The 115,343-nt window shown below is 72.9% G+C and carries 93 protein-coding genes, 1 pseudogene and 1 riboswitch (2 of these 95 running past the window's edge); of the genes and pseudogenes, 61 read left to right on the forward strand and 33 right to left on the reverse strand.

What is annotated here, in order from left to right:
* Positions 1-2,883, forward strand: the end of a protein-coding gene (locus IE275_RS02345) for a non-ribosomal peptide synthetase (protein ID WP_189706885.1). Its footprint begins 16,071 nt before the window's first position; 2,883 of the gene's 18,954 nt are visible here — the last part of the coding sequence; its start codon lies off the left edge, out of view; the stop codon is at positions 2,881-2,883.
* 125 nt (positions 2,884-3,008) lie between these two features.
* The gene (locus tag IE275_RS02350; RefSeq protein ID WP_189706887.1) at positions 3,009-3,218 is read left to right on the forward strand and encodes an MbtH family protein; all 210 of its coding nucleotides are present in this window, start codon (positions 3,009-3,011) and stop codon (positions 3,216-3,218) included.
* 75 nt (positions 3,219-3,293) lie between these two features.
* Here the strand turns inward: IE275_RS02350 and IE275_RS02355 are convergent, their stop codons facing one another.
* From IE275_RS02355 to IE275_RS02380, 6 genes are all read right to left on the reverse strand, one after another.
* Positions 3,294-4,364 carry an iron-siderophore ABC transporter substrate-binding protein gene (locus tag IE275_RS02355; RefSeq protein WP_189706889.1) on the reverse strand — a complete coding sequence of 357 codons (1,071 nt, stop codon included), beginning with the start codon at positions 4,362-4,364 and terminating at the stop codon, positions 3,294-3,296.
* 104 nt (positions 4,365-4,468) lie between these two features.
* Positions 4,469-6,349, reverse strand: a complete 1,881-nt coding sequence (locus IE275_RS02360; RefSeq protein ID WP_189706891.1) for an ABC transporter ATP-binding protein — start codon at positions 6,347-6,349, stop codon at positions 4,469-4,471.
* Complete coding sequence (locus IE275_RS02365) at positions 6,346-8,097, reverse strand: ABC transporter ATP-binding protein (RefSeq protein ID WP_189706893.1); 1,752 nt, start codon at positions 8,095-8,097, stop codon at positions 6,346-6,348. Before IE275_RS02365 ends, IE275_RS02360 begins: the two co-directional genes overlap by 4 nt.
* A gap of 264 nt (positions 8,098-8,361) precedes the next feature.
* On the reverse strand, positions 8,362-9,108 hold the full coding sequence (locus IE275_RS02370; RefSeq protein WP_189706895.1) for a sulfite exporter TauE/SafE family protein: 747 nt from the start codon (positions 9,106-9,108) through the stop codon (positions 8,362-8,364).
* Between the two features lie 28 nt (positions 9,109-9,136).
* The gene (locus tag IE275_RS02375) at positions 9,137-10,483 is read right to left on the reverse strand and encodes an MBL fold metallo-hydrolase (RefSeq protein ID WP_189706898.1); all 1,347 of its coding nucleotides are present in this window, start codon (positions 10,481-10,483) and stop codon (positions 9,137-9,139) included.
* Between the two features lie 59 nt (positions 10,484-10,542).
* Positions 10,543-11,769 (reverse strand): NAD(P)/FAD-dependent oxidoreductase, encoded by a 1,227-nt coding sequence (locus IE275_RS02380; protein WP_189706900.1) that lies wholly within the window; start codon positions 11,767-11,769, stop codon positions 10,543-10,545.
* Positions 11,770-11,995: 226 nt separating this feature from the next.
* Between IE275_RS02380 and IE275_RS02385 the strand changes: the two genes are divergently transcribed.
* Positions 11,996-12,643, forward strand: a complete 648-nt coding sequence (locus tag IE275_RS02385) for a GntR family transcriptional regulator (RefSeq protein ID WP_189706902.1) — start codon at positions 11,996-11,998, stop codon at positions 12,641-12,643.
* A gap of 66 nt (positions 12,644-12,709) precedes the next feature.
* Here IE275_RS02385 and IE275_RS02390 read toward each other — a convergent pair whose 3' ends face one another.
* A complete protein-coding gene (locus tag IE275_RS02390) occupies positions 12,710-13,567 on the reverse strand; it encodes an aldo/keto reductase (protein WP_189706904.1) in 858 nt (285 codons plus the stop codon).
* Positions 13,568-13,641: 74 nt separating this feature from the next.
* On the opposite strand from IE275_RS02390, the gene IE275_RS02395 reads away from it, so the two are divergent.
* On the forward strand, positions 13,642-14,295 hold the full coding sequence (locus tag IE275_RS02395) for a helix-turn-helix domain-containing protein (protein ID WP_308435629.1): 654 nt from the start codon (positions 13,642-13,644) through the stop codon (positions 14,293-14,295).
* 154 nt (positions 14,296-14,449) lie between these two features.
* Positions 14,450-15,967, forward strand: coding sequence for a sigma factor (locus IE275_RS02400; protein ID WP_189706906.1), 1,518 nt, complete (start codon positions 14,450-14,452; stop codon positions 15,965-15,967).
* Between the two features lie 23 nt (positions 15,968-15,990).
* Here the strand turns inward: IE275_RS02400 and IE275_RS02405 are convergent, their stop codons facing one another.
* On the reverse strand, positions 15,991-18,414 hold the full coding sequence (locus tag IE275_RS02405) for an FdhF/YdeP family oxidoreductase (RefSeq protein WP_229870053.1): 2,424 nt from the start codon (positions 18,412-18,414) through the stop codon (positions 15,991-15,993).
* A 234-nt stretch (positions 18,415-18,648) separates the two neighbouring features.
* Here IE275_RS02405 and IE275_RS02410 point away from each other — a divergent pair, with 234 nt between their 5' ends.
* The 5 genes from IE275_RS02410 to IE275_RS02430 all read left to right on the forward strand — a co-directional run bounded on the left by IE275_RS02410 (position 18,649) and on the right by IE275_RS02430 (position 24,544).
* Positions 18,649-19,563 (forward strand): LysR family transcriptional regulator, encoded by a 915-nt coding sequence (locus IE275_RS02410; protein ID WP_189706908.1) that lies wholly within the window; start codon positions 18,649-18,651, stop codon positions 19,561-19,563.
* A 101-nt stretch (positions 19,564-19,664) separates the two neighbouring features.
* Complete coding sequence (locus IE275_RS02415) at positions 19,665-21,329, forward strand: serine/threonine-protein kinase (RefSeq protein WP_189706909.1); 1,665 nt, start codon at positions 19,665-19,667, stop codon at positions 21,327-21,329.
* Positions 21,330-21,604: 275 nt separating this feature from the next.
* Entirely contained in the window at positions 21,605-22,528 is a 924-nt protein-coding gene (locus IE275_RS02420; protein ID WP_189706912.1) for a LacI family DNA-binding transcriptional regulator, read from the forward strand.
* A 132-nt stretch (positions 22,529-22,660) separates the two neighbouring features.
* Positions 22,661-23,350 carry a hypothetical protein gene (locus IE275_RS02425; protein ID WP_189706914.1) on the forward strand — a complete coding sequence of 230 codons (690 nt, stop codon included), beginning with the start codon at positions 22,661-22,663 and terminating at the stop codon, positions 23,348-23,350.
* 102 nt (positions 23,351-23,452) lie between these two features.
* A complete protein-coding gene (locus IE275_RS02430; RefSeq protein WP_189706916.1) occupies positions 23,453-24,544 on the forward strand; it encodes a polyprenyl synthetase family protein in 1,092 nt (363 codons plus the stop codon).
* 23 nt (positions 24,545-24,567) lie between these two features.
* On the opposite strand, the gene IE275_RS02435 is transcribed toward IE275_RS02430, so the two are convergent.
* Together IE275_RS02435 and IE275_RS02440 are read right to left on the reverse strand one after the other, a co-directional pair.
* Positions 24,568-25,782 carry an MFS transporter gene (locus IE275_RS02435; RefSeq protein WP_189706917.1) on the reverse strand — a complete coding sequence of 405 codons (1,215 nt, stop codon included), beginning with the start codon at positions 25,780-25,782 and terminating at the stop codon, positions 24,568-24,570.
* Positions 25,779-26,372 (reverse strand): helix-turn-helix domain-containing protein, encoded by a 594-nt coding sequence (locus IE275_RS02440; RefSeq protein ID WP_189706919.1) that lies wholly within the window; start codon positions 26,370-26,372, stop codon positions 25,779-25,781. The genes IE275_RS02435 and IE275_RS02440 overlap by 4 nt, the downstream gene beginning before the upstream one ends.
* Here IE275_RS02440 and IE275_RS02445 point away from each other — a divergent pair.
* The 3 genes from IE275_RS02445 (at position 26,371) to IE275_RS02455 (ending at position 28,198) form a co-directional block, all read left to right on the forward strand.
* Entirely contained in the window at positions 26,371-26,886 is a 516-nt protein-coding gene (locus tag IE275_RS02445; protein WP_189706921.1) for a GNAT family N-acetyltransferase, read from the forward strand. The two genes, IE275_RS02440 and IE275_RS02445, sit on opposite strands and share 2 nt — an antisense overlap.
* Positions 26,887-27,006: 120 nt before the next feature.
* Positions 27,007-27,708, forward strand: a complete 702-nt coding sequence (locus IE275_RS02450; RefSeq protein WP_189706923.1) for a bleomycin resistance protein — start codon at positions 27,007-27,009, stop codon at positions 27,706-27,708.
* Positions 27,709-27,880: 172 nt separating this feature from the next.
* On the forward strand, positions 27,881-28,198 hold the full coding sequence (locus IE275_RS02455; protein WP_189706925.1) for a hypothetical protein: 318 nt from the start codon (positions 27,881-27,883) through the stop codon (positions 28,196-28,198).
* 428 nt (positions 28,199-28,626) lie between these two features.
* Here IE275_RS02455 and IE275_RS02460 read toward each other — a convergent pair whose 3' ends face one another.
* Both IE275_RS02460 and IE275_RS02465 read right to left on the reverse strand, forming a co-directional pair.
* On the reverse strand, positions 28,627-29,283 hold the full coding sequence (locus tag IE275_RS02460; RefSeq protein ID WP_189706927.1) for a maleylpyruvate isomerase N-terminal domain-containing protein: 657 nt from the start codon (positions 29,281-29,283) through the stop codon (positions 28,627-28,629).
* 90 nt (positions 29,284-29,373) lie between these two features.
* Positions 29,374-29,949, reverse strand: a complete 576-nt coding sequence (locus tag IE275_RS02465; protein ID WP_189706929.1) for a MarR family winged helix-turn-helix transcriptional regulator — start codon at positions 29,947-29,949, stop codon at positions 29,374-29,376.
* 130 nt (positions 29,950-30,079) lie between these two features.
* Here IE275_RS02465 and IE275_RS02470 point away from each other — a divergent pair, with 130 nt between their 5' ends.
* Positions 30,080-31,471 carry a pyridoxal phosphate-dependent decarboxylase family protein gene (locus IE275_RS02470; RefSeq protein ID WP_189706931.1) on the forward strand — a complete coding sequence of 464 codons (1,392 nt, stop codon included), beginning with the start codon at positions 30,080-30,082 and terminating at the stop codon, positions 31,469-31,471.
* A 50-nt stretch (positions 31,472-31,521) separates the two neighbouring features.
* The gene (locus tag IE275_RS02475; RefSeq protein ID WP_229870054.1) at positions 31,522-32,055 is read left to right on the forward strand and encodes a hypothetical protein; all 534 of its coding nucleotides are present in this window, start codon (positions 31,522-31,524) and stop codon (positions 32,053-32,055) included.
* A gap of 47 nt (positions 32,056-32,102) precedes the next feature.
* On the opposite strand, the gene IE275_RS02480 is transcribed toward IE275_RS02475, so the two are convergent.
* Entirely contained in the window at positions 32,103-32,426 is a 324-nt protein-coding gene (locus IE275_RS02480; protein WP_189706933.1) for an antibiotic biosynthesis monooxygenase family protein, read from the reverse strand.
* A gap of 213 nt (positions 32,427-32,639) precedes the next feature.
* Here IE275_RS02480 and IE275_RS02485 point away from each other — a divergent pair, with 213 nt between their 5' ends.
* A complete protein-coding gene (locus tag IE275_RS02485; RefSeq protein ID WP_189706935.1) occupies positions 32,640-33,332 on the forward strand; it encodes a hypothetical protein in 693 nt (230 codons plus the stop codon).
* A 63-nt stretch (positions 33,333-33,395) separates the two neighbouring features.
* On the opposite strand, the gene metE is transcribed toward IE275_RS02485, so the two are convergent.
* On the reverse strand, positions 33,396-35,714 hold the full coding sequence (gene metE / locus IE275_RS02490; RefSeq protein ID WP_189706936.1) for a 5-methyltetrahydropteroyltriglutamate--homocysteine S-methyltransferase: 2,319 nt from the start codon (positions 35,712-35,714) through the stop codon (positions 33,396-33,398).
* 153 nt (positions 35,715-35,867) lie between these two features.
* Positions 35,868-36,083: riboswitch (cobalamin riboswitch) on the reverse strand.
* 182 nt (positions 36,084-36,265) lie between these two features.
* Between metE and bla the strand changes: the two genes are divergently transcribed.
* Positions 36,266-37,213 carry a class A beta-lactamase gene (gene bla / locus IE275_RS02495; RefSeq protein ID WP_189706938.1) on the forward strand — a complete coding sequence of 316 codons (948 nt, stop codon included), beginning with the start codon at positions 36,266-36,268 and terminating at the stop codon, positions 37,211-37,213.
* Between the two features lie 80 nt (positions 37,214-37,293).
* Here the strand turns inward: bla and lysA are convergent, their stop codons facing one another.
* Both lysA and IE275_RS02505 read right to left on the reverse strand, forming a co-directional pair.
* Positions 37,294-38,631, reverse strand: coding sequence for a diaminopimelate decarboxylase (lysA, locus tag IE275_RS02500; protein WP_189706940.1), 1,338 nt, complete (start codon positions 38,629-38,631; stop codon positions 37,294-37,296).
* A 16-nt stretch (positions 38,632-38,647) separates the two neighbouring features.
* Positions 38,648-38,995: an SAV_915 family protein gene (locus IE275_RS02505; protein ID WP_189706942.1), complete on the reverse strand. Its 348-nt coding sequence runs from the start codon at positions 38,993-38,995 to the stop codon at positions 38,648-38,650.
* A gap of 342 nt (positions 38,996-39,337) precedes the next feature.
* Here IE275_RS02505 and IE275_RS02510 point away from each other — a divergent pair, with 342 nt between their 5' ends.
* From IE275_RS02510 to IE275_RS02525, 4 genes are read left to right on the forward strand one after another with little or no spacing between them, the layout of a single operon-like run.
* Positions 39,338-39,754, forward strand: a complete 417-nt coding sequence (locus tag IE275_RS02510) for a hypothetical protein (RefSeq protein WP_189706944.1) — start codon at positions 39,338-39,340, stop codon at positions 39,752-39,754.
* Positions 39,755-39,799: 45 nt separating this feature from the next.
* Positions 39,800-42,304 (forward strand): NACHT domain-containing protein, encoded by a 2,505-nt coding sequence (locus tag IE275_RS02515; RefSeq protein WP_189706946.1) that lies wholly within the window; start codon positions 39,800-39,802, stop codon positions 42,302-42,304.
* A gap of 14 nt (positions 42,305-42,318) precedes the next feature.
* A complete protein-coding gene (locus IE275_RS02520) occupies positions 42,319-43,056 on the forward strand; it encodes a glycosyltransferase (RefSeq protein ID WP_189706948.1) in 738 nt (245 codons plus the stop codon).
* Positions 43,022-44,080: a glycosyltransferase family 4 protein gene (locus tag IE275_RS02525; protein ID WP_189706950.1), complete on the forward strand. Its 1,059-nt coding sequence runs from the start codon at positions 43,022-43,024 to the stop codon at positions 44,078-44,080. The genes IE275_RS02520 and IE275_RS02525 overlap by 35 nt, the downstream gene beginning before the upstream one ends.
* A 27-nt stretch (positions 44,081-44,107) precedes the next feature.
* Here the strand turns inward: IE275_RS02525 and IE275_RS02530 are convergent, their stop codons facing one another.
* Positions 44,108-46,423 (reverse strand): FdhF/YdeP family oxidoreductase, encoded by a 2,316-nt coding sequence (locus IE275_RS02530; RefSeq protein ID WP_373299152.1) that lies wholly within the window; start codon positions 46,421-46,423, stop codon positions 44,108-44,110.
* A 270-nt stretch (positions 46,424-46,693) separates the two neighbouring features.
* On the opposite strand from IE275_RS02530, the gene IE275_RS02535 reads away from it, so the two are divergent.
* Entirely contained in the window at positions 46,694-47,257 is a 564-nt protein-coding gene (locus IE275_RS02535; RefSeq protein WP_373299153.1) for an MSMEG_1061 family FMN-dependent PPOX-type flavoprotein, read from the forward strand.
* Positions 47,258-47,365: 108 nt separating this feature from the next.
* Here IE275_RS02535 and IE275_RS02540 read toward each other — a convergent pair whose 3' ends face one another.
* On the reverse strand, positions 47,366-48,184 hold the full coding sequence (locus IE275_RS02540) for a siderophore-interacting protein (protein WP_189706954.1): 819 nt from the start codon (positions 48,182-48,184) through the stop codon (positions 47,366-47,368).
* Between the two features lie 73 nt (positions 48,185-48,257).
* Between IE275_RS02540 and IE275_RS02545 the strand changes: the two genes are divergently transcribed.
* The 4 genes from IE275_RS02545 (at position 48,258) to IE275_RS02560 (ending at position 53,237) form a co-directional block, all read left to right on the forward strand.
* The gene (locus IE275_RS02545; protein ID WP_189706956.1) at positions 48,258-49,130 is read left to right on the forward strand and encodes an ABC transporter ATP-binding protein; all 873 of its coding nucleotides are present in this window, start codon (positions 48,258-48,260) and stop codon (positions 49,128-49,130) included.
* Positions 49,127-50,104, forward strand: coding sequence for an ABC transporter substrate-binding protein (locus IE275_RS02550; RefSeq protein WP_189706958.1), 978 nt, complete (start codon positions 49,127-49,129; stop codon positions 50,102-50,104). Before IE275_RS02545 ends, IE275_RS02550 begins: the two co-directional genes overlap by 4 nt.
* Positions 50,105-50,108: 4 nt before the next feature.
* The gene (locus IE275_RS02555; protein WP_189706960.1) at positions 50,109-52,193 is read left to right on the forward strand and encodes an iron ABC transporter permease; all 2,085 of its coding nucleotides are present in this window, start codon (positions 50,109-50,111) and stop codon (positions 52,191-52,193) included.
* A 186-nt stretch (positions 52,194-52,379) separates the two neighbouring features.
* Positions 52,380-53,237, forward strand: coding sequence for a DMT family transporter (locus IE275_RS02560; protein WP_189706963.1), 858 nt, complete (start codon positions 52,380-52,382; stop codon positions 53,235-53,237).
* Between the two features lie 131 nt (positions 53,238-53,368).
* Here IE275_RS02560 and IE275_RS02565 read toward each other — a convergent pair whose 3' ends face one another.
* Positions 53,369-53,917, reverse strand: coding sequence for a GlcG/HbpS family heme-binding protein (locus IE275_RS02565; RefSeq protein ID WP_189706965.1), 549 nt, complete (start codon positions 53,915-53,917; stop codon positions 53,369-53,371).
* Positions 53,918-54,206: 289 nt separating this feature from the next.
* Here IE275_RS02565 and IE275_RS02570 point away from each other — a divergent pair, with 289 nt between their 5' ends.
* Together IE275_RS02570 and IE275_RS02575 are read left to right on the forward strand one after the other, a co-directional pair.
* Complete coding sequence (locus IE275_RS02570) at positions 54,207-55,406, forward strand: sensor histidine kinase (protein ID WP_229870076.1); 1,200 nt, start codon at positions 54,207-54,209, stop codon at positions 55,404-55,406.
* Complete coding sequence (locus IE275_RS02575; protein WP_189706968.1) at positions 55,403-56,050, forward strand: response regulator; 648 nt, start codon at positions 55,403-55,405, stop codon at positions 56,048-56,050. Before IE275_RS02570 ends, IE275_RS02575 begins: the two co-directional genes overlap by 4 nt.
* A 14-nt stretch (positions 56,051-56,064) precedes the next feature.
* Here the strand turns inward: IE275_RS02575 and IE275_RS02580 are convergent, their stop codons facing one another.
* Positions 56,065-61,251: a hypothetical protein gene (locus tag IE275_RS02580; RefSeq protein WP_189706971.1), complete on the reverse strand. Its 5,187-nt coding sequence runs from the start codon at positions 61,249-61,251 to the stop codon at positions 56,065-56,067.
* A 323-nt stretch (positions 61,252-61,574) separates the two neighbouring features.
* On the opposite strand from IE275_RS02580, the gene IE275_RS02585 reads away from it, so the two are divergent.
* Positions 61,575-62,006 (forward strand): universal stress protein, encoded by a 432-nt coding sequence (locus IE275_RS02585; protein WP_189706973.1) that lies wholly within the window; start codon positions 61,575-61,577, stop codon positions 62,004-62,006.
* Positions 62,007-62,161: 155 nt separating this feature from the next.
* On the opposite strand, the gene IE275_RS02590 is transcribed toward IE275_RS02585, so the two are convergent.
* Together IE275_RS02590 and IE275_RS02595 are read right to left on the reverse strand one after the other, a co-directional pair.
* Positions 62,162-63,031 (reverse strand): alpha/beta hydrolase, encoded by an 870-nt coding sequence (locus IE275_RS02590; RefSeq protein ID WP_189706975.1) that lies wholly within the window; start codon positions 63,029-63,031, stop codon positions 62,162-62,164.
* The gene (locus tag IE275_RS02595; RefSeq protein WP_189706977.1) at positions 63,028-63,585 is read right to left on the reverse strand and encodes a quercetin 2,3-dioxygenase; all 558 of its coding nucleotides are present in this window, start codon (positions 63,583-63,585) and stop codon (positions 63,028-63,030) included. The genes IE275_RS02590 and IE275_RS02595 overlap by 4 nt, the downstream gene beginning before the upstream one ends.
* 164 nt (positions 63,586-63,749) lie before the next feature.
* Here IE275_RS02595 and IE275_RS02600 point away from each other — a divergent pair, with 164 nt between their 5' ends.
* Positions 63,750-64,211, forward strand: a complete 462-nt coding sequence (locus IE275_RS02600; RefSeq protein ID WP_189706979.1) for a MarR family winged helix-turn-helix transcriptional regulator — start codon at positions 63,750-63,752, stop codon at positions 64,209-64,211.
* An 86-nt stretch (positions 64,212-64,297) separates the two neighbouring features.
* On the opposite strand, the gene IE275_RS02605 is transcribed toward IE275_RS02600, so the two are convergent.
* Entirely contained in the window at positions 64,298-64,930 is a 633-nt protein-coding gene (locus IE275_RS02605; protein WP_189706981.1) for a TetR/AcrR family transcriptional regulator, read from the reverse strand.
* Positions 64,931-65,097: 167 nt separating this feature from the next.
* Here IE275_RS02605 and IE275_RS02610 point away from each other — a divergent pair, with 167 nt between their 5' ends.
* From IE275_RS02610 to IE275_RS02650, 9 genes and pseudogenes are all read left to right on the forward strand, one after another.
* Positions 65,098-66,726, forward strand: coding sequence for an MFS transporter (locus IE275_RS02610; protein ID WP_189706983.1), 1,629 nt, complete (start codon positions 65,098-65,100; stop codon positions 66,724-66,726).
* Positions 66,727-66,754: 28 nt separating this feature from the next.
* Positions 66,755-69,433: a family 78 glycoside hydrolase catalytic domain gene (locus IE275_RS02615; protein ID WP_189706985.1), complete on the forward strand. Its 2,679-nt coding sequence runs from the start codon at positions 66,755-66,757 to the stop codon at positions 69,431-69,433.
* Positions 69,434-69,613: 180 nt separating this feature from the next.
* On the forward strand, positions 69,614-71,671 hold the full coding sequence (locus IE275_RS02620; RefSeq protein WP_373299155.1) for a SpoIIE family protein phosphatase: 2,058 nt from the start codon (positions 69,614-69,616) through the stop codon (positions 71,669-71,671).
* A gap of 109 nt (positions 71,672-71,780) precedes the next feature.
* Positions 71,781-72,746: a GlxA family transcriptional regulator gene (locus IE275_RS02625; RefSeq protein ID WP_189706987.1), complete on the forward strand. Its 966-nt coding sequence runs from the start codon at positions 71,781-71,783 to the stop codon at positions 72,744-72,746.
* A gap of 98 nt (positions 72,747-72,844) precedes the next feature.
* The gene (gene gap / locus IE275_RS02630; protein ID WP_189706989.1) at positions 72,845-73,843 is read left to right on the forward strand and encodes a type I glyceraldehyde-3-phosphate dehydrogenase; all 999 of its coding nucleotides are present in this window, start codon (positions 72,845-72,847) and stop codon (positions 73,841-73,843) included.
* A gap of 432 nt (positions 73,844-74,275) precedes the next feature.
* Positions 74,276-75,133, forward strand: a complete 858-nt coding sequence (locus IE275_RS02635) for an endo alpha-1,4 polygalactosaminidase (RefSeq protein WP_373299156.1) — start codon at positions 74,276-74,278, stop codon at positions 75,131-75,133.
* Positions 75,134-75,255: 122 nt separating this feature from the next.
* A complete protein-coding gene (locus IE275_RS02640) occupies positions 75,256-75,606 on the forward strand; it encodes a hypothetical protein (protein ID WP_189706991.1) in 351 nt (116 codons plus the stop codon).
* Between the two features lie 37 nt (positions 75,607-75,643).
* A pseudogene (locus tag IE275_RS02645) lies at positions 75,644-76,573 on the forward strand (IS5 family transposase).
* A gap of 654 nt (positions 76,574-77,227) precedes the next feature.
* The gene (locus tag IE275_RS02650; RefSeq protein WP_189706993.1) at positions 77,228-78,793 is read left to right on the forward strand and encodes a pectate lyase family protein; all 1,566 of its coding nucleotides are present in this window, start codon (positions 77,228-77,230) and stop codon (positions 78,791-78,793) included.
* 84 nt (positions 78,794-78,877) lie between these two features.
* On the opposite strand, the gene IE275_RS02655 is transcribed toward IE275_RS02650, so the two are convergent.
* Entirely contained in the window at positions 78,878-79,252 is a 375-nt protein-coding gene (locus IE275_RS02655; RefSeq protein ID WP_189706995.1) for a hypothetical protein, read from the reverse strand.
* A gap of 237 nt (positions 79,253-79,489) precedes the next feature.
* Here IE275_RS02655 and IE275_RS02660 point away from each other — a divergent pair, with 237 nt between their 5' ends.
* The 3 genes from IE275_RS02660 to IE275_RS02670 all read left to right on the forward strand — a co-directional run bounded on the left by IE275_RS02660 (position 79,490) and on the right by IE275_RS02670 (position 81,388).
* Positions 79,490-79,924, forward strand: coding sequence for an ATP-binding protein (locus IE275_RS02660; protein ID WP_189706997.1), 435 nt, complete (start codon positions 79,490-79,492; stop codon positions 79,922-79,924).
* Between the two features lie 151 nt (positions 79,925-80,075).
* Entirely contained in the window at positions 80,076-80,642 is a 567-nt protein-coding gene (sigK, locus tag IE275_RS02665) for an ECF RNA polymerase sigma factor SigK (protein WP_189706999.1), read from the forward strand.
* Complete coding sequence (locus IE275_RS02670) at positions 80,639-81,388, forward strand: anti-sigma factor (protein WP_189707002.1); 750 nt, start codon at positions 80,639-80,641, stop codon at positions 81,386-81,388. The genes sigK and IE275_RS02670 overlap by 4 nt, the downstream gene beginning before the upstream one ends.
* 52 nt (positions 81,389-81,440) lie before the next feature.
* Here the strand turns inward: IE275_RS02670 and IE275_RS02675 are convergent, their stop codons facing one another.
* Positions 81,441-82,202, reverse strand: coding sequence for a DeoR/GlpR family DNA-binding transcription regulator (locus tag IE275_RS02675; RefSeq protein WP_189707004.1), 762 nt, complete (start codon positions 82,200-82,202; stop codon positions 81,441-81,443).
* 89 nt (positions 82,203-82,291) lie between these two features.
* Between IE275_RS02675 and IE275_RS02680 the strand changes: the two genes are divergently transcribed.
* Positions 82,292-83,485 carry an MFS transporter gene (locus IE275_RS02680; protein WP_189707006.1) on the forward strand — a complete coding sequence of 398 codons (1,194 nt, stop codon included), beginning with the start codon at positions 82,292-82,294 and terminating at the stop codon, positions 83,483-83,485.
* On the opposite strand, the gene IE275_RS02685 is transcribed toward IE275_RS02680, so the two are convergent.
* Positions 83,486-83,857, reverse strand: a complete 372-nt coding sequence (locus IE275_RS02685; RefSeq protein ID WP_189707008.1) for a VOC family protein — start codon at positions 83,855-83,857, stop codon at positions 83,486-83,488.
* Positions 83,858-83,920: 63 nt separating this feature from the next.
* Entirely contained in the window at positions 83,921-86,149 is a 2,229-nt protein-coding gene (locus tag IE275_RS02690; RefSeq protein ID WP_229870055.1) for an FUSC family protein, read from the reverse strand.
* 285 nt (positions 86,150-86,434) lie between these two features.
* Here IE275_RS02690 and IE275_RS02695 point away from each other — a divergent pair, with 285 nt between their 5' ends.
* The 4 genes from IE275_RS02695 (at position 86,435) to IE275_RS02710 (ending at position 89,334) form a co-directional block, all read left to right on the forward strand.
* Entirely contained in the window at positions 86,435-87,157 is a 723-nt protein-coding gene (locus IE275_RS02695) for a TetR/AcrR family transcriptional regulator (protein ID WP_189707012.1), read from the forward strand.
* Between the two features lie 38 nt (positions 87,158-87,195).
* Positions 87,196-87,984 (forward strand): SDR family NAD(P)-dependent oxidoreductase, encoded by a 789-nt coding sequence (locus IE275_RS02700; protein WP_189707014.1) that lies wholly within the window; start codon positions 87,196-87,198, stop codon positions 87,982-87,984.
* 36 nt (positions 87,985-88,020) lie between these two features.
* Positions 88,021-89,061 carry an NAD(P)-dependent alcohol dehydrogenase gene (locus IE275_RS02705; RefSeq protein WP_189707016.1) on the forward strand — a complete coding sequence of 347 codons (1,041 nt, stop codon included), beginning with the start codon at positions 88,021-88,023 and terminating at the stop codon, positions 89,059-89,061.
* 126 nt (positions 89,062-89,187) lie between these two features.
* Entirely contained in the window at positions 89,188-89,334 is a 147-nt protein-coding gene (locus tag IE275_RS02710; protein WP_189707018.1) for a hypothetical protein, read from the forward strand.
* A 359-nt stretch (positions 89,335-89,693) separates the two neighbouring features.
* On the opposite strand, the gene amcB is transcribed toward IE275_RS02710, so the two are convergent.
* Positions 89,694-90,824 (reverse strand): cyclophane-forming radical SAM peptide maturase AmcB, encoded by a 1,131-nt coding sequence (gene amcB / locus IE275_RS02715; protein ID WP_189707020.1) that lies wholly within the window; start codon positions 90,822-90,824, stop codon positions 89,694-89,696.
* Positions 90,824-93,094, reverse strand: a complete 2,271-nt coding sequence (locus IE275_RS02720) for a tetratricopeptide repeat protein (protein WP_189707022.1) — start codon at positions 93,092-93,094, stop codon at positions 90,824-90,826. Before IE275_RS02720 ends, amcB begins: the two co-directional genes overlap by 1 nt.
* A 123-nt stretch (positions 93,095-93,217) precedes the next feature.
* Here IE275_RS02720 and IE275_RS02725 point away from each other — a divergent pair, with 123 nt between their 5' ends.
* From IE275_RS02725 to IE275_RS02745, 5 genes are all read left to right on the forward strand, one after another.
* Positions 93,218-93,562 (forward strand): effector-associated constant component EACC1, encoded by a 345-nt coding sequence (locus IE275_RS02725; protein ID WP_189707024.1) that lies wholly within the window; start codon positions 93,218-93,220, stop codon positions 93,560-93,562.
* Positions 93,563-93,566: 4 nt separating this feature from the next.
* Positions 93,567-96,191, forward strand: a complete 2,625-nt coding sequence (locus IE275_RS02730; RefSeq protein ID WP_189707026.1) for a substrate-binding domain-containing protein — start codon at positions 93,567-93,569, stop codon at positions 96,189-96,191.
* Entirely contained in the window at positions 96,191-97,564 is a 1,374-nt protein-coding gene (locus tag IE275_RS02735; protein WP_189707027.1) for an extracellular solute-binding protein, read from the forward strand. Before IE275_RS02730 ends, IE275_RS02735 begins: the two co-directional genes overlap by 1 nt.
* A gap of 388 nt (positions 97,565-97,952) precedes the next feature.
* Complete coding sequence (gene sigJ / locus IE275_RS02740; protein WP_189707029.1) at positions 97,953-98,933, forward strand: RNA polymerase sigma factor SigJ; 981 nt, start codon at positions 97,953-97,955, stop codon at positions 98,931-98,933.
* A gap of 16 nt (positions 98,934-98,949) precedes the next feature.
* A complete protein-coding gene (locus IE275_RS02745; protein WP_189707031.1) occupies positions 98,950-101,070 on the forward strand; it encodes an MMPL family transporter in 2,121 nt (706 codons plus the stop codon).
* On the opposite strand, the gene IE275_RS02750 is transcribed toward IE275_RS02745, so the two are convergent.
* Positions 101,013-101,489, reverse strand: coding sequence for an RrF2 family transcriptional regulator (locus IE275_RS02750; protein ID WP_189707381.1), 477 nt, complete (start codon positions 101,487-101,489; stop codon positions 101,013-101,015). The two genes, IE275_RS02745 and IE275_RS02750, sit on opposite strands and share 58 nt — an antisense overlap.
* Before the next feature lie 172 nt (positions 101,490-101,661).
* On the opposite strand from IE275_RS02750, the gene IE275_RS02755 reads away from it, so the two are divergent.
* From IE275_RS02755 to IE275_RS02770, 4 genes are all read left to right on the forward strand, one after another.
* A complete protein-coding gene (locus IE275_RS02755) occupies positions 101,662-102,396 on the forward strand; it encodes an SDR family oxidoreductase (protein ID WP_189707033.1) in 735 nt (244 codons plus the stop codon).
* A gap of 348 nt (positions 102,397-102,744) precedes the next feature.
* On the forward strand, positions 102,745-104,025 hold the full coding sequence (locus IE275_RS02760) for a glycoside hydrolase family 16 protein (protein WP_189707035.1): 1,281 nt from the start codon (positions 102,745-102,747) through the stop codon (positions 104,023-104,025).
* A gap of 26 nt (positions 104,026-104,051) precedes the next feature.
* Positions 104,052-106,307: an RICIN domain-containing protein gene (locus tag IE275_RS02765; protein WP_373299158.1), complete on the forward strand. Its 2,256-nt coding sequence runs from the start codon at positions 104,052-104,054 to the stop codon at positions 106,305-106,307.
* Positions 106,304-107,587, forward strand: coding sequence for a ThuA domain-containing protein (locus tag IE275_RS02770; RefSeq protein WP_189707037.1), 1,284 nt, complete (start codon positions 106,304-106,306; stop codon positions 107,585-107,587). The genes IE275_RS02765 and IE275_RS02770 overlap by 4 nt, the downstream gene beginning before the upstream one ends.
* Before the next feature lie 100 nt (positions 107,588-107,687).
* Here the strand turns inward: IE275_RS02770 and IE275_RS02775 are convergent, their stop codons facing one another.
* The 3 genes from IE275_RS02775 to paaK all read right to left on the reverse strand — a co-directional run bounded on the left by IE275_RS02775 (position 107,688) and on the right by paaK (position 111,065).
* A complete protein-coding gene (locus IE275_RS02775) occupies positions 107,688-108,929 on the reverse strand; it encodes a glycosyltransferase (RefSeq protein ID WP_189707039.1) in 1,242 nt (413 codons plus the stop codon).
* A 140-nt stretch (positions 108,930-109,069) separates the two neighbouring features.
* Positions 109,070-109,693: a TetR/AcrR family transcriptional regulator gene (locus tag IE275_RS02780; RefSeq protein ID WP_189707041.1), complete on the reverse strand. Its 624-nt coding sequence runs from the start codon at positions 109,691-109,693 to the stop codon at positions 109,070-109,072.
* Between the two features lie 25 nt (positions 109,694-109,718).
* Positions 109,719-111,065 carry a phenylacetate--CoA ligase PaaK gene (gene paaK / locus IE275_RS02785; protein WP_189707043.1) on the reverse strand — a complete coding sequence of 449 codons (1,347 nt, stop codon included), beginning with the start codon at positions 111,063-111,065 and terminating at the stop codon, positions 109,719-109,721.
* Between the two features lie 211 nt (positions 111,066-111,276).
* Between paaK and IE275_RS02790 the strand changes: the two genes are divergently transcribed.
* The 5 genes from IE275_RS02790 to paaC all read left to right on the forward strand — a co-directional run.
* A complete protein-coding gene (locus IE275_RS02790) occupies positions 111,277-112,500 on the forward strand; it encodes a thiolase family protein (protein ID WP_189707045.1) in 1,224 nt (407 codons plus the stop codon).
* 121 nt (positions 112,501-112,621) lie between these two features.
* Positions 112,622-113,476, forward strand: a complete 855-nt coding sequence (locus tag IE275_RS02795; protein ID WP_189707046.1) for a 3-hydroxyacyl-CoA dehydrogenase family protein — start codon at positions 112,622-112,624, stop codon at positions 113,474-113,476.
* A gap of 101 nt (positions 113,477-113,577) precedes the next feature.
* On the forward strand, positions 113,578-114,567 hold the full coding sequence (gene paaA, locus IE275_RS02800) for a 1,2-phenylacetyl-CoA epoxidase subunit PaaA (RefSeq protein ID WP_189707048.1): 990 nt from the start codon (positions 113,578-113,580) through the stop codon (positions 114,565-114,567).
* Entirely contained in the window at positions 114,564-114,866 is a 303-nt protein-coding gene (paaB, locus tag IE275_RS02805) for a 1,2-phenylacetyl-CoA epoxidase subunit PaaB (protein WP_189707050.1), read from the forward strand. Before paaA ends, paaB begins: the two co-directional genes overlap by 4 nt.
* 9 nt (positions 114,867-114,875) lie before the next feature.
* Positions 114,876-115,343 carry the 5' portion of a 1,2-phenylacetyl-CoA epoxidase subunit PaaC gene (gene paaC / locus IE275_RS02810; RefSeq protein ID WP_189707052.1) on the forward strand. It continues 363 nt past the right edge of the window, so only the first 468 of its 831 coding nucleotides appear in the window; the start codon lies at positions 114,876-114,878; the stop codon falls past the right edge of the window.

Consider the following 115,343-nt stretch of genomic DNA (forward strand, 5'->3'; position numbering starts at 1 on the left):
ACCCTGCCGCCCGGCACCGCGCCGCTCCGGCTGGACGACCCCGCGACCCGCGAGCGGATCGCGGCCCAGGACCCGGCCGGCCTCACCGACGCCGACCGCATCGCACCCTTGACGCCCCACCACCCGGCCTACGTCATCTACACCTCCGGCTCCACCGGCCGCCCCAAGGGCGTCGTGATCACCCACGAGAGTCTCGGCAACCTCTTCCACAGCCACCGCGAGACCCTCCACGCCCCGGCCGTCGAAGCCGCCGGACGCCGCCATCTGCGGGTCGGGCACGCCTGGTCGTTCTTCTTCGACGCCTCCTGGCAGCCCCAGTTGTGGCTGCTGGACGGGCACTGCGTGCACATCCTGTCCGAGGAGGTGCGGCGCGACCCCGACCTGGTCACCGAGGCCGTGCGGCGCCACGGCCTCGACTTCCTGGAGGTCACCCCGTCGTTCTTCGCGCAGATGGCCGACAGCGGCCTGCTGCGGGGCGACGACTGCCCCCTCGCGGTCGTCGGCGTGGGCGGCGAGGCCGTCCCGGTCGCCCTGTGGCAGCGCCTCGCCGCGCTGCGCGGCACTGAGGCGTTCAACCTGTACGGGCCGACCGAGTCGACCGTCGACGCCCTCGTGGCCCGTGTCCGCGACAGCGCGCGCCCGCTGGTGGGACGCCCGGTGACCGGCACCCGCGCGTACGTACTGGACGACCTGCTCCAGCCGCTGCCGCCGGGCGTCCCCGGCGAGCTGTACCTGGCGGGCGGCGGTCTCGCCCGCGGCTACCTCGGCAGCCCCGCGCTGACGGCCGAGCGGTTCGTCGCCGACCCGTTCGGCCCGCCCGGCGCACGCCTGTACCGCACCGGCGACCTGGCCCGCTGGACCGCAGACGGGCGCCTCGACTACCTCGGCCGCGCCGACGACCAGGTCAAGATCCGTGGCTTCCGCATCGAACCCGCCGAGATCGAGGCCGCCCTCACCACCCATCCCGACGTCACCCAGGCACTGGTGACCGTCCGTCAGGACGGCCCGCGCAAGCAGCTCGTGGCCTACGTCGTCCCCGCCCCGGAGGCCGCGGCGGACCCCGCCCGCCTGCGCGGCCATGTCGCCGCACGGCTGCCCGACCACATGGTCCCGGCGGCCGTGGTGACGCTGGAACGGTTCCCGCAGCTGGCGAACGGCAAGCTGGACCGGGCCGCGCTGCCCGCACCCGACTTCACCGCCCTGTCCTCCGGGCGCGCCCCCGCCACCCCCGTGGAACACCTCCTCTGCGCGGTCTTCGCGGAGGTGCTGGGCCTCGAACGCGTGGGCGTGGACGACGACTTCTTCGCCCTCGGCGGCGACAGCATCGTCGCCATGCAGCTCGTCGGCCGGGCCCGCGCGGCGGGTCTGCGCATCAGCCCCCGGCTCGTGTTCCGCCACCGTACGGTCGCCGCGCTGGGCACGGTCGCCGAGACGGCCGACGCCTCCGTGCCGCGCCGCGAGGACGACGGCACCGGCACCGTGCCGCTCACCCCGGTGATGCACTGGCTGCGCGAACTCGGCGGCCCGTTCGCCGGCTACCACCAGGCGGCGCTCGTGCGCACCCCCGCCGACCTGGACCTGCCCGGCCTGACCGCCGTGCTCCAGGCCCTCGCCGACCGCCACGACCTGCTCCGCGCCACCCTCGTACGGCCCTCCCGCGAGGACACCGAGGACTGGTCGCTGCACGTACCGCCCACCGGCACGGCCGACGCCGCGGACCTGCTCGACCGGGTCGACGTCAGCGGCCTGGACGCACGGGAACTCGGCGAGACCGTACGGCGGCACGCGCACGCGGCGCGGGCCCTGCTCGACCCGGACACGGGCGCCATGGTCAGGGCCGTCTGGTTCGACGCGGGCGACGCGCCGGGCCGGCTGCTGCTGATGGCCCACCACCTCGTCGTCGACGGCGTGTCCTGGCGGGTGCTGCTGCCGGACCTCGCGGCGGCCTGGCAGCAGGTGCGCGCCGGGCGTCCGGCGGAGCTCGCCCCCGTGGAGACCTCCTTCGCCCGCTGGTCCCGCCTGCTCACCACCCTCGCCCGGACTCCGGAGCGGGAGGCGGAACTCCCCGTGTGGACGGACATCCTGGACGGCGGCACCGAACCGCTCCCGCTGCTGCGCGCGCCCGACCCGGACCGCGACACCACCGCGACCCGGCGCGAGGTCGTCCTGCGGCTGCCCGCCGACCGCACGGGACCGCTGCTGTCCACCGTGCCCGCCGCGTTCGGCGCGGCCGTCAACGACGTCCTCCTCGCCGGTCTCGCCCTGGCCTTCGCGGACTGGCGCCGCCGCTCCGGCGGCTCGGACCGCTCGATCCTGGTCGATCTCGAAGGCCACGGCCGCGAGGAGGAACTCGCCGGGGACGACGTCGACCTGTCCCGCACGGTCGGCTGGTTCACCAGCGTGTTCCCCGTCCGGCTCGACGCCGGTCCGGTCGACCCGGCCGAGGCGTTCGCCGGCGGCGCGGCCGCCGAGGACGCCGTGCGCAGGGTCCGCGAGCACCTGGCGTCACTCCCCGCGAACGGCGTCGGCTACGGCCTGCTGCGCCACCTCAACCCCCGCACCCGCGAGGCCCTCGCGGGCCGGGAGCAGGCCCGCGTGGAGTTCAACTACCTGGGCCGGTTCGGGATCCCGGAGGAGACCGACTGGTCGTACGCGCCCGAGGAGGACGCGGCCGACATCGGCCCGGAGGCGGCGATGCGCGAGGGCCACGCCCTGAGCGTCAACGTCGTGACCGAGGACCGGGCGGACGGCCCGGTACTGGCCGCCCACTGGTCCTATCCGGAGGGACTGCTGGCACGCGAGACCGTCGAGGACCTCGCGGGCACGTGGTTCCGGGCACTGGAGGGCCTGGTCGCCCGTGCGCGGGACGAGCGGGAGGGGTGAGGCGGCACAGGCGGCGCGGAGGCCGCCAGGTCGGAAGCCGCTCGGTGAGCAGACCGTTCGGTGAGGACACCGTCCGGTGAGGAAGCAGGAGCGGTGAGGACCGCGAGGGCAACGAGAGGAATGGCATGAGCAACCCGTTCGAGGACCCCGAGGGCGTCTACCTGGTGCTCGTCAACGACGAGAACCAGCACAGCCTGTGGCCGGACTTCGTGGACGTGCCGGCCGGCTGGCGGACCGTCCACGGGCCCGCTCCCCGCCAGGAGTGCCTGGACCACGTCGAGGCGAACTGGACCGACATGCGGCCGCGCAGCCTGGCCGAGGCGATGGAGGGCTGACCGGCGGCGGACGCGGGACACGACGAAGGGGGCCGACACCGTCGGCCCCCTTCGTCCTCGCTCACCGCTCCCGCGTCAGGACGCGGGCTGTTCCACCTTCGTGGCCGGCTTGCCGTCGACCGCCGCCGCCAGCTGCGGCACCAGCCGCTCGATCTCGTACCGCAGGCTGAGGACCGTACCGAACGACACGGCGCTGCCGTAGTCGCTCGTCTCGTGGACATAGACCTCACGGCCCTCGGAGACCACCTTCAGATCCTTGTAGGTGGCGTCCTTGTGCAGCTTCGCGGCGTCCTTGGTGACATCACCGACCATCCACACGATCGCGTCCTGGTCCAGCAGATCGGTGCGCTCCTTGCTGATGTTCGCGCCGAACTGATCGCCGATCACCTTGTCCAGATCCGCGGGCAGCGAGAAGCCGAGGTCGGTGAGCAGCCGCGAGCGCGGGTCCTGGCTGCCGAACACGAAGATGCCCTCGTACGGCGTGGCCATCAGGGCGCTCTTCCCCTTGAACTCCGGGTGCTCCGCCACCGCCGCGTCGAGCTTCGCCTCGGTCTCCTCGACGGCCGCGGCCGCCTCCGCCGACTTCCCGAGGGCCTTGCCGATCGTCTCGGTCTGCTCCTGCCACGGCACGCCGTAGTCGTTGTACTCCTTCGGCTGCGCGACCACGGGCGCGAACTTCGACAGCGACTCGTACTGCTCCTTGGTCAGGCCGCCGTACACGCTGAGGATCAGGTCCGGCCGGAGCGCGGCGATCTTCTCCACCTGCGGGCCGGTGCCGGTGTCCTTCAGGACGGTCGGGGCGTCCGCGCCGCCCAGCTTGTCGGACGCCCACGGGCCCACGGCCCCCTTGTAGCCGCCCAGCCACTCGGTGGTGCCGACCGGCACCGTGCCGAGGGCGAGCACCGAGTCCTGGTCGGTGAGACCGACCGTGACGATCCGCTTCGGCTCGGACTTGATCGTCGTACTGCCGAACTTGTGCGTGAGGGTGACCGGGAACGCGGACTTCCCGGAGGAGGAGGCCTCCGAACCGGCGCCGGAGGAGCCGGAGTCCGAGTCGTCCCCGCCGCAGGCGGCGGCCGTGGCGAGGATGACGAGTGCGGAGGCCAGGGCGGCGGCCGTCCGTGACGCTCTGCGGAAGCGGGGCATCGGTGGTCCTTCGGTAGGTTCCTGTGGTGCGGGGCGGTGGGTGTGGGGGAGTCGGTGGGGAGTTGTCGGGGCGTCGGCGGGGCGTCGGCGGGGCGTCGTCGGGGCTAGGAGACGTCCGGGGAACGGGTGTCGGACCACGCGTCCCACAGAGCCGCGTACGGCCCCCGGGCGGCCCGCAGTTCGTCGTGCGTGCCGGTCTCCACGACCCGGCCCGCGTCCATCACGACGATGCGGTCGGCGGTCGCGGCCTGGCTGAGCCGGTGGGCGACGATCAGCGCGGTACGGCCGTCCACGGCCCGGGCGACGGCCTTCTCCAGGGCGCGGGCACCGGCACTGCCCGCCTCGGCGGTGGCCTCGTCCAGGATCACCAGGGGCGGATCGGCGAGGACCAGCCGGGCGAGGGCGAGCGCCTGGGTCTGCGCGCCGTCCAGCCGGTGGCCGCCGTCGCCGACCACGGTCCGCAGCCCGTCGGGCAGCGCCTCGGCCCAGTCGAGGGCGTCGACCTGCTGGAGCGCGGAGCGCAGTTCGTCGTCGGTGGCGTCGGCGCGCGCGAGCCGGAGATCGTCCGCGAGCGGGCCCGCGAACACATGGGTCTCCTGGGTGAGCAGCGCGATCGTGCGGCCCGCGCCGGCCCGGCCCGGCTCGGCCGGCGGAACACCGCCCACCAGGACCGTGCCCTCGGTCGGCCGCTGGATGCCCGCCACGAGCCGGGCCAGCGTGGTCTTGCCCGCCCCGCTCGCCCCGACCAGCGCCACGCGCTCACCCGGACGGATCGTCAGATCCACTCCCTCCAGCACGGGATGGCCCGTCCGGTAGGAGTGGCCGACCCCGCGCACGGTGACCTCGACGTCGCCGGCGGCCGCCGGGCGGGCGGACACCGGGGGCGACGGCAGATCGGTGACACCGACGAGCCGGGCCAGGCCCGCCGTGGCCGACTGGGCGTCGTCCAGGAGGACGAGGGCGGCGTTGACGGGCGTGAACAGACTGTGGAAGTACAGGGCAGCCGCGGTCGCCGTGCCCAGGGACGCCGTGCCGTCGCCGACCAGCCAGCAGCCGGTCCCCAGGACGGCCGCCAGTCCGATGTACTCGGCGATGTGCAGCCGGCTGTAGAAGCCCAGCACGAGCCGCACCCCGCTCATCATCAGCGCCACCAGCGAGGCGGACCGCTCGGCGACCCGCTCGGTGTGCTCCCGCTCCAGCCGGAACGCCCGCACGGTGGCGCTGCCGCCGACCGTGTCCAGCAACTGCTGCTGCTGGGCGCTGCCCGCCACGCGCTGGCGCGCGTACAGCGGCACGGCGTGGGCCACGTACCAGCGGGCGGTGACCGCCTGCACCGGCACCGCCAGCAGCGCCGCCAGCAGGAACCGCCAGTCGAGGACGGCCAGCGCCCCGAGGGTGAGCACGATGGTCAGCAGGGACCGGGCGAGTTCGGGCAGGGCGCTGCGCACCGCGTCCGCGATGAGCGACACGTCGGCGGTGACCCGGGCGGTGAGATCGCCGGCACCGGCCTTCTCCACGCGCTCCAGCGGCAGCCCCAGCGCCCGCTCGACGAATCGCTCGCGCAGCCGGGCCAGCGTCGTCTCGCCGAGCCGGGAGATCAGCGACAGCCCGAGGCCGGTCGTGACGCCCTGGACGACGGCGACGGCCACCAGCAGCACGGCGGTGGTGGTGATGGCGTCGGCGGCCGCGGAGCCGCGGCCGGCGGCCAGGTCCACGATCCGGCCCAGCAGCGGCTGCACGAGCAGTCCGACGGCGGTGGCGGCGACCGTGACCGCCAGTGCGGCCAGCGCCAGGCGCCGCTGCGGGCGCACCAGTTCGGCCACGGCGGCGCGGGTGCGGGCGGGGGTGGCGACGGGGAGGAGCGTGTCGGTCCCGTTCGTGTCGGTCCCGTTCGTGTCGGTCCCGTTCGTGTCGGTCCGGTCGGTGTCGGTCCGGTTCGTGTCCGCCCCGGTGGTGTCGGTCCGGGTGGTGTTCGTGTCGCTCATGAGAGGACCGCCGTCCGGTAGGAGGCGCACTCATGGACGAGCTGCGCGTGAGCGCCGCTCGCGGCGAGCCGGCCGCCGTCGACGAGGACCACCCGGTCCGTGACGCCGAGGAGCGCGGGGCTGTTGGTGACCAGCACGGTGGTGCGGCCGGTGCGGATCTCCCTGATCCCGGCGGCGATCCGGACCTCCGTGACGGCGTCGACGGCGGTCGTGGGCTCGTGCAGGACGAGGACCGGCGCGTCGGCGGCGAGCGCTCGGGCCAGCGCCACCCGCTGCCGCTGGCCGCCCGAGAGCGAGTGCCCCCGCGCGGTGACGGCCGTGTCGGTGCCCTCCGGCAGCGTGCGCACGACCTCGTCCGTCGCGGACGCGGCGAGGACGGCGCAGACACGGGCGCCCGGGTCCGCCGCCGCTCGCGCGCCGGAGACGGGAGCCGGCGCGGCCGCGGTGACGTTCTCCAGGAGGGTCCCCTCGAACAGGTCCGCGTCGTGCTCGGCGACCAGGAGCGCGGCCCGCAGCTCGGTCAGCTCCAGCGCGGTGAGCGCCGTCGCGTCCAGCTCGACGGCCCCGGCGTCCGGGTCCGCGCGACGGCCGAGGCAGCGCAGCAGCGCCGCCGCGTCGGCGGGGTCGGTGGTGACGACGCCGACCGTCTCACCGGCGGCGACGGCGAACTCCAGCTCGCGCAGGGGGCCGTACGACAGTCCGCGCACCCGCAGCGGCAGCCCCGGGCGGTCGTCCGTGCGCGCCGGGAGGGCCACCCGCGCGGACGCGGGTACGGGGGACACCGCGCGTTCCGCGTCGAGCACACCGGCGATCCGGCCGGCGGAGGCGCGGCCCTGGGCCAGTTCGGCGTTGACCCAGGAGAACTCGGAGAGCGGGCCGATGAGGAAGAGGGCGAGCGCGACGGACGACACCAGCTCGCCGATGCCGATGTCGCCGGCGGCCGCGAGCCGTCCGCCCACCAGGGCGACCACGGCCAGGAACGCGCCGGTCAGGATGGTCACCACCGCGTTCTGCCAGGCCTCGGCGCGAGCCGCGCGCAGGGTCGCGGTGAGGGACTCCTGGCTGATGCGCCGGTAGCGGGAGACGGCCGTCGGCCCGATGCCGATGCCCTTGAGCACCCGCAGCCCCGCGACGAGGTCCGCCGCCACACCCGAGGCCCGCGCCGCCTGCTCCTGCTCGGTCTCGCTGCGCGCCTCCAGCGGCTTGCTCAGCAGATGAACGAGCCACAGCAGCAGCGGGGTACCGACCAGGACGAGGAGCCCGAGCGGCAGCGACACACGCAGGAGGACGACCGCGCACACCGCCAGACCGGTCGCCGACGCGATGCCGACGATCAGCGCCATCATGACGGCGCCGACCCGCTTGGCGTCCTCCGTCGCGACGGTGGCCAGCTCACCGGGCAACCGGCCTTCCTCCGCGCCGCCTTCGGGGGCGAGGACGCGTCCGATCACCTCGGTCCTGAGCCGGTGCGCGGTGGTCAGGGCGGCGCGTTCCCCGGCGCGCGCACTGCCGCGGAAGCTGAAGGAGAGGCCGACGTAGACCGCGGCCAGGATCCCCAGCCACAGCAGGAGTCCGGGCACGTCGCCGTCCACGACACCCTCGTCGATGGCCAGACCGATCAGCACCGGCACGAGTGCCTCGCCCGTCTGATGTCCCATGCCCAGTACGGCGCCGAGCGCCACATCGCGGCGCTGCTCGCGCACGGCGCGCCGCAGGACCTTCCGGCCGGGCGGGTCCGCCTTGCTCACGTATCCCTCCGGACCGATGACTCACGGCACTTGAGAAGCCTACCCACAGACTTAGGTAAGCCTAACTTCATTTTCTCGCCGGTGTCACGCGCTTGGCCGAGATCGCCCGATCGCGGGACGCGGGGTGGGGCGAGGCAGGTACCTCGGCGGAGGTCGTCCCGTCGTTCCCGGCACCGCCGGCGTTCGACGTGCCTTCCCCGGCCGGCCAGTCGGCGTCGGCCTCTCGCAGGCCGGCAGGGTCGCCTCGAGCCGTGAGCACGGCCCTCACGCCAGTGTTCGGACGGTCATGAAGGCGGCCACCGCCAGGAGCACGACGGCGAACACGCGTCGCAGCATCCGCCCGGAGACCCTGGCCGCGAGCCGGTTGCCGTCCCACGCGCCGAGCACCGCCGCCCCCGCGAACGGCGCCAGGACGCCCCAGTCGAGCCCCTCCGTCGTCCCGGCGCGCGTCGACAGCGCGGCCAGGGAGTTGGTCGTGATCACGAGGAGGCTGGTGCCCGCCGCCTCGCGCATCCGCAGCCCGAGCACCCCGGTCAGCGCCGGCACGGCCAGGAAGCCGCCGCCGACACCGAGAACCCCGGTCGTCGCCCCGAGCCCGGCACCGGCTGCGAACGCACGGCCGGGCCGTGGCGGCCGTACGCCGTCGTCCGGCGCGCCCGGGAACAGCATGCGGAGCGCGGCAGCCGTCGCGATCAGCGCGAACGCGCCGGTCAGGGCGGCGTCCGGCAGCCGTGCGGCGACGGCGCCACCCGCCAGGGCGGTCGGGACGCCGGCCGCCGCGAACAGCAGACCCGTGCGCCACCGGACCAGACCGTCGCGGGCGTGCAGGGTGAGCGCGGTGACCGAGGTGACCGTCACGACGAGCAGACCGGCGGTACCGGCCGCGACCGGCGGAACGCCCAGCAGACCGACGAGGGCGGGGACCGTCAGAATGCCGCCCCCGCCGCCGAGGGCTCCCAGCGACAGCCCGACGACGGCACCCGCGACCAGCGCGAGGATCAACACGCCCATGAGAACGGGCGGTTGTCCGCGAACGGGGTCACCATGGCCGGTCCGCACGGAAGACGTCGTCCACGGCCACCACGTCGCGGCCCGTGGCGTCCAGCAGCGAGGCGGCGACGGCCGCCCGCATACCGCTCGCGCAGTGCACCCACACCTGGCCCGCCGGGATCTCGCCGAGCCGTCGGTGCAGGGTGTGGACGGGGAGATGCACCGAGCCGGGGACGAAGCCGCCCGCCCGCTCGGTGGTCCGCCGGACGTCGAGGACGACGACCCCCTCGCGTGGGTGGATCCGGGCGAGGTCGTCGAAGACGGCCCGGGGGAAGGAGGCCGGCGCCTCGCCCTCGCGCAGCCATGCCGCCGGGCCGCCGGTCGCCGCGGCCGCGGGCCGGTCGATGCCGACCCGGACCAGTTCACGCTGCGCGGCGGCCAGTTGGCCGGCCGACTCGCCGAGGAGCGTCACCGGCCGGCCCCAGGGGATCAGCCAGGCCAGATAGGTGGCGAGCTGCCCGTCCGCCTCGAAGTTGTACGAGCCCGCGACATGGCCCGCCGCGAACGCGACGCGGTTGCGCAGGTCGACCACCCATTCCCCCGCGGCCAGCCGGGCGGCGATCTCGTCGGCGTCCGCCGACGCGGGCGGGGCCAGGTCGACCGGAGCGGGGCCGGCGGCGTTGGCGGGGCCCATGTGCGTGTAGTACGCGGGCACGTCGTCCAGGCCGGCCAGGAGGTCGGCGACGAAGCGGTCCACGTCGTGGATCAGCGCCTCGTTGGACGACTTCTGCGCGCCGATCGTGCCGCCGCCGTCCGTCGCCGTGGCGGAGGAGCAGAAGCTGCCGAACCCGTGGGTGGGCAGCACGGCCGTGCCGTCGGGGAGCGTGTCGGCCAGCCGGTGCGCGGAGGCGTGCTGCGCACGGGCGAGCCGCGCGGTGAGGCGCGGCTCGACGAGGTCCGGGCGCCCCACCGTGCCGATCAGCAGCGAGCCGCCGGTGAACACCGCGACCGGAGCCCCGTGCTCCTCCAGCACGTACGCGGTGTGATGCGGGGTGTGGCCGGGTGTGGCGAGCGCCCGCAGGAGGAGACCGGCCGCCGGGTCGACGACGGTGGTGTCCCCGTCGCGCACGGGGGTCCGCTCGAAGGACACCCGCGCGTCGGCCGGGACCAGGTACGCCGCGCCGGTCACACGGGCCAGGTCCAGGCCCCCGGAGACGTAGTCGTTGTGGAGGTGCGTCTCCACGACGTGGGAGATCCGTACGCCGGACCGGGCCGCCGCCGCGATCACGCGGTCGATGTCCCGCGGGGGGTCCACGGCGACCGCGGTCCGCGCACCTCCGGCCAGATAGCTTCGGTTGCCGAGACCCGGCACCTCGACGGTGTCGACGAAGAACACGCTGCCTACTCCTTCTCGCGGGGAAGAGCCGTGCCGAGAGCGGTGGTGGGCGCCGGGTGTCACAGCCGGCCGGTGAGCATGCCGTGCCAGTACACGGGCGGCAGCAGGTAGCGCTTGAACACCCACATGTCGCGGCGTTCCTTGAACGTGTCGATCAGCGGGAACGAGGGCCTGGGCCGCAGGTCGTAGTCGAACTCGGCGAGCAGCATGCGGTCGCGGGCGGTCACCAGCGGGCAGGACGTGTAGCCGTCGTAACGGTGCGTGGGCGTACGGCCGTTCATCACCTCGACCAGGTTCGCGGCGACCACGGGCGCCTGCTTGCGCACGGCCGCGCCGGTCTTGGAGGTGGGCAGGTGCGCGACGTCGCCGAGCGCGAACACGGTCTCGTACCGCGGGTGTTGCAGGGTGTGACGGTCGGCGGCCACGAAGCCGTGCGGGCTCGCGGGATCGGCGAGCGGACCGGTCTTGATCCAGTCGGGGGCGCTCTGCGGCGGAACGGCGTGCAGGAGGTCGTAGCCCAGCCGCTCCGTGGTGCCGCGCGCGTGGTCGGTGACGGTGATCTCGCGCCGGCCGCCGTCCACGGCGGTCATCTCCGACCGGAACCGCACCTCGACGCCGTAGCGGGACACCACCTGTTCCAGGATCCGGCGGTACTCGCTCACCCGGAACAGCGCGGCGTCCGGGAGGACGAAGACGACCCGGATGTCGGCCAGGACCTTCCGCCGGCGCCAGTGGTCCGCCGCCAGGTACATGATCTTCTGCGGTGCCCCGCCGCACTTCACCGGTGTGGCCGGCTGGGTGAAGACGGCGGTGCCCGAGCGCAGGTTTCTGATCAGCTCCCAGGTGCGCGGGGCGTACTCGGCCGAGTAGTTGCTGCTCACCCGGTCCCGGCCGATCGCCTCGTCGAGGCCGGGCACCCCGTCCCAGTCGAGCTGGAGGCCCGGGGCGAGCACCAGGTGCTCGTAGGCGAGTTCCTCGCCGTTCCACAGGGTGACGGTGCGGGTGTCGGGGTCGATCGCCGTCGCGGGCCGGCGGATCCAGTGGACCCCGTCGGGGACGACCGATGTCTGCCGGCGGCGCGAGCCGTTCAGCGGGGCCTGGCCGCCGCCCACCAGGGTCCACAACGGCTGGTACCAGTGGGTGTCGGAGGGTTCGACGAGGACGATGTCACCGACGCCGGCGCGGCGTAATCGGGCGGCGACGCTGACGCCGGCGCTTCCCCCGCCGACGATGACGACACGGTGGCGGCCGGTGGGGGAGGAGGGGGAGGAGGGGGAGGTGGGCATGGCCTGACTCCTTGTCGGGTGGGTCGCAGGACGACCGCTCCGGATACCCCAGGGGTGTCGTGCCCGGCGGGTACCGCACTGGTACTCCACTGGGGCGCAACATGTGTCCTAGATGTATGCCGGTCGGTGACGTCTTGTCACCCCCACCACGGCGGCTTCCGGACGCGGACGCACGGGCGGTCCGGAGATGGGGCGCGGGCCCGTCGAGGCGTAGAAGATGGGACCCATGTCGACAAGCGAGAGCGCTTCCGAGCGGGCGTACGCGGCCATCCGCGAGGACATCCTCAACGGCACCCACGAGCCGGACACCATGCTCGGCGAGGCCCAGCTCGCGGCCCGGCTCGGCGTCAGCCGCACCCCGGTACGGGCCGCCCTGGCCCGGCTCCAGGACGAGGGCTGGATCACGGTGTACCCCAAGCGGGGCGCGCTCGTTCGCGGCATGAGCGAGAAGGCCGTCGCCGATCTCGCCGACGCCCGGCTGATCCTGGAGGGCACCGGTGCGCAGCGCGCGACACCGCGCCGCAGGCACGCCGTCGCCGAGCGGCTGGCCGAGGACATCGACCGCCAGAAGCGGGCCCTGGCCGACGGCGACCTGCGTCACTTCGTCGAACTCACCATCGCCTTCCACCGCTCCTTCGTCGAAGCCGGCGAGAACCTGGTGATGCTCGAACTCCACGACCGGCTCGCCGACCGGCAGCGCTTTCTCCTCTTCAGCTACGGCGACACGCTTCTCGGCCGCAGCGACGCGATCATCGCCGAGCACGAGGACCTGGTGGCCCGCCTGCGAAGCGACGACGGGCCGGGCTTCGTGGAGGTGCTCCGCTCCCACCTGGGCGAGACGTACGGCCACGACCTGCGGCGACTCTGCCCCTGACGGGTCCTTCCGGCACGGTGGACGGACCGGGCAGGGGCATCGCCCTTCGGTCACGACGCGGTCGGCTCAGGCGAGGTCGGCGAGGTCCTCCTCGGTGAGGACGATCGATCCGGCGGCGATGTTCTCCTCCAGGTGGGCGAGGGAGCCGGTGCCGGGGATGGCGAGCGTGACCGGGGAGGAGGCGAGCAGCCGGGCGAGCGCGATCTGCGGCGCCGTCGCACCATGGCGGGCGGCGACCTCGGCCACCCGGCCGTCGGCCGGATCGCCGATGCCGCCGCCCAACGGAAAGAACGGCACATGGGCGATCCCGGCGTCCTCGCAGACGGCCGCCCCCTCCAAGTCGTCGCGCCCGGTGGCGTGGAAGCGGTTCTGGACGGCCGCGACCGGCGCGATCGCACGGGCCTCGGCGAGGTGACCGCCGTCGACGTTGCTGAGGCCGAGGTGACGGATCAGGCCCTCCTCGCGCAGGGCGGCCAGCACCTCGAAGCGGGCGGCGAGGGATTCGCCGCGCGGCGGTCCCCCCACGCCCCCGATCCGCAGATAGACCAGATCCAGGCGGTCCACGCCGAGGGTGCGCAGGTTCTCCTCGACCAGCGGGCGCAGGATCGCGGGGTCGTCGGCCGCGGCGAGGCCACCGTCGGGCGTACGGGCCGGGCCGACCTTGGTGGCGATCACCAGGCCGTCCGGGTAGGGGTGAAGGGCTTCCCGGATCAGGGCGTTGGCCCGTACCGTCCCGTCGCCGCTGGTGTAGAAGGCGGCGGTGTCGATGTGGTCGACACCGAGTTCCACCGCACGGCGCAGGACGGCGCGTCCGGTCTCGGGGTCACGGGCGGGGCCGTGGAAGGTGCCGGTGGGCAGGCGCATGGCCCCGAACCCGATCCGGCCGACCGGCAGTTCGCCACCCAGGAGGAATCGATTGCTCATGAACTCATCCTGGGCGGGCGGCCGTTCGGGCCGCGAACCCGTGGCAGCTTGCTGCCATCGGGGAGAATGGCCGGGTGACGGACATCGTGACGATCCGTGGTGACCTGGAACTCCTCACCCGTACCGAGCAGTTGTTCTCCTCGGTCCGCGAGGAGTTCGTCTGCGCCGCCCGCGATCTCGAGACCTGGTCCCGACCGGCGGCCCGGCAGGTCGCCGGTGGCCGGCTGCGCCGAGGCGGCACCCACCGGACCCGGAAGCTCTACAGCCCGTCCGCGCTGGCCGACGAGCGCGGCCGCGAGCACCTGGGCGCGCTCGCCGACCGGGGCGCCCAGGTGCGGATCGCCGCCACCGCCCTCCCGCACGAGACGATCGTCGTCGACCGCCGCTGCGCGATCCTCGCCGGTCTGCCCGCCCCCGGCGGCCGTGAGTACACCCTGACCACCGCGCCCACCCTGGTCGGCGGGGTGTACGCGCTGTTCGAGGCGGCCTGGGAGTCGGCCACCGATCTCGATGTGTTCCTGCGGGGCGAGCAGCCGCACCTCGACGCCGGAAGCCGTACGGTCCTGCGCGCCCTGGGGTCCGGCGCGACCGACGAGACGGCGGCACGCGAACTGGGCATGTCCCTGCGCACCTACCGCCGCCGCGTCGCCGAACTCCTCGCCGCCCTCGACGCGGACTCCCGCTTCCAGGCCGGGATGCGCGCGGGCGAACTGGGCCTGCGCGGCTGAGCGGACGACCGGGGCCGAGGCCGGGCGGCCCCTCACCGCACCCTGCCTTGTGATGCGGGACACATCCCATGGCGGTGGGAACTTTATTTGAAAGTTCTGTCATCTAGGGTGACAAAATCTTTCCGCCCTCAGCAGGCAACGGGAGCGTTCCTCCATGACCGACAGGTCCACTGCCGTGTCCGCGCCGGCCTCCGCCACCGCCGCCTACGCCCGGATCTACGAGGAGCAGCAGCCGCGTCTCGTCGCGTACGCCCGTTCGCTCACCCGGAACGCCTGGACCGCCGAAGACCTCGTCGCCGAGGCGCACTTCCGGGTGTGGCGGCGACTGGCCGAGGGGCACGAGATCGAGAACGTGCCGGCGTACCTGAGGACGACCGTCCGCCACCTCGCCTTCGCCTCCGGGACCGCCGTACGCGAGACACCGCGCGATCCTCAGAGCGACGAGCGGGTCGCCGCGGGGTCGCACGGCGGCGACCCCGCCGAACAGGTGGCCTCCGTCGATCTGGTGGTGCGCGTGCTGGGCGAGTTGCCCGAACGCTGGGTCAAGGCGCTGTGGTTGGCGGAGGCGGAGGGCCAGCCGCTGGCCGCGATCGGGCCCCAGCTGGGCACCAAGGAGGGTGCCACGGCCGTCCTGCTGCACCGCGCCAGGGAAGGCATGCGACAGGCCTTCCTGCGCACACAGTCCGGCGCGCCGGACGACCCCACGTGCCAGGTGCACTGGGCCCGGATGCCCGCGTACGTCCGGGGCGCCGCGACCGCGCGCCGTCGCGAGCTCCTGCTCGGCCACGTGGACGCGTGCGACGGCTGCCGCGAGCGGCTCGCGGCACTGATGCTCGCCAACGACCGGTTGCCCGCACTGGTCGGCCCGGCCCTGCTGGTCTTCGCGCTGGGCGCCACGGGCAAGTTCGTGTTCGGCTTCGTCGCGGGGGCGGCCGGCGCGGCTGCCACCGTGGGGACGGCGACCTCCGCGGTGGGCGGGCCGGGGGCCGGTCTGCTGCACGGGGTGCGCCATGCCGTGATCGGTGGCGCGAAAGCGCCCGTGGCGGTGGCGGCCGGCGCACTCGTGGCGGGCGCGGCCGCGGTGTGCCTCGTCCTCGTCACGCCCGACGGCGCTCCCGTACCGGCCGAGCGCACGCCGGTGGCGGACGTGCCCGCGGTCCAGGTGCCGGTCGACGAGGCGCCGGCCGACGAAGTGCCGGTTGCGGCGCCGTCGAAGGCCCCCGCCCCCGTCGCGGCCCAGGCCCCGGAGAGCCTCGTCCTCCCCGTACCGACGTCCGACGTCCGGGAAGGCGACCGGGCCCGCCCGGATCCCTCGGACACCACGAACCCCACGGAGGGCGGTGGCACGACGGACACGCCACCGCCCACCGACGGCACACCGGAGGAGGAACAGCCCGTTCCCCCGACCGACGAGGGCACCCCCGCACCGCCGGAGGAGCCCGTCCCGCCCTCCCAGACCCCGCAACCCGGGACACCCCCCGCACCGGACCCGGACCCGGCCCCCGTGGAGTCCGGCGGCGACACCGGCCAGGGCCCGGAGGGCGACGGGACCGACTGCCCGCCGGGCCACCAGAGCAACGGGCACGGGCACGGGCACGGGCACGGTCACGGGCACGGAGAGGGGCAGGGAAAGGGGCACGGACACGGAAAGGGGAGGGGGAAGGGCCACTAGCGTGGCCCGGGGACCGTCTCCCGTTACACGGGTTCCCGCTCGGCGGCCCGCTCCAGTCGTACGATCACACTCTTCGACGTCGGGGTGTTGCTGATGTCCGCGACGCTGTCGAGCGGTACCAGGACGTTGGTCTCCGGGTAGTACGCGGCGGCCGATCCCGGGGGAGTGGGGTAGCCGACGACACGGAAGCCGTCCGCGCGGCGCTCCGAACCGTCCGACCAGACACTGACCAGGTCGACGAGAGTGCCGTCCGCGAACCCCAGGGCGGCGAGGTCGGCCGGGTTCACCATCACGATGTGCCGGCTGCCCTTGATGCCCCGGTAGCGGTCGTCCATCGCGTACGGGATCGTGTTCCACTGGTCGTGCGAGCGCAGGGTCTGGAGGACGAGGTGGCCCTCGGGCGCCTCCAGCAGCGTGAAGTCGTTGGCGGTGAAGACGGCCTTGCCGCTGGGCGTGCGGAACACCTTGCTGTTGACCGGGTTGGGCAGCCGGAACCCGCCGGGCCGGCGCACGCGCGCGTTGAAGTCCTCGAACCCGTCCACCACCCGCGCGATACGGTCGCGGACGGTGTCGTAGTCGGCCTCGAACTCCTCCCAGGGGATGTCCGGCTTCTCGCCCAGGACCCTGCGGGCCAGGCGGCTGATGATGGACACCTCGCTCAGCAGGTGCGGGGAGGCGGGGGCGAGCCGGCCGCGCGTGGTGTGGACCTCGCTCATGGAGTCCTCGACCGTCATGAACTGCTCCCCGCCCGTCTGGACGTCGCGGTCGCTGCGCCCGAGCGTGGGCAGGATCAGCGCGGTGCGCCCGCACACGGCGTGCGACCGGTTCAGCTTGGTCGAGATGTGCGCCGTCAGACGGCAGTTGCGCAGGGCCCGCTCGGTGGCGGCGCTGTCGGGCGTGGCCCGGACGAAGTTGCCCGCGACCCCGACGAAGAGCCTGGCCCGTCCGTCGCGCATGGCCCGGATGGAGTCGACGGAGTCCAGACCGTGCGCCGTCGGCGCGGTGAAGCGGAACTCGCGGCCCAGCCGGTCCAGGAACGGCTGCGGCACGCGCTCCCATATCCCCATCGTCCGGTCGCCCTGCACATTGCTGTGCCCCCGGACCGGGCACACGCCCGCGCCCGGCCGGCCGATGTTGCCGCGCAGGAGAAGGAAGTTGACGACCTCCCGGATGGTGGGCACGCCGTGCTTGTGCTGGGTCAGGCCCATCGCCCAGCAGACGATGACGCTGCGGCTCTCGAGGACGCGCGCGTGCACCTGCTCCATCTCGTCCCGGCTCAGCCCGGTGGCCCGCAGGACGTCGTCCCAGGAGGTCGTGCGGATGTGGTCGGCGAAGGCGTCGTAACCGGTGGTGTGGGCGTCGATGAACTCCCGGTCCAGGACGGTGCCCGGCTCCTTGTCCTCCGCCTCGACCAGCAGCAGGTTCAGCGCCTGGAACAGGGCGAGGTCACCGCCGGGGCGGATCTGGAGGAACTGGTCGGCGATGTCGGTGCCGCGGCCGATCACCCCCCGCGCCTTCTGCGGATGCTTGAAGCGCAGAAGTCCCGCCTCGGGCAGCGGATTGACGGCGACGACCCGGCCGCCGCGGCGCTTGGTCTCCTCCAGCGCGGACAGCATGCGCGGGTGGTTGGTGCCCGGGTTCTGCCCGACGACGAACACCAGGTCGGCGTCGTAGAGGTCGTCGAGGCTCACGCTGCCCTTGCCGATGCCCAGGGTCTCGTTCAGGGCCGAACCGCTGGACTCGTGGCACATGTTGGAGCAGTCGGGGAGGTTGTTGGTGCCGAAGGCCCGCGCGAACAGCTGGAGCAGGAAGGCGGGTTCGTTGGCCAGCCGTCCCGAGGTGTAGAACAGCGCCTCGTCCGGGTGGTCCAGGGCGCGCAGTTCGCGGGCCAGGAGGTCCAGCGCCTCGTCCCAGCCGATCGGCTCGTAGTGCTCCGCGCCCTCGCGCAGCACCATCGGCTCGGTCAGCCGGCCCTGCTGGTTGAGCCAGCGGTCGGACTTGCGGCTCAGCTCGTCCACCGAGTACCGCCGGAAGAACTCGGCGGTCACGCGCCGGGAGGTGGCCTCGTCACTGATGTGCTTGGCGCCGTTCTCGCAGTACTCGTTACGGTGCCGCTGCCCGGCCGGGGGCTCGGGCCAGGCGCAGCCCGGACAGTCGAAGCCCTTCGCCTGGTTGATGTTGAGGAGGGTGAGCGCGGTGCGCTTCGGCGAGGTCTGGCCCAGCGCGTAGCGGAGCGCGTGCACGACGGCGGGGGCGCCGGTGGCCCAGGTCTTGGGAGCGGACACGGACAGCTTGTCGCGGTCCCGCTCCTCACCCGGGGAATCGGCCCGGAGTCCGGCCTCGGCCTCGTCGGCCTCGATCTCGTAGGCCTCGGCCTCGATCCCGGCCTCGGGTTCGCCCCCCGGCTCGGCTTCCGCTTCGGCCTCGATCGCGTCGAAGTCCCGCATCGCGTGTCACGCCCTCTCGCTCCTGGGCGGCGAGCCGCCCGGCGCCGTCCGCGGCACCCGGGAGCGGGGCGGCCGGCGCGATCGGAGCCGCACGGGCAGGACCTGTCTCGCCGACCGTTCCTCCCCACTCTTCGCCGCCGTGTCGGGCCCGGTCAAAGCGGAGTTTCCGATCGCACGATAGGCCGCGCCGATCAGTGCCCGGATCAGGACCGCGGCAGGGGGGATCATGGGGGTGTGCTGCTGCGCCAACTCGAATACCTCGTCGCCCTCGCCCGCGCCCGCCACTTCGCCAAGGCGGCGCAGGCCTGCTACGTCTCCCAGCCGGCCCTCTCCGAAGGCATCCGCAAGCTGGAGGAGGAGCTGGGCATCCCGCTGGTCCTGCGGGGCCGCAGGTTCGACGGCCTCACCCCGGAGGGCGAGCGGGTCGTGCTGTGGGCGCAGCGCATCCTCGCCGACCGGGACGCGATGGAGGACGAGATCCAGGCGCTGCGCTCCGGCCTGACCGGCCGGCTGCGCATCGGAACCGTCCCGACGGCGGCCACGGCCGTCGCCCTGCTGACCCAGCCGTTCTGCGCCGCCAACCCGCTGGCGACCGTCCACGTGTTCGCCGACCTCCAGGCGGAGGACATCGTGAACAGACTCAAGGCGTACGAACTCGACGCCGCCGTGACCTACCACAGCTCCGCCCTGGCCCACGGCTTCCGGTTCGTCCCGCTGTACCGGGAGCGCTACGTCCTCCTGATCCGGCGCTCCGCCACCGACACCGGCCTCTCCGACATCTCCTGGGAGGAGGCGTCCCGGTACCCGCTCTGTCTGCTGCACCCGATGATGCAGGGCCGCCAGGTCCTCGACGCGGTCTTCGAGGCGGTCGGCGTCTCGGTGACGCCCCGGGTGGAGACGGACTCCATCGCCTCCCTCTTCGCCCATGTCAGGGCCGGCCAGTGGGCGAGCATCGTGCCGCACGCCTGGCTGCACGTCTTCGGCGTCCCCGCCGGCATGCACGCCGTCCCCCTGGTCCGCCCCGTCCGCACGGAACGCATCGGTCTGATGCTCCCGGCCCGCGACCCCGTCCCCGTCATCGCCCAGGCCCTCATCGACGCGGCTGACCAGGCGGGGATCTCGACGGCACTGGAACGGCTGCCCGATTAGACTCTGGATCTTGGGCCTGAGCTTCAACCAAAAGTCACGGAAGAGCCTTTGGGCTGCCGTCGGTCGACTCGGGGGATCAGGAAATCGGGGGGACCGGACCGGTGAACGACGCGACCGAGGTGTTCCAGCCACTTCAGGCGGACGATCCGCACGTGGTGGCCGGCTACCGGCTCGCCGCCCGGCTCGGCGCGGGCGGCATGGGACGGGTCTACTTGTCGCACACGCCCGGTGGCCGGCCCGTGGCGATCAAGGTGGTACGGCCGGAACTGGCCGACGACCCGGACTTCCGGCGCAGGTTCGGCCGCGAGATCAAGGCGGCCCGGCGGGTCCGCGGCGCGTACACCGCCGAGCTGATCGACGCCGACGCGGACGGCGTACCGCCCTGGCTCGCCACGCTGTACGTGCCCGGACCGTCCCTGTCGGAGGCCGTCGCCCGGCGCGGGCCGCTGCCGGAGTCGGCGGTGCTGTGGCTGATGGCGGGGGTGGCCGAGGCGCTCCAGGCCATCCACGCCGCCGGAATCGTGCACCGGGACCTGAAGCCGTCGAACGTGCTGCTGGCCGCCGACGGCCCGCGCGTCATCGACTTCGGCATCTCGCTGGCCGCCGACGTCACCGCGCACACCGCCACCGGCTCGGCGATCGGCACACCCCAGTTCATGGCTCCCGAGCAGGCGATCGCGGGCGAGGTCACCTCGGCGACCGACATCTTCGCGCTCGGTCAGACGGCGGCGTTCGCGGCACTGGGCGAGCCGCTGTACGGTGACGGCCCCTCGGTGAGCGTGCTGTACCGGATCGTGCACGAGCGCCCCGACCTGTCCGTGCTGCCCGCGCGGCTCCAGCCGCTGATCGCCCGGTGCCTGGCCGCCGATCCGGCGGAGCGGGCCACCTTGGCGGAGGTCCTTCAGTGGTGCCGGGAGGGGCTGGGCGGGGACGCCGACGCGGGCGCGGGGCCCGCCGTCTGGCGGGAGGTCACCGGGCCGGAGGTGACGATCCCGGCCCCGGCCGCCCCGGCCGCGGCCGCCCCGGTCCCCGACCCCACCTCGGTGCACACGGTCGCGTTGCTCGCCCGGCCGCGGCCGGCGGCGTCCGACGGGGCCGGCCGGCCCCGTCGGCGGCGCGCCGCGCTGATCACGGCCGGTGTGACGGCGGGCGCGCTGGTGCTGGCCGGCCTGACCTGGACGGTCATGGACGCGACGGACCTGCTGCGCGACCGGGACGCGGGCGCGTCGTCGACGCGCGGTTCGTCACCGTCGGCACCCTCGGCATCGGCACCCTCGGCATCGGCATCGGCATCGTCCGCGTCGGCGTCGTCATCGGGATCCGCGTCGGCCTCCGGGACCGGTGGCGGGACACCGAAGGCGTCGAACCCCTCAGCGTCGGCGTCGCCGCAGGCCGAGGCGAACGCCGTGCAGTTGCTGGACGAGAAGAGCTCACTGTCCTTCGAGAACCCGGCCCGGCGCGAGGACCGCAAGGGGGACGTCCGTTTCGTCTGCGGGGACTACGACTGTTCGCTGGAGAGCGACACCAGCGTGATCACCCAGCTGGGCGGCGACCCCGGCGCCACCCTCGACACCTGCCGCGTGCAGCTCACCGGCGTCACGAGCCACGACCTCACGCTGGCCACGGCGGCGGCCGGCAGCGAGGTCTGCGTCAAGAACCCCGCCGGGGACATCGCACTGCTCGTGATCCGCATCAAGTCGACCGCGGTGCCGGACGGCGGGGCCAGCTTCGTCATGGCGGACGTGACGATCTGGCGGGCGGCCTAGAGCCTCTCTTTCGGATCCTGCCGGGGGGCGCGCCGGCAAGTCCCGCGGACCGGAGCCGGCCTGATCCGAAAGACAGGCCCCAGGGGGCGTCTCTTCGGTCGTAGAGGAGCGGGGAGCGGTGTCCGGCGCGTGCTCCCGGTGTGCCGGCGGAGCGAAGAACCGCGGCGGTCCGGTTGCCTAGACTGAACGCCGGGCACGCGATCGTTCCGGACGCCACCACGATCCCCCGCGACGGGAGGGGGACGTCCGGGTCCGGCGGAGGGGAGTGGGGCGCCATGGGCCGTGCGGGCCGGGTCACGTTGAGCGACGTGGCCGAGGCGGCCGGTGTCTCGCGGGCGACGGTGAGCTTCGTCCTGAACGACGACCCACGGCAGACGATCTCCGCGGCCACCCGCGAGCGGGTCGAGGACGCGGCCCGCTCGCTGGGATACGTCCCGCACGGGATCGCCCGCGCCCTGCGCGAAGGCTCCTCGCGGATCGTCGTGCTCACCGCCGACCGGGACTTGGAGAGTGGCTTCTCCCGGAGCTACGTCCGGGGCCTGGACGAGGAACTCGCCGAGCACGGCCACCTCCTCCTGGTCCGGCACGGTCACGCGCCGGAAGCCACCCAGCAGGTCCTCGACACCATCGTGCCGCGGGCGGTGCTGCGGCTCGGTGAGGCCTCCGTGCCGGGACACGAGCCGGTGGGGCAGGACGGGGAGAACGGTTTCGCGGCCGGCGCCGCGCTCCAGATCGGTCACCTCGCCGACCGCGGGCACACCCGGATCGCGATGGCCCTGCCGGACCACGACGTCCCGCCGGCGGAGGCCCGGTTCGGCTTCGCCCGGGAGGCCGCCCGGCGTCTGGGACTTCCACCCCTGGAACGCCTCGTCGTGCCGGGCCCCCGCGAGGCGGGCGCGGCCGCCGTCGCGGAGTTCCTCGCGTCGCACGCCGACGTCACCGCCTTCGCCGCGTTCGACGACGTCATCGCGTTGCGCAGCCTCGCGGCCCTGCGCGACCTGGGCCGGCGGGTCCCCGAGGACATCGCCGTGATCGGCTTCGACGAGACCGAGCACGGCTCCCTCTCCAGCCCCGCGCTCACCACCGTCCACCTCGACGCGGAGGCCCTCGGCCGGGTCGCCGCCCGCAAGGTCCTCGGCATCGACACGGCGGGCCCGGCTCCCGCGCCCGCCCGGATCGTCGTCCGCGCCTCGGTGTGACCGCCTCCGCCGAGGAGGCGCGGCCCGACCGCTCCGGGACGAAGGTGAGGGCTGTTCATCTGTGACAGCCCTGTGACGGGAGCTGTGGCCTCCGTCACGGCTTGTTGATCATGACTCGGTCAAGATCGACACATGCGGAGAAACTCTTTACCGGCCCGTGCGACGAGTCGGCCCGTCGTCGCGGCCCTGGCCGCCGTCGGCGCCGTCGCGGGCGTCCTCGTCGGCTGGTCCGGCCTCGACACCGTCAACGGATGCGGACTCGCGACCGAGCGCCACCCGTCCGCGACCGCGGCGGACTGGGTGCGGTACGCCGATGTCGTGGTCGTCGGCAAGGCCGACCGCGAACGGGAGAGCGGACGCGAGGAACTGGCGACCGGGCCGTACAGCCACCTGCTGGAGCGGACCGTCGAACTGACCACGCAGGACACGCCGTTCATCTCCCGCACCCGCTCCCACCCCACCGTCGGCGCCACCCTCGACTATGTCGCCCCGGGCTGGAAGCTGCTCCGCTCCGACGGCGAGACGCGCGTCGCGCTGCTGACCGGCGACGCCCCGCGCGTCGTACCCGGCCACACCTACATCCTCGCCCTGCGCTGGGAGGGGGAGCGGTGGGTGGCGCTCGGTGAAGGCGCGGTCGTACCGTTCGACGATCAGCGGATCGGACGTGGGGAGTGGTGCGGGCAGATCCTGGACACCGACGGTTTCGCCCAGGGCGAGCGGATCGGCCGAGCCGGCGACCGCAGCCTGGAGAAGACGCTGATCGGCCAGGGCGTGCCGGCCCTGAAGCGGGAGCTGGACCGGGCGGCGCAGAAGGCCTCCTAGCCGAGGGGTTCCGTGGCGGGGAGAAGCCCCCACCAGCCCTCCACCCCGCCACGAACCCGCCGACCGCCACCCCATGAACCCCCACTGTCAGGAGCCCCCGCCGTGCCCGACACCCCCGACTCCGGCGAACGGCTGCGCGCACGCCTCGCCGGTCACGAACGCCGCTTCAACGCGGTCTTCGAGGAGTACTTCGACACGCTGGAGTCCACCCTCGACGCGCCGTCGTTCAGCGGCTTCGTTCCCGAATGCCTGCGGCTGGTACGGGAGTTGTCCCTGCGCGGCGGCAAGCGGATCCGGGTCGTGCTCGTCCATGAGGCAGCCCGCCTGGTCACGGGAGAGCCGGTGGAGGGGCTGGACGACGCGGCGCTGAGCATCGAACTGCTCCAGACCCATGGCCTGATCCACGACGACCTCATCGACGACAGCCCCGGCCGGCGCGGCGGCCCCTCCACCTACTACGCCTACCGGGAGCGTTTCCCCGACCGCCCCCGGACGGCGCTCGGCCTCACCGTCCTCGCGGGCGACCTCGCACTGGCCCTGTCCCTGCGCGTGCTGCTCGACTCGAAGGCGCCCCTCCCGGTACGCCAGGCCATGACCGAGGTGCAGACCCGGGCCGCGGCGGACACGTTCGTCGGCCAGATCGTCGACCTGGAACGCGACGTCGGCCCGGCGGTGCCGACCGAGGACGTCCTGCACAGCGTCTCCGACTACAAATCCGCCCGCTACTCCCTGCTCGCGCCCCTTCAACTGGGCCTCCTGGCCGCGGGCGAGCAGCCGGCCCGCCATGAACAGGAACTGCGCCGGTACGCCCGACTGGTCGGCATCTGCGGCCAGTTGCGGGACGACTACCTCGACCTGTTCGGCGACGCGACCGTGACGGGCAAGCCGACCGGCACCGACATCCGCGACGGGAAGCGGAGTTACACCGTGGCCGCGCTGCTGTCCGCCGTCAGCGGCCCGGAGCGCGCCCTGGTGGAATCCGCGCTCGGCGACCCCTCCTGCACGGCGGACACGATTGCCGCCGTCCGGGAGATCGGCGTCCGCCACGGCGTGCCGGACCGGCTGCGGTCCGCCATGCGCCACCACGCGGAGCGGGCGGCCGCCGAGGCCGCCGCCTGGCGTCCCCGCTGGAGAGGCGAGGCGGTCGCCTTCTTCGAACGGCTGCCGTGGTGGAGCGTCGAACGCTCCCACTGAACGCCGGACCGCCGGCCGGCCCCTCAGCCCTGTTCGCAGCGGGCGCGACGCCCGACGCCCACCGCCGCCCCGTCGCGGACCGGCCGGGTGCCGGTACGTCCCACGAACCCGGCGGCGAGCAGCGCGGCCGACGCGACCAGTGCCGTGCCGCGCCAGCCCACGGTGTCGAGCAGCGGCGCGGCGAGTGCGGTGCCCACGGCGCCGAGGACGAAGTACAGCACCAGGTAGACGCTGCTCAGGCTGCCGCTGCGTGCCGGGTCCAGGGCGATGACGCGGCTCTGGTTGGCCGCCTGGGCGGCGAAGCAGCCGGCGTCGAAGAGGGCGAGCCCGAGGGCGGTGACGAGCGGAGCGCCCAGGCCGACGGCGAGCAGCACGGCTCCCGCCGCGGCGACCAGCATGCTCGCCACGATCACGGTGCCGGGCGCGTAGCGGTCGGTGAGCCGCCCGGTGAACGGGAGCGCGGCGAACCCCAGGAGCCCGGCGAGGCTGTACATCCCGATCGCGGTGGGGCTGAGCGAGTGGGGAGGCTGACCGAGGGCGAGGGAGAGGGCGACCCAGACGAGGTTGAAGGCGAAGTACCACAGTCCGCCGCACACGACCGAGCGCCGCAGCTGCCGATGCTCCCGCAGCAGCAGCGGAAGCGAACCGAGGGTGGCCAGGTAGCCGCGTGAGGACGACGGCCGCCGCGCGGGCAGGAGGCGCGCGGCGCCGATCCCGCCCAGCAGCACGAGCCCGGCGAAGACGAGCAGCATCCGGCGCCAGCCGAGGGCGTCGGCGAGGATCCCGCCGGCCAGTCGGCTGAGCAGGATGCCGGCCGACATGCCGGCGGCCACGGTGGCCACGGCGGTGGCGCGGCGTTCGGGCGGGGCGTGACGGCCCGCGATACTGCCCGCCTGCGCCGCGACACCGGCCGTGGCACCGATGACCAGGTAGGCGACCAGCAGCACGGCCGCCCCGGGGGCCGTCGCCGCCAGCACGAGCGCGGCGGCCAGGACGCCGAGCTGCCCGGAGATCAGACGATGGGGTGCCACCTGGTCGACGAGCGGGAGCAGCAGGGCGAAGCCCGCGGTGCAGCCGATCAGCGCGGCGCTCGGCACGAGCCCGATCACGGACGGCGAGACGCCGAGTTGTCCGGCGACATCGGTGAGTGCGGGCTGGATGGCGTAGTTGTTCGCGATGGCCGTACCGGCGACGGCGGCGAGCAGGAACGTACGGCCTCGGCCGGCTGCCCGTCTCACGGCCGCTCGCCCCGGACGAGGACGACGGCGTACCGGCACTCGGCGTCGCTGTCGTTGGCGAACGTGCAGGGCACCGGCTCGCCCAGTTCGATCGTGTCGCCCGCGCCGAGTTCGTGCACCGTGTCCCCCTCGTGGAAGGTCAGCCGCCCGTCGAGCACCCAGACGATCTGCCGTACGAAGGCGAAGGCCGCGGCCGGATACGGCACCCGGGCGCCGACCGGCAGCCGGACCTCGGCGATCTCCGCGGGGAAGCGCGGGCCGGTGATCTGCCGCCGCCTGTACCCGGTGGCCGGGTCACGCCACTCGGGGGTGTCGGCGTGCCGGCGTACCCCCGCCGGGTCGTCCGCGTCGCCGCTCGGTGCTCCCTCGGCGAGGGCCATCAGCGAGGACACGCTCAGCTGGAAGGCGGCGGAGAGCTTGCCGAGCACGACGGCGGTGGGGCTGCTCTCCCCACGCTCGATCCGGCTGATCATGGCCTGCGAGACACCGGAGGCGTCCGCGAGCTGCGCCAGGGTCCACCGGCGCCGCTCCCGCTCGGTGCGGACACGTGCGGCGATCCGGCCGATCAGGGGATCTACTATGTTGGACATGAATCCAATATACGAGAAGCGCGCGGTGGCGGTCCGCCCGGCCGGCGCCGAGGACGCGGCGGACGTCCTCGCCATTCGCAACCACGCGATCGAGCACTCGACGGCACTGTGGACGCAGACCCCGCAGACACCCGCCGAGGGCGCCGTCTGGCTCGCCGCCCATCTGAGGCGCGGCTCGGCGTTCGTCGCCGAGGCGGAGGGCGAGGTCGTCGGCTTCGCGGTCTACGGCCCGTGGCGGGACTACGACGGCTACCGCCACACCGTGGAGAACTCGGTCTACGTCCGCGAGGGCCGCCATGGACTCGGTGTCGGTACGGCATTGATGGCCGCCCTCGTCGCCGGGGCGCGCGAGGCCGGTCTGCACGTCATGATCGCGGGCATCGAGGCCGGCAACGCCGCGTCCGTCCGGCTGCACGAACGGTTCGGCTTCCAGCACGTCGGCACCATTCCGGAGGCCGGGACCAAGTTCGGCCGCTGGCTCGACCTGACGCTCATGAGCCTGCGGCTGTCCTGAACGCCCGACCGGCCTCGCGTCCCGGCCCCGCGTTCCGGGGCCGGAACCGTGTCCGGGGCCGAGCCGGAAGCCGAGTTTTTCACTGTCGCACTCTAGTCAACTTTGACTAGAGTGGGTCGCATGAGTGAGCAGACGATTCCGATCCTGCCGTGCGGCACCCTCCAGCCGGTGCTCGACTTCTACACCGCCCTCGGGTTCGAGGTGACGTTCCGGCAGCGGAGCCCCAACCCGTACGCGGTCGTCGAACTCGGCGGCATCCAGCTCCACTTCTTCGGCGTGAAGGCCTACGAACCGGCGGCGTCGATCAGCACGTGCTACGTCCGGACCGACGACGTGGACGGCCTGTACGAGGCCTTCCGGGCCGGGCTCAGGGCGGCGTACGGGCGGATCCCCACCAGGGGACTGCCACGCATCGGCCCGCTGAAGGACATGTCCTACGGCATGCGGCAGTTCCTCATGACCGACCCCGGCGGCAACTGCATCCGCGTGGGCCGGCCGACGAGCGAGAACCAGCACCACCGGGCCGCCCCCGAGGAGACCTTCGCGCGGGCACTGCACCACGCGTCCGTGCTCGCCGACTCGAAGGAGGACCCGGCCGCCGCCGCGAAAATCATCGATCGCGTGCTGGCCCTCGACGACGAGCGGCCCACGCGCGTGCAGCTGCTGCAACTCCTCGTCCTGCGCGCGGACATCGCCGGACGCCTCGCGGACGACGCGACGATGCGGTCCGCGCTCGACCGGGCCACGGCGATCCGGCTGGGCGCCGAGGAGAGCGAGTCGGCCCGGGACGCGGTCAGGCGCCTGGAGGATCTCCGGGCGTAGCCGAGCCGAAGACCGATCCGCTTCCTGCGTCGCCCGGTTCCGCTCTGCCGGTCCGACCGGACGATGAGCTGCCGATGACGCCGATGGCGTGACATCGCGCCGCATCCGCAACCGCGGACGGTGCTCCAGGGCTCCTGTCGGGCAGATCCCCAACACTGGTGAGGAGACATCCGTGACCCCGACCACCGTCGAGCACCACGCGCCCCACGCCTTCGTCGACCCCTACGCCGTCGACGACATCGGAATCGGCTGGCCGGCCCCGGCAGGACAGCCGCACGACGGGGACTACCTGCTGCCGCCGCCCAACCCCGCCGAGCGCCTGAGCCACCCCCTCGACCCGCGCGATCTCCGACGTCTCGACCTGTACGCCGTTCTGACCGCGGCCGGCATTCCGCCCCTCCCCGAGGACCGCGACGCCATCGACCAGCTCAGCGCCCTTCCTCGCAGCGTCAACGTCGCCTTGCAGCGGTGGCTCCACCACTTCGTATGAGACATGAGCGCCCTGACGCGGCGGGGCCGCCGGCTTTCCCGCCGCGGGTGCGGCGGGGGGAGTGGGCGGACGGTCCGGCCGGCGGTGCGGTTCAGCGGCTGTTCAGCGGCTGCGGATCGCGCTGGTGGCGAGGAACCCGGTCGCGGCGGCGGTGATGAGGGCGCAGATGGCGAGCATGGTCGTACGTCCCATGGAGGATCCATTCTGAGGAGGGTGGATGGATCCTGCACAACGTCCATGGGCCCCGCGCCGCTTCACCGACGGCTCGTTGCCACTCGAACGGATGCCACGGCCGGGCCGTCCGTCCGCCGACTGGCCTATCCCGGCCGCGCGGCGCACGCGACGGCGCCGGTGACGGCGTCGGAGATGGCGCCGGCGGACCGGAAAGAAGTCCCGGTGCCGCGCCCGCCTCGGCGCACACGGGCGGATCAGCCGATGACGAACGGCAACCGCGCGGCCAGCTCGCCGAGTTCGGTCCTCTCCGCGTCCGTCGCCGCCCGGCGGCCGGTGCCGACCAGCAGGGCGTCCCGGTCCGTGAACGACGCCGGGAACGCGCCGCCGGCGATCCCCTCCAGCATCGCGCGCGACCGGGCCAGCCCCTTCGCGGGAGGCTCCGCCGCGTCCGGGAGGTGCGCGATCAGGTCGAGGTGGTGCAGCGTCCACTCCAGGACGTAGGCGGCGAGGTAGTCGTCCACCGTGAGGACCATGTCCTGGGTGCTCACCCGGGTGCCGGGGTCGGCGAGTTCGGCGGCGCGTCCGGCGGCGGAGCCGATGTCGTCGAGGTGGAACGTGAGCAGGTGCGGTTCCCCGTACGCGGCGGCCAGCCGAACGGTCAGCGCGTCGAGCGGGTCCTCACCGGTCGGCGGCCGGTCCTGGACGTTCCAGTAGGTCACCGCGTCGGCGGTCGGTTCGGCGTCGGTGGGCGTCACGAGAGTGATCAGGACGTCCTGCGCGTCGATGACCAGGTGGCACACGAGGTCCCGTACCAGCCAGCCGGCACAGCCGGACGGCAGCTCGAAGTCCTTGTCCGAAAGGCCGGCGACGGCCGCGCGCAACGCCGCCCAGGAGTGTGAGAAGAGAAGCACATCGGCAAGGTAGTGCGGCGCGGGAGCCCCGGACAAACGGACGGGGTGACGCGGCTCCTCCGCGTCACCGCACACGACCGGGGGTCTTCTTCAGCTCGTGCCGGGACCGCCCGGACCGCCGGCCCGTCGCTCCGCCCTGCCGCCCACCGCCGTGTTGATCGCGGTGAGGGCGCGGACGAGGGCGGTGTAGTCGGCGTCGTCCACCGGGACCACGAAGCACTCCTCGACCACCTCCGCGTGCACGGCGGCCGCTTCGAGGAAGACGGCACGGCCCTGGCCGGTCGCCTCGACGACGGTGACGCGCCGGTCGGTCGGGGAGGGGCGGCGGCGGCGGACCAGGCCCGCCTCCTCCATACGGTCGATCAGCCGGGTGGTGCCGCTGCTGGTGAGAACGAGTTCGCCGGCGAGCATCGCCTGGGACACCTCCTCGCCCGGCTCCCGGCAGAGCCGGATCAGCAGCTCGAACATGGTGTGGTGGATGCCGCAGCGCGCCCGCAGGGCCGCGTCGATCCGCTGTTCGAGGCGTCCCGCGGCCTTGAACAGCAGGCCGAAGTCGTGCACCAGCTCACTGCCCGCCGCTTCCGCCGCTTGTTCCGCTCGTGCCGCTCGTTCCGCTCGTTCCGCGAGGCTCCTCGCGTCGCCGTTCCCGTCGTCCCCGTCGCCCACGGAAGAAAACCTTTCGAATCCAAACGAATATATTGACTGCTCACTCGCTGACTGCTCAACTAAATCTATCCGGCGGGGCACGCCCTGTCACGGGACGACCCGCCATGCGGCGAGCAGGAGGAGAGCAGGTATGGATCTCGATCGATGGCTGGGAGAGGCGACCCGGGCGGTCCAGGAGTGGTCCGCCGGCTTCGGCCCCTACCAGCCGCACGCCGCCCTCGACGTCAGCGACGAGACGTTCGCCCCCGTGTTCGCCGAGTTCACCGACCGGCTGCGGGACAACTACCCCTTCTTCCATCCCCGTTACGCGGGCCAGATGCTCAAGCCGCCGCACCCGGCCGCCGTCGTCGGCTACCTCACCGCCATGCTGATCAACCCGAACAACCACGCCCTGGACGGCGGCCCGGCCACCGCCCGCATGGAGCGCGAGGCCGTGGCGCGACTGGCGGAGATGTTCGGGTTCGACACCCACCTGGGCCACCTCACCACCAGTGGCACCATCGCCAACCTGGAAGCACTCTTCGTCGCCCGCGAGAGCCACCCCGGCCAGGGCGTCGCCTACAGCGCCGAGGCCCACTACACCCACGGGCGCATGTGCGGCGTGCTCGACATGGACGGCCACCCCGTCGCCACCGACGACACGGGCCGTATGGACCTCCTGGCGCTGGAGGAGGTGCTGCGCACCGGCCGGGTCGGAACGGTCGTCCTCACCACCGGGACCACCGGTCTGGGGGCGATCGACCCCGTGCACCAGGCCCTGCCGCTGTGCCGGCGTTACGGCGCCCGGGTCCATGTCGACGCCGCGTACGGCGGCTTCTTCACCCTGCTGGCCGGCGCCGACGGGCCGGAGGGCCTCGCGCCGGAGCCCTGGCGGGCCGTCGCGGAGTGCGACTCGGTGGTGATCGACCCGCACAAGCACGGCCTCCAGCCCTACGGCTGCGGCGCGGTCCTCTTCCGCGACCCCGAGGTGGGGCGCTTCTATCTGCACGACTCCCCGTACACGTACTTCACCTCCACCGAGCTGCACCTCGGCGAGATCAGCCTGGAATGCTCCCGGGCCGGTGCCTCGGCCGCCGCGCTCTGGCTCACCTTCCAGTTGCTGCCGCCCACCCCGCAGGGCCTCGGACGCGTCCTCGCCGCAGGCCGTCGCGCGGCCCTGCGCTGGTCCGAACTCATCGACTCCTGCGATCTTCTGACGCTGTATCAGCAGCCGGAACTCGACATCGTCAGCTACTTCCCGGCCGTCGAACCGGCCACCCTCTCCGCGATCGACCACGCCAGTGCCGGCATCCTCGACGACGGCATGACGGCCCGTGACCCCCTCTTCCTCAGCACCCTCCGCGCCTCCGCCGACGCCTTCGCCCGCCGCCATCCCAAGGTCGACGGCGACGCCGACGGCGCCCGCGTCCTGCGCAGCGTGCTGATGAAGCCCGAGAGCGAACACCACGTCGAGCGGGTGCACGACACCGTGGAGGCACTCGTCCGGCACCGGGCGGGCCGCGCCGGCCGGAACCGCGGCTGACACCCTCGCGGCACTCCCGCGGCCCGCACCCCGGGCGGGACACTGTCACGATGCGGGCGGAAGAACGTGCGAGCGGTACGGAGCGGCTGACCGCGATCGAGAAGCGCGTGGCCCGCGCCGACGCCGCCCTGCGGCCCCTGGCCGCGCGGCGCGTGGACATCGGCGATCCCGACCGGGTGGAGAAGGCGTCGCAGCGGCCGGATCCGCTGGACGAGGCCGAGATCCGGGCGGAGGCCGAGTCGGCGCTGTGGGCGCTGCTGGCCCTCTACGCCGACGGCGACGACCCGGTGCGCGCCTCCGTACGGGACCTGTTCGCCCGTCACACCGCGTTCCGCTGGGCCGCGCATCCGCCCCGCAACCGTACGGCCGACGGTTTCCGGTGGCGTCTGCTGCACCTGTCGGCAGTGGACCAGGGATCCGACCCGCGCGACGAACTGCTGACGCTGCGGGCCCTGTGCGAGGAGGCGCGCGACGCGGGCGTCGACATCCGGCCGGCCCTGCGGGAGGTGGCCGAACTGTCCGGCCGCGAGGACAGGTTCGGCATGGGCTCCCTGCGGGACATCCTGCTCGGCACGGCCGGCTGACGTCGCACGGCGGCGCCCGGTGCGCCGGGCGCCGCCGGCGGGACGGGCTACTCGCCCTTCGGCGCCGCCTGCTGGACGACCTCGAAGGACCACAGGGTGGAGGCCGAGGCCGCGGGCTGGGGCCGCTCGCCCTCCGTGCCGCCCCGGTGCGCCGCCTTCATCGGGCCTTCGAGCCAGGCCTGGAACGACGCCTCGTCACGCCAGCGCGTGTAGACGAGGTAGGTGTCGGTGCCCTCGACCGGGCGCAGGAGCTCGAACCACTCGAAGCCGTCCGAGTTCTCGACGGCGTGGGCTCGCGCGGCGAACCGCTTCTCGAGGGTCTCCCGCTGCTCCGTCGGGACGGTCAGTACGTTGATCTTGACTACGCTCATGCCCCCATCCTGCCCGCACCGAGGGCCGCGGCGGTGCACCACCCCCACCGAGCGCGCGAGGGAGGGGGCTGGGCGAAGGCGGGCGGTGGGGCGGGCGTCGGCCGTACACCACTCCGACCTCCCCAGTTCATGCGATCATCGCAACTTGCACAACACCCCCACATCTCGCCTACGCTCACCCCGCACACCACCGCACCACACAGGGGGGCAGGCATGGCCAACTGGAAGGTCATCGGCGGAATCGCCGCAGGCGTCTTCATTCTCGGCGGCATCGGTTCGGCCATGGAGGACAAGGACTCCACCACGAGCAACGACGCCGGTACGGCAGCCACGAGCGCCGCCACACCCACTGCCACGGTCGGCGCGACCGCGTCCGCGAGCCCCGACGACAAGGCCGCGGGCCCGAGCACCAAGGCCGACGTCGAGAAGAAGGCCGTCCCGGAGTTCGTCGGCATGGGCCTCCAGTCCGCTCAGGACGCCGCCCAGGAAGCCGGCTTCTACGGCCTTGCCTCCCACGACTCGCTCGGCCGCGGCCGTATGCAGGCCTTCGACCGTAACTGGAAGGTCTGCTCGCAGAGCGTCGCCGCCGGCAGGACCGTGTCGACGGACACCGAACTCGACTTCGGCGCGGTCAAGCTCGACGAGACGTGCCCCGCGAAGGACCGGACCGCCCCCACGGCCGCCGGCGGGAAGATGCCCGACTTCAAGGGCCAGTCCGTGAAGGCCGCCCGCGCGGCTCTCGACTCCGGCACCTCGATCACCGTGGCCGACGCCTCCGCCGACGACCGGTTCGTCCTCATCGAGTCGAACTGGAAGGTCTGCACCCAGACCCCGAAGGCCGGCACCGGGCTGAACGGGCAGCCGGTGGAGTTCGGTGCGGTGAAGTTCGGCGAGCCCTGCCCCTGACCGTGCGCGGGCCGGCGGCCACCGGGCCGGAGCGCGGGAACTCCCCGGCCCGGTGGCGTACCGTCAGGACCCGGTCAGCTCGGCGCGCACGGTGCGGGCCGCCGTGACCAGGTTCTCCAGGGCGGCGCGGGTCTCCGGCCAGCCGCGGGTCTTCAGACCGCAGTCGGGGTTGACCCACAGGCGTTCGGCGGGGATGGCCCGCAGACCGGTGCGCAGCAGCTCGGCCGCCTCCTCGGCGCTCGGTACCCGAGGGGAGTGGATGTCGTACACGCCGGGCCCCGCCTCGCGCGGATAGCCGTGGGCGGCGAGTTCACGGGCGACCTGCATATGGGAGCGGGCGGCCTCCAGACTGATGACGTCGGCGTCGAGGTCGTCGATGGCCCGGACGATGTCGCCGAACTCGGCGTAGCACATATGGGTGTGGATCTGGGTGTCGGGCCGCACGCCGCTGGTGGTGAGCCGGAACGCCTCCGTGGCCCACGCCAGGTACGCGGCGTGGTCGGCGGCCCGCAGGGGGAGCGTCTCGCGTAGCGCGGGTTCGTCCACCTGGATCACCGACGTCCCGGCCGCCTCCAGGTCGTCGACCTCGTCGCGCAGCGCCAGGGCGACCTGGCGGGCCGTGTCGCCGAGCGGCTGGTCGTCCCGGACGAACGACCAGGCGAGCATGGTGACCGGACCGGTGAGCATGCCCTTGACCGGGCGTGAGGTGAGCGACTGGGCGTACGTGGTCCAGCGCACGGTCATCGGCTCGGGGCGGGAGATGTCGCCGGCCAGGATCGGCGGACGGACGTACCGGGTGCCGTAGGACTGCACCCAGCCGTGCTGGGTGGCCAGAAAGCCGGTGAGCTGTTCGGCGAAGTACTGGACCATGTCGTTGCGCTCGGCCTCACCGTGCACCAGGACGTCCAGGCCGGCCTTCTCCTGGAAGGCGAGCACCTCCCGGATCTCCGCCCTGACACGCTCCTCGTAGCCCGCCGTGCCGATGCGGCCCGCCCGCAGGTCGGCCCGTACGGTGCGCAGTTCGGCGGTCTGCGGGAACGAGCCGATGGTCGTCGTGGGCAGCAGCGGCAGCCCGAGGTGGGCCCGCTGGGCCGTGGCCCGTTCGGCGTACGGCTGGGCGCGGCGCGCGTGGGCTCCGGTCACCGTGCCGGTGCGGGCGCGGACGGCCGGGTCGTGGGTGATCGGGGAGTTCGCGCGGGAGGCCAGGTCGGCCCGGTTCGCGGCCAGTTCCGCGGTGATGGCGCCGGTGCCACGGGTCAGGCCCTTGGCGAGGGTCACGATCTCGGCGGTCTTCTGCCGGGCGAACGCGAGCCAGCGCAGGATCTGCGGGTCGACGTCCCGCTCCGCGCCCGAGTCGAGCGGCACATGGAGCAGGGAGCAGGAGGCGGCCACGTCCACCCGGCCCGCCAGGCCCAGGAGCGTGCCGAGCGTGGTGAGCGACGCCGACAGGTCGTTGACCCAGATGTTGCGGCCGTCGACGACGCCGGCGACCAGGCGCCGGCCGGGCAGTCCGCCGACGGCGGCGAGCGCGTCCAGGTTCGCGGCGGCACGCCCGGTGAAGTCCAGCGCGAGGCCGTCGACCGGGGCCTTCGCCAGGACGGGCAGAGCGTCGCCCAGCCGGTCGAAGTAGGAGGCGACGAGCAGCTTCGGCCGGTCGGTGAGCGCGCCGAGGTCGCGGTAGGCGCGGGCGGCGGCGCCGAGTTCGGCCGGGGTGCGGTCCTGGACGAGGGCGGGCTCGTCGAGCTGCACCCACACGGCGCCGGCCGCGCGCAGGTCGGCGAGGACCTCGGCGTACACCGGCAGCAGCCGGTCGAGGAGGGTGAGCGGGTCGAAGTCGGCGGGCACGCCGGGCGCGGGCTTGGCCAGCAGCAGATAGGTGACGGGGCCGACCAGGACGGGACGGCCCGTCAGACCGAGGGCGAGCGTCTCCTCGAACTCGGCGATCTGCTTGGCGGAGTCGGCCGTGAACACCGTGTCCGGACCCAGCTCCGGCACCAGATAGTGGTAGTTGGTGTCGAACCACTTGGTCATCTCCAGCGGCGCGACGTCCCTTGTGCCGCGCGCCATGGCGAAGTAGCCGTCGAGCGCGTCGGCGGCCACCGCGTCCCGGTGACGGGCGGGGATCGCGCCCACCATGACGGTGGTGTCCAGGACGTGGTCGTAGTACGAGAAGTCGCCCGTCGGGACCTCGTCGACGCCGGCCCCGGCCAGCTGCCGCCAGTGGGTGCGGCGCAGTTCGGCGGCGGTGGTGTGCAGGGCGTCGGCGGTGACGCGGCCCGACCAGTAGCCCTCGATCGCCTTCTTCAGTTCCCGGTGCTGTCCCTGGCGGGGGTAGCCGTACACGGTGGCCCGTGCTGCCGCGGCTGCGGGCTTGGTGGTCACGGAGATCTCCTTCGCGAGATGAATCCCTGAGATCCCGGTGACGGGACGGGGGCGCGAAGGGGGGACGCACCGTACGGCAGCGGCCCGCGGCCGTCCGTTCGGTGTGTGCGCCGACCCGCCCTCGAGGTCACCGGAATGTCCGCGCGCGAGTGGTTCACGCACGGGCAGATGGCAGGTCTTCGGACTCGCGGGCACGTCCTCACCGAGGAGGACACCTACTGGCCGTCGCTTCCCGGACCTCGCGGTCCAGTGCGTATGACGGCGGTCGTTCCCGCTCACCGCTGCGGGGCAGTCCCGGATTCCCACCGGGTTCCCTCTTGCGACGCTCCCGCCTGGCGGACGGGGCGAACCAGCTGCACGGGCCAGCCTAAGGGGTGGTGTCGCACCGGTGGAACCCCGCCGGTCCGGTGCGGACCGATCACGCCACCCGGCCGGCGCCCGTGGCCGGAACCGTCGGGCACGTGACACGGAGGGGGGTGAAGGGAAACTGATCGTCTCCCGGTGACGTCTTGGCCCTCGTAAGAACGATCACGACCGTAGGGACGAATGGAATGGACCGGAACAACACGGCCCCGACGACCACGAGCCCGACGACCACGGCACCTCGCCCCGGCCGCCGCGCGGTACTGGCCCTCGGCGCCGGAGCGGCCCTCGCCGCCGCCGTGCCCACCTCTGCACACGCCTCGACCACCGGCGGAACGGGGCTCTCCCGGCAGCTCGGCGACCTGGAGCGGCAGTACGGCGCCCGACTGGGGGTCTTCGCCCACGACACGGCCACCGGACGGAGCGTGGCCCATCGCGCCGACGAGGTCTTCCCGATGTGCTCGGTGTTCAAGGCCCTGGCGGCGGCGGCCGTCTTAAGGGACCTCGACCGCGACGGCGAGTTCCTCGCCCGGCGGGTTTACTACACCAAGGAGTACGTCACGGCCGCCGGGTACGCGCCGGTCACCGGCACGGACGAGAACGTGGCGGGCGGCCTGACGGTCGAGGAACTGTGCGCCGCCGCCGTCTCCCAGAGCGACAACGGGGCGGGCAACCTCCTGCTGCGCGAGCTGGGCGGGCCGACCGCGATCACCCGCTTCTCCCGTTCGCTCGGGGACCGGACGACGCGGCTCGACCGCTGGGAACCCGAGCTGAACACGGCGGAACCGTGGCGGGAGACCGACATCACCAGCCCCCGCGCGATCGGGAAGACCTACGCGCGACTCGTCATCGGCGGGGCGCTGGCCCCCGAGGACCGCGCGCGGCTCACCGGCTGGCTGATCGCCAACACCACCAACACCGCCCGCTTCCGAGCCGGCCTGCCCGGCTGGACGCTCGCCGACAAGACCGGGGGAGGGGCGGCGTACGGGGTCGCCAACGACGTGGGCGTCGTCTGGCCTCCCGGGCGGCCGCCCGTCGTCCTGGCCGTCCTGTCCACCAAGTACGCGCCCGAAGGGCCCACGGACAACCCGCTGGTCGCCCGGGCCGCCGAGCTGGTGGCGGCCGAACTCACCTGACGGGATCCCGGTCGGGCCGGTCGGTGTGCGTGAGGGCGACCGGCCCGCCCGCAGGTCTGGCCGCCTGGGTCGGACACGGCCTAGAGGCCGACGTCCCGGCCGCGGATGTCCTCCAGGGACTCCCGGCGGACCAGGAGGCGGGCGAGGCCGTCGCGCACGGCGGCCACGGGCGGACGCCCGACGAGGTTGTACCCGGAGGCCATGGACAGGTGGTACGCGCCGGCCACGGGTACGGCGAGCAGGTCGCCGGGGCGTACGTCCTCGGGGAGTTCGACGTCCGCCGCCAGGATGTCGCCCGCCTCGCAGTGCCGGCCCACCACCGTCACCCGGGCCGGGGCCGCCGTGCTGTGGCGGCCGATCAGCCGAGGCGCGTACCGGACGCCGTACAGGGCCGGGCGCGGGTTGTCGCTCATGCCGCCGTCGACCGCCAGGAACACCCGGCCGCCCGTGCGTTTCACGGCCAGGACGCGGTACAGGACGACACCCGCCGGGCCCACGATCGCCCGCCCCGGCTCCAGGAGGAGACGGGGCACCGGGATGCCGGCCGCGGCGCACGCGTCGGAGAGTTCCGCACGGACCCTGCGGGCCAGCGCCGTCAGGTCGAGGGCCCGGTCGCCGGGCCGGTACGCGACGCCGTGGCCGCCGCCGAGATCCAGCTCGGGCAGGACCAGACCGTGCTGCTCGTACAGGCGCGCCATGAGGCCGACCATGCGGCGGACGGCGGCGAGATACGGCCTGACGCCGGTGATCTGCGAGCCCAGATGGCAGTGCAGTCCGGTGAGCTCGAGCTGTGGCTGGTCGAGAAGGCGGGCGATGGCGTGCTGGGCGTACCCGTCGGCGATGGAGAGGCCGAAGTGCTGGTCTTCCGTTCCGGTGCGGATCTTCTCGTGGCCGCCGGCGCTGATGCCGGGGACCACACGGACCATCACCCGCTGGTGGCCGTCCGGTCCGACGGCCGCGGCCAGGCGCGCGATCTCCGACGGGCTGTCGATGACGATCCGTCCGACGCCCAGCCGCAGCGCGGTGTCCAGATCGCGCGGCGACTTGGCGTTGCCGTGCAGGACGATCCGCTCGGGCGGGAAGCCGGTGGTGACGGCGAGTTCCAGTTCACCGGCCGAGCAGACATCGAGGCCGAGGCCCTCCTCGGCCGTCCAGCGGGCCATGGCACGGCACAGGAAGGCCTTGGCCGCGTACAGGACTTCCGCGTCGGGGAAGGCGTCGCGGTAGGTACGGCAGCGGTCGCGGACCTCGGACTCGTCGAGGACGTACACGGGCGTGCCGAAGCGTCCGGCCAGCTCGGCGAGCGGGACACCGCCCACGGAGAGGTCTCCCGCGCGGGGCTCGGCCGCCGAGGCGGGCCACACCGAGAGGTCGGCGGACGCGGGGCGGGCGGTGGGCTGTTCGTGAACCGCGGTCATCGTGTGTCCACCCCTCTCAGACGGTCCGCAGCGCGGGGACGGGTGCCGGCGCGGGGACCGCGGACCCGACCGGCGCGGGAGCCGGCGCGGTGAGCTGCGGGTCCACCGTGACGGTGGTGACGCCCAGCGGAGCGGCCAGCGCCCGCAGGGCGGGTTCGGCGAGCCGGATCCACGCCTGGCCGGGGCCGAGCGTGGCCGCCAGCCGCCGCGCGGACGTGAAGCCGACGGCCGTACGGCCGCCGAGCGGTGTGCGGAAGAGCCGGGCCGTGCACCCGGAAGGACCCGGCCGGACCGGGACGTACAGGGGTCCGGCCGGGAACCGATCGGCGGGTTCGGGATCGTCGTCGTGGCGGAGTTCTGCCATGGGGTACCTCCCTGGAGGAACCGTGGTGGTGCGGTGGATCGAGCCGAAGGCGCCCCGGACGCGGGGAGGCGCACCGGGGCTCGTCCCCGACGGTATGCCCGCCGTCCGCGGGCCGTGAATCGGTCCTGACGGGAACCTGACGACAAGTCGGGGGACTTTGACGGGATGCTGACACCGTCGGCGGGATGTTCGGAGAGGGCCGCCGGGAGGTCGTCGCACGGCCTGGTCGGTGTTGAGGTCCTCGCTCGGTGGGAAGGACTTGAACGCCGGGCATGCTTGGCTCACACGAACGACGTGTGTCGGCCGAGTCGATTCCACAACGTGTTCTCACCGGGGGTGGCCATGTTGGATCAGTTGGTCGCGGCAGCAGGCGCCGCTCTGGTGGCGGCAATGGCCACGGATACGTGGGAGCGGTCGCGAGGCGCAGTGGTCTCACTGTGGCAGCGCGCGCATCCCGAGCGGGCCGAGACGATCGAGGCCGAGTTGGCGGAGGTCCGTGACGAGGTGCTGTCCGCCCGCGGCACGGCCGACGAGGAGACGGAACAGGCACTCGTGGCGGACTGGCAGCGCCGGCTGCGACGGCTGGTGCGTGACGATCCGCGCCTGGCGGACGAACTGCGTCGCGTACTGGATGAAGCCCTGATCCCCGCACTGCCCCCGGCAGCCCAGGACCGTGTCGCGCAGATCTCCATCAAGGCCACGACGTCGGGGCATGGCCGAACCACCATCCTCGGGCAGGGTACGCAGCACAACCACTGATCGTGCAGACGCGCTCATCCTGACAAAGGAATCGACGACCTCGTCATGACGCATGAGGAAGAAGAGCCGGCTGATCCACCGATCAATATCGCATCACACGCCCACGATCACGCGACGGCCAATATTCTCGGACGTGGTGTGCAGATCAATGTCGAGCGTTTTGATGTCCGCTGGGATTCTCGCGTCGAACCGGCCACCGAACAGCATGTCACTGCTTTCTTCCAAGGCGTCCTGAGGAATTCCAAAATATCGAAATGGCGGGGTGACCGGACCGCGGATCACCATGATTTCATCATTCCCATCCTGGCTCAAGGCGTCAACCTGGTGTCGCGGAGCGCTCTTCGTGACCGAGTCTATTCCCTCTCTGAAATCATGGACCGGCAGATCGCCACCGGAACCCGCGATCCTCTTCTCGTCACAGGTGACTCGGGTTCGGGCAAGACGACTGCACTGCAGCATCAGTGTTTGAGGCAGGCGCTGAGATTCACTCAGGAAAAATCATGTGTGCCGGTGGTCCTGGTTCCTCTCAATCACTACTCGGGCAACCTGTCTGAGACCATCCAAGCTTCCGTCAACGCCACCGGCGGCCTCGACCTCACTGTCGGCGAGGCTGACGCATTCGTTCGCAACACCGGTGCCGTACTGTGCTTCGACGGATTGAACGAACTCGGCCGGTTCCGCGATCAGGGTGTCCGGCAGATCTCAGAATTCATCAGCGCCGTGCCTCAGGTGCTCTGTGTCGTCACCTGTAGGTGGAACGAATACAGTGACGACTTCGAGTGGGACGTGGGATGGCGGATCCTGCCCCTGCGCAGGGCGAACATCGAAGAGTACTTGACGTGGCACTTCGGAGCCCAAGGTGCGCGAGAATTCCAAGAAATAGCGCATGATGGATTGCTCGACATGGCCTCGAATCCACTGCTTCTTCGCATGCTGCGCGACATGAAGCCGAACATCCCGCCGAAAAAGCGCGGGCTTTTGTACTCGATGTTCACCGAAAAAATGATCCGGATGCAAGGGGTGAAGGGTGCGAGAGGGGCACAGATTCCCTACGAGGTACGCCGGCAGGTGTTTGACTTCCTGGCTCTCGACGTGCAACGGGCGAACAGAATCCGCTATTCCGCGCGTGAAATGGCCGAGGTTCTCGGCGAATATCTGACGTCATCGCACGAAGAATATCCCTGGCGAATGCTGTTGGACTCCTGTACCGCGAGCGGACTTCTTGTGGGTGAGGGTGGGTCCTATGCGTTCCTTCATCAATCCATTCAGGAGTATTTTGCCGCCAGTGCACTTGAAGAGCGCGGTCTGGACGACATCGACGGCGAATACCTGCTTGGCCGAAGCCAGTGGAACGAGGTGCTCCTCCTGCTCGCGGGAATCACCGCGAGCCCTTCGCTGCTCATAGCGAAACTGACCGCGACGGACCCCATCATGGCAGTCAAGTGCATCTCCCACGGAGCCGTACCCGACAGGGAGACGATGGACGGGCTGGTGCACGAGTTGCGGCGGATGGCGGAATCATCCAGTTGGGTCACGCGACGCACCGCGGCCGATCTCATGGGAGAGCTGGGGTCGCCCTCCGCGCATCCCGTGCTCCTGCCCCTGCTCCGGGACGAGAACGACGAAGTCCGCTGGGGGGCGGTGTACGCGCTGAAGAACATCGGGGTCCGCGGGGTGGCCGCCCCGGCACTCATCGAACGTCTCGACGATGAATTTTGGGTGACGCAGGGGGAGGCGGCGGAAACCGTTGCAGCGCTGAATATTCTGGACGCGATACCGGCGGTGGTGGAGAGGCTTGCCTCGGAAAATTCCTATGTACGCAGCTGCGCCACTCATGCCATGACGGTCTACTGTCGCACGTCACCGGAGGGCAGGGAGGTTGTCTCGGCACTTTTAGAGACCGCCGACAGTGATCAGCGAGAACTGATCAGATTTGCGATGTCCATTGCCGAGGCGGGATCCGAAGTACTTCTCCGGCTTGAATGCGCACTGGATTCGAAGGCGACCCAGGTCGTGGAGGCGGCGATCAGGATGCTCATCCTCCACCCCGGAGCGGACTCGGCGGCCAAAATAGCCGACCTGGTGTCGAGTCCCCATCCGTCGGTTCGCGAGACGGCGATCTCCGCCATCGGGAAACTGCAGGCAGTCGCGTTTACCGAAACTGTCGGGCAAGCGCTCCTCACCGATGAGAACGCACAGGTGAGAGGCACCGCGGCCACGGCCTTGGCGAGCATGTACGCGGATGAATCCCCCGATTTCCTGGTGCGTGCCGTAGAGGACAGCAGTCCCGAGGTGCGTTTCGCGATTGCTCGTGGCATGGCTCGGCTGCGTATGCGTACAGCGCGACCTCAACTCCGAGCCTGGGCGGCCGGCGATCCGAACGCAAGAGTGAGAGTGCACGCCATTCGGGCGCTGGGTTTCCTGGGCACGGGCGACGACCTTGAATTCCTTGCCGAACTCGGCAGCCGGGAACAGGACCAGGAAATCCATGACAGCGTACTGGAAGCAATGGAGAACATCAGTCGTGGCCAGCGGAGGATTGATTTTTGACCCTGGAACCAGGAGTGTCCGTCGTGCTGCCGTGCTACAACGAGATGGCGGTGATCGAGGAATCCCTTTCCCGCTTGTCCGTGTACCTCGAAGGAGTGGCACCTCACTATGAGATCGTGGTGGTCGACGATGGCAGCGATGACGGGACGCCTGATCTCCCTTGGCTCGACTTCATGGAGAACTATCGGGCTGTCTACCTGAGATCGGCACGGAACGAGGGGAAAGGGGGAGCGGTGCGGCGAGGACTTCGCGCCGCGGCCGGTCCGCTCGTCTTCTTCACGGACATCGATCTTCCCGTCGAACTGGAGTCGCTCGGCAGGTGCCTCGACCGACTTGCGCAAGGAGACGTCAGCATTGTCCTGGGCAACCGACGTCTGAAGGATTCACGCAAAGTCGGTGCATCATTTCGCTGCCGGAGGATCGTCAGCAGGTTGTTCAACTGGGGAGTGCGGGTGCTCGCCGTACGCGGTTGTGCCGACACGCAGTGCTGCCTGAAGGGATTCACCTCCGACGCGTTGGCGCAGATACTTCCGCTGACCGAACTGAATTCATTCGCCTTCGACGTGGAACTCATCTACGTCGCGCGCCGGATCGGACTGGCGGAGGTTCAGTGCCCCGTGCAGTGGCGAGATGCACGAGGGCACCCGCCCCACCTCACCCTGATCAAGATCCTCGTGACCAATCTGCTGGACGTGGCAAGACTCCGGAAGAGGTCCTATGCGTATCGCTCTCATCTCGAACAAGACTCCTGACTATCAGTCCGGAGGAATCGAGCGGTTCCTGCACGAAATGATCGAGGCTCTGACGGAATCGGAGATCGAGGTGGAGAGTCATCTCTGCGCGCCCGGGTCCCACGGCACAGCTCCGTACCCGCTTCAGGGGTACGACGGAGCGATTTTTGCGGGAAGCGCGCCCATGTACCTCTCGTGCGGGGACACCCTCCATGACCTTGCTCGATCCCTGTCGTGTCCAAAAATTCTCGCCATGGTCTTCCCGTTCGGCGAAGTCGAGTTCTATCTCGGCCGAAGGACCGCCGCCCGATGCGCTCGCGAGGTGGCCAGGCTGGGTTCTCTGGTGCAGTCCGTCGTGGTGCCCAGCGGATATGCCCGGGGAGATTTTGCGTCTTGGTGTCCGAACCTGGTTCCGCCGGTCGTGATTCCGCACGGCGGCGGACGTTCCGGTCGGCAGGACGCCCGGAGCGCAAGACATGCGTTCCGACTGGTCTCGGTGGCTCGGGCAGGCCCGCTCGCAGTTCACAAGAACATGGACGCGGTGGCGGGCGCCATGGCTGCGGTGCGAAGAATCAGGCCACGCGCAGAACTGTTGCTGATGGGGCGCGGAACGCATGGAGCGGAGTTTTCCAGCGCTGGTGTGCGACATCTCGGTGCCGTGTCGGAGGAATCGCGCATCGACCTGGTGCGCAGCGCGCGTGCCATGGTTCTCCCCTCCGCCATCGAGTCGTTCGGACTGAGTGTCGTCGAATCGCTGGGACTGGGCACGCCGGTGGTCGCTCTGAACGCGACAGCCGTACCTGAACTCGTCCGGCACGAGCGGAACGGTCTGTTGATCGACCCTGTGCGACATGCGCGTTTCGTCGACGGCGAGAGGATTCCCTGGCTGAGACCGGACGAGGCGTCACTGGTGGACTCTCTCCTGCGGGTCCTGTCCCCGGACCTGCCTTGGGAAGACATGTCCGGAGCGGCGGTTCTCACCGCGCGGGAATTCTCCTGGAACAGGACCGCCGAGAGATATCTGCGCCTCCTGCGCGGCGCCTGACGACCACGGTCGTCCGTGTACCGCTCCTCAGGCGGCCCGGGTGATCGTGACCTTGACGTGTTTCATCAGGGGCTGGTCGCTCTGGGTGCTGTAGTCGCCGATGGCGCAGAGCACGTTCATCTCCGGCATGTATCCGGCCGCGCAGCCGCGGGGGATGTCGTAGGGGATGGCCAGGAAGCCGTGCAGGTGGCGTTGGCTGCCGTCCTTGGCGGTGCTGGTGATGTCGACGGGGTCGAACTCGGTGAGGGAGCGGTCCCGCATGTCGTCCTCGTTCATGAAGACGAGGGTGCGCAGGTTCTTGACGCCCCGGTAGCGGTCGTTGTCGGAGTAGATGGTGGTGTTCCACTGGTCGTGGGAGCGCATGGTCCCCAGGGCCAGGGTGCCCGGGGCCGGGACGACGTCGGGGAGCGGGGCGGAGGAGAACTCCGCGCGGCCCGACGGGGTGAGGAAGACCAGTTCGCGGGCCGGCTGCTTGATACGGAAGCCGAGCGGCAGGCGTACGCGGCGGTTGCAGTCCTCGAAGCCGTCGAGGACCTGGGACATGGTGTCGCGGACGCGGTCGTAGTCCTCGACGTACCACTCCCAGGGGGTGTCGCTGTCCGGGAGGGCGGCGCGGGCCAGGCCGGCGATGACGGCCGGCTCGGAGAGCAGGTGCTTCGAGGCGGGGCGCTTCATCCCGACCGAGAGGTGGACCATGCTCATGGAGTCCTCGACCGACGTGGCCTGGACACCGCCCCGCTGCTGGTCCTTCTCGGTCCGGCCCAGGCAGGGCAGGATGAGGGCCTGCCGGCCGTGGACGAGATGGCTGCGGTTCAGCTTGGTGCTCACCTGGACCGTCAGTTCGCAGGAGCGCAACGCCTCGTGGGTGTAGGGGGTGTCCGGTGCCGCGAGCGCGAAGTTGCCGCCCATGCCGATGAACACCCGTACGTCCCCGCGGTGCATCGCGTGGATGGTGCCGACCGTGTCGAGGCCGTGTTCGCGGGGCGGGTCGATCCCGCAGACCTCGGCCAGGCGGTCCAGGAACTCCTCGGTGGGCCGGTGGTCGATCCCGCAGGTGCGGTTGCCCTGGACGTTGCTGTGCCCGCGCACCGGTGACGGTCCGGCGCCCTCGCGTCCCAGATTGCCGCGCAGCAGAAGGAGGTTGACGATCTCCCGGACCGTGTCGACGCCGTGTTCGTGCTGGCTGACGCCCAGACACCAGCTGATGATGCTGCGGTCGGCGTCCTGGTACACGCGCGCGGCCTGAAGGATGTCCGCCCGGCCGATCCCGGACTGCCGCTCGATCTCGTCCCAGGAGGTGGCCCAGCACACGTCCCGGTAGTCGTCGAAGTAGGCGGTGTGGCGTTCGATGAACTCCTGGTCCAGGGCCTTCGGATCGGTCTGCGCCTGTTCCAGGACCGCCTTGGCCATGCCCCGCAGCAGCGCCATGTCCCCGCCGACCCGCGGCTGGAGGTTGAGGGTGCTGGTCCGGGTCGTCCTGAGCCGGGCCATGTCCAGGAAGTCGTGCGGCACGATGGTGCGGGTGGCGGCCGCCTCGACCAGCGGATTGATGTGCACGATCTGGGCGCCGCGGTGGTAGGCCTCGGCGAGGGCGGTGAGCATCCTGGGCGCGTTCGAGGCCGCGTTGACGCCCATGATGAACAGGGCGTCGGTGGTCTCCCAGTCCTTGAGGTCGACGGTGCCCTTCCCGGTGCCCAGGGATGCCTGGAGGCCCCGGCCGCTGGCCTCGTGGCACATGTTGGAGCAGTCCGGCAGGTTGTTCGTGCCGAGTTCGCGGGCCATCAACTGGTAGAGGAAGGTGGCCTCGTTGCCGAGCCGGCCGGAGGTGTAGAAGGATGCCTGGTTCGGGTCGTCCAGGGCGCGCAGGGCGCGGCCGGCCAGCGTGAAGGCGTCGTGCCAGCCGATCGGGACGTAGTGGTCCGACTCCGGGTCGTAGACCATCGGTTCGGTCAGTCTGCCCTGGTCCTCCAGGTCGAAGTCGCTCCAGCCGGACAGCTCCGTGACCGAGTGCGCCGCGAAGAACGCCCGGTCGACCCGCTTGCCGGTCATCTCCCAGGTGACGTGCTTGATGCCGTTCTCGCAGATGTCCAGGTGCAGCCCTTTGGTGTCGTCCGGCCACGCGCATCCGGGGCAGTCGAAGCCGTCGCCCTCGTGGTTCATCCGCATGATCGCCCGTGGCCCGTCCAGCAGGGCGTGCTCGCGCACCAGGACCTGGGTCACGCTCTTCGCGGCACCCCAGCCCGCGGCCGGGTGATGGTACGGATGGAAGGCCGGCTCGTCGGCGGGGGCCGGACCCACCCGGGCTGCTGCCGACCGCGGCCGGCCGTCGTCGGAGGCGTTCACCGCACTCACCCCTTCGCGGCCCGGGCCTGGGCGGGGGCCGATGGTCGTCGCCGTCTTTCAGGCTATGCCGGTCGATCAGGCGTCGCCATGCGGCGGGCGGGCAGGGCCGGAACGGGGCGGCGGGCACGCCGAGTCGGCGGCGGGAGGGGGAGGGGACGCCACAGAGACCCCCCAGGTAACTTAGGTGAGGCAAACCTAAGATCAGATCGTGTACGGGGTGCCTCGTGCGGCGTCCCTGGTGCACCTTCCCTCGCCTTCAGGGAGTCGGCCTTGTCCCAGACGATCGATGCGGCGGCGCACCACCCCGCCGGCCCGGCCACGGACGGTTGTGTCCCCCTGGGTTCGCCGGCGGAACTCCGCGCCCTCCTGGGGGAGCCGCAGCCCCTCGTGATCGACAAGGTGCACCGTCGACTCACCGACGGCGACCGGGACATCCTCGCCCGCTCACCCTTCTGCCTCCTCGCGACCTCCGACAGCCGCGGCAACTGCGACGTCTCGCCCCGCGGCGACGGGCCGGGCTTCACCCATGTCGTCGGTCCCTCGGCCCTCGCACTGCCGGACCGGCCGGGCAACCGCCGGGCCGACAGCCTGCACAACATCCTCGACAACCCGCATGCCGGACTGCTCTATCTGATCCCCGGCGGTCAGGAGGTGCTCCGCGTCAACGGGCGGGCCCGGGTCCTCACCGACGCGCCGTTCTTCGACGCCATGGCCGACCGCGGCCGACGGCCCCGGCTGGCGGTGCTGTTGGAGATCGACGAGATCTTCCTGCACTGCCCGCAGTCGCTGCGCCGCTCCGGGCTGTGGGACCCCGGGTCCTGGCCCGAGGGGTGACGCGGGCGCATCCGCCGATGTGCCCGCCCCTGCACCGTGCGGGGCCCGGCCCGGTTCCGCCCCGGCGGGCACGATGCCCTCGGTGCCGAGCCGGTCCACCACGGCGGATCACGCCGCTTCGCGCGCCTCGTGCCGCCAGAAGCCGGAGAACGTGATGCGGTCCTTCGGCAGTCCCGCGCGGTGCAGATGTCTGCGCCCCTCGGTCGCCAGCGCCGACTCGCCGATGACGAAGGCGTATCCGGCCGGGTCGGCGTGGGTGAGGCGCCGCAGTTCGTCCAGGGCCGCGCTGCCGGGTACGGACGCGCTGTCCTCGCGGACGACCCAGGTGACGGTCATTCCGGCCGGTGCGTGGAGGACGCGCCGGTCCTGCGAGGTGGGTACCTCCTGGATGAGCCGGCCCACCGTCCCCGCCGGCAGGGAGCGCAGGATGCCGGTGGTGGCGGGCAGGCCCGTCTCGTCGGCCGCGATGACGACCTCGGAGACGTCCGGCGGGCAGTCGAACAGCAGGCCCTGGTCGAGGACGGCGAGCGCGTCGCCGGGGTGGGCCCGGCAGGCCCAGATCGCGGCACGGCCCTCCAGTTCGCCGCTCGGGCCGCGGTGCACGACGAAGTCGATGTCCATCTCCGCCGCCTCGGGGCGGAAGTCGGCCACGGTGTAGTTCGCGCAGTGCGGCCGTTCGTCCTCGGGGATGGCGAGATAGGGCTGCCACCACCGGGATCCGGTGAACTCGGGCAGGCGCAGCCGCTGTTGGTGGGGGAGTCGGAGGAACAGGCGGAACCAGTGGTCGTAGCCCTGCCACGGGAACGTCGCGAGGTCCGTGCCCGCGACGGTCACACGGTGGATGGAGGGGGAGAGGCGTTCGGTGCGGACGACCTCGGCACGGAACATCCTGGGGTGCTGCGGCATGAGCCGGTGGATCTTCGCCATAAAGGAAGGTTAGCCTAAGCTAAGTTCCACCCCGAGTGACCTTGATCAACTTAGGTTAGGCTAACCTTCGCTCGTGAGTTCTGGTGAAGAGACAACCGAGGCATCCCGCGGACGCGGGCACGAGCTGACCGCCCGGGACGTGACCGTGTCGTACGACGGGACGGACGTCGTCCACGGCGCCGCGCTCACCCTGCGGCCCGGCGAGGTGACGGCCCTGGTCGGGCCCAACGGAAGCGGCAAGTCCACGCTGCTGCGGACCCTGGCCCGGCTCCAGCGCGCCCGCACCGCCACGCTCACGCTCGGCGGCGAGGACGGCGCCACCGCCGACGGTCTGGCGCTGACCTCCCGTGAGTTCGCACGCCACGTGGCCCTGCTGACCCAGGGCCGGCCCACACCGAGCGGCCTGACCGTCCGGGACGTCGTCGAGTTCGGCCGCTACCCGTACCGGGGGCGCTGGGGCAGGGACGATCCGGACGCCCCGGCCGCCGTCGCCCGCGCGCTGGCCATGACCGACCTGGAGACCCTCGCCGAACGGGGCGCCGAACACCTCTCCGGCGGCCAGCTCCAGCGCGTCTGGCTCGCCGGCTGCCTCGCCCAGGAGACCGGAGTGCTCCTCCTCGACGAACCCACCACCTACCTCGACCTCCGCTACCAGGTCGAACTGCTCGACCTGATCCGCGACCTGGCCGACGGCCACGGCATCGCCGTCGGCGTCGTCCTGCACGACCTGGACCAGGCCGCCGCCGTCGCCGACCGGATCGCCCTGCTGCACGCGGGACGGATCGTCGCCGACGGCCCGCCCGAGGACGTCCTCACCGCGGACCGCCTGACGACGACGTACGGCATCCGCATCGACGTCGACACCGACCCCTCCACCGGCCGGCTGCGCACCCGCGCCATCGGCCGCCACCACGCACGCACCGAAAGGCTCAGCAGCACGCCATGAGAAGCCCCCTCGTCACCCTCGCCGCCGCCTTTGCCGCGGCCGTCGTCCTGGCCGGCTGCGGCACCACCGAGCCCGCCGCCTCCAGCTCCGCCTCCGCCGGCGCGCAGCGCATCACCCTGACCGACGCGACCGGCGCGAAGGTCGAACTCGACGCGCCGGCCAAGAAGGTCGTCGGCACCGAGTGGGACGTCGTGGAGCACCTCGTCTCGCTCGGCGTCGAGCCCGTCGGCGTCGCCGACGTCAAGGGCTACACGGCCTGGGACGCCTCCGCCCCGCTGAAGAACGCGCCCAAGGACATCGGCACCCGCGGCGAGCCCAGCATGGACACCGTCGCCGCGCTCGCCCCGGACCTGATCGTCGCCAACACCGACCTGCCGGCGGCCGCCGTCGAGCAGCTGCGCGAGATCGCCCCCGTCCTCGCGGTCGACTCCGCCGACTCCGCCGACCAGATCGGCCGGATGCAGGAGAACCTGGACCTCATCGCCGAGGCCACCGGCACCACGGCCGAGGCCGGCCGGCTGAAGAAGGCCTTCGACGCCAAGGTCGCCGAGGGCAAGAAGACCCTCGCCGACGCCGGCCTGGCCGGCCGGGAGATCGCGTTCGCCGACGGCTACGTCGTCTCCCACCAGGTCTCGGTCCGCCCGTACACCAGCGGCTCGCTGCTCGGGAACGTCAACACGGCGATAGGCCTGAAGAACGCCTGGAGCATCAAGGGCGACAAGGACTACGGCCTCGGCACCACCGACGTCGAGGGCCTCAGCGACCTGGGCGACGTCGAGTTCGCCTACATCGGCAACGACGGCGAGACCAGCGACCCCTTCGCCGACGACCTCGCCGAGAACTCCGTCTGGAAGGGCCTGCCGTTCGTCGAGAAGGGCAACGTCCACCACCTGCCCGACGGCATCTGGATGTTCGGCGGCACACGGTCGATGGAGGCGTACATCGACGCCGTCGTCGGCGCCCTGACGAAGTAGCGGCATGACCGTCACCGCCACGGCTCCCGTCACCGGCCCCGCGGCGACGACCTCCCGGACGGGCGCGGCCGCGGCGTCGGCCGCGCTCGTCCTCCTGGTCGCCGCCCTCGCCGTCGTCGACATCACCCAGGGCACGGCCTCCGTCGGACCGGCCGAGGTCGCCAAGGCCCTCACCGGCCGCGCCGACCCCGCCGACGCCTCCGTCGTGATCGCCTCGCGCCTGCCCCGGGCGGCCGCGGGACTGCTGGTCGGCGCCGCGCTGGGCATCGCCGGCGCGGCCCTCCAGGCCGTCAGCCGCAACGTCCTCGCCGCACCCGACACCCTGGCCGTCAACGCCGGTTCCTACCTGGCCCTGGGCGTGCTGACCGTCACCGGCGCCTCCCTGCCGCTCCTGGCCTCCTCCGGCGTGGCCTTCGTCGGCGCGCTCGCCGCGGCGGCCGTCGTCCTGGCCCTGTCCGGACTCGGCGCGGGCACCGTCCGTCTCGTCCTGGCCGGCAGCGCCCTCACCCTCGGGCTGTCCTCGCTCACCGAGGGACTGCTCCTGCTGTTTCCCGAGCGGACCAACGGCCTCTACCAGTGGAGCCAGGGCAGCATCAGCCAGAACGGCTTCGACGGGATCGCGCAGATGGCGCCCGTGGCCCTGGTCGGGCTGGCCGGGCTGTTGCTGGTCGCCCGCCGGGTGGACGCCCTCGCCCTCGGCGACGAGGCCGCCCGCGGGCTCGGCGTCCCCGTCCGCGGCACGCGGATCACCGTCGTCGTGCTCGCCGCGCTGCTCTCGGCGGCGGCCGTCACCCTCGCGGGACCCATCGGCTTCGTCGGTCTGTGCGCGCCTGCCCTGGTGCGTCCGCTCGCCCGCCGCGTACGCCCCTTCGTCCGCGTCCGGGCCTTCCTGCCCCTGGCCGGACTGACCGGCGCGGGCCTGGTCCTCGGCTCGGACGTCCTGCTGCGCGCCCTGGTGCCGGCCGGCACCGCCGTCGCCGTGCCCACCGGTGTCGTCACCGGCATCCTCGGCGCGGTGTTCCTCGTCGGCATGGCGCTGCGGGTGCGGGACACCGCCGCCGCGAGCCCGCCGGAGCGGCTGCGCATCCCGAGCCGTACCGGATTCCTCGTGACGGTGGCGGTGCTCGTCGCCGCCCTCGTCGGGGTGACCCTCGCCGGTGTGCTGCTCGGCGACACCACACTGCTGCTGGGCGACGTGGCGAACTGGGCGCAGGGCAGGGCCGCCCGGCCCCTCTCCTTCGTCCTCGACACCCGCGTGCCCCGGGTGCTCGCGGCGCTGCTCGCCGGCGCGGCCCTCGCCCTGTCCGGAACCCTGGTGCAGGCCGTCACCCGCAACCCGCTCGCGGAGCCCGGGATCCTCGGCGTCTCCGGCGGGGCGGCGCTCGGCGCGGTCCTGCTCGTCACGACCGTTTCGGGCGCCGGCTCCTGGGGCGTCGCGGGCGCCGCGTTCGCGGGCGCGGCGGTCACCGCCGTCCTCGTCTTCGGGCTCGCGGCGCGCGGCGGCTTCGGCCACCACCGGCTGGTGCTGGTCGGCGTCGGCGTGTCCGCCGCCACGACCGCGCTCATCAGCCTGCTCATCGTCCTCACGGACCCGTTCAACGCGACGAAGGCGCTCACCTGGCTGTCCGGCTCCACCTACGGACGGACCTTGCCCGACGCGCTGCCCGTCGCCGGCGCCCTGCTGCTGGGTGTCGCGGTGTCCGTGCTGCGGCGCACCGAACTCGACCTCGTGTCCCTCGACGACGACACCCCCGGGCTGCTCGGTCTGCGGCTGCCGCCCGCACGGCTGGGCTTCCTGGCCGTGAGCGTGCTGTTGAGCGCGACCGCGGTCGCCGCGGCGGGCACGATCGGCTTCGTGGGCCTCGTCGCCCCGCACGCGGCCCGCGCCCTCGTCGGCCGGCGGCATGTGCGGGTCGTGCCGGTCGCGGTGCTGCTGGGCGCCGTCCTCGTCTGTACGGCGGACATCGTCGGCCGGACCGTGATCGCACCGGCACAGCTGGGTGCCGGACTGATGACGGCCGTCATCGGGACGCCCTACTTCCTGTATCTGCTCGTGCGGACCCGACGGTTGCGGGGCGTGGCGGGCTGACGGGGGAAGGGAACGCGCGGGCTTACGGGGCGGGGGACCGTGCGGGCCGACGGGGAGAGGGGAACGTGCGGGCCGACGAGGGGAGGGGAACGTACGGGCCGACGAGGAGAGGGCGCCTCGCGTCGGCAGGGCGGCGCCCGTCGCGTCGACGGGGCGTCCCCGACCCCACCCGGGCATGGTGGATCCATGATCGTCCTCGCCCTGCTCTTCGCCGTCCTGGGAGCCTTCAGCAACGCGCTGGGCACGGCCTTCCAGCGCAAGGCCGCTTCCACCGTGGCCCGGGGCGGCGGGGCGGGACTGCTGCTCGCCCTCGCGCGGCGGCCCGCCTGGGCCATCGGGATCGCCGGCGTGACGGGCGCCGCGGTGTTCCAGGCGCTGGCCCTGGTCAACGGGCCCATGGCGTTCGTCCAGCCCGTCTTCATCCTCGAACTTCCGTTCGCGCTGCTGATCGCCGTGCCCCTGCTACGGCGACGGCTGCCGGCCGCCGGCTGGTGGGCGATCGGGGTAGTGGTGGCCGGCCTCGCCGTGCTGCTCGCCGCGGCGGCCCCCGTCGGGACCCGGGACCAGGCCGCGATGGACCGGTGGATCCCGGTGCTGGCGCTCGCCCTGGGGGCGATGGGCGCGGCGGTCGTCCTCACGCGTTCCACGTCCTCGCCGCTGTTCCGCGCCGCCGTCCTGGCGACCGGCGCCGCGGTCGGCAACGCGCTCACCGCCGCCCTCATGAAGTCCGCCACCGGACGTCTCGCCGACGCGGGACTGCCCGCCTTCCTCACCGCCTGGCAGACCTACGGCTTCGCGCTCACCGGCATCGCCGCCCTGCTCCTGCTGGAGAGCGCGCTCCAGGCCGGCCCGCTCGTCGCGTCCCAGCCCGCGCTGACCATCGGCGACGCGGCGGTGAGCCTCCTGCTGGGCGTCGTGCTGTTCGAGGAGCGGGTCCGCACGGGCTGGTGGCTGCTGCCCGAGGCGGCCGGAGCCCTGCTGATCCTGTGGGGCGTGCTGCGGCTGACCCGGGTGGTGCCCCGGCTCGCCGATGTCGTGGGCTGACCCGCGTGCGCCCCGGCTCGCCGACCTCGTGGGCCGACCCGCCGTGGTGAGAAGGCCGGCCGTGGTGAGAGGGCCGGCCGTGGTGAGAGGGCCGGCCGGGAGCCGGTGAGTGCTCCCGGCCGGACAGGCACTCAGCGGGCCAGCGCCGCCGCGCCCGCCTGGGCGTACTTCTCGTCCAGGGTGCCGGACGGGGCACCGGCGACGCCGATGCCGGCGATCGGCGCGTTGCGGGCCGTCACGGGGACACCGCCGCCCAGGAAGAGCGTGCCGGGGATGTCCTTCAGGTTCGGCGTCTGCTCCAGGCGCCCGGCCAGTTCGGAGGTGGGGGCGTTCCAGGACACCGCGGTGAACGCCTTGCGCTCGGCGGACTCGTACGACTGCGGGCCCGCGCCGTCGCCGCGCAGGGTGACGACGGTGTTGCCGTTGCGGTCGACGACGGCGACCGTGACCCGCTGGTTCTCCCGCTCGGCGGCGTCGAGCGCGGCCTGCGCGGCCCGGGTGGCGGCGTCGATCGTCAGATGCGTGGAGGTCGTGGTGGTCCCGGACGCGGCGGCGGTGGTGGCGGGGACGACGGCCGGCGCGGAGGCGTTCGCGGACACCGTGCCGAAGGTCGCGGCGCCGACGGCGGCGAGGGCGGCGGCGCCGATGGTGACACGGCCACGCCTGGAGAGGGACTTCATGCTGGTGTGCTCCTCGGGATCGGGGGCCGCCGCGGTGGTCCGGGCTGCCCGTCTGCTCTCCACCCTCGCCCCGGAACCCGGGCCGCGAGGTCGGCGTTCCGGCCCCTCCCGGCCCGCGCGACGGACGATGCGGGGGTCATCCGATCGGTTGACCCCACGGCGATGGCGACCCGTCACAATGGGAGTGTTTGCGCAGTTCAGCGCGGACGGTCGGGACGAAACGGACGGAGCGAGGACGGTGCGCGTGGCGAAGCCGGACGACCCGGACGGCCGGTGGCTGGCGGTCGTGATGCACACCGCGTTCTTCCTGCTGCTCGGCGGCGCCCTGGCCCGCTTCCTGCTGCGCCACCCCGGCGAGTCCCGCACCCCGTGGATCATCGCCCTGTCCGTCACCCTGGCGATCCTGCACCTGGGCGGCGCCGCCGCCGTGTTCCAGGACCCGCGGCGGACGGACCGGCCCGCGCGGCGCCTGCGCCGATCCGTACGGCGGCCCGGCCCGCCGTTCGTCGCGCCCGTCCGGCTGGGACTGGTCGTGGCCGTCTGGGCGGTGCTCGTGCTGCTCGCCCCGAGCTTCTCCTGGTGCGCGGTGCCGCTCCTCTACACCGGCCTGCGCACCCTGCCGACGCGCGCGGCGCTCGCCCTGGTCGGCGTCCTGACCGCCTTCGTCGTCGCCGCGCAGCTCCGTCTCGCCGGCGGCTTCGACCCCAATTTGCTGCTCGCGCCCCCGGCCGTCGCCGCGCTCGCCACGGCCGTCTTCCTGCGGACCGAGCGGCAGGCGGCGCGCCAGCGCGCCCTCATCGACGACCTGATCCGTACCCGGCGCGAGCTGGCCGCGTCCGAACGCCGTGCGGGCATCCTCGCCGAACGCCAGCGGCTGTCGATGGAGATCCACGACACCCTCGCGCAGGGCCTGTCCAGCCAGCGCATGCTGCTCCAGGCGGCGGAACGGGTGTGGGAGTCCGAGCCCGGCAAGGCCCGCGGCCACGTCCGGTCGGCCGCGTCCGTCGCCGAGCACAACCTCGCCGAGGCCCGGCGCTTCGTGCACGACCTGGCCCCCGCGGACCTCGCCCGTGGCGGCGGCCTCGATGCCGCGCTGCGCGCCCTGGCCGCACGGGAGTCCGGCGACCGTCTCGCTGTACGCGTGCACATCGATGACGGCGGCCGGGCCGCGCTGCTGCCCGAGCGCGTCCAGTCCGCCCTGCTGCACATCGCCCAGGGCGCCCTGGCCAATGTCCGCGAACACGCGGACGCGACCACCGCCGCGCTCACCCTCACCCTGCTCGACGACCAGGTCGTCCTGGACGTCACCGACGACGGCCGCGGCTTCGACCCCGCGCCCTCCGCCACGCCCCCGGCCGCGGGGCGCGGGCACGGTCTGCCCGCCATGCGCGCCCGGCTGGGCCAGCTCGGCGGCACCCTGACCGTCGAGTCGGCGCGGGGCGAGGGCACGGTCCTGTCCGCCGCCGTCCCCCTGGAGGCAACCCGATGACCGACCCGGCCGCCCCGGCTCCCGTCCGCATCCTCGTCTGCGACGACCACGTGGTCGTCCGGGCCGGACTGCTCGCCCTCCTCGACAGCGCCCCCGGCATCGAGGTGGCCGGCGAGGCGGGAACCGGTGAGGAGGCGCTCGCCCTGGCCGCCCGGCTGGCCCCGGACGTGGTGCTGATGGACCTTCAGCTGGGCGAGGGCATCGACGGCGTCGAGACCACCCGCCGCCTCACGACCGGCGCCGGCCCCCGCCCGCACGTCCTGGTGCTCACCACCTACGACACCGACGCCGACATCACCCGCGCCATCGAGGCGGGCGCGACCGGCTACCTCCTCAAGGCCGAACGTCCCGAGGAACTGTTCGCCGCGATCCACGCCGCCGCCCAGGGCCGTACGGCCCTCTCCCCGCCGGTCGCCACCCGCGTCATGGCCCGGATGCGAGCGCCCCGGTCCTCGCTCACCGACCGCGAGCGCGACATCCTCGCCCAGCTCGCCCGCGGCCTCGGCAACCGGGAGATCGCCCGCGCCCTGTTCATCAGCGAGGCCACGGTGAAGACCCATCTGCGCCGGATCTACGACAAGCTCGGCGTCGACACCCGCGCGGGCGCCGTGGCGGTGGCGAAGGAGCAGCGGCTGCTGCCCTGAGCGGGCCCGGACCGTCAGACCCCCCGGCCCTCCGGATCCCGCAGCCGCCCGGCGTTCGCCGGGTCGGCCAGCATGCGGCGCACCGCGGGCGCGGGCAGCCGGATCACCACCGGAGCCGGCAGCGTCACCTCGCGCACGGCCGTCGTGGCGCGGCCGCCGCGGACCCGGTCGCTCACCCGCGCCACGACGCGCACGTCCAGCGTGAACTGCACCAGAACCGATTCGGCCTTCGGCTTGTGCAGCGGCATCGAACCGCCGGAGCCGGCGGCCGTGGCGGTGCCGCTCCCGGAGCCGTCCGCGGTGCCGAGGAGCTGGTTCATCCGGAACTCGTCCGCGTTCAGCACTCCCGCGCCGAACAGGCCGCGCGCCTGCTTGCCGTGCTCGTTCGCCTGCTGTCCGTCCGTGCCCGTCGGACGAGGCGCGTCGAGCGTGCTCTGCGCGACGGTCTCGAAGGTCATCTTGTCGCCCACGCCGAGCACCCGGCCGTCGCGCAGCCGGGCGTGCAGCGAGGTGCGCAGATCCTGGCCGGACGCGCCCGTGGCGTGCACCGGCGGCAGATCGACGCCCGCGGCGGTCAGCAGCGGCAGCGCCGCGGTCAGCCACTCGGTGGAGACGGCCTCCCGCAGCAGGTGGAAGGCGGCCTCGCCGCCGGTACGGAACCGTGCGCCGCCGCCCGCCCGGCGTACGGCGTCGTCGACCGCCTGCCGTACCCGGGGTGCGCCCTGGAAGCCGTTCACCTGGGCCTCCATGGGCAGCCTGACCCCCGAGGCCCGCCACGGGCCGAGCCGGTCGGCACCGGCGTCCCCGGCGTCCACGGCGTGCACGCCGACCCGCTGGGGCGGCACCGGGGCCAGCCGCGACAGCGCCCGCAGATCCGCCTCCAGGACCCGGTGGGTCAGGCTCAGCCCCGTCAGCGGAGCGAGCGCCACCCGGCGGTCGCCGTCGAAGACCTCCAGGGTCGCCTCGATCGGTACGTGCATCCGGGCCGACGGGGCGGAGGACGCCTCGGCGACGGTCTTCACGCCCAGCTGGGCGCGGCCGACGGCCGCGGAGCGGCGCGCGTCGACGGACCCCAGGCCGAGGCCGCCGGCCGCGCCGACGCTCTTCAGCTGCCCGGCGCCTTCGTCGGGCTTGCCGGCGCCGGCGAGGACCGCCTCGACACCCCGGGAGTCGCTCTCGTCGTGCGCGGAGGCCCGCTGGGCCGCGGCCGAGGTGATGTACTCCATGTCCCGCTGGTCGGAGGCCGTCTCCAGGTAGGTGCCCCGCCCGGTCCTGCGGACGCGGAACACCGCCCGGTAGGGCCGTCTGCGCCCGTCGAACAGCTCGACGCCCACCCCGCCGTCCATCGCGCTCGCCAGCAGGCCGGCCGAGCCGTCCCGGTCGAGCACCCGCAGCAGCCGCTGCACATTGTCGTTGCGGTCCGTCAGCCGGGTGCGGGGGAGCAGCTCGTCGGCGAGCGGGCGGCCGAGGCGCTCGCGCACCGCCGCCAGCAGCGGCACGAAGTCGGGCAGATCCTCGATCATGCCGAAGCCGAGCGGAAGGTGCTGCGCCAGGGCCGGGACGGGCGCCGGGGGGATCAGGGGCGCGTTGCGCGGGGCGCCGACCGCCGACTCCGTGTCCTCGGTGGCCCGCGACGTCCCCGCGCCCGTGGACGTGCCGGCCGCGGCGCCGGCCTGCGCCGCGCCCGCGCCCGCGCCCGTGTCCGTGTCCGTGTCGGTGTCCGTGTCCTTGTTCTTGCCCTTGCCCTTGTTCTTGTCGGCAGCCTCGCCCGGTACCTTCAGCCCCGCCGCGCGCAGCTGGCTCTCCGTCAGCCACACGGCGACCGCCCCCGGCACCGTACGGCTGCCGCGGGTGACGTACGGCCCGCCACCCGTCACCGCGACCTCGGCGACCATCCGCACCACCAGGTCGCACCGGACCAGGTGGAGCGGGGTCTTGCGGGAGGTGTGCGCGTTGCGTTCCACCGTGCCGACCAGGGTGGACGCCGTGGTGTCGCCGCTGCCCAGGCTGCGGCCCGCCGAGAGGCCCCCGGCGAGACGCCATTCGGGGCCGTTGCCCGCCCCCATGAGGCCGCCCTGCGCGGACAGGGAGTGCGTGGTCCCTTCCTGCCCGGTGACCTGGTGTCCGCCCATGACGAACGTCTCGGTGCCCGCTCCCGTGGCCTGGTGCACGATCTGTGGCGCGGTCAGCGCGAACCGGGTGCCGACCGCGCCGTTCAGTCCGGCCAGCCGTCGTGCGTGGCGCAGGTTGTTCACCACCCAGCCCGCCGACACGGCCTGCCGCAGCGCCGCGGTCATGGCCTGCGGGCTGAACCGATCCTCGATCGCGAGCCGCGGCGCGAGCCCCTCCGCCTGGAGCGCCCGGTCCTCGCGCGCCTCCCGGTTGCGCGCGGCGGCCTTCGCCAGCAGCTCGAAGGCCAGGTCCCGGACCGGCTGTCCGTCCCCGACGGTCTCCACCAGCGTCCAGTCCCGCACGCCCCGCCGGGCGCCCGTCTGCCGCTGCGTCAGGCCTGCCAGGTCCCCGATGCCCGCCGCCGGGAACTCGGCGGGCACGTCACGGTGGCCCGCGGTGCGTGCGGCGGCCGTCGCGTCCAGCCGCGCCTTGGCGTCGTCGTCCAGGGTGAAGGCGGTGGGGGTGAGCAGCCGGACGTCCTGCGCGTCGAGCGGAAGCGACGCGAGCGAACGGGCCTCCGGCACGTCCCGGCCCGGCGCGCCGGGCGTGAGGGAGCGGGCGGCCTTGCGCTGCCGGGACGTCATCGTGACGTCCACGTTCAGGCTCAGCGCCCCGCCGAACACGCTCGCGTCCTCCGCGCCGTTGGTGAGGACGTCCGTGCGCACGGTGGGCCCGGCCTGGCCGCGCCGGGTCGTCGTACGGCCCTTCTCGGCGCGCGCCGACATCGTCAGGGCGCCGGGGATCAACCGGAACTGGCCCAGTGCCATTCCGCCGACCGAGCGTGAACTGGCGCGCCCGCTCTGGAGGTTGCTCGTCACGCCCGAGTGGCTGCGCACCAGCCAGTCCTGGATGTCGCCCAGATAGCCGGTCTCGCGGAGCGAGCCGGTGACCCTCAGCTGGACGTCGTGCGTGTGGAAGCGGGACTTGCGGCGCAGCCGCACCCGGACCCCGGTCGACAGCAACTGGTCCTTGTTCACCCGCAGGTTGGTCTCCGACAGGACGGTGGCCAGCTCACGGTAGTTGCGCCGCTGGACCTCGGCGTCCTCGGGGTCGAGGTCGCGCGGCTGCCGCTCCTCCCCGAAGGCGGGCAGATAGCCGGCGAGCCGCGCGTCGGTGGCGAACAGCCGCTGCACGGCCCGCATCATCGGCGCGGTGTCCAGCCGGCTGATCGCCACACTGGAGCCCATCGCGCCGAACGGCAGGTGCCGTACGACGTGTTCGGGGGCCTCACCCTCGGCCCGCTCACCGGTCCCGGCCTCGGCCTCGGTCCCGGCCTCGGTCCCGGCCTCCTCGTCGGTCGCCCGGGCCTTTCCCTTGCCCTTGCCCTTTCCTTTGACGTCCGCGACCGGCCGTGCGACGAACGCCCCGGCCGTCACCCCCTCCGGCAGCGGCAGCCCCAGCTCCTGGGCCTCGTCGGCACGCAGGGAGATCCACACCCGCATCGAGTGGTGCGCCGTACGGCCGCCGCCGCGCGCCCTGGTCAGCGGGGACTCGGGGCCGGTGCCCTCGACGGTGAACAGCACGGTCCCGAGGTAGAGCACCTTGTCACCGCGCACCTCGGCACCCTGACGGCTGGAGACGGTCTGCTCGGCCACCGTGAACCGTGCCTTGCGAGCGCCGACGACCGGCATCACGGTGCCACGCACGGCGGCCGCGTTGCCCAGGACACCGAACCCCGCCGCCGGACCGACCCCGAACGCGCCGCCGCGCCCCTTGCCCGCGGTGTCCGTCACCGAATGCTGCGTCTGCTGATGCGTGCGCAGCTGGGTCCTGCCGGTGCTCCAGCCCGGAGCCAGCGCGGTGATCGCGGCACGCATCCGATAGGTGCCGGTGGTGGTGCCGTCGCGGCTGGTCAGATCCTCGCCGACGATCCCGTCCCGCAGCAGCCGGGGCAGGTCCTCCAGCACGGCCGCGGTGGACGTGGCCTCGTACAGACGGGCCCGGCCCGGAGCGCCGGGCCAGGTCAGGGACGGGTGCAGCGCGGAGGCGACCGCGTCGAACAGCCCGCCGCCGCCCTGGTGCGGGGCGGCCGCGTCCGAGACGGCGAGCGGGGCCATGGAGTCGGCCAGCGACACCCGCCGGGCGGTGCCGGGGGCCACCGGGCGCGGGCGGGGTGCGGGCCCGGCGGCGGCCGGCACCAGGTGTTCGGTCGGCACCCGCATGGTGAGGGTGCCGGAGCCGCCGAAACTCTGGGGGGACCGTTCACCGTCCTTGACGATCCGTACGCCGTAGCGCACCCGGCGTGGCACCTCGACGGATCCCTTGTCGCTGCGCAGCACGCGCGGCTCCGCCGTGCTGCGCTGGGTGCGGGAGTCCCGGGACGACTGGAAGGGCTGGGCGTTGACGGTGGCCGCCCCGCCGACCCAGACGCCGGGCGCGACCGGGGCCAGCCCGAACGCGGTGAACGCCGCGCCCTTCGACGCGGACGAACCCGTGCCCTGCGCGACGGCGGAGGCCGTGTTGTGCTGCACGTCCACCTTGGTGGCCGCGCCCTCGCCGTCCAGGGCCGCCGGGGAGAACGTGCCGGGGCGATCGTCGTCGGCGGGGGAGACGGTGACCGTCACGTCGTAGTGGTCGGCGCCCCGGGGCCCGGTGACGGCGAAGGCCCGGCCGCGCCCGTAGAAGGACTCGGGGCGCCCGGCGAGTTCCGCCGCGATCTCGGCGACCGTGCCGTCCCGGCGCCCGACGACGGTGACCAGGGTGGTGGTGACGAACTCCTGGCCGGTCAGCCCGTACGCCGTGGACAGCCCCGCCGCCTCCATGTCCCGGAGATACGGGGGGAGTTCGAGGGCGTCGTCGCCGACCTCGGCGATGGCGGGCGGCACCTGGGCGGGCCGGGCGCGGCGGCCGGACGGGCCGGCGGTGCCCAGCGCGGCGACGGTCGCCGCGTTCCCCGCGGTCTGTTGCAGCCCCAGCAGGGGATGCGCCCCGGCGCCTCGCCCGCCCGTCCGGGCCTGCCGCCCCGGTCGGGGTGCCCGCTCGCGGGGAGTGCCGTGACGGTCGTCGCCCGCCTGTCGATGATCTAGCACGCGCGCCAGCGTAGGGACGATCCGGCGGTCGGTCAGGCGGCGCGTCAAGTGTTCAACTCCCGTACGCCCGCGCGTCGTCGGGACTCTGTGCACGGAGAAGTGACACGGCGTCCGGAGATTCATGGCGTATGCACGTATCGTGGAGTCCGATCGCCGGGAGGCGATCACCGGATGTCATGACCACCGGGGGTCTTCGGCCCTCCGTGGGGCGAAGAATCGGCCCTCCGTGGGGCGAAGAATCGGCCCTCCGTGGGGCGAAGAATCGGCCCTCCGTGGGGCGAAGAATCGGCCCTCCGTGGGGCGAAGAAGGGGAAGAGAAGTCCATGTTCCAGCGCATTCTGGTCGCCGTCGACGCGACTCCCGCCCGCCATGCCGTCGTCCGCCTGGCCGGCGGCCTGGCCTCGCTGACCGGTGCCGAGGTCCGTGTGGTCCACGTCGTCGCGTCGGCCGCCACGCTCGCCGCCGTCGTCCCCCTGGAGGGCGACGACGAGGCCAAGGCCGTCCTCGACGACGCCGTGACGGCCCTGCGGGAGCGGGGTGTCGCGGCCGAGGCCACCCTCGCGACCGGGCTGACCACGCAGATAGCCACCACCATCGCCGAGGCCGCCGACCTCTTCGACGCCGACCTTCTCGTCCTGGGCCCTCACCACCGGAGCCTGGTCGAGACGTTCTTCACTCCGCGGGTCAGCGACACCGTCGCGCACGGCAGCACCCGGGCCGTCCTCCTCGCCCCGGAGAAGCCGGCCGAGGACTGACCACGCCCGGACGGCTCCTGCCCCGCGGGGCGCCCGCACGGCTCCCGCCCTGCGGCGCGCTCGGACTGCTCCCGCCCTGCGGCGCGCTCGGACTGCTCCCGCCACGCGGCGCGTCCGGACGCCTCCCGCCCCGCGCGGGCGACCTGCGCCGCCGCTCACTCCACGCGCCGCAGCGCCCACTCCAGGGAAGCGCTGAAGACGCTCTCCAGTTCGTCGTCCGGCAGGCCGACCCACACATGGTCGGCTCCCGGCACGATCCGCGTCTCCACCGGGACTCCCGCCTCCGTGAGCCGGGCGGCCAGGCGCCGGGTGTGGTCGCAGTCGACCATGGTGTCGTTCGCGCCGTGGGCCAGGAAGAACGGGGGAGCGCCGGGGCGTACGCCGTGGAGCGGGCTGGCCCGGGCGGCGAGTTCGGGGCGCGTGGCGGGCGCGCCGCCGAGCAGCAGGGCCTGAGGGGTGTGCGGGTCGTCGCCGTCCAGGGTGAGGTCGCTGGGCGCGTACCAGACGACGGCTCCGCGCACGCGCGGTGCCTCCTCGGTCTGCGCGAGCAGGGCGGCGAGGTGTCCGCCCGCCGACTCGCCCCACACCACGGTGCGGGTGGTGTCGACGCCCAGTTCGCCGGCGCGCCGTGCGATCCAGGCCAGGGCGGCGCGGAGATCGTCCAGCGGGGCCGGGAACACCGCTTCGCCGCTGAGCCGGTAGTCGGCGGACGCGACGGCGAAGCCGGCGGCCGCGATGCGGGCGAGCGGCCCGGGGTGCCACCCGCGCATGCGGTGACCCATGTCCTCGCGGCGGCCCCGCCGCCAGGCCCCGCCGTGCACGAAGAGCAGGAGGGGCAGGGCATCGGCGTCGGCGTTCTCCGGGAGCCACAGGTCGAGTTCCGGCGGGCGGATCCCCGGCAACTCCGCGTAGGGCACCCCGCGCAGGAGACGTACTCCGCCGCCGGCGGGGGCCGCCGGAGGCAGGGGCGCCACGTCCGGGTGGGGTGCGGCGATGAGCGGGCGCAGGTCGGCCGGGGCGGTCACGAGGTCCGCCACTGGTGGCCGGGAAGGAAGCGCACGTCGTACTGGGTGGGCACGGTGGCGAACTTCTCCCGCTCGGGGACGTAGGGCCGTTCGGGCAGGCCGTACGAGTCGACGGGGGTCCCCAGCTTCTCGAAGAACCGCTCGAAGGTGCCCCCGGGGCCCGCGGCGACGCCGACGATGCGGCTGCCGTGCCGCTCGATGCGGTAGGCGTGCGGACAGTTCTTGGGCACGAAGCCGAAGTCGCCGCTGGTGAGCAGCTTCTCGTACTGCTCCCCCGCGGTGTCCTCCACGAAGAGGCGCACCGCGCCGTCCGTCACGAAGAACACCTCGTAGGTGTCGGCGTGCAGATGGGCCGGGATGGTGTCGCCCTTCGGGCCCTCGCAGGTGAAGAAGTTGAAGGTGTTCTCGGTCTGCTCGCCGCCCGCGTACACCGTGAAGAGGTCGGTGAACAGATGGGCCCGGTCTCCCATGTCCTTCTCGATGAAGTAGGGCGTGCCCGGCACGGGGGGAATCCGGGAGGCGCGGCGGTGGCTGGTGGCGTACTCGAAAGTCACGGGATCTCCATCGATCGGCTCCGAAGAATGTCAGGTAGCCTGACATAGGAGGTCGGGTACCGGCAAGACCTATGCTCGTCCTGCGGTCCGGGACGGCCCGGAAGGAACCGGGAAGACCCGGGAGAGCCCGGGGAACCGGGTGGTTCCGGGAGGTGGGGGAGCGTGTGAACGCTGGACGACGCGATCTGCCGCAGCTGCTGGGGGAAGCCCGCCGGTGGTTCGACGAAGGGCTGCTCGCCGCCCTGGAGCTGCGGCGTGCCGAGCAGGTCTCGACCACGCAGTTGCAGCTCTTCGCGGTGCTCGACGAGGAGGGCACGACCGTCTCGGAGCTGGCCCGGCGCATGGGCGTCACCCGGCAGACGGCCCACCAGACCGCGCACGGACTGATCGCGGCCGGACTGCTCGAACAGGCGCCGCATCCCGAGTCCGCCCGTCAGAAACTCATCCGGCGCACGGCGGCCGGCCGGCGCGCGCACGGCGAGGCGACGGCGATCCTCGACGAGCTGGAGCGCGTCCTCGCCGCGCGCATCGGCCCGGACGGGGTGCGGGCCCTGCGCGAGGCGCTGGAGCGGCCCTGGGGGCTGCCGGTGGTGGGGCGGCCCGAGGACGGGCGGCCAAAGGCCTGAACCCGGCCGGCCCCGGCGGGGCGGGGGAGCGGGCGGACCGCCGGGTCAGGACGTCTTTGCGGGCCCGCGCCCGTGGTGCGGCGGGTTCACAGTCCGCGCCCGTCGGGTGTGACGGTGCGCGCGATGCGGTCGGCGTGCAGGCGTACGGCGCCGGCGAGGTCGAGCGTGCCCCGGGAGATGACCCACTGGAGTTGCAGCCCGTCGCTGACGGCGATGCACTCGCGGGCCACGGCGGTGCAGTCGGTGTCCGCCCGTAGGGTCCCGCCGTCCACGCCCAGCTGGAGGAGGCGGGCGAGTTCGTCCACGGCGCGCCGGTAGCGGTCGGCGAACAGGGTGTGCGCCGCGCTGGTGGGGTCGGCGGCCTCGGCGGACGTGAGCACGAACAGCTCGATGAGGCCGGGCTCGCTGAGGTGCCGTTCCGTGGCCGCCACCATGGCGCGCAGGACGTCCGGGCCGTTCGCGTCCTGCGCCAGGCGTGCCCACCACTGCGCCTCGGTGGTGAAGCGGTGTTCCATCACGGCCAGCAGCAGGTGCTTCTTGCTGCGGAAGTGATGCAGCAGGCCGCCCTCGGTGATGCCCACGTCCTCGGCGATGCGGCTCAGGGCGGTGCGGTGGTAGCCCTCCTGCGCGAAGCGCTCGGCGGCGGCCTCGACGATCTTCCGGCGCCGGGCGATGCCGACCGAGTAGCTGCCGCGCGGGCCTCGGGTGCTGCTGGTCATGGCCTTCACCGTAGTCATGGGCCCTGCTCCGGGGCCCGTGAGGGCGGCCTCCGCAATGGAATGTGGCCTGTGTCACACGCCAAAAACCTAGTGCACTCGGTTTTGGGTCCGCATCATCGTCCGGAAACCTCGGCGTAACGATGCGCCGGCCTTCCCTCGGAGCGACCATGAACCTCTCGCCCGACCCTGCCCCGGCGCCCACCGCGCCCGACCGGGCGGACGGCACCTCCGCCGCCGACGGCCTCCGGCCCGCCCCCGACGCTCCCCGCCGGCGCGCACGCGAGCTGCGGCTCCTGCTCGCCCTGATCTGGCCCGGCCAGCTCCTGGTGGTGGCCGGCATCGTCGCCGCCAACGCCCAGCCCCAGATCGCCCAGCACTTCCACACCACCCAGATCGCCTGGTTCGGCCTGGCGTTCACCCTCGCGACCATCGTGGCCACACCCTTCGCCGTCCGCCTCGGCGAGGTGCACGGCAAGCGGCGCGTCATGCTCGTCCTCGCGGCCGCGGGCCTGGTCGGGGACCTGATCACCGTCCTGGCCCCGAACTATCCGGTGATGGTCCTCGGCCGGGTCGTCGCAGGCCTCTACGGCCCGGTCGCGGTGCTCGTGCTGGCCGCGGTCCGCGACCTCTTCCCGCCGCGCCGGGTGGCCGTCGCCCTCGGGACCGTGGCCGGCTCGGTCGGGGTCCTGGCCCTGGTCACCCCGCTGCTGTCCGGATGGCTGCTGGACGCGTTCGGCTGGCGCGGCGCCCTGTGGTTCCTGGTCGGCTCGACCGTGGTGGCCCTGCTGACGCTGCTGTGCGTGCCCGAGACCCCGCGCCGCGCCGCCGCGGGCCGCCTCGACCGGCCCGGAGCCGTCCTGCTCGGCGGAGGCCTGGCCCTCGTGGTCTTCGCCGTCGGCCGGGGCCGGGACCTCGGCTGGACCTCCGCGGGCGTCACCGTCCCGCTCGCCGCGGGAGCCGCCGTACTCGTCGCCTTCACCGTCCTGGAACTGCGGGTGGCCCACCCGATCCTGGACCTGCGCATGCTCCGGCGCCGTCCGGTGGCCACCGTGCTCGTCGGATCGTCGATCCCCCAGGCCGCCTACTTCGCCTCGCAGTCGATCCTGATCTTCCTCGCGCTGTTCCCCGCGATCCCGCACGTCTCCGACGGACTGGGCTGGTCCACCACGTACGTCGCCGTCCTCGGCATACCCGGCGGGCTGGTCACCTTCGGCGCCGGGATCGGCGTGGGGCACCTGGTCCGCGCGGTCAGCCCGCGCACGGTCTGGTACGCCGGACTCGCCCTGCTCACCGCAGGCCTGGTCCTCGCGGCGTTCCACCACCGTGACGCCTCGCAGATCGTGGGCACCGGCGTACTGACGGGACTGGGCGGCGGCATCCTGATGGCCGGTCAGCAGACCATGATCGTGTCCGTGGTCTCCCCCGAGGAACAGGCCGCCGCGAACGGCATGTCGTCCCTGCTCACCCAGGTCTGCCTCACCCTGACCACCCAGTTCCTCTACACCCTCCTGTCCGGCGGCTCCACCGTGCTGGACGGCACCGCCTTCTACCGGGACGAGGCCTTCACCGACGCCTACCTCGGGATGGCCGCGATCGTCGCGCTCGGGCTGCTGGTCTCCCTCGCCATCCCGAGCCTGCGACGCGCGCAGGGCACGGCGGCGCAGGGCACGGCGGCGCAGGGCACGGCGGCGCAGGGCACGGCGGCGCAGGGTACGGCGGCGCAGGACACGGGCTCCGGCCCGTCCGGCGAGCCGGGCCGGCCCCTGAAGGACACCCGGACCACCACCGACGCCTGAGCGTCCCGCACCAGGAAGGACCCCGTCCATGCACTCCGCCCGCCCCACCCGTCTGCGCGTGGAACACCTCCACCGGCCGCTCGGCACCGACGTGCGCGCGCCGCGCCTGTCGTGGCGCCTGCCCCTCGGGGCCACGCACCAGCTCGCCCACCGCATCGAGGCGGGCGCCTGGGACTCGGGGCGGCGGAACTCCTCCGCCAACACCTTCGTCCGCTACGAGGGACCCGCCCCGGCCTCGTCGACGCGTACCCACTGGCGGGTGAAGGTGTGGACCGATCTGGGCGAGAGCGACTGGTCGGAGACCTCCTGGTGGGAGACCGGGCTCCTGCACCCCGCCGACTGGCTGGCACGGTGGATCGAACCGGCGGAGACGGCCCCGGCGGAGCCCGGCCACCGGCCCGCCCGGCTGCTGCGCCACGCCTTCTCCCTCGGCAAACCGGTCGGCCGGGCCCGCCTGCACATCACCGCCCACGGCGTGTACGAGGCGTACTGCAACGGCATACGCGTCGGCGACCAGGAACTCACCCCCGGTTTCACCGCCTACCGCTCCCGCCTCCAGACCCAGACCTACGACCTGACCGGCCTGCTCACCACCGGCGAGAACGCGCTGGGCGCGGTCCTGTCCGACGGCTGGTTCCGCGGCCGGCACGGCTTCGTCCGCGCGGCCGATGGCTTCGGCACCCGGACCGCGCTCCTCGCCCAGCTCACCGTCGAGCATCCCGACGGCACCACGACCACCCTGGGCACCGGCCCGGAATGGCGGACCGCACCGGGCGCGATCACCGCGGCCGACCTGATGGACGGCCAGACGAGCGACCTGCGGGCCCACGACGAACAGTGGTCCACCCCCGCCTTCGACGACCGCCTCTGGGACAAGGCCCGCGCGGTCGACGGAGGGCTCTACGACGACTTCGCCCGGCTCACCGCGACGCCCGCGCCACCCGTGCGCCGCGTCGAGGAGCTCCGGCCGGTGGCGGTGACCGAACCCGTGCCCGGTCACCAGGTGGTGGACCTGGGGCAGAACATCAACGGCTGGATCCGGCTGGGCGATCTGGGCCCGGCGGGCACCCGGCTCACCCTCGTGCACGGGGAGGCCCTGGACGCCCGGGGGGACGTCACCACCGACAACATCCGCGCCTTCGACTGGGTCACCCGCCGCCCGCTCCCCGCGGGGCAGATCGACACGGTCGTCTCCGCGGGCCGCCCCGGCGAGGTCTTCGAGCCCCGCCACACCACCCACGGCTTCCGCTACGTCCGGGTCGAGGGACATCCCGGGTCCCTGACCCCCGAGGACGTCACCGGCGTCGTCGTCCACACCGACCTGCCCCGCACCGGCTGGTTCACCAGCAGCGACGAGCGCGTCAACCGGCTGCACGAGGCCGCCGTGTGGAGCCTGCGCGGCAACGTCTGCGACGTACCCACCGACTGTCCGCAGCGCGAACGCGCGGCCTGGACCGGCGACTGGCAGGTGTTCCTCCCCACGGCCGCCTACCTCTTCGACGTCGCCGGCTTCACCGTCAAGTGGCTGCGGGACCTCGCCGCCGACCAGTGGGCCGACGGCACCGTGCCCAACTTCGTCCCCGACCCCGCCGACGAAGACACCCGCCGCCGTTCGGCGGAAGGCGGCATGAACGGCTCCGCCGGCTGGGGCGACGCCGCCGTGATCGTCCCGTGGGAGATCTGGCGCGCCTACGGCGACCTGGACCTGCTGCGCACCCAGTACCCCTCGATGCGCGCCTGGGTCGACCACGCCGCCGAACAGGCCCGCACCCGCCGCCACCCCGACCGGGCCGCCGCCCGCCCGCAACCCGCGCCCCACGAGACGTACCTGTGGGACACCGGCTTCCACTTCGGCGAATGGCTCGAGCCCGGCGTCACCCCCGACCTCGACCCGGCCCGGGACCGCGGCGACGTCGCCACCGCCTACCTGCACCGCTCCGCCGACCTCCTCGCGCACACCGCGGCCCTCCTCGGGCTCCCGGAGGACGAGGCCCGCTACCGGGCCGTCGCCGACGGCGCCCGCACCGCCTGGCGGGCCGAGTACCTCACGGAGCGGGGCACGACCGTTCCGGACACCCAGGCCACCCTGGTCCGCGCCCTGGCGTTCGGACTGGTCCCGCGGGAGGCACGGTCCCGTGCCGTCGACCGGCTGGCCCGGCTCGTGCGCCTGGCCGGCACGCATCTGACGACGGGATTCCTGAGCACCGGCCTGCTGCTCCCCGTCCTCGCCGACCACGGCCGTCTCGGCCTCGCCTACGAACTGCTCATGCGGGACTCCTCGCCCTCCTGGCTCGCCATGATCGACCGTGGCGCCACCACCGTCTGGGAGGACTGGGACGGCGTCGACGTGCGGGGGCTCCCCAAGATGTCCTACAACCACTACAGCAAGGGTGCCGTCGTCTCCTTCCTCCACCAGTACGCCGCGGGCATCCGCCTGCCGCGGACGCCCGGCCCCGAGGCCGCCGGCTACCGGCGGTTCACCGTCGCCCCGCGGCCCGGCGGCGGTCTGACCTCCGCCTCGGCCCGGCACGAATCCCCGCACGGCACCATCCGGTCCGAGTGGGAGCGCGACGGCGACCACCTCACCCTGACGGTCGAGATCCCCCCGGGTACCGAGGCCGCGATCAGCCTGCCCGGCTCCGCACCCGGCACCGCCGGCCCCGGCGTCCACACCTTCCGTACGACGCTGCCGCCGGACGGCGACTGAACGCGCGCGCCGACCGTGCGGTCCGGGTGACGGGACAGGCACCGCTCCGTGAGGTCCACGCGGACCTCGCGGACCTCGCGGAGCCGGTGAGTCGACTTGCGGCCGGGGCGGAAGCCGGTGGACCCTGCTCTTCCGTATATGGTGTTTTCATATGAAATGTCCCGGTGGTTAGGTCGTACGTTGGACGCTCACCAGACGGAGGACAAGGAACCGCAGCAGCCCATGGCAGCCGTCGGCTACGCGGGCGTGCTGCGGGAGCTGCTGCCGATCGCACTGTGGCGGGAGGACACGGACGGACGCATCGTCGAGTGGTCGCTGGCCGCCCAGGACCTCCTCGGGTACCGCCCGGACGACGTCCTCGGCCGGCCGGCCTCGGCGCTGCTGGTCCCCGAGGGCAGAGGCGAACTCGCCGACCAGCTGACGCGCCGCGTCCATGCCGGGGAAACCGTCGTCGGCACCCTGTCCGTGCGCCACCGTGACGGCCACCAGGTGACCATGGAGATGTGGATCGTCCCGGCCGCCGACCCGCGCGGCCGGGCCGGAGCCCTGCTCATCGCCGTGGAGACCTCCCAGGTCCTGCGCATGCGGGACTCGCTGGCGGCCCTGGAGAGCCTCTTCAGCCAGTCGCCCATCGGGCTGGCCACCCTCGGCACCGATCTGCGCTTCCTGCGGGCCAACGACGCCCTCGCCCGGATGAACGGTGTCTCCGCCGCCGAACACGTCGGCAAACGGCTGACCGAGGTCGTACCCGGCGTCAACGCCGTGGCACTGGAGGCCACGATGCGGGAGGTGCTGGACCGGGGGATCGCCGTCGTCGACGTACGCCGCACCGGCCGGACGGCGGCGGACCCCGCCCGCGACCGGACCTGGTCCTGCTCCTACGCCCCCCTGGTCGACAACGCCGGCCGCACGCTGGGCCTGATCGCCTCCCTCATCGACATCACGGAGAGCCAGCAGGCCGAGGCCGACGCCGAGCGGGCCCGACGCCGCTTCGCCCTGCTGGCGGAGGCCGGCACCCGGATCGGCACCACCCTGGACCTGCGGCAGACCTCCGAGGAGATCGTGAAGATGCTGGTGCCCCAGCTCGCCGACTCCGCCGACGTCCAGCTCCTCGAAGAGGTCATGGACCCCGACGAACCCGCGGCCGCCACCCGGGGCGTGGTCCGGCGCATGGCCGCCCTCTTCCCCGACCCCTCCGCCCCGACGGCGAAGCTCCAGCCGGGCATGACCTCCCAGATCCCGCACGGCTCCCTCTACGAGCGGGTCATCGCCGACGGGCGCCCCACCAAGCTGTACCGCTCCGACGTCCCGGCGCTGATCACCGACCCCCGCGCCGACCAGCTGCGGTCCTACCTCATGAGCCTCGGCTCCGCGCGCCTCATCCCGCTGGTCGCCCGGGGCAAGGTGCTTGGCGCGGTCGTGGTGACCCGGCTGCGCACCCGTGAGCCCTTCGACGAGCAGGACTGCGTCCTCATCGACGAACTGGCGGCCCGCGCCGCCCTGAACATCGACAACGCCCTCATGTACACCCGGCAGCGCGCCGCCGCCCTCACCCTCCAGCGCAGCCTGATCAACAGCGCGCTGCCCGTCGTCCCCGGCCTCGAACTCACGGGCCGCTACCTGCCGGCCAGCGCCCACGACGTGGGCGGCGACTGGTACGACGTCATCGCGCTCCCCGAGGGCCGGACCGGGCTCGTCATCGGGGACGTCATGGGCCACGGCATCCACGCCGCCGCGGTCATGGGCCAGCTCCGCGCGGCCGTGCGCACGCTCGCCCGGCACGACGTCCACCCGGCCCGCCTGCTCAGCTCGCTGGACGCCGTCGTCGCCGACATGGGGGAGGACGAGATGGCGACCTGTGTCTACGCCGTCCACGACCCCGCGTCCGGCGGCTGTCTGGTCGCCCGGGCCGGCCATCCGCCGCCGGCCGTGGTGACACCCGGCGGTGCGATCACCTTCCTCGACGGACCGCCCGGAACCCCGCTGGGCACCGGAGCGCACGAGTTCCTCACCGAGGAGGTCCCGCTGCCCGCGGGCAGCCTGCTGGTCCTGTACACCGACGGCCTCATCGAGTCCCGCGACCGGGACCTCGACCAGGGGCTCGACCAGCTCGCGCAGGCCCTGCGGACCCCCGAGGCGTCGCTCGCGGCACTCTGCGACGGCGTCCTCGGCCGGATGCTGCCCCACCCGGCGCAGGACGACGTCGCGATCCTCATGGCCCGGCCGCAGCGCCTCTAGGGGGCCGGATTCCCCGTAGGCCGTCCACGGACCCCGGCCGGCGCCGCCGGCACCCGAGACGGCGTGCTCGGCGTCCGGCCGCGCCGCGCCGCCCCCGTACCCTGTTCCGGTGCCGCCGCCCTCGCCCTCCCGTCTGCAACGCGTCGCCGTCCTGGTGCTCGAAGGAGCGAAGCCGCTCGACGTCGGCATCCCCGCGCAGGTGTTCTCGACCCGCGCGAGCATGCCGTACGAGGTACGCGTGTGCGGCGCGGCACCCGGTCTGGTGACCGGCGGGGACGGACTGTCGTACCACGTGGCCGACGGGCTGGACGCGCTGGAGTGGGCCGACGTCGTCTTCATCCCCGGCTACCGCTTCCCCGACCGCGAGGACCCGCCCCGGGCCGTCGTCGACGCGCTGCTCGCCGCCCATGCCCGCGGTGCCCGCCTCGCGGCCATCTCGACGGGCGCCTTCGCCCTCGCCGCCACCGGCCTGCTCGACGGCCGGCGCGCCACGACGCACTGGCACTACACCCGGGCCCTGGCCGCCAAGCACCCCCGCGTACAGGTCGACGAGAACGTCCTGTTCGTCGACGAGGGCAGCGTGCTCACGTCCGCCGGTGCCGCCTCCGGCATCGACCTCTGTCTGCACATCCTGCGCCGCGACCTCGGCGTGGGCGCCTCCAACCATGCCGCCCGACGCCTGGTCGCGGCCCCCTACCGCAGCGGCGGTCAGGCCCAGTACGTGCCGCGCAGTGTGCCGGAGCCGCTGGGCGAGCGGTTCGCCGCCACCCGCGAGTGGGCACTTCACCGGCTCGACGAACCCCTCACCCTGGAGGCGCTCGCCCGGCACGCGGCGGTCTCACCGCGCACGTTCTCCCGCCGCTTCGTCGAGGACACCGGCTACACACCCATGCAGTGGGTCATGCGCGCCCGGATCGACCGGGCCCGTGAGCTGCTCGAACGCTCCGAACGCGGCGTCGAGCAGATCGCGGGCGACGTCGGACTCGGCACCGGCGCGAACCTGCGCCTGCACTTCCAGCAGATCCTCGGCACCACGCCCAGCGAGTACCGGCGGACCTTCGCCCAGGGCGAGTGACCGCGGCTGGCGAGATCCTTGCGAACCATGGCGCTCACGCCCCGGCCACGAGCGGGCGCCGCACGCGAAGCTGATGGCGAACCGAAGGGACACCACTCATGACTCGCATCGCCATCAACGGATTCGGCCGCATCGGACGCAACGTGCTGCGCGCACTCCTCGAGCGCGACAGCGACCTCGAGATCGTCGCCGTCAACGACCTCACCGAGCCCACCGCCCTCGCCCGGCTGCTCGCCTTCGACTCGACGTCCGGCCGGCTGGGCCGCCCGGTCACCGTCGAGGACGGCGCCCTCGTCGTCGACGGCCGCCGCATCCAGGTGCTCGCCGAGCGCGACCCCGCGCAGCTGCCGTGGGCGGCGCTCGAGGTCGACATCGTGCTGGAGGCCACCGGCCGCTTCACCTCGGCCAAGGACGCCCGCGCCCACCTCGACGCGGGCGCGCGCAAGGTGCTCGTCAGCGCCCCGTCCGACGGTGCCGACGTCACGCTCGCGTACGGGGTGAACACCGACGCCTACGACGCCGAGCTGCACACGATCGTCTCGAACGCCTCCTGCACGACCAACGCGCTCGCCCCGCTGGCCGCGGTCCTCGACGAGCTCGCCGGCATCGAGCACGGCTTCATGACGACCGTGCACGCCTACACGCAGGAGCAGAACCTCCAGGACGGCCCGCACCGCGACCCCCGGCGTGCCCGCGCCGCCGGCGTCAACATCGTGCCGACCACGACGGGCGCCGCCAAGGCGATCGGTCTGGTGCTGCCGAACCTCGACGGCAAGCTGTCCGGCGACTCGATCCGGGTGCCGGTTCCGGTGGGCTCGATCGTCGAGCTGAACACGACCGTCGCCCGCGACGTGACGCGCGACGACGTGCTGGCGGCGTACCGCACCGCGGCCGAGGGCCCCCTCGCCGGCGTCCTGGAGTACTCCGAGGACCCGCTCGTGTCGTCCGACATCACGGGCAACCCGGCCTCGTCGATCTTCGACTCGGCCCTGACCCGCGTCGAGGGCCGCCACGTCAAGGTGGTCGCCTGGTACGACAACGAGTGGGGTTTCTCCAACCGCGTGATCGACACCCTGGAGCTCCTCGCCGGCCGCTGACCGGAATCCGGGCCCGGCCCCGCGGTCCACTCCCGGGGCGGTCCCGCCCGGCCTCCGCTCCCCCGGGGGCCCTGCCCGGCCGACGTCCACGCCGACGCCGTACCGCTCGACGGCGGGGCGGTGGGGGGCGTGGACGCCGGCCGGGCGTCGTCGATCCGTTCCCGCCCCGGCGTTCCCGCCCCGGCGTTCCCGCCGCCGTGCGGCCGCGGCCGTGGCCGCCGCGCGCCGTATACCGTGCCGGGTCGCCGCGCCGCCACCGGGTTTGACGTGCCGATTCGTGATCGATTACGTTCCGGCACGGCCGGGTGTGGCGCCCGGCCCAGTGGCACGCCCAGCCGGTGGTTCGACCTGCGGGTCGCGAGTCCGGACCGAGTCGCCAGGACCGCCGTGGGCGTCCGAGGCGGGGACGTGTCCCCCGCGTCTGGAGCCCGCTTGTCCCTGAACCTGCCGCACCACCGTCCGCGCAGGTCCGCGACGGTGCCGACGGCATTGGCCGCCCTCGCCCTCCTCCTCACCTCCTGCTCCGGGAACGCGGACCCGGACCCGGCCCCGGATTCCGCGCCGACCCCCGCCGAGGTGACACTCCCTCCCGTCGGCGAGGGCTTCGACTACCAGCTCGGCGGCGCCTACACCCCGCCGCCCGGCACCTCGATCGTCGCCCGTGACCACACGGCGTCCCCCGCGCCCGGGATGTACAACATCTGTTACGTCAACGCCTTCCAGGCCCAGCCGGACGCCGAGGGGGAGTGGGACGACGACCTGCTGCTGCGCGACGCGGACGGCGAGGTGGTGATCGACCGGGACTGGGACGAGGCCCTCCTGGACATCCGCACCGACGCCAAGCGCGAGCGGGTGGCCCGGAAGGTGGACGCCTGGATCGACGCGTGCGCGGCCAAGGGCTTCGACGCCGTCGAGCCGGACAACTACGACACCTACACGCGGGCGCCCGACGGCCTGCTCACCGCCGACGACGCCAAGGCGTTCCTCGCCCTGCTGGCCGACCACGCGCACAGCGTGGGCCTGGCCGTCGCGCAGAAGAACACCGCCGAACTGGCCGCCGACCGCGCGAAGGTGGGCCTGGACTTCGCGGTCGTCGAGGAGTGCGGGATGTACGACGAGTGCGGCGACTACACCGAGGCGTTCGGCCGGCACGTCGTCGACGTCGAGTACGACGAGCGGGGCATGAGGAAGGCCTGCGCCGGCTGGGGCGACGAGATCAGCGTCGTACGGCGCGACCGGGACGTGCTCCCCGAGGGTGAACCCGGCCATGTGCGGCGGACCTGCCCCTAGGTCCCGTCCGGCCGATCTTGGCTGTGCGAGGATGCCGTCCATGATTGATATTCGAAGGGGCCGTGCCGCGTAGAACGCCTGCTTCACTTCGGCCACAGGAACGTGGCTGGAGGAGACCCTGGGTGCGTTATCGCGATGTCCCTGGCCTGTCGGGGGCGGCGAATGCAGCCGTCCGCGTGCTCGAGCGGGGTCGACTGGCGCCGGGCATTGTGTCTGTTGCGCTGAGCGTGTGGTCGGTCCGCGTCCACGGCACCGAACGTCGATGGAAGCGGTGGGAGGCCGAGTTCGCCTGCTCGTGCTGCGGCGAGGGCTGGGCCCGGGACAAGCTGCAAGAGGCTCTGTTCATGCTGCCGCCAAGGGCCGCCGCCGAACTGCGTGTGCAGGTCGAGCGCCTGGACGAGGTGCTACTCAGACGAACGCACCATGAGCCCATGACGGATCCGGAGTTGGCGTGGTGGCATCGCCGGTGCTGACCGTGCCCATGCCGTCCACTGACTCGTTGGCCCTTGTATGACTGGTCGGGGGGATCTGACAGAGGCGGAGTGGCGATGTCTGGAGCCGTTCCTGCCAGTGGGCAACAACCGCTGCGGGCGGTGGCGCGACCACCGTCAGGTCGTCAACGGCATCCTGCACCGGGTCCGGACCGGGGTGCAGTGGCGGGACCTGCCCAAACGCTTCGGGCCGTGGAAGACCGTCTATGAGCGCCATCGGCGCTGGTCAGCCGACGGGACCTGGGAGCGGCTGCTCCAGCAGGTGCAGGCCCAGGCCGATGCCGCCAGCGGGATCGACTGGGACGTCTCGGTCGACTCCACCTCGATCCGTGCCCACCAGCACGCGGCCGGCGCCCGCAAGGCCCCGCCACCCGCTGCGCCAAAAGGGCGGTGGCGATGGCACATCAGAGCGGAATGCCGTGGGCGAGGCTACGCGCCCGCTTGGTGGAGGTGGTGCAGGAGGTGAGGCGCTCGGTCGCTCCCGAGGAGGGTTCACCACCAAGATCCACCTGAGTGCCGACGGTCGCTGCGCGTGCTGTCACTGTTGCTGACAGCGGGACAGCGGGCGGACTGCACCCAGTTCGAGCCAGTCATGGAGCGCATCCGGGTGCCCCGCCTCGGGCTGGGGCGCCCGCGCAGTACACCGGACAGCGTGCGCGCCGACAGGGCCTACAGCAACCGCCGGACCCGCCAGTACCTGCGACGACGAGGCATCCGCCACGTCATCCCAGAGAAGAGCGACCAGGCCATGAACCGCGTACGCCGGGGCCGGGCAGGGGGCCGCCCACCCGGCTCCGCCAGGGAGCGGTACAAGAAGCGCAACACCGTGGAACGGGCGATCAACAAGCTCAAGAACCACCGAGCTGTATCCACGAGGTACGACAAACGCGCCTACGTCTACCTGGGTACCGTCACCGCGGCAGCGACCATCATCTGGCTCCGAACATGATCGGCCGGACAGAACCTAGGGCGGTGTCCGCAAAGTGGCGTCGCGGGCCGCGCGTTCTGCGCACCGCCAGACCCTTGCCAGTCGACCGGAAGCACCCCTATCTTCTCGGGGAGAAAGCGCTTTCTCAAAGCGCGGGAACGCTTCGGGAGAGCCGACCGCCGCGGCAGTCGTCGCGGCATGTGCACGAGCCGCCGGTGATCCGTCACGAGGCCGTCCGGCGCCATCGGCGTGCCCGGAACGAAGGGCGCACGCCAGGACGACCGCGCTTCGCACCATCCCCGCCGTCCGCGGCGGCCGGGGTTCTTCCCAGACCGGCGGGCCGGTCCGGCCGTGGATCCGGCCGCCGGCCCGAGTGGCCGTCCTCCCCGCCGGGACCCCCGGCGCCGGACGGTGTGCCGGTGACGTACGTGAGCACGGCGGGGTCCCCCCGGGGCCCGGGTCCAGGACGACGACCCGGAAGTCCGGGCCGCCGCGCCTCCAGTTGTCATGCACTGATCAACATGTGATCGACATGCACTGATCGGCATGCAGTGATCGACGTGCGCGGTGAAGGCCCCGGCCTGCCCGGCGCCCGCTCGGCGCGCGGCGGTGACCTCGGGCGACTTCAGATCTTCAGGCGATTTCCGATCTTCACGGACGAACGAGGAGACGACGATGAGAGCACAACTCGCGCTGCGCCTGTGCGCCGCGTCGGGCGTGATGGCGCTCGCGGCCGCGGTCGGGGTGACGCTGTCGGGCCCCACGGCGTCGGCGGCCACCGGCAGTGCCACCGGTTACGCGACCCAGAACGGCGGAACGACAGGCGGGGCCGGCGGGCAGACGGTCCGGGCCACCACGGGCACCGCGATCCACGCGGCCCTGTGCTCCCGGGCCGCCGACAGCACCCCCCTCACCATCGAGGTCGAAGGCACCATCAACCACGCCAACACCGAGAAGGTGTCGGGCGACAGCTGCAACACCGCAGCCGGGGTGATCGAACTCAAGCAGATCAGCAACGTCACGATCGTCGGTGTCGGCGCCGGAGCCGTCTTCGACCAGCTGGGCATCCACATCCGGGAGGCCTCCAACATCGTCATCCAGAACGTGACGGTCAAGAACGTGAAGAAGTCGGGCTCGCCCACGTCCAACGGCGGCGACGCCATCGGCATGGAGAGCGACGTCCGCAACGTCTGGGTCGATCACGTGACCCTGGAGGCGTCGGGCGGGGAGTCGGAAGGGTACGACGGCCTCTTCGACATGAAGGACGACACGCAGTACGTCACGCTGTCGTACAGCATCCTGCGCAACTCCGGCCGGGGCGGCCTCATCGGGTCCAGCGAGAGCGACCTCTCCAACGGATACGTCACCTTCCACCACAACCGCTACGAGAACATCGACTCCCGCACCCCCCTGCTGCGAGGCGGCACGGCCCACATCTACAACAACCACTACGTGAGCCTGAACGAGTCCGGCATCAACTCCCGGGCCGGCGCCAAGGCGAAGGTGGACAACAACTACTTCGAGGACTCCAAGGACGTCCTCGGCACCTTCTACACCGACCAGGCCGGCTACTGGCAGGTCGGCGGGAACGTCTTCGACAACGTGACCTGGTCCACCCCCGGCAGCGAGAACAACCCCGCCGGTCCGAACCCGCAGTCCAACACGACGGTCGCCATCCCGTACGCCTACACGCTCGACGCCGCCGCCTGTGTGCCGGACGTGGTGAACCGGACGGCGGGCGCCGGCAAGGGACTCCAGGTGTCCGACGGCAACTGCACGGCACAGTCGCCCACCTCCAGTCCGACCGCGACCGCCACCACCACGCCCACGACCACCCCCACGACCACCCCCTCCTCGACCCCCACCCAGCCCAGCGGGACCAACCTCAGCCTGGGCGCCGGCTCCGACGGGTCCAGCAAGGCCAGTGGCACCAGCTACGGCAACGTCCGCGACGGTGACCTGAGCACCTACTGGTCACCGGCCGGCTCGACCGGCTCCATCTCGATCAAGTGGGGGTCCGCCACCGCCGTGTCCCTGATCCGGATCCGGGAGGTGTCCGGATCCGAGGGCGCCATCGGGGCCTGGAAGGTCGTCGACGCCGACACCGCAGGCGTCCTGGCCTCCGGCAGCGGAGCCGGAACCATCACCTTCCCGCGCACCACCCTGAGCAAGATCACCTTCGAGATCACCGGTTCGACGAGCACGCCGAAGGTCGCCGAGTTCGAGACCTACGACCAGTAGGCGCGGCAGGCGCCCCGCCCGCATTCGGCGGCCGGTGCCCGGACGCGTGTCGCCCGGGTGCCGGCCGCTCATGGTCATGGCCGGTCAACGGTGCTTGCACTCCCAGTGACCCTTGACCCAGTGGTGCTCCCAGTGGCCGGGAACATGGACCCACTTGTAAGTGACGTGGATCTTCCAGTGCCCCGGGTGCCAGTTGCCGTGCCGGTCGACGTGGCCCTTGTGCCAGGTCTTGTGCACGACCCGCTTCTTCTCCCAGTGACCCTTGACCCACTCCTTCTCCCAGTGGCCCTTCTTCCATTCGCACTTGTCGTGGTGGTCGACCGTCGACACGGTCGTGGTGGGCGTGGGTGCCGGGGCCGCGGCGGCCGTGCCGGACAGGCCGAGCGCGGCTCCGCCTGCCAGCAGTCCCGTCGCGGCGGCCCCGGCCACCAGGCGTCGGGTTCGCAGGGATGCGGTCATCGGACACATCTCCCTCGAATGGTTCGGCTGAATCGGACGCGAGGGATTCGGAGCCGAGACCCGTCCAGATGAAGAAAAGGTAAGAAATCGATGAAACCTCGCTTTTCACACCTTTCACCCCTTCCTCCGTCCCCTCCTGCCGACGTGGTGTGCGGGGGCACGGCATCCGCGGACCGCGCGGCTACGAATCCCCCGCGAAGGGAAGCCGTCCCGGACGAGCAGGTCGAGGGAGCCCTCATGTCCATCACCACGTCACCCCCGGTGACCTCCCAGTACGTCGTCTCCCTGCCGCACAGCCGACGCGCTCCGTCCCTCGCCCGGCACGTCAGCGAGAGCTGGCTGATGGCCGTCGACCCGGTCGACCCGGTCGACCGCGTGGCGGACGCGGTGCTCGTCGTGTCCGAGCTGGTGACCAACGCGGTCCGTCACACCGACGACTCCTGCGTGCTGACGCTCACGCTCCGGGACAGCCGTCTCGACATCGCCGTCGCGGACCACAGCGAGGAGTTTCCCGACCTCTGCCACGCGCAGGGCGACGAGCGCGGAGGCTTCGGCATGCAGGTCATCCGCCGGCTGGGCGGACGGATCAGGCTGGTCCCCGCGATCGGCGGCAAGACCGTCCACGTCCTGGTCGACCTGAGCGCGGGACCCGAAGCGCCGGGGGAGCCGTGAGCGCCCGCGCCGGGATCCGTCCCCCGCGATCGCGTACCGCCGTCGCGGCCGTGGTGCACGGTCCGCCGCCCGGTGCCACGATCGAAGTCTGGACCGGGACGGCCGCGGGCGGGCCGCCCGGACGCGGCGGAAGGGACGAGGGGAGCACGGCTTGCCGCACAGCCCCGAGCCGAACGCAGGAGTGGAGGAACTTCTGGCCCGTGTGGCCGGCGGGGACCACGACGCGTTCTCCGGGGTCTATGACGCGCTGGCCGGCACCGTCATGGGTCTGGCCTGCCGGATCCTGCGGGACAACGCCCAGGCGGAGGAGGTGACGCAGGACGTCATGATCGAGGTCTGGCGCACCGCGGGCCGCTACGACCCGGACCGGGGAACGGCGAAGGGCTGGGTGCTCACCCTCGCGCACCGCCGGGCGGTGGACCGGGTGCGGGCCGCGCAGGCGAGCGCGGATCGCGAGCAGCGCACCGGCCTGCTCGGGCCGGACCGGGACTTCGACGAGGTCGCCGAACTCGTCGAGGAACGTGACGAGCAGCGGCGCGTGTACCGGTGTCTCGCCACGCTGGCCCGTCAGCAGCGGGTGCCGCTGGTGCTCGCCTACTACCGGGGCCTGACCTACGTCGAGGTCGCCGACGCGCTGTCCACCCCCGAGGGGACCGTGAAGTCCCGGATGCGCGCGGGGCTCCGGCAACTGCGGGCGTGTCTGGAGGACGAGACATGACGACCGAGCAGGAACCCCACCTGGCCATCGGCGCGTACGTCCTGCACGCTCTGCCTCCCGCCGAGGAAGCCGCGTTCGAGAACCACCTCGCGGGCTGCGACCAGTGTCTGCGCGAGGTCGCGGACCTGCTGGAGACCGCCGCTCAGCTCGGCTCGCAGGACACCGCCCCGGTGACGCCGCAGGCCCGCGACCGCGCCCTGCGGGCCGTCGCGCGCACCCGCCAGGACCAGGTCCGCCGCCTCCCTGCCCGGTGGGGCCGCAGAGCTCTGCGCCTCGCTCTCGCCGCGAGCGTCGCGGCCGCCGTCGCGTTCGGCGGGATCGCCGTCTGGCAGCACGGCGAGGCCGACGACGCGCGTGCCGAGGCCGCCCGGGCCGAACAGCGGTCCGGCTGGGACGACTCCGAGTACACCGACGTCCTCACCGCCCCCGACGCCACGCTCCACACCGGGAAGCTGGGCGACGGCACCACGGCATCCGTCGTCGTCTCCCGCTCCCGGGAGAGCGCCGTCTTCGCCGCCCGCGGCCTGCCGGCCCTGACGGGGGGCAAGGTGTACGAACTCTGGTACGCCGCCGAGGCGGGCGATCCGCGGCCCGCGGGCCTGCTGCCGGGTGACGCGAAGCTGGACGCCCGGGTGCTGGAGGGGTCCCCCGACGACGCCGTCGCCGTCGGCATCACGGTCGAACCCGCCGGCGGGTCGCCCCGGCCCACCACCGAGCCGCTCGGCGTCATCTCCATCGAGGCGTGACCGTCGCCCGTCGCCCGTCGCCCGACGGGCGGTTCTCGGTCGGGGGCGGCCGTCAGGCGGTGATGACCGAGACGTTCGCCGCCTCGATCGCGGCGAGTTCGCCCCGTGGCGCCGATGCGTCGGTGACGAGGGTGTGCAGCGCGGTGACGGGGGCGACGAAGGCGTGGGCGGTGTGGGCGAGCTTGCTGCCGTCGGCCGCCGCGACGATCCGGCGTGCCGAGCCGATGGCCGCCTGCTTGACGGCGGCGTCGTCGAGGTCGTAGGCCGTCAGTCCCTGGTCCGCCGCGAGGCCGCAGCATCCGAGGACGGCGGTGTCGAAGCGCAGGGCCGCGAGCGAGGCGAGGGCGAGCGGCCCGGTGAGGGCTCCTTCGCCGGGGCGGGGCCGGCCGCCCGGTACCAGGAGGGTGGTCTGCCCGGGGTTCTCGCCGAGGGTGTGAATGGCCTGGAGCGACAGGGGCATCACCGTCAGCCGCCGGCCGCGCAGCGCCCTGGCGACCTCCAGGCAGGTGGTGCCGCTGTCCAGGACGACCGTCTCCCCGTCGGCGATCAGCGCGGCGACCTCCGCGGCGATCCTGGCCTTGCCCTCCGTGCCGTCGTGCGCGCGCAGGGCGAAGGGGGGTTCCTCGCCCCGCAGGACCGTGCTGCGGGCTCCGCCGCGCACGCGCTCCAGCACGCCCTGGGCGGCGAGGGCGTCCAGATCGCGGCGGATAGTCATCTCGGAGGCTCCGGTGAGGTCGGCCAGCTCGCTCACGCCGGCGCTGCCCGCCGCCCGCACGGCGTCCCTGATCCGACCGAGGCGGTCTGCGTTACCCATGGCGTGATTCAACACCACTCACCTCCGAACAGGAAAGCTGTGAGAAATGGCTTCTTTCGAACGCGGAACATGTTCGATATGTTGAGTGCATGGAACGATCACTGCGTGCCGCCCGTGCGGCGACCTTCACGTACTTCATCCTCAACGGGACCCTGCTGGGGATGTGGGTCGTGCAGATCCCGCCCATCGAGGAACGCGTCGGCATCAGCCACGCCGTGCTCGGCGGCTTCCTGGTCCTGCTGGGGCTCGGCGCGTTCGCCGGCATGCAACTGGCCGGCCCGCTCGCCGACCGCCTCGGCACCCGCACGGTCGTTCCCGTCTCCGCCGTGTTCTGCGGCGCGGCCCTGATACTGCCCGGTCTGGCGGCCGACACCTGGACCCTGGCGGCCGCCCTGTTCGTCTTCGGGTTCGCCAACGGCTGCCTGGACGTCGGGATGAACGCCCACGCGGTCCAGGTGGAGAAGGCGTACGGACGTCCCGTGATGTCGGCGTTCCACGCGACGTTCTCCGTCGGCGGCGTGCTCGCCGCCCTCGCCGGCGCCGCCGCCGCGGGCCTGGGCTGGAGCCCCGCCGCGACCCTGGGCTGCGCCGGCGTCCTCGCGACGCTCGTCGCCCTCGGCGCCGCGCGCGCTCTCCTCCCCGCCGAAAACGGCTCGGCCACGGCCCCGCCCGACGAGAGCGGCCCGGGGAAGGCGGCCGGACGCCCCGCTCCGGCGCGCATCTGGATCCTGGCCGGGCTCGCCCTGCTGGTCATGCTCTGCGAGGGAGCCGCCAACGACTGGAGCGTGCTGCACCTGAAGACGGTCCTTGGCGCTTCGGACAGTCTGGCCGCGTTCGCCTACGGCGCCTTCGCCGCCGCCATGACCGTCGGCCGGCTCCTGGCCGACCGGATCGCGGCCCGCTTCGGCCCCGCCGCGATCGTGCGCCACGGCGCCGCGACGGCCGCCGTCGGCATGACCGCCGTGGCCCTCTCCCCGTGGATCCCGCTCGCGCTCGCCGGGTGGGCCCTGTTCGGTGCCGGACTCTCGGGCTGCGTCCCCCAGTTGTTCAGCGCCGCCGGTCACGCCGACCCCGCGGCGGCCGGTGCCAACGTCTCCCGGGTGGCCGGTCTCGGCTACCTGGGCATGCTCGCCGGGCCCGCCGTCATCGGCTGGCTCACCCACCTGGTCCCGCTCAACATCACCTTCCTGCTCCCGGCGGCCTTCTGCCTGGTGGCCGCGGCCGCGGCCGGCGTCCTGCGGGGCCGGCCGGTCACGGAGCCCCAGGCCGCGCAAGCCGTGTGACTACATTCCCTGGACGACGGAGAGCACATTGCCGGCGGGATCGGTGAACCACGCGATCAGCGGGCCCTCGCTGCGGAAGATGCCCTTGTCGTCGGGCTCGAGATGGTCGTAGCGCTCGAACCGCACGCCCTTGCCGCTCAGTTCGTCGACCGCCGCCTCGATGTCGTCGACGGGGAAGTTGAGCGTGGTGTACGTGGCCGGGGTGTGGTCGGACTTGGGGTAGACCATGATGTCCCGGTCCCCCGCGAGGTGCAGGGTCAGAAGATCGTTCTCCACGGACACCCGCAGACCGAGCGTCTCGCCGTAGAACTCTTTGGCCGCTTCGAGGTCGTTCACCGAGAAGCTGCTGAACGCCTTGGTCGTACCGAACATGTGCGCCTCCGGGGAGGGGTTCCTTGACTTCAGTCTCCTCCGTCGCCGAGCGGCTCGCCCGCCTCAGGGGGCGTGCCGGCCCGCCGTGCCGGGAAGGCCGGCCTCGACGCGGGAGAGCTGGGAGGCCAGGCTCGTCAGCCAGACGTCGAGGTCGATCAGCGTCGGCAGCGGCGGTGGGGGCGGCCGCGAGGCCGGCGGCCCGTCGCCGGCCTGCTCCTCGACCAGCGGCGGCCCGTCGCCTGCCTGCTCCTCGACCGGTGCCCCGGGCCGGTCCGGAGGGTGTCGCCCGCCGTCCCGCTCCCCGGTGCACAGGGCGGCCAGCCGGTCGGTGGTTCGGGCCGTCGCCCGGGCGTCGTCAAGGGCCCGCCGCGCCGCGTCGGGCGGCAGAGCGCTCGTGGGCAGGTCGAAGCGCGGCAGCCACTGGGCGCCGAGCAGGACCTGGTGGACCGCGATGAGCAGGCCGTGCCAGTCGGCGCCGGAGGCGTCGGCGGCCGGTTCGCTGCGGAACTGGGCATAGGCGGACTCGGCCAGACGCAGCCGGTGCAGGGCGGGCCATGTCTGCGGGGGCGGCGCCGAACCGGGCGGCAGGGCCGTCAGCGTCTGGGCGGTGCCCTCGATCAGCGGCCCGCACTCCCGCAACAGCCCCGCCATGGTCCTGCGCACCTCGCGGCGGGCACCGGTCGGCCAGGCGAGCATCGCGCACAGCAGACCGATGGCGCTGCCGGTCACCACGTCCACGATCCGCGCCTCGGCCAGTTGCCAGGAGGCCGCGGCGATCTGGGCGAAGGCGGTGGCCACCACCAGCGTGAACAGCGCCTGGGCCCAGACGATCCCGAACAACGGCCCGAGCGCGAAGGCGAGCAGCATGGCCGGCGCGAGGATCGCGGCGTACGCGTCCGTGTGCTGTCCCACGCCGATGAGCAGGGCGCCCGCCGTCACGGCGCCCACGAGATTGCCGGCCACCGCCGCGCGAATGGCCGCCCAGGTCTGCCCGACGGTGGTCCTGCTCAGGGTCAGCACCGCCAGCAGCACCCAGAACCCGTGGGTCAGGTCGAGCGAACCGGCGACCAGCCGGGCCGCGCCGAGGGCGAGGGCGATCCGCACGGCGTTGTGGAACTCCACCGACCGGAGGGTCATGTTGCCGAGGAACCGGCGCAGCCACAGCCGGGCCGTGCTCGCCTCCGTGTACCAGAACAGTTCCCGCGGCTCGATCGGCGGCGTGCGCCGGCCGTCGAGGCCGACCTGGACGGAGATCTCCAGGACGCGCACCGACTCGGCGATCGCCAGCAGCGCCGCCTGCCGCCGCAGGACCGGCACCGGCACCGGCGTCGGCACCTCGGCGGCCCGCCCCGCGACCTGCCGTACCCGCATCCGCTGGAAGGCGCCGATCGCCTCGTCCAGGCGCTGTGGTTTGTCGGCGGCCCGGCCCCTGCGCAGGGCCTCGGCGCAGTCGCCGCACAGGGACGCCACCCGCGGCAGCAGCCAGGGGGACGCCGGATCGATACGGTCCCCGGCTTTCGGGCCGGCCCGGCCGTCGGTGCGGGCTTCGCCGCGCAGAAGCTGCTCCAGTTGCCCCGTCTCGGTGAGATGGGCCAGCTGTTCGAGCAGCCGACGGGCCGCCGAACCCGCCTGGGACAGGGCGCGGGCCGCCCGGCCCGGCCCCGCGGGGCGTTCCGCGGGCGGGACGTTCGACAGCCGCAGCCGTGCGCCGTGCGCGCGCAGTTCCTCGGGCGGCAGGCCGGCGGTGCGGCCGGCGAGGAGGTCGCCCGCCGTCGCCACGGCCCTCGCGAGGCTGTTCCGGTACGTCTCGCCCGCGGGCCGCGGCAGCAGGAACAGCTCGCACAGCGCCAGCAGTCCCACGCCCACGGTGAGCCCGGCCAGCCGGAGCCCCAGGGTCTGCGGTGCGTAGGGCGGGAAGCAGGCCAGGATGTAGAAGAGCTGGAGTCCAGGCGCCGCCCCGGCCGGCCGGGGCCCGGCGACGGCGGCGTAGGCCAGGAGGAAGCCGACGACGAGCATCCCGAGGACCGCCGCCCAGGTCTCCACCGCCAGCACGGTTCCCAGCGTCACCAGCAGCAACCCCACCGGAAGCGCCCTCAGCATCACGGTGGCCCGTTGCCGCCCCGACCCCGGGATCGGGGACAGCAGCCCGAGGGAGATGGGCGCGAACAGCGCGTACAGGGCCGGTACCGGTTCGTCGAGCCCGTACACGAAGACGTAGAAGCCCGTGGCCGACGCCAGGGTCACCCGCAGCGACCGGCGCACGATCTCGGTCCGCTCGGCCCCGCTCTTCACGGCGCTACCCCGCCGCCCGGCGCTGTCGGACCCACGCGGGCGATCCCGGAGCCACCCGTTCGCGCGACCGGCGAAGACGCAGCGCGCATGAGCAGGTTCCTCTCGACCCGACGCCGGGGCGGCGCCGTGGGCGGTGGGCCGGACACCCGCCCGCACCCCGCACCCCCATTGTCGGCCGCCCCCGCACGCCCCGCAGCCCGGCCGAGCCACTTGTGTCCCAATGAGACAGAAGTCTCGACGCGCCTCATGTCCCATTGAGACACAATCGGGTGTAGCCTCGAAGACATGAAGGCAACGGAGCCCACCGCCGATCCCGCCGCATCCGCCGATCCGGCCACGTCGGCCGCCCCCGCCGGCGCGGACGGCGTGACCGAGGACCGGCGGCGGCGCAAGGCGCGGCAGACGCGGAACGCGCTGGCCACGGCCGCGATCGACCTGATCCTGGAACACGGCCTGGCCGCCACCACGGTCGAGGCGATCGCGGAGCGCACCGACGTCGCGCGCCGCACGTTCAGCCGGCACTTCACCGGCAAGGAGGACGCCGCGCTGGACTTCGTCCGGGGCGACGGCGACCGGATCAACACACTGCTGCGCGCCCGCCCCGCCGACGAGCCGCCGCTGGTCGCCTACCGGGCGGCCGTGGCCGGGTGGCTGGCCGACCGGGAGAACCCGGCCTGGCACGTACGCCCCCGCATGCGCCGGCTGCTGGCCCTGGTGGACCGGGAGCCCGCGCTGTTCGCCGCCTACGAACGCATCCGGGTCGACGCGCAGGAGGAGTCGATCCGCATCCTCGCCGCCCGCCTCGGCACCGACGACCTCCAGGACGTCCGCCCCGCCGTCGTCGTCGACGCCGCCGCGGGCGTCCTCACCGCCGCGCTGCGCCTCTGGGCGCGCCGCGCGGACGACCACGACTCGGGCGCCGCAGACCTCGCCGACCTGGTCGAGCGGGCCTACGACGCCCTGACCGACGAGGCCGCCGACGCGGCCCGTCACCGACGAGGCCGCTGACCGGCCCCGTTCCGCACCACCCAAGAAGTGAGAGCACCATGAGCGACACCAGCACCACGACCCTCCCCGACTACGCCACCGAGTTCGCCGGCCGCACCGCCCTCGTCACCGGCGCCGCCTCCGGCATCGGCCTGGCCACCGCCCGCCGACTGGGCGCCGGCGGCGCGAACGTCGTCATCGCCGACCACAACGTCCAGGGCGCCGAGGAGGCCGCGGCCACGCTGAAGGCCGAGGGCATCAAGGCCGCCGCCGTGGAACTCGACGTGACGCGCCCGGACTCCGTCGAGGCCGCCGTACGCTTCGCCGTCGACACCTTCGGCGGCCTGCACCTGGCCGTGAACAACGCGGGCATCGGCGGCCCGAGCGCCCCCACCGGCGCGTACGACATCGCCGCCTACGACCGCGTCGTGCGCACCAACCTCGACGGCGTCTTCTACTCCCTGCGCCACGAACTGCCCGCCATCGAGGCGGCCGGCACCGGCGGCGCCATCGTCAACGTGGCCTCCATCCTCGGCTCGGTCGCCTTCGCCGGCTCTCCCGCCTACGTCGCCGCCAAGCACGGCGTGGTCGGACTGACCAAGTCCGCCGCCGCCGAGTACGCCGCGAAGGGCATCCGCATCAACGCCGTCGGCCCCGGCTTCATCGAGACCCCGCTCCTGAAGGGCATGGACAAGGCGGCCTACGACGGCCTCGTCGGCCTGCACCCCGCCGGCCGGCTCGGCCGGTCCGAGGAGGTCGCCGAGCTGATCGTCTTCCTGCTGTCCGACCGGGCCTCGTTCGTGCACGGCAGCTACCACCTGGTCGACGGCGCCTACACCGCCGTCTGACCACCCCGTACGACCTTCGGACGAAGGAGCACGACCATGAAGGCACTCCAGTACCGCACCATCGGCGCGCCGCCCGAGGTGGTGACCGTCCCCGACCCCGAGCCCGGCCCCGGGCAGGTCCTGCTGAAGGTCACCGCCGCCGGAGTCTGCCACTCCGACATCGCGGTGATGAGCTGGCCCGCCGAGGCGTTCCCCTACGAACTGCCGCTCACCCTCGGCCACGAGGGCGTGGGCACGGTCGCCGCGCTGGGCGCCGGTGTGACCGGGGTGAAGGAGGGCGAGGCGGTCGCCGTCTACGGGCCCTGGGGCTGCGGGACCTGCGTCAAGTGCGCCGAGGGCAAGGAGAACTACTGCCTGCGCGCCGACGAGCTCGGCATCCGCCCGCCCGGTCTCGGCCGGCCCGGGGCGATGGCCGAGTACCTGCTCGTGGACGACGCCCGCCACCTCGTCCCGCTGAACGGCCTCGACCCGGTCGCGGCCGTACCGCTGACCGACGCGGGCCTGACGCCGTATCACGCGATCAAGCGGTCGCTGCCCCGGCTGGTGCCGGGCTCGACCGCGGTGGTCATCGGCACCGGCGGACTGGGCCATGTCGCCATCCAGTTGCTGCGCGCCCTCACACCCGCCCGGGTGATCGCCCTCGATGTCAGCGAGGACAAGCTGCGCCTGGCCCGCGAGGTCGGCGCCCACGAGGCCGTCCTGTCGGACGCCGGGGCCGCCCGGGCGGTCCGTGAACTCACCGGCGGACTCGGCGCCCAGGCGGTGTTCGACTTCGTCGGCGCGGAGCCCACCGTCCGCACCGCCGGCGCGGTCGCGGCCGTCGAGGGCGAAGTGGCGATCGTCGGCATCGGCGGGGCGGCACTGCCCGTCGGCTTCGGACACACCCCCTTCGAGGTGTCGGCCTACGCACCGTACTGGGGCAGCCGCGCCGAACTCGTCGAGGTGCTCGAACTGGCCCGCGCCGGTGCCGTGTCGGTGCACACCGAGACGTTCACCCTCGACGACGCGCCGCTCGCCTACGAGCGACTGCACGCCGGCACGGTCAAGGGACGAGCCGTCATCCTGCCCCACGGCTGACGCGCCCCGCGCGCACGGACGGCGCGGGCACCGGGACGCGACCGGTGCCCGCGCCGGCCTGTCCGCTCCCTCGGTGGGTAGGTGAACGGGCAACAGGACACAGCCCGACACCAGGGAGGGACCACGATGAGCAGCCTCATCCGGCGCATCAAGGAGTTCGCCAGGAGCCCGCAGGGGCGCCGCACGATCGACCAGGCACGGCAGGCCGCCACCGACCCGCGCCGCCGGGCCCAGGCACGCCGCCTGCTGGCCCGACTCCGGACCCGCCGCTGACCACGCGCACCGACGGCCGGGGTGGGCCGTCGGTGGACGCGATACGCCGGGGTCGGCCGCTGCCGGTGGGGGAGGCGGCCGGGGCCGGCGTCGCGTAGTACGGAGAGCTCCTCCGTGGTGTCGAAGGCCAGCACATCCCCGGTGCCGGGAGCCCGATGGCGGACTAGCGAGGCCTCCCGGTGTCGGTGGACGCGCACAGTTGCGTAGGTTCCGTTGCGCCGGAGTACAGCGTCGTCGTACGGACGCAGTCTGCGCTCCCGCAGTCGGGGCACCGCCATTCGGGGTCGGAGCCGGTGCCGAGGAGAGCGAGCTGATCGGCGGTCAGGGACCGTATGCGGGCGACGACTTCCGTGGGGGTGTCACGTGTCGAGGGTGACTCGTTCCGCATCGTGTATCAGTCCTTCCATGAGGAGTTTTCTGCTGCTGCGGCAGAAGGCGGTCTCGGTGGCGTCGAGCCGGCCGGTCTCGAAGTACTTGTTGGCGGCCTGGCCGCCGCGGCAGTACGCGAACAGGGCGCAGCCGGCGCGGCAGGCGTCGATGCCCGCGAGGGCCTCGGCGACCCAGGGCACCCGCTCGGCACGGGCCAGACAGCCCGCCAGCCCGACGTCCCGTACGTCGCCGACGGTGAAGGCACCGAGGCGAGGGGAGGTGAACCCCGCCAGGTCCGGGCTGACCGGTACCACCTGACCGTCCCAGGTGATCATCGGCAGCGGATCGACGGGCTGGCCGGCCAGCCGCTGCGCGACCCCGGCGACCTCCGCCCTGACGTACCGGAGGGCATGCTCGACGTCCCGCAGGGCCATGCGCGGGTCGGCGCGCCCGCAGGCGGCCAGGGCGGCCCAGAAGCCCGCGGGGTCGGCCTCGTCCGCGATCGAGCGGACGTTCACGCCCTTGCGTTCCACGAGGTTCACGCCCAGAGTGCGGCAGCCCAGGCCGGAGAACCAGCGATGCAGTTCGACCGCCCGGCGAGGACAGGGATCGGACACGACCGTCACCGCGCCGAAAGGGATCCCGTGCTCCCGGAGCAGGGCGATGCCCCGGAGCGCCCGGCCGGTGGTGTCGTGGCCGCCTCGGTCCGCCCGGGCGCCGGGGCCGGGACCGTCGATGCTGACGGAGACCTCGATCCCGCGCTCCACGAACAGCCGGCACCAGGCGTCGTCGAGCAGTGTCCCGTTCGTCTGCACCGCATGGCGGACCGGATGACCGCGGCCCGGCGGGAACCTGTCGAGCAGCGCCGTCAGTCGGGGCAGACCCGTGGCCAGCGGCTCTCCGCCGTGCCACAGCACGGTCACCGGGTGGTGTGCGGACCAGACCTCGACGGTGTGGGCGACGGCGTCCGCCACGTCGGGGGACATGACACGGGCGAGCTCTCGGGACGGCAGGTAGCAGTAGGAGCAGTCGAGGTTGCACAGCGGGGTCGGCTGGAGGAGGACGAGGGAGCTTGTGCGCGCCAGCCGCGTGGGAGGTGACGGCGGTGCTGCTTCCCGCATCACTCCTCCGTCTCCCCGGTCGCGCCGGTGGTGTCCGGCCCGGCGGCCGTGAGCAGGCGCAGTGTCTCGCCCTGCCCGTGCTCGTCGGCCAGCTCCCGGTACAGGGCGAGGGCCTCGCGGTGCGCCGCCACCGCCCGGTCGCGGTGGCCCGCCCGCAGGAGGGTGATGCCCAGGTCGTTGGCCGCGATCGCCTGGCGATGCTGGTCACGGAGGTCCTCGTACTCCCGGACGGCGAGCGTGTGGGCGTCGACCGCCTCCTCGAACCGGCCCAGTGCGGACAGGACGAGTCCGAAGTCGTTCCAGGTCGTGGCCACCCGTTCCCGGTCCCCCAGTTCCTCGAAGAACGCACGGGCGGCCGTGTGTGCCGCGACGGCCTCGGCGTGACGCCCGGTCTGCCGCAGCGCGCGGCCCAGGTTGTTGCGCGCGATCGCCTCGCGGTGCCCGTCACCGACGGACCGGAACATCTCGCAGGCCCGGGTGTGCGCGTCGCCCGCCTCCTCGAACCGGCCCAGCTTGAACAGCGCCCGCCCGAGGTTGTTCCAGGTCGACGCTTCGATGTAGACCTCCCCGGCCGCGTGCGCGAGCGCGCGGGCGCATTCGTGGGCCTCGATCGCCTGGTCGAACGCCCGTGCCTCCGTGAGGGCGATTCCGAGCATGTCCAAGGATCTTCCCTCCCCGAGTCCGTCCCCGGCCTCCCGGCAGATCGCGCGGGCCCGGGTGTGCGCCGCGACGGCCTCGCCGATCCTGCGTTTGTTGCGCAGGGCCAGACCGAGACAGTTCCAGGCCTTGCCCGTACCGGCCGGGTCGGGCGGAGTGAGCACCGCCTCGGCCGCGCACCGGAAGACCGACACGGCGTCGTCGAAGTACCGTCGCCAGTTGAGATACCCGTGAAGGCTCAGGGCCAGTCGTAGCGCGGCCCGCGCGTGCGCCGGGTCGCCGGCCCACAGCGCGGCGGACACCAGACCGGTGCGCTCGCCGTCGAGCCAGTCCAGCGCGTCCTGTCGGCCGGCGAAGGCGGCGGTCGGACCCCGCCCGGGACCGGTCTGGATGTGCCGGTCGGCGGCCTCCGCCAGTCGCCGGTAGTGCGCGAGGAGCCGGGACCGAGCCGCCGTCCCCTCCGCCCTGTGCGCCTCCGCCCGGGACCCCTGGTCCGCCGCGTAGGCGCGGACCAGGTCGTGCATCCGCCAGCGGCCGCGTACAGTGCCCGGCCCGACCAGGTGCGCGCGGACGAGGACGTTCAGCTCCCGTCTCGGCGCGGCCCCGGCCCCGCACAGCACGGTCATCGCCTCGTCGCCGGTCTCTGGGCCGGGGGCCAGGCCCAGCAGCCGGAAGAGCCGGGCCGGCGCCGCGTCGAGACGACGGTAGGACAGATCGAACGCGGCCCGTACCCCGCGTTCGCCGTCGTCCAGGTGGTCGATGACCGCGGTGGAGTCCGCCAGCTCGTTCACCAACTCCGGCACGGGCTTGCCGGGATCGGAGACGAGCAGCGCCGCCGCGATCTGGAGCGCCAGCGGCAGATGCCCGCACAGCGCACAGAGTTGTTCGACCGCTGCGGGGTCGTCCGTGACACGGGTGTCGGCGGGGTCGGCCGTGCGCAGCGCAGCGTGCAGGACGTCCTGGGCCACTCGGGGCTCCAGGACGTCCAGGTGGAGCAGGTGCGCCCCGAGTTGAGGCATGGTGTCGCGCGAGGTGACGAGCACCCGGTGGGCGGTGTGGCCGGGCAGCAGCGGTCTCACCTGCCCGGGGTGCGAGGCGTTGTCCACCACGATCAGTACCGCCCCGCTCGTGCGGGCCCGCTCGGTCAGGACTGCTCGGTACAGCCCGGCGCGCTCGTCGAGCGTGGTCGGCACATGCCCGCCCGCGACCCCCAGGGCGCGCAGCAGAGCCTCCAGCAGCTGTTCGGGACCGGCCGGTGTCTCGTCGTACCCGTGGCAGTCGACGAACAGCGCGCCGCCCGGAAACCAGCCGTGGGCCCGGGCGGTGTGGGCGGTCCGTACGGCCAGCGCGGTCTTGCCGACCCCGCCGAGTCCGACGACCGCGGCGACCGGAGAGGGGGAGCGCGCGGGGCCGCCGGGAGCCAGGGCGCCGAGCAGCGTGCCCAGTTCGTCGTCCCGGCCGGTGAACCCGGCGGCCGGCGGGGGCAGTGCGTCCTCTACGTGGGGCATGGGCCCGTAGTGATGGTGATGCTCCACCTTCTTCCCGATCGTCGAGCCCCGGAACGTTCCGTTGCTGAAGTCGATCGTGTCCGCCCCGTCCGCGTCCCCGCTCACGCACCCCATCATGCCCAGCCACGCGCCAAAAGCGCCGGGACCCGCTGCGACAAGCCCTGTGCACACGTCCGTTGGTGTCCGAACCCTCCCTTCCGCCGTGCCCTCGGTGTCATGATGGAAGGTATGGCTGAGGGGGAGGGTGTGGCCGACCGAGGCATACGCGTCCGGCTGGACGAGAGAGCGAGCAGAAGCGACGTCAGCGCGCTCAAGGCGTGGCTCGAGCGGGAGCGGGTCCTGGAGGGGCTGCGCATCGTCGAGCGGCCCCGCGGGGACGAACCCGACGGGCACATGGGCGTCGCGATGGAGATCTGGCTGGCCGTGGTCAGCTCGACCACCACCATCGCGGTCTCGAAGCTGCTCGACCAGACCGCCCGGGCCGTGCAGGCCTGGCGGGCCAACCGCCGCGAAGTGGAGAGCGGTGAACCACCCGAGGCGAGCGTCGATCCGGTGAACCTCGACGAGAGGTAGGCCGGTGAGCCGCTTCGACCCGCGCGGACACGTGAACCGGGCGCTGCTCGTCGGCGTCAGCGACTACGACCACACCCGCCCGGCGGAACCGGACGGCGTACCCGGCGACCTGCCCGGCGTCCGGCACAACCTCGACCGGCTCAGGGACGTCCTGAGCGGCGGCGGGGTGTTCGGAGCGGACGAGATCACCGTCGCCCGCTCTCCCTCCCTCGACGACTTCAGCGAGGAACTCCGCCGCGCCGCCCACGAGGCCGAGGGCCTGCTGCTGCTCTACTTCGCCGGACACGGCGCCGTCCCCAGCGCGGGCAACGAACTGTTCCTCCAGATGCGCAACGCGCGTGTGGTCGCGGGCGGTTGGGCCGTGTTCCCCGGCGCCGCCCAGTTCACCGGCGTACTCACCGAACTCGCCGGCAGCGACGTGGAGCGGATCGTCGTGATCCTCGACTGCTGCTACGCGGGCAACGCGGCCCGGATCTTCCAGGACTTCGCCGACCACCACGCCGTCGACCGGCACAAACTCCTGTTGCTGATGAGCGTGCAGGCCAACCGCCTCATCCACGCCGGCGACGGCACCGTCCCCACGCCGTTCACCGACGAACTCCTCCACCTGGCCGGCCGCGACGGACCGCTGTGGTTCCAGGACCTGTGCGGCGCGTTGCCGGGACGGATGACCGCGGCCGGCCGCACCACCACCCTCGGCGAGCCGCAGGAACCACAGCGCGCGGGCGATCCGCACACGGACGTCCTGCTGGCGGCACGGGGTACACCGCGGCCGGTCCCGGCTCCGGCCCGTCCGGAGGACGGCGCGAACCCGACACGAGCGCGGCGGCGCTCCGTCAGGGAACGCCTCGCCCTCCTCACCCCCCGGAGAACCGGCCTCGCACCCCTGCTCCGCCCCCTGGCCGACGAACTCCGCGCCGCCGCCCGGTGGTTCCGGCGAGGGCGCCCGGGACTCCGCGCCGCCCTGAGCGCCGTCCTCGTCGTCGCCGTCTCCGGCCTCGGCTGGGTCCTGCTCGGCCCCGACGGCGACCACGCCTGCGCCACACCCCTCGAACTGCGCGTCCTCACCGACCCCGACCTCGAGTCCACGGTCCGCGCGGCCACCGACGCCTATCTCACCTCGGACGCGAACACCACCGGCCACGGCTGCCGTCGCAGCGGTCTGACCGTCTACAGCGCGGGCTCCGCCGACGCCGTCGACGCGCTGCGCGAGGACACCGACGCCTGGCAGGAACCGGTCGCCGAGGACGACAACCCGCAGCGGGACGTCGGCCCGCAGCCCGATGTGTGGATCCCCGCCTCCACCACGGACGTCACCCGCGTCACCGGCGGCCGGCAGGGCCGCGTCTACGCGGAACTGGAGCGGGACGACCGGCCCTTCGTGTACTCCCCGGTCGTGCTCGCCGTCCCCCGCGACCTCGCCGGCCCCCTCGGCGAGCGCAGGGACCGTCCGCTGTCCCTCCTCATCGACGACCTCCGGCGCCGCGACCCGGACGCGGAAGTACGCCGCCCCGACCCGGAGTTCACCACCTCCGCCCTGCTGGCGACCCTGGGCCTCTACGACGGCGCCGGCGACCCGGGCGAGGCCGAACGGCGGCTGGCGCCGGGCGCGCCCGCGCCGAAGGCGGCCGACCTGCTGTGCGCGCTGCCCGACGACGCGGACACCGACCGGACCACCGCGGCCCTCGCCCCGGAGTTCCTGCTGAAGAGCGGCGTCGGCTGCCGTCAGGCGATCCGCACCCCACGGCTGGCCGCGTACCCCACGGACGTCCCGGGCCTGACCCCGACCTTCGTACGGGTCCGCTGGAAGGACGCCGACCTGGACGCGACGGCGCGCGACGACGCGGTGCGCCGCTTCCACACCTGGCTGACCGACGGCGACGGCCTCACGGTGTTCCGGGACGCCGGCTTCCGGTCCGCGGCGGGCGACCGGCCGCTGCTCGACGCCGACCACCTCGGCACCGGGGTCCTGCGCGACCCGGGGCGGGCGGCCGGGGACACCGGGCGCACCGACCTGGACACCGCGCTCACCCGGTACCGCGGCGCCAGCGGCCCCGGACGGGTCCTGTACCTCCTCGACAACTCCGGCTCCATGGCCGGCCTGTGGGAAGGCGCCAGCGGCGGCCCCGGCATCCTGAAGCAGTCGCTGGGCGGCCTGGGCGATCAGGACCAGTACGGCGTGTGGACGGTGTCCGGCACCTCCGCCGCCCGCCATGACGTCCGGCTCCCGTTCGGCCACCACCGGCGGGCCGACGCCGAACGCGTCCTGGACCCGCGGCGGACGACGGTCCGCGACGCCGAGGCCGACCCGCGCGCGGCCCTGCTCGCCGCGTTCGACGACATGGCGGGCCGCGGCGCCGACGACGACGGACCGCAGCTGATCGTGTTCCTCACGGACGACGAGGACAACAACCGCCTCACCGGCGGGAAACGCGCCGAGGTGCTGACGAGGGCACGGCAGGTGAAGGTGCCGGTCGTGATGGTGTCCCTGGACAGCGGCGCCTGCGACCGGGGCCGCGCCGACGCCGACATCGCCGAGGCGAGCGGCGGCCGCTGCCTGGACGCGAGCGACGACCTCGGCGCCGCCCTGCACGACGAGGTCGCGCGTGCGGGCACGGGGGAGGACTGATGTTCCGCGGCGACTTCCGGCGGGCGCTGCTCGCCCTGCTCCTCCTCGCGGTCACCGCCTGCACCGGCGGCTCCGCCGACTCCGCGCGGCCGTCCGCGGCCTCCGCGACCCCGGGCGAGATCGTGGTGGCCAGCGGCCGGGACGTGACCGGCAAGAACGGCATCCGCCAGCAGCTCATCGACACCTGGAACCGGCAGCAGGACGAGGCGGGCACCGGCTACCACGCCCGCCTCGTCGAACTGCCCGGCTCCGCCGACGAACAGCGCAGCCAGCTGCTCGGCGCCCTCCAGTCCGGCAGCGCCCGGTACGACGTGGTCAACCTGGACGTGACCTGGGTGCCGGAGTTCGCCGAGGCCGGCCTGATCCGGCCGCTCGCCGACGACGCGGTCGACGCGGACGTCATCCCGTCGGTGGCCCGCACGGCCCGCTGGGACGACCAGGTGTACGCGGTGCCCTTCAACAGCGACGTCGGGCTCCTCTACTACCGGCGCGACTACCTGGCCGAGGTGGGCCGCACCGACCTCGGCGGGGACGTCACCTGGCAGGAACTGCGGGAACTGGTCAACTCCCTGGACCGCGAGGAGCCCGGCCGGTACGAGGAGGGCTGGACGACCCAGCTGGCCGCCTACGAGGGCCGTACGGTCAACGCGATCGAGGCGTTCGCGTCGGCCACGCCGGACTTCGCGCTCACCGGCGCGGACGGCCACTACGACGGCGACGTCCAGCAGCTCACGGACGGCATCGCGGAACTGCGCCGGCGCACCGACTCCTCGTACACCCTCGACGACGCCTTCGGCTCCGAGGAGACGGCCTCGCTCGGCGACTTCGCGGACGGCCGCACGGCGTTCCTGCGCCACTGGCCGTACGCCTACCGCACCCTGCACCAGACGTTCACCGCCGACCAGCTCGGCGTGGCCCCGCTGCCGGGCCGCGCGGTGCTGGGCGGGCAGAACCTGGCAGTGACCCGGTCGACCCAGCGCTACGACGGCGCGGCCGCCCTGATCGCCTTCCTCACCGAGGCGGACAGCCAGCGCTGTCTCCTGGACGCCGGGTTCGCCGCGACCCGCACCTCCGTCTACGCCACCGACGTGACGTGCACGAACGCCCGCGTCTCCACCACCCCGGCGCCCTCCGGCACGGGCGAGAGCGCCGACCGCATGCCCCGAGACCGGGCCGGCCGCCCCGCGTACGCCACCGACATCCTGCTCAAGGCCCTCCGACAGGCGGTCTCCCGCCCCCGCACCCCGCTGTACGGCGCCTTCACCCAGACCCTCACCACCGAACTGGGCCCCCTCTTCGGCGAGGCCCCGCCGACCGACTCCCGGCTCGCCGAACGCCTGGACAGGGCCCTGCGCAAGGCACTCCCCGACTGAGCACCGCACCGCGTGCCCGCCGCACCGGCACGCGACCCCCGTGCCGACGGTCCGGCCGGTACGCCGTGAGGTCCACCCCGGGCGGCAGCGGGTCCGTCGGCAGGGCCACCACGACGTCGACCGGCGTCCCGGCGGCCCGCACCCGTTCGATCAGCGCGTCGAGCCGCCCCGGACCGAGCCGCGGTTGCGGGCCGTTGGCCGGGCCGCCCGGGCGGCCGGGGTCCGCACGGCCACGGCCCTGCGCACGGATCAGCGCCCCGACTCCCGGCGGCTCACGCCGAGTTCGCGGGCCGAGCTGAGATGTGGATCACATTCCCGGAGCGGATGTCACACTCCGGGGGCCCGGATCGCTCACAGTTCGGAACGCGATCACCACGGGAGGCCCACGATGTCCGACACCTCGCCCGACACACCGGCACGCCCCACCACGGGCGGCCCGCCGGACCCGGCGGCGTCGTCCCCGGACCCGGCGGCCGACACCGCGACACAGGTCTTCCACGCACACCGTGAGCTGCTGTTCTCCATCGTCTACAACATGCTCGGCAGCATCGCCGACACCGAGGACGTGGTGCAGGAGACCTGGCTGGCGTGGACGGGCAGACACCGGGCACCGGGCGCGGCGGAGATCGACCACCCGCGCGCCTACCTGGTGCGGATCGCGGTGAACCGGGCCCTCGCCCACCAGGCCGCCGTCAGCCGCCGCCGCGAGACCTACGTCGGGCCCTGGCTGCCCGAACCGCTCGTCGGCCCCCTCATGGACACCCCCGCTCCCGACGAGGCCGCCGACGCGGCGGTGCGCGCCGAGTCGGTGTCGATGGCCCTGCTGGTGGTCCTGGAGACCCTCACCCCGCTGGAGCGCGGGGTGTTCGTCCTGCACGAGGTGTTCGGCTACGCCCACACCGAGATCGCGGACATCCTCGGCCGCAGCCCCTCGGCGATCCGTCAGCTCGCCCATCGGGCCCGCGAGCACGTCCACGCCCGACGCCCCCGCTACGAGCCCGCACCGCAGGTCCGGCAGCAGGTCACCGAACGGTTCCTGGCCGCCGCGCTCGGCGGCGACCTGGACGCCCTCCTGCGGCTCCTGGCACCCGACGTGACCCTGTGGGGCGACAGCGGCGGCAAGGGGGCGGGCGGCCCGCGGCCGCTGCACGGCCGGGACAAGGTCGCCCGGCTGCTCGCCGCCGTCGGCCCCCACTCCGGCCGGGGCCTGCACATCGCCTACCGCAGGGTCAACGGCGACCCGTCGGCGCTGCTCTTCGCCGGCGACACCCCCTACGCCGTCCTCGTCCTCGACCTCACGCCGGACGGCGACCAGGTGTGCGGGATCTACGCCGTCGCCAATCCCGACAAGCTCGTCCACGTCGACTGAACACGGGGGAATCCACATGCTGCGCGACATGGCGTCTCTGCCCGCCGGCAGAGTGACGAAATGGATCGTCCTCGGCCTCTGGGTGGCCGTGCTGCTCCCGGCGCTCCTGCTGGCCGGCCGGCTCGGCGACGTCGAGGAGAACGACAACTCGGCCTGGTTGCCCGCCCACGCGGAGTCGACCGAGGTCGTCGAGCGGGCCGCGGCGTTCCGGCTCGCCGACACCGTCCCCGCGATCGTGGTCTACGACCGGCCCGAGGGCATCACCTCCGCCGACCTGGCCAAGGCCCGAGCCGACGCCGAGGCCTTCCAGGGCCTCGACGACGTCGTGGGACGGCCGCAGGGACCGTCGAAGGCCCGGGACGGCAAGGCGCTCCAGACCGTGGTGCAGATCCACAAGGACCGGACGGGCTGGGAGGGCATCGGCACGGTCGTCGACGCGATGACCGAGGTCGGCGAGCGCGACGCCGACGGTCTCGGGTTCCACGTCACCGGACCGGCCGGATACGCGTCCGACTCCATCAAGGCCTTCGGCGGCGGAGGCGGCCTGACGACGATCACCGCGGTGGTGGTGGTCGTGATCCTCCTGCTCACCTACCGCAGCCCGGTGCTGCCGCTGCTGACCCTGCTGACCGCGGGCGGCGCCCTGGTCACCTCGGAAGCGGTGATCTATCTGCTGGCGAGGAACGCCGGACTCACCGTCAACAAGCAGACCGGCTTCATCCTGACCGTGCTGGTGTTCGGCGCCGCCACCGACTACGCACTCCTGCTCATCTCGCGCTACCGCGAGGAACTGCGGCGGCACGAGGACCACCACGAGGCGATGGCGCGGGCCCTGCGCCGCTCGGGTCCCGCGATCGTCGCCAGCGCCGCGACCGTCGCGGTCAGCCTGATGCTGCTGACCCTGGCCACCCTCAACTCCACCCAGGGACTCGGTCCGGCCTGCGCCGTCGGCATCCTCGTCGGGCTGCTCGCCATGGTCACCCTGATGCCCGCGCTGCTGGTGATCTGCGGCCGCCGGGTCTTCTGGCCGGTGACGCCGTCGTACGGATCGGCCGGGGCGACCGGGGACGGCATCTGGACCCGGGTCGGCACCGCCGTCTCCCGGCGGCCGCGGATCGTGTGGACCGGCACCGCGCTGCTCCTCGCCGTCATGGCGGCCGGGGCGCTCGGGCTCACGTCCGACGGGCTCTCCCACAAGGACCAGTTCACCGGCACACCGCAGATGGTCGTCGGCGAGGAGATCCGGTCCCGGCACTTCCCGGCCGGGTCGGGCGACCCCGTCTACGTCGTGGCCGACGCCGGCTCGGCGCAGCGGGTGCGGGCCGTGCTGTCCGGCGTCCCGGGAGTCACCGGCGTCTCGACGCCGATGGTCGAGGGAGGCGAGGCCGTCCTGCTCGGGCAGCTCGAGGACGATCCCAGCGGTACGGCGGCGATGCGCGCCGTCGAGCGGGCCAGAACCGCGGTCCACGGGATCGAGGGGGCGGACGCCCAGGTCGGCGGCAACACGGCGATCATGCTCGACACGCAGAAGGCGGCCGCCCGCGACTCCGCGGTGATCATCCCCATCGTGCTGGTGACGGTGTTCCTCGTCCTCGCGCTGCTGCTGCGGGCGATCGTCGCGCCGCTGCTGCTCATGGCGACGGTGGTGCTGTCGTTCGGGGCGGCCCTCGGCGTGAGCGGTCTGATGTTCGACCATGTGTTCCACTTCGCCGGAACGGAGGCCTCCTTCCCGCTCCTGACCTTCGTGTTCCTGGTCGCCCTGGGCATCGACTACAACATCTTCCTGGTCACCCGGGTGCGCGAGGAGGCCCAGCTGCACGGCACCCGGCGCGGTGCGCTGACCGGTCTGTCCGCCACCGGGGGCGTGATCACCTCGGCGGGCCTGGTGCTGGCCGGCACCTTCGCCGCGATGGCCTCGCTGCCCCTGGTGTTCGCGGCCGAGCTGGGGTTCGCGGTGGCGTTCGGCGTGCTGCTGGACACCATGATCGTCCGCTCCGTGCTGGTCACCGCGCTCACCCTGGACGTGGGTCGGTGGATGTGGTGGCCCGGCCGTCTCTTCCGGCACCGGGCCGACGGCGATCAGCCGCTCGGCGTGCGCAGCCAGGCGCCGATCCCGGCCAGGGCGCCCGTGCCGTAGTCGGACTCGACGTCCTTGGCCAGGTCGGCGACGGAGATCGCCCTGAGGGCCTCGCGGCGTGCGGACTCCGCCGTGGCCATGGCGCGGGAGATCGCGCACGGAGTCGTGCACGCCTCGGCCGGCGTGGCCATCGGGCCGCGCCGGCGTATCTCCGTGCACACGAAGGCGGGGTCCGGGCCGTCGACGGCGTCCACCACGTCCAGGACGGTGATCAGCTCGGGGGGCCGGGTGAGCGCGTAGCCCCCCGACTTCCCCTGCACCGAATGGATCAGGCCCGCGCGGGAGAGGGCCTGGAGCTGCTTGGCGAGGTAGGTGGGGGAGATGTCGTGCAGCTCGGCCAGGCGGGCGGCCGGGACGGGCTGACGCACCGATGTCAGCACGACGCAGCAGTGCAGCGCCCACTCGACCCCACCCGACATCTTCACGCGCCTCACCCTACTCGGCTCCTTGACCCGGACACTTCTTGTCCGAGTATTATCTCGGACAGAAGATGTCCGGGATGAAGGACGGCCCGCTCGGTGCGTTGTGCCCGATGTGTTCCCCGAGTGTGCCGCGAGGCCCCGTGACACAGCGACGACGGAAGGAACGGCAATGAAGATCGTGGTGGTGGGCGGCACGGGCCTGATCGGCTCGCAGGTGGTCCGGCGGCTGGCCGAGCAGGGACACGAGGCGACGGCGGTCGCCCTGTCGACGGGTGTGGACCTCCTCACCGGTGACGGCCTCGACGAGGCGCTCGCCGGCGCGCGGGCGGTGGTCAATCTGACGAACTCGCCCACCTTCGACGAGGCCTCTGTCGCGTTCTTCCGGACGTCGATGGACAACCTGCTGGCGGCGAGCCGCAAGGCCGGCGTCGGCCACGTGGTCATCCTGTCCATCGTCGGCGTGGAGCAGGTCCCGGAGCTGGACTACTACCGGGCGAAGGTGCTCCAGGAGGACCTCCTCAAGGGCGGCGGGATCCCGTACTCCATCGTGCGCGCCACCCAGTTCATGGAGTTCGCCGACGCGGTCCTGTCCTGGACCACGGACGGCGGCACCGTCCGCCTGCCCCGCACGCCCCTCCAGCCCATCGCCGCCGCCGACGTCGCGGCCGTCGTCGCCGAGATCGCCGCGGGCACACCCCTCGACGGCACGCTGAACATCGCCGGCCCCGAGGTCTTCCCGCTCGACGAGCTCGGGCGCGTGACCGTCGCCGCCCACGGGGACGGCCGCCAGGTCGTCGTCGACGACACCGCGGGGATGTTCGCCGTCGTCAAGGGCGAGGTGCTGATCGCGCCCGAGGGGGCCCGCATCGCCCCCACGCACTACCGCGACTGGCTCGCGTCCTGAGCCGGTGCCACCTCGCCCGCCGAGTGCGCCCGACGGCCCACTCGGCGGGCCCGGTCGTATACGGAGGCCGGCTTGATCGCAGCCGGCGGTGTCCTCGGTGTTCTCGGTGTCCTCGGTGTCGCGGTACTCCTGAATGATCCGCCCGGCCCCGGACCTCGGGCCGTACAGGTCTGTACCAAACTCTTGACAGGTGCATTGCTCACTTCTTAAATCACATAGTGAACTAAGTCCTCCGGGACCGTTCCCACCCCCCACCCATCAGGCGAGGTCCCCGAGCGGACCCGCCGCGCCCGGCTCTGTCATGCACCTGTAATACCGAGCCGCGTCATGCTTCATGAAGGGAGAGTCATGGACTCCCCGCGCTCGCCCCGGCGCCTGCTGTGGACGCTCGCCTCACTGCTCGCCTTCGCGTCCTTGTCCACCGGTCTGGCCCAGGGCGCGTCCTCGGCCCCGGCGGAACCCTCCACGCGGACGGTCGCGGAGGCCCGAGCGGCCGCCGTCACCTTCTCCGACGAGTTCGACGGGCCCGCCGGCTCGGCCGTCGACGGCTCCAAGTGGCAGATCGAGACCGGTGACAACGTCAACAACCACGAGCGGCAGTACTACACCGCCGGCAACCGCAACGCCGCCCTGGACGGCCAGGGCCATCTGGCCATCACCGCCCGCCGCGAGAACCCGGGCAACTACCAGTGCTGGTACGGCCGGTGCGAGTACACCTCCGCCCGGCTCAACACCTCCGGCCGGTTCACCACGACATACGGCCGAGTCGAGGCCCGGATGAAGATCCCGCGCGGACAGGGCATGTGGCCGGCCTTCTGGATGCTGGGCAACGACATCGGCCAGGTCGGCTGGCCCAACTCGGGCGAGATCGACGTCATGGAGAACGTCGGCTTCGAGCCGTCCACCGTCCACGGCACCCTGCACGGCCCCGGCTACTCGGGCTCCGGCGGCATCGGCGCCGGGTACAGCCTGCCCGGCGGCCAGGCGTTCGCCGACGCCTTCCACACCTTCGCCGTCGACTGGAGCCCGAACGCGATCACCTGGTCCGTCGACGGCACCGTGTACCAGCGGCGCACCCCCGCCGACCTCGGCGGCCGGCAGTGGGTCTTCGACAAGCCCTTCTTCGTCATCCTCAACCTCGCGGTCGGCGGCTACTGGCCCGGTGACCCCGACGGCAATACGGCCTTCCCTCAGCAACTCCTCGTCGACTACGTCCGCGTCAGCACCGACACCGCCCAGCCGGGCGGCAGCGGCCCCGTCACCGGGCTCGGCGGGAAGTGCGTCGACGTGGCCGGTGCCAACAGCGCGAACGGGACGGCCGTTCAGCTCTACGACTGCAATGGAACGGCCGCTCAGCAGTGGACCGTCGGGAGTGACGGGACGATTCGTGCGCTGGGGAAGTGTCTGGATGTGGCGTCGGGCGGTACGGCCGACGGGACGCCGGTGCAGTTGTGGGACTGCAACGGGTCCGGCGCGCAGCAGTGGGCGGTGCCGGCCGCCCGGGACATCGTGAATCCGCAGGCGAACAAGTGTCTGGACGCCGCGGGGAACAGTTCCGCGAACGGTACCCGGCTCCAGATCTGGACCTGCACGGGCGCCGCCAACCAGAAGTGGACGGTGACCCGGTGACCCCCAGGCTCTCGCCAGGAGAAGACGTGCTGCGATACCCGCCACCCCCCGTCGGCCGCCGCCCCCGCTCCGGCCCGGCCGCCCGCGCCGCGGTGCGCCGCGTCTCGGCGTTCGCGGCCGTGGCCACCGCCGCCTCCCTCCTCACCGGCGTCCAGCCGAGTCAGGCCGCCGTCCCGAAGGCGGCCGCCGCCGCGGCGGCCCTGCCCACCAGCTGGTCGACGGTCGTGAACAGCGGCAGCGGCAAGTGCCTGGACGCCCGGGCGGCGGCGACGGTGAACGGCACCGCGGTGCAGCAGTACGCGTGCAACGGCAGCACCGCCCAGCAATGGAGTTTCACCGCCACCGGCGACGGCTTCGTACGGATCGGCAACCGCAACGACGCCCAGCAGGTCGTGGACGTGAGCGAGGTGTCCACCGCCGACAACGCGGCCGTGCACCTGTGGACGTACGGCGGCGGGACCAACCAGCAGTGGCAGGCCGTCGACGAGGGCGGCGGCGCCTACCACTTCGTCAACCGCAACAGCGGCAAGTGTCTCGACGTCCCGTCCGCCTCGACGGCCGACAGCGTCCAGCTGGTGCAGTACACCTGCAACGGCACGGCCGCCCAGCGATTCCAGGTGACGCCGGTGACCACCGCACCCGGGGACGTCGACCTCGGCCCCAACGTGGTGGTGTTCGACCCGTCGATGCCGTCGGCCACCATCCAGAGCCGGCTGAACCAGATCTTCCAGCAGCAGGAGACCAACCAGTTCGGCTCCCAGCGCTACGCGGTCATGTTCAAGCCGGGCACGTACAGCAACGACGTCAACGTCGGTTTCTACACCCAGGTCCTGGGCCTCGGCCAGTCGCCCGACTCGGTCACGATCAACGGCGCCGTGCACGTGGAGGCCGACTGGTTCCCGCCGCAGAACGCCACTCAGAACTTCTGGCGCGGCGCCGAGAACCTGTCGGTCAACCCGACGGGCGGCACCGACCGGTGGGCCGTCTCCCAGGCGTCCGGGTACCGGCGCATGCACGTCCGCGGCAACCTGGAGCTGAGCGACGGCGGCTGGTCCAGCGGCGGCTTCATGGCCGACAGCAAGATCGACGGCCAGGTCCGCTCGGGCACCCAGCAGCAGTGGCTCACCCGCAACTCGCAGCTCGGCAGCTGGACCGGTTCCAACTGGAACATGGTCTTCGTCGGCAGCCAGGGCGTGCCCGGCAACAGCTTCCCCAACCCGCCGTACACCACGGTCGACCGGACCCCCACGGTCCGTGAGAAGCCGTTCCTGTACGTCGACAACGCGGGCGCCTACCGGGTGTTCGTGCCGTCCTTGCGCACCAACTCCTCCGCCACCACCTGGGCGACCGGCACCGCCGCGGGCACCTCCCTGGGCATCGACCAGTTCTTCGTCGTCAGGCCGGGCGCCACCGCGGCCCAGATCAACGCGGCCCTGGCCGAAGGCAAGAACCTGCTGGTCACCCCCGGCGTCCACCACCTGAACCAGACCCTGCGGGTGACCCGTCCCGACACGGTCGTCCTCGGCCTGGGCCTGGCCACCTTCGTCCCGGACAACGGCGTCACGGCCATGACCGTCGCGGACGTCGACGGAGTGAAGATCGCCGGTGTGCTCTTCGACGCCGGGACCACCAACTCGCAGACCCTGGTGGAGATCGGCCCGGCCGGCGCCGCCGCCGGTCACGCGGCGAACCCCACCTCCCTGCACGACGTGTACTTCCGCGTCGGCGGAGCGGCCGTCGGGAAGGCCACCACCAGCCTCGTCGTCAACAGCGACAACGTCATCGGCGACCACATGTGGATCTGGCGCGGCGACCACGGCAGCGGCATCGGCTGGAACTCCAACACCGCCGACACCGGACTCGTCGTCAACGGCGACGACGTCACCATGTACGGCCTCTTCGTCGAGCACTACCAGAAGCACCAGACCCTCTGGAACGGCAACGGCGGCCGGACGTACTTCTACCAGAACGAGATGCCCTACGACCCGCCGAACCAGGCCGCCTGGATGAACGGCTCCACGCAGGGCTACGCCGCCTACAAGGTCGCCAACTCCGTCACCAGCCACCAGGCGTACGGCCTCGGCAGCTACTGCTACTTCAACGTCAACCCGTCCGTCACCGCCGAGCACGCCTTCGAGGTGCCGAACAACCCCGGCGTCCGCTTCCAGAACATGGTGACCGTGTCGCTCGGCGGCACCGGCACCATCCGCCACGTCATCAACGACCGCGGCGGTCCCTCCAACTCCGCCACCAACGTGGCGAACCTGGTGAGTCACCCGTGAGGCGGCTCGCAGCACGGCTGCTGACCACGCTGGCACTGGCGCTGGGGCTGACCGCCCCGGCCCAGGCCGGGCCCACCGCCTCCGCCGCGCCCCTGGCGCCCGACTTCAAGGTCATCGCCTTCTACAACGGCACCTGGGACGCCGCGCACATCGACTTCGTCAAGGAAGCCAACGAGTGGTTTCCGCGGACCGCCGCGCAGAACAACTTCTCCTACACGGCGACCACCGACTGGAACCTGCTCGCCAACGGCGGGGTGAACGACTACCAGGTCGTCCTCTTCCTCGACGACGCGCCCCAGACCGCCGCCCAGCGGACCGGCTTCGAGCGGTACATCCGGGCGGGCGGCGGCTGGCTGGGCTTCCACGTCTCGGCCTTCACCACCGACGCCGGCTCCTGGCCCTGGTACTACAACCAGTTCCTCGGCAGCGGCAACTTCAGAAGCAACACCTGGGGGCCGACGACGGCGGTGCTGCGTACCGAGGACCGCACCCACCCCGCCACCACCGGGCTGCCCGCCACCTTCACCTCCGCGGTCAGCGAGTGGTACAGCTGGAGCAACGACCTGCGGACGAATCCGAGCATCAGGATCCTCGCGTCGGTCGACCCCGCCGGCTTCCCCCTGGGCACGGACCCGAACCAGTCCTGGTACAGCGGCTATTACCCGATCCTGTGGACCAACACCCAGTACAGGATGCTGTACGCGAACTTCGGGCACAACGCCATGGACTACGCCACCAACACCCGGCTGTCCTCGACGTTCGCGAGCGCCACGCAGAACCGCTTCCTGATCGACGGGCTCAAGTGGCTGGGCGGAGCGGGCGGCGGCCCCGCGCCGGGCGACCCGATCTCCGAGACCACGTGGTATTCGCTGACCGACGCCGGCAACGGCACCTGCGTCGACGCCCGCGCGGCGGGCACGGCCAACGGCACCGCGATCCAGCAGTACAGCTGCAACGGGACCACGGCCCAGCAGTTCCAGTTCCGCCCCACCGGCGACGGCTACACCCGGATCGCGGGCCGCGGCGATCCGCAGCAGGTCGTCGACGTCACCGGCGTCTCCACCGCGGACGACGCGCCCCTGCAACTGTGGACCTACGGCGGTGGCGGCAACCAGCAGTGGCTGCCGGTGCGGGAGGCCTCCGGTCGCTACCACTTCACCGCACGCCACAGCGGCAAGTGCCTGAGCACCACGGGCACTTCGGCCCAGGGAACCCAGCTGGTCCAGCGCCCGTGCAACGGCTCCGCAGCACAGAGCTTCCAGCTGACCGCCCGGCCATGAGCACACGGCCGCAGACCGGCTGACCGATCGGCCGAGCCGCGTACCGGATCCTCCTCCCGGAACGCGGCTCGGCTGCGCCGGCGGGCCGGTCCGCCGTGGCTCACCGGGACACGGGCGGCCGCTCCCGGCGGATCGTGTCGAGCAGCAGCTTCGCGGCCACGGCCGCACCGTCCGTGCACAGGGTGCCGGCCACGGCGGACGCCCGGGCGCGGGTGGCGGGGGCCAGGGCCGTCGTGAGGGCGGCCGAAAGCGAAGCGAAGGTGGGGGTCGGGCCGTCGTGCGCCGCGCCGATGCCCAGGTCGGCCACCCGGCCGGCCCAGTACGGCTGGTCGGCGATCTGGGGGACCACCACCTGGGGCGCGCCGGCCCGGGCGGCCGTCGTCGTGGTGCCCGCGCCGCCGTGGTGCACGACGGCGGCCACCCGCCGGAACAGCGCCTGGTGGTTGACCTCGTCGACGGTGAAGCAGTCGTCCTGGTCGTCGATCACGCCCAGGTCCGCCCAGCCGCGCCCGACCAGCAGCCGGCGGCCCTGGGCGCGCACCGCCTCGACGGCCACCTGGGCGATGTCCTTCGACTCGCGCATGGGCATGCTGCCGAAGCCCACGTACACCGGCGCCTCGCCCGCGTCGAGGAACGCCGTCAGCCCGGCCGGGAGCGGGCGTTCGTCCGCCAGGACCCACGCACCGGTCTGCACGACATCGAGGTCCGCCGGCTCCCGCCACGGAGCGAGCACCGGGTCCGCCGCCAGCCATGGCCGGCCGGTGAAGACATGACCGCGGACGTCGTCCACCGGCGGCCGGCCCAGCGACTCCCGGTGGGCGTTCAGCCCGGGGCCGTACAGCGCGTCGAAGCTCCTGGCGTTCAGGTCCCACAGCTCCCGGTTGTCGGTCATGCCCGGCGGGAACGGCCAGAGCGGCAGCGGCAGCGGCGCATGGTGCGGCGACGGCAGCATGGTCGGGAAGAAGCTCACGTACACGAACGGGATGCCCAGGGTCTCGGCCACCGACTGCGCGCCGGCCACGGCCGGGACCAGGCCGGTCGCCACCACCGCGTCACACTCCTCGGCCGCCGCGGCGACCGCCTCGTACTGCGCGCGGACCAGCGCGGCCGCGCGCTGGGGCAGTCCCTCCGGCGACAGCGGCGCCGTCCCGGTCACCAGTGTGCGCACCGGCTCGGCGGCCGGCACGAACTCCACGCCGAAACCGGCGAGCAGCTTCGCGAACTCCTCGTCCGACGGCGCGCACACCCTGACCTCCGCGCCGAGTTCCCGCAACCGCACCGCGAGCGCCGCCATGGGCTGGACGTCTCCGCGCGATCCGAACGTCGACAACACCACACGCATCTCGTGCCCCCGTTTTCGTGGAATCCGGCTTCGGCGGGCGATTCTGCGGCACGAGGGGGGCCTTGCCGCAAGCCCCCAGCTGCGCTATATGTTGACCATGGCAAGGAGCGCGGACACTCCTTGTCTTTTCTTTTGCCGCCTCAGCCTTGGGGCTGTCGCGCGCTCAGGCCGTCGAAGAGTACGGCGGTCAGGGCGTCGGCGAGGGCCGGCACCGGCAGGCCGCCTTCCGGCCGGTACCACTCGATGAGTGAGTTGACCGTGCCGAACAGCAGCCGGCTGGCCAGGTGCGGGTCGATGTCGTCCCGCACGCCGCCCTCGGCCGCCGCGGCGGACACCAGACCGGCGACGCGGTGGTCGAAGTCGCGGCGCCGTGCCAGGGCCCGCTCCTCGCTCGCGCTGTTGCCGTGCAGGCGCAGCAGCAGGGTGACGTAGGGCAGCTCGGCGGCCAGGACCTCGACACTGCGCCGGACGACGTGCCGCAGATGCGCGGTCGCCGTGGCGTCCGGGCCGGGGGCCTCGTCGAGGACCGCGAAGAGGGCGTCCAGGGCCCGGGTGACGGCGAGGTCGAGCAGTTCCGCCTTGCCGGAGACATGGTGGTAGATGCTCGACTTGCTCAGCCCCAGGCGTCGGGCCAGTTCTTCCATGCCGGTGCCGTCGTAGCCGCGCTCGTTGAAGACCGCGACCGCGACCTCCAGGAGGGAGTCGCGGTCGTAGACGGGGCGGCCGCGGCGGTCGCCGGAGGTCTGTGCGGTCGGTCTGCTCATCGTGTCATTGTGACAAGAGGACGGATCACGGCTCGCGCCGGTCCTTCACCCGGCGCAGCTTGCCCAGGGAACGCTCCAGTGTGTCCGGGTCGACGACCGTGACGTCCACGGTCACCCCCACACCGTCCTTGACGCCCCTGGCGATCGCCCGGGCGGCATCCTCGCGCCGGTCGGCGGGTGTGCCGGGGCGGGCCTCGACACGGACGGTCATGTGGTCCATCCGCTCCCGCCGGGTCAGCTCGATCTGGAAGTGGGGGGCGACACCGGGGGTGCGCAGCACGATCTCCTCGATCTGGCTCGGGAAGACGTTCACCCCGCGCAGGATGATCATGTCGTCGCAGCGGCCGGTGATCTTCTCGATCCGGCGGAAGGCGGGCCGGGCGGTGCCGGGCAGCAGCCGGGTCAGATCGCGGGTGCGGTAGCGGATGATCGGCAGGGCCTCCTTGGTGAGGGAGGTGAAGACCAGCTCGCCCTCCTCGCCCTCGGCCAGGACGTCGTCCGTGAAGGGGTCGACGACCTCGGGGTAGAAGTGGTCCTCCCACACGTGCAGACCGTCCTTGGTCTCCACGCACTCCTGGGCCACCCCGGGGCCGATCACCTCCGACAGTCCGTATATGTCGACGGCGTGGATGTCCATGCGCTCCTCGATCTCGCGGCGCATCGCCTCCGTCCACGGCTCGGCGCCGAAGATGCCGACCTTCAGGGAGGTGGAGCGCGGGTCGACGCCCTGCCGCTCGAACTCGTCGAGCAGGGTGAGCATGTAGGAGGGGGTGACCATGATGATCTCGGGCCGGAAGTCCTGGATGATCTGCACCTGGCGTGCGGTCATGCCGCCCGAGGCGGGGATCACGGTGCAGCCGGCCCGTTCGGCGCCGTAGTGGGCGCCGAGGCCGCCGGTGAACAGGCCGTAGCCGTAGGAGATGTGCACCTTGTGGCCGGGGCGGCCGCCGGCGGCGCGGATCGAGCGGGCGACCATGTCGGCCCACATCGCCAGGTCGTTCTCCGTGTAGCCGACCACGGTCGGGCGGCCCGTGGTGCCGCTGGAGGCGTGGACGCGGCGGACCTGGTCCATCGGGACGGCGAACATGCCGAACGGGTAGGTGTCGCGCAGGTCGGCCTTGGTGGTGAAGGGGAAGCGGGCCAGATCCTCCAGGGAGCGGCAGTCCTCGGGCGTGACCCCGGCCCCGTCGAACTTCTTGCGGTACAGCTCGACGTTGTCGTAGGCGTGCCGCAGGGTCGCGCGCAGCCGGCGCAGCTGGAGATCGCGCAGCTCCGCGCGCGACAGCCGCTCGCCGTCGTCCTTCAGCTCGTGGGGCAGGGGCTCTCCTCGGCGGGCCGGCGTCGGGGCCGGGGTCTCCAGCTCGCTCGTCATTGCTGCGGCTCCTTGGGTTTCACCGATGCCGTTCGCGTGGCGCGCGTCGCCGTGGCCACTGCCTTGTGTGCCGACCGAACATTCGGTTAGCGTGCGACAGGGCCAACTTATCCAGCCAGAAACCGTGCCTGTCAAGAGGTGCACACCTGGCGGCGTGCACGGGAACCGGTCCGCCCGTCGTGCCGCCCGGTCACCCCGGAGGAGCCCGTTCATGCCTGACGAGGTCTACCTGATCGACGGGGCCCGCACCCCGCAGGGCCGCTACGGCGGCGCCCTTGCCTCCGTACGCCCCGACGACCTGGCCGCCCTGGTGGTCGGCGAGGCCGTGCGCCGCGCCGCGATCCCGGCGGACGCCGTGGACGAGGTGATCCTGGGCGCCGCCAACCAGGCCGGTGAGGACAACCGGGACGTGGCGCGCATGGCCGTGCTGCTGGCCGGACTCCCGCACACGGTGCCCGGGTACACGGTCAACCGGCTGTGCGCCTCGGGCCTGACGGCCGTCGCCTCCGCCGCCCAGGCGATCCGGGCCGGCGAGGCCGACCTGGTCGTGGCCGGCGGGGTGGAGTCCATGACCCGGGCCCCCTGGGTGATGGAGAAGCCCGGCACGCCGTGGGCCAAGCCGGGGGAGGTGTACGACACCTCGCTGGGCTGGCGCTTCACCAACCCGCGCTTCGCCGCCGCCGACCGGGCCGTGCCCGCCGGAGCCGGTCCCGGGACGGCGAAGGTCACCCTGTCGATGGGCGAGACCGCCGAGGAGGTCGCCGCGCTCGACGGCATCACCCGCGCCGACTCCGACGCCTTCGCCCTGCGCAGCCACCAGCGGGCCCTCGCGGCGCAGGCGGCGGGGCACTTCGACCGGGAGATCGTGCCGGTGCCGGTGAAGGGCGGCGAGGTCACCCGCGACGAGGGGCCGCGCCCCGCCACCACCCTGGACAAGCTCGGCACGCTCCGGACCATCTTCCGCGAGGACGGCATCGTCACGGCGGGCTCCTCCTCGCCGCTCTCCGACGGCGCGGCCGCGCTGGTCGTGGCGAGCGCGGCGGCCGTCGAGCGGTACGGGCTCACCCCCCGCGCCCGGATCGTCACCTCCGCCTCGGCCGGCGTCCGGCCGAACGTCATGGGACTCGGTCCGGTGCCCGCCACCGAGAAGGCCCTCGCCCGCGCCGGATGGCGGACCGCCGACCTGGACGCGGTCGAGCTGAACGAGGCGTTCGCCGTGCAGGCGCTGGCCGTGATCCGCCGGCTCGAGCTCGACGAGGGGAAGGTCAACGCCGACGGCGGGGCCATCGCGCTGGGCCACCCGCTGGGCTGCTCGGGCGCCCGCATCCTGCTCACCCTGCTGGGCCGGCTGGAGCGGGAGGACGCCCGCCGGGGCCTCGCCACCCTGTGCGTGGGTGTCGGCCAGGGCGTGGCGATGCTGGTGGAGCGGGTGTGAGCGCGGTGATCACGGCCAGCGTGTGCCCGGCGAGAACGGCCCGGGTTGGAGGGCCGGGGCGCCGCGAGGGCCAGGACCGGAAGAACCGTACGATCCGCTTCCAGGAGAACAGGACCCGGACATGACCACAGCACCCGCAGTCGTCGGGGTGATCGGCGGCGGCCGTATGGGCGCCGGTATCGCACAGTCCTTCGCGGCGGCCGGCTCGTCCGTCACCGTCGTGGAGAGCGGCGCCGAGGCGGCCGCCGCGGCACTGGACCGGGTCGCCGCCGGCCTGAAGCGGGCCGCCGAACGCGACCGGCTGACCGAGCCGGCCGAGCAGGTGCTCGCCCGGGTCACCACCGTCTCCTCGGTCGACGACCTGCCCGCGCACGCCGATCTGGTCGTGGAGGCCGTCCCCGAGGACGCCGCCCTCAAGGCCCGCGTCCTGGCCGCCGCCGAACGGGCGGTGGGCGAGGAGACCGTCCTGGCCAGCAACACCAGCTCCCTGTCGGTCACCGAACTGGCCGCCGCCCTCGTCCGGCCAGGCCGCTTCCTGGGCATGCACTTCTTCAACCCGGTGCCCGCCTCCGAGCTGGTCGAGATCGTCCTCGCCCCGGAGACCGGCGCCGCCACCGTGCGGGCCGCCCTCGACTGGACGCACGGCCTCGGCAAGCAGGACGTCGTGGTGAAGGACTCGCCCGGCTTCGCCAGCAGCCGGCTCGGCGTGGCCCTCGGCCTGGAGGCGATCCGTATGGTCGAGGAGGGGGTCGCGGAACCGGAGGCCATCGACGACGCCATGCGGCTCGGCTACAAGCACCCGATGGGCCCGCTGCGTCTGACCGACCTCGTCGGGCTCGATGTCCGCCTCGCCATCGCCGAGCACCTGCACGCCACCCTCGGCGAGCGTTTCGCCCCGCCCCGGCTGCTGCGCGAGAAGGTCGCCCGCGGTGAACTGGGGCGCAAGACGGGACAGGGGTTCCACACCTGGCGGTGAACGACACCGGGGGGCGAGCGCTCGGCGCTCGTCACCTCTTGTGGAAACCGGGGGAGTGCATCGTATGATGAACCGAACGAATGGTCGGTAGGGGAGATGGCATGAACGACGAACAGTCCGCCTCGGCGGCTCTCGCCGAGCCGCAGCCGGAGGAGTACGAGGAGTACTTCGAGGCCACCATCGCGCGCGACCAGCGCATCGAGCCGCGCGACTGGATGCCGGACGGCTACCGCAAGACGCTGATCCGGCAGATCGCGCAGCACGCCCACTCGGAGATCATCGGCATGCAGCCGGAGGGCGAGTGGATCACGCGTGCCCCCTCGCTGCGCCGCAAGGCGATCCTGTTCGCGAAGGTCCAGGACGAGGCCGGCCACGGCCTGTACCTGTACTCGGCCGCCGAGACCCTCGGCGCCGACCGCGCCGACCTCACCGAGCGGCTGATCGAGGGGCGCCAGAAGTACTCGTCGATCTTCAACTACCCGACACCGACCTTCGCCGACGTCGGCGTGATCGGCTGGTTCGTGGACGGCGCGGCCATCTGCAACCAGGTGCCGCTGTGCCGCAGCTCCTACGGCCCCTACGCCCGGGCCATGGTGCGCATCTGCAAGGAGGAGTCCTTCCACCAGCGGCAGGGCTTCGAGCTGCTGATGACCATGATGCGCGGCACCGAAGCCCAGCGGGAGATGGTCCAGGACGCCGTGAACCGCTGGTGGTGGCCGTCCCTGATGATGTTCGGACCGCCGGACGAGAACTCGCCCAACTCGGCCGCCTCCATGGCCTGGAAGATCAAGCGCCACAGCAACGACGAGCTGCGCCGGCGCTTCGTCGACATGACCGTGCCGCAGGCGCAGAAGCTCGGCGTCACCCTGCCCGACCCGGAGCTGCGGTGGAACGAGGAACGCGGCCGGCACGACTTCGGCACCCCCGACTGGGACGAGCTGATGCGCGTCATCAAGGGCGACGGGCCGTGCAACGCGCAGCGCGTCGAGCGGCGCCGCAGCGCCCACGAGGAAGGCGCCTGGGTACGGGAGGCGGCCGCGGCGCACGCGGCGAAGCAGACGGCACGCGCGAACGAAGGAGCGGCGGCATGAGCGACACCCACGAGACGAAGGCGAACTGGCCGCTGTACGAGGTGTTCGTGCGCGGCAAGCGGGGACTGAACCACGTCCACGTCGGCTCCCTGCACGCCGCCGACGACCGGATGGCCCTCACCCACGCCCGGGACCTGTACACCCGGCGCAACGAGGGAGTGAGCATCTGGGTGGTGCGCTCCGAGCACATCGCGGCCTCCACCCGCGACGAGAAGGACCCCTTCTTCGCGCCCAGCGCGGACAAGGTGTACCGACACCCCACCTTCTACGACATCCCCGACGACGTCCCCCACATCTAGGAGCAGGGCATGAGTGACGACCACGTCTACCTGGCCCTCGCCGAGGGACACGACGACAGTGACGCGCGGTGGGCGTTCGGCACCGGCTTCGAGGACCCGCTGCACGGCGTCGACACCGAGGTGCCCGCGGGCATCGACCGGGAGGAACTCGCCGCCTGCTGCCTCGCGCTCGGCGACGACGCCCTCGTCGCGGCCCAGCGCCTCGCCGAGTGGACCACCCGCGCCCCCGAGCTGGAGGAGGAGGTGGCGCTCGCCAACATCGGCCTCGACCTGCTCGGCCAGGCCCGCCTCCTGTACGCGCGCGCCGGCCACGCCGACGGCACCGGCCGCGGCGAGGACGCGTACGCCTACTTCCGCGACGCCGGCGACTACCGCAACGTCCGTCTGGCCGAACTCCCCAACGGGGACTTCGCGTTCAGCGTGGTGCGGCTGCTGGTGCTGTCCAGCTGGCGGCTCGCCCACTTCGAGCGGCTGACC

It is taken from the genome of Streptomyces phaeofaciens (genome assembly GCF_014648915.1).
Taxonomy (GTDB): Bacteria; Actinomycetota; Actinomycetes; order Streptomycetales; family Streptomycetaceae; genus Streptomyces; species Streptomyces phaeofaciens.

What these genes read in the sequence shown, in the direction of transcription:
- IE275_RS02350 (WP_189706887.1), top strand. Translation starts at nt 3,009, where the DNA reads ATGAGCAACCCGTTCGAGGACCCCGAGGGCGTCTACCTGGTGCTCGTC.
- IE275_RS02355 (WP_189706889.1), bottom strand. Translation starts at nt 4,364, where the DNA reads ATGCCCCGCTTCCGCAGAGCGTCACGGACGGCCGCCGCCCTGGCCTCC.
- IE275_RS02360 (WP_189706891.1), bottom strand. Translation starts at nt 6,349, where the DNA reads ATGAGCGACACGAACACCACCCGGACCGACACCACCGGGGCGGACACG.
- IE275_RS02370 (WP_189706895.1), bottom strand. Translation starts at nt 9,108, where the DNA reads ATGGGCGTGTTGATCCTCGCGCTGGTCGCGGGTGCCGTCGTCGGGCTG.
- IE275_RS02380 (WP_189706900.1), bottom strand. Translation starts at nt 11,769, where the DNA reads ATGCCCACCTCCCCCTCCTCCCCCTCCTCCCCCACCGGCCGCCACCGT.
- IE275_RS02385 (WP_189706902.1), top strand. Translation starts at nt 11,996, where the DNA reads ATGTCGACAAGCGAGAGCGCTTCCGAGCGGGCGTACGCGGCCATCCGC.
- IE275_RS02390 (WP_189706904.1), bottom strand. Translation starts at nt 13,567, where the DNA reads ATGAGCAATCGATTCCTCCTGGGTGGCGAACTGCCGGTCGGCCGGATC.
- IE275_RS02400 (WP_189706906.1), top strand. Translation starts at nt 14,450, where the DNA reads ATGACCGACAGGTCCACTGCCGTGTCCGCGCCGGCCTCCGCCACCGCC.
- IE275_RS02405 (WP_229870053.1), bottom strand. Translation starts at nt 18,414, where the DNA reads ATGCGGGACTTCGACGCGATCGAGGCCGAAGCGGAAGCCGAGCCGGGG.
- IE275_RS02420 (WP_189706912.1), top strand. Translation starts at nt 21,605, where the DNA reads ATGGGCCGTGCGGGCCGGGTCACGTTGAGCGACGTGGCCGAGGCGGCC.
- IE275_RS02425 (WP_189706914.1), top strand. Translation starts at nt 22,661, where the DNA reads ATGCGGAGAAACTCTTTACCGGCCCGTGCGACGAGTCGGCCCGTCGTC.
- IE275_RS02445 (WP_189706921.1), top strand. Translation starts at nt 26,371, where the DNA reads ATGAATCCAATATACGAGAAGCGCGCGGTGGCGGTCCGCCCGGCCGGC.
- IE275_RS02440 (WP_189706919.1), bottom strand. Translation starts at nt 26,372, where the DNA reads ATGTCCAACATAGTAGATCCCCTGATCGGCCGGATCGCCGCACGTGTC.
- IE275_RS02450 (WP_189706923.1), top strand. Translation starts at nt 27,007, where the DNA reads ATGAGTGAGCAGACGATTCCGATCCTGCCGTGCGGCACCCTCCAGCCG.
- IE275_RS02470 (WP_189706931.1), top strand. Translation starts at nt 30,080, where the DNA reads ATGGATCTCGATCGATGGCTGGGAGAGGCGACCCGGGCGGTCCAGGAG.
- IE275_RS02475 (WP_229870054.1), top strand. Translation starts at nt 31,522, where the DNA reads ATGCGGGCGGAAGAACGTGCGAGCGGTACGGAGCGGCTGACCGCGATC.
- IE275_RS02480 (WP_189706933.1), bottom strand. Translation starts at nt 32,426, where the DNA reads ATGAGCGTAGTCAAGATCAACGTACTGACCGTCCCGACGGAGCAGCGG.
- IE275_RS02485 (WP_189706935.1), top strand. Translation starts at nt 32,640, where the DNA reads ATGGCCAACTGGAAGGTCATCGGCGGAATCGCCGCAGGCGTCTTCATT.
- bla (WP_189706938.1), top strand. Translation starts at nt 36,266, where the DNA reads ATGGACCGGAACAACACGGCCCCGACGACCACGAGCCCGACGACCACG.
- lysA (WP_189706940.1), bottom strand. Translation starts at nt 38,631, where the DNA reads ATGACCGCGGTTCACGAACAGCCCACCGCCCGCCCCGCGTCCGCCGAC.
- IE275_RS02505 (WP_189706942.1), bottom strand. Translation starts at nt 38,995, where the DNA reads ATGGCAGAACTCCGCCACGACGACGATCCCGAACCCGCCGATCGGTTC.
- IE275_RS02510 (WP_189706944.1), top strand. Translation starts at nt 39,338, where the DNA reads ATGTTGGATCAGTTGGTCGCGGCAGCAGGCGCCGCTCTGGTGGCGGCA.
- IE275_RS02515 (WP_189706946.1), top strand. Translation starts at nt 39,800, where the DNA reads ATGACGCATGAGGAAGAAGAGCCGGCTGATCCACCGATCAATATCGCA.
- IE275_RS02525 (WP_189706950.1), top strand. Translation starts at nt 43,022, where the DNA reads ATGCGTATCGCTCTCATCTCGAACAAGACTCCTGACTATCAGTCCGGA.
- IE275_RS02540 (WP_189706954.1), bottom strand. Translation starts at nt 48,184, where the DNA reads ATGGCGAAGATCCACCGGCTCATGCCGCAGCACCCCAGGATGTTCCGT.
- IE275_RS02550 (WP_189706958.1), top strand. Translation starts at nt 49,127, where the DNA reads ATGAGAAGCCCCCTCGTCACCCTCGCCGCCGCCTTTGCCGCGGCCGTC.
- IE275_RS02555 (WP_189706960.1), top strand. Translation starts at nt 50,109, where the DNA reads ATGACCGTCACCGCCACGGCTCCCGTCACCGGCCCCGCGGCGACGACC.
- IE275_RS02560 (WP_189706963.1), top strand. Translation starts at nt 52,380, where the DNA reads ATGATCGTCCTCGCCCTGCTCTTCGCCGTCCTGGGAGCCTTCAGCAAC.
- IE275_RS02565 (WP_189706965.1), bottom strand. Translation starts at nt 53,917, where the DNA reads ATGAAGTCCCTCTCCAGGCGTGGCCGTGTCACCATCGGCGCCGCCGCC.
- IE275_RS02570 (WP_229870076.1), top strand. Translation starts at nt 54,207, where the DNA reads ATGCACACCGCGTTCTTCCTGCTGCTCGGCGGCGCCCTGGCCCGCTTC.
- IE275_RS02575 (WP_189706968.1), top strand. Translation starts at nt 55,403, where the DNA reads ATGACCGACCCGGCCGCCCCGGCTCCCGTCCGCATCCTCGTCTGCGAC.
- IE275_RS02585 (WP_189706973.1), top strand. Translation starts at nt 61,575, where the DNA reads ATGTTCCAGCGCATTCTGGTCGCCGTCGACGCGACTCCCGCCCGCCAT.
- IE275_RS02605 (WP_189706981.1), bottom strand. Translation starts at nt 64,930, where the DNA reads ATGACCAGCAGCACCCGAGGCCCGCGCGGCAGCTACTCGGTCGGCATC.
- IE275_RS02610 (WP_189706983.1), top strand. Translation starts at nt 65,098, where the DNA reads ATGAACCTCTCGCCCGACCCTGCCCCGGCGCCCACCGCGCCCGACCGG.
- IE275_RS02615 (WP_189706985.1), top strand. Translation starts at nt 66,755, where the DNA reads ATGCACTCCGCCCGCCCCACCCGTCTGCGCGTGGAACACCTCCACCGG.
- gap (WP_189706989.1), top strand. Translation starts at nt 72,845, where the DNA reads ATGACTCGCATCGCCATCAACGGATTCGGCCGCATCGGACGCAACGTG.
- IE275_RS02650 (WP_189706993.1), top strand. Translation starts at nt 77,228, where the DNA reads ATGAGAGCACAACTCGCGCTGCGCCTGTGCGCCGCGTCGGGCGTGATG.
- IE275_RS02655 (WP_189706995.1), bottom strand. Translation starts at nt 79,252, where the DNA reads ATGACCGCATCCCTGCGAACCCGACGCCTGGTGGCCGGGGCCGCCGCG.
- IE275_RS02660 (WP_189706997.1), top strand. Translation starts at nt 79,490, where the DNA reads ATGTCCATCACCACGTCACCCCCGGTGACCTCCCAGTACGTCGTCTCC.
- IE275_RS02670 (WP_189707002.1), top strand. Translation starts at nt 80,639, where the DNA reads ATGACGACCGAGCAGGAACCCCACCTGGCCATCGGCGCGTACGTCCTG.
- IE275_RS02675 (WP_189707004.1), bottom strand. Translation starts at nt 82,202, where the DNA reads ATGGGTAACGCAGACCGCCTCGGTCGGATCAGGGACGCCGTGCGGGCG.
- IE275_RS02680 (WP_189707006.1), top strand. Translation starts at nt 82,292, where the DNA reads ATGGAACGATCACTGCGTGCCGCCCGTGCGGCGACCTTCACGTACTTC.
- IE275_RS02685 (WP_189707008.1), bottom strand. Translation starts at nt 83,857, where the DNA reads ATGTTCGGTACGACCAAGGCGTTCAGCAGCTTCTCGGTGAACGACCTC.
- IE275_RS02695 (WP_189707012.1), top strand. Translation starts at nt 86,435, where the DNA reads ATGAAGGCAACGGAGCCCACCGCCGATCCCGCCGCATCCGCCGATCCG.
- IE275_RS02700 (WP_189707014.1), top strand. Translation starts at nt 87,196, where the DNA reads ATGAGCGACACCAGCACCACGACCCTCCCCGACTACGCCACCGAGTTC.
- IE275_RS02705 (WP_189707016.1), top strand. Translation starts at nt 88,021, where the DNA reads ATGAAGGCACTCCAGTACCGCACCATCGGCGCGCCGCCCGAGGTGGTG.
- IE275_RS02710 (WP_189707018.1), top strand. Translation starts at nt 89,188, where the DNA reads ATGAGCAGCCTCATCCGGCGCATCAAGGAGTTCGCCAGGAGCCCGCAG.
- amcB (WP_189707020.1), bottom strand. Translation starts at nt 90,824, where the DNA reads ATGCGGGAAGCAGCACCGCCGTCACCTCCCACGCGGCTGGCGCGCACA.
- IE275_RS02725 (WP_189707024.1), top strand. Translation starts at nt 93,218, where the DNA reads ATGGCTGAGGGGGAGGGTGTGGCCGACCGAGGCATACGCGTCCGGCTG.
- IE275_RS02735 (WP_189707027.1), top strand. Translation starts at nt 96,191, where the DNA reads ATGTTCCGCGGCGACTTCCGGCGGGCGCTGCTCGCCCTGCTCCTCCTC.
- sigJ (WP_189707029.1), top strand. Translation starts at nt 97,953, where the DNA reads ATGTCCGACACCTCGCCCGACACACCGGCACGCCCCACCACGGGCGGC.
- IE275_RS02745 (WP_189707031.1), top strand. Translation starts at nt 98,950, where the DNA reads ATGCTGCGCGACATGGCGTCTCTGCCCGCCGGCAGAGTGACGAAATGG.
- IE275_RS02750 (WP_189707381.1), bottom strand. Translation starts at nt 101,489, where the DNA reads ATGTCGGGTGGGGTCGAGTGGGCGCTGCACTGCTGCGTCGTGCTGACA.
- IE275_RS02755 (WP_189707033.1), top strand. Translation starts at nt 101,662, where the DNA reads ATGAAGATCGTGGTGGTGGGCGGCACGGGCCTGATCGGCTCGCAGGTG.
- IE275_RS02760 (WP_189707035.1), top strand. Translation starts at nt 102,745, where the DNA reads ATGGACTCCCCGCGCTCGCCCCGGCGCCTGCTGTGGACGCTCGCCTCA.
- IE275_RS02775 (WP_189707039.1), bottom strand. Translation starts at nt 108,929, where the DNA reads ATGCGTGTGGTGTTGTCGACGTTCGGATCGCGCGGAGACGTCCAGCCC.
- IE275_RS02780 (WP_189707041.1), bottom strand. Translation starts at nt 109,693, where the DNA reads ATGAGCAGACCGACCGCACAGACCTCCGGCGACCGCCGCGGCCGCCCC.
- paaK (WP_189707043.1), bottom strand. Translation starts at nt 111,065, where the DNA reads ATGACGAGCGAGCTGGAGACCCCGGCCCCGACGCCGGCCCGCCGAGGA.
- IE275_RS02790 (WP_189707045.1), top strand. Translation starts at nt 111,277, where the DNA reads ATGCCTGACGAGGTCTACCTGATCGACGGGGCCCGCACCCCGCAGGGC.
- IE275_RS02795 (WP_189707046.1), top strand. Translation starts at nt 112,622, where the DNA reads ATGACCACAGCACCCGCAGTCGTCGGGGTGATCGGCGGCGGCCGTATG.
- paaA (WP_189707048.1), top strand. Translation starts at nt 113,578, where the DNA reads ATGAACGACGAACAGTCCGCCTCGGCGGCTCTCGCCGAGCCGCAGCCG.
- paaB (WP_189707050.1), top strand. Translation starts at nt 114,564, where the DNA reads ATGAGCGACACCCACGAGACGAAGGCGAACTGGCCGCTGTACGAGGTG.